This is a genomic window from Halosimplex litoreum, assembly GCF_016065055.1.
GTDB lineage: Archaea > Halobacteriota > Halobacteria > Halobacteriales > Haloarculaceae > Halosimplex > Halosimplex litoreum.
Window position 1 is genome coordinate 726,984 of the sequence record NZ_CP065856.1, and the last position, 113,941, is coordinate 840,924.

The following is a 113,941-nucleotide window of genomic DNA, read 5'->3' on the forward strand; positions in this document are numbered from 1 at the left end:
GGGATCACCCGCGGCGACGAGGTCGCCAAGGGGATCAACCAGGCGCTCGAGCAGTTCGACGAGATCCCCAAGCCCGTGGTCGTCCGCCTCGCCGGCACCAACGCCACGGAGGGCATGGAGATCCTCAACGAGGATCTGGTGACGGTCGAGGAGACCCTGGAGTCCGCCGTGCAGCGTGCGGTCGACTACGCCGAGGAGGTGGAAGCATGAGTGTTCTGGTCGACGAAGACAGCCGCGTCGTGGTGCAGGGTATCACCGGCGGTGAGGGCAAGTTCCACACCGAACAGATGATCGAGTACGGGACGAACGTCGTCGCCGGCGCCGTCCCCGGCAAGGGCGGCCAGGAGGTCGCGGGCGTCCCCGTCTACGACACCGTCGCCCAGGCCGCCGAGGCCGAGGACGCCGACACGTCGGTCGTGTTCGTCCCGCCGGCGTTCGCCGGCGACGCCTGCTTCGAGGCGCTCGACGCCCCGCTCGACCTCGTCGTCGCCATCACCGAGGGCATCCCGACCCAAGACATGGCCCGCGTCAAGCGCGCCGAGGAAGAGACCGACACCCACCTGGTCGGCCCGAACTGCCCCGGCCTCATCACGCCGGGCGAGGCGAAACTGGGCATCCTCCCGGGCAACATCTTCGAGGCCGGCCGCGTCGGCCTCGTCTCCCGCTCGGGCACGCTGACCTACCAGGTCGTCGACAGCCTCACCCAGCGCGGCATCGGCCAGTCGACCGCCATCGGTATCGGCGGCGACCCGATCATCGGCACCTCGTTCATCGAAGCGCTCTCGCTGTTCGAGGACGACCCCGACACGGACGCGGTCGTCATGTGCGGCGAGATCGGCGGCGAGGACGAGGAGCAGGCCGCCGCGTTCATCGACGAGCACATGTCGACGCCGGTCGCCGGCTTCATCGCCGGCCGCACCGCCCCGCCGGGCAAGCGCATGGGCCACGCCGGCGCCATCGTCTCCGGCTCGGGCACCGGCACCGCCCAGTCGAAGATCGACGCGCTCGAATCCGCGGGCGTCCCCGTCGGCGACACCCCCGAGGAAGTCGTCGACAACGTCGAAGACCTGCTGTAAGGCTCCGTCTCTCCCCGTTTCTGCGGTTTCGCGCTCGTCACCGGCCGATAGGAAGGGCTTTGTTCCGACGAGTCGAGTTGCCGACAAGATGAGTGCCCTCCCCGACGAGTGGGCCGAACCCGGCTCGTCGGCCGGGACGCTCGTCGACCTCGCCTGGGTCGCGGTGTGTGTCCTGGGATTCGGCGCGCTCGCCGCCGTCGAGCCGCTGTTCTTCGAGGTCCCCGTGACTACGACGCGAGTCGCCGTCGCCGCGCTCCTCGGCGTCCCGCTGGCCGTCGCGCTCGTCGTGCTCTCGACCGAGAGCGAGCGCGCCCGTGCGCTCTGGACGGAGCGCTATACTCGCCGGTTCGCCGTGCTGTTCGCGTTCAGTATGGGGATGCAGTTGCTCCTGCGACTCGCTCCGGGGTGGACGGTCCTCGTGACGCTCGCGACCGCACTGGCCGCGATTCCGCTGCGAGTGGTCGCGTACTACCACCACCGCAGGCGGTAACGGCTGGCAGCGAGCGGACTGCCCGGACCGATCCCGTCGCCGGCCACAACGCGTTCCGCGGACGGAAGGTACTTCTCCGTCCATACGACAGAGGGAGTGAACACCGTGAGCGACCGAGAAGACGACGCGGACCCGCGGTTCGAGGCAACGACGGATCCGACGGGGGTCAGGATCGTCGACCCGATCGAGGCCGTCGACTTCGAGATCGGGACGGACCGGCCGGTCGAGCCGACTCCGGCAGATCCCGGGACGTTCGACGTGCCCGTCGACACCGCGGCGACGATCGAGACGACTGAGGTCCGGTTTCCGTATCACGTCGGCGTGGTCGTCAGGACGAGGGACGGCGAACAGGTCGCGGAGGTCTTCTCGGCGGACGAGCGGGAAGTTCCCACGGGGAGATACACCCTCGAACTGAGTACGACAGCAGTCAAGCTCTACTTCCACGCGGAGGGGCCCCTCTCGATACAGACGTACGACGACCGGGCGCGGGTCGACTTCGAGTCGCGAACGCGGGTCCGGATCGGCGCCCGGAGCTATCACGAATCACCCGCGGCGACGATCGCGACGACCGCCGACCCGGCGGACCTCGCGGCGGCGATCTCGCTGTTCGGGTCGGCGCTGAAGACGACCTCGCCGGAGCGGTCCTGGCCGACGCTCCGGGGCTACCCGCCGCTCGTCGAAGTCGGCGACCGACTTCACGCACCCGACGCGCTCTCGTCACCGGATACCGGCGTGTCGATCACGATACGGCCCCGACTGGCCGATTGCTTCGCGGTCGCCCCGCTCGCGTTCTACCTCGGCGCGACGGTCGAGATCGGAGAGGACCCCTCTCTCCGCGCGGATGGACGGGAGTGGTCGCTGACAACGGCAGGTGACCTCCCCGCGACGGCGACAGATGTCCTGCAGCGGCAGTTCACGCTCGACTGCGTGGTCCGAACCGCCGGACGTTTCGACATCGACCTCGCCGAGCGAACCGCGGTCGAGTCGCGCCTGCCGTTCGATATCGAAGCGATGTACGAAGCGGATCTACAGAGCCGGACCGCCGAGTTCATGGACGTGTCACGCGAGCGTCTCGCCGACGCGATCCCGCGCTGGAAACTCACGGCCGACGTCGTTCCGAGCGTGGATCGGCTGGACGCACTCCCGCACCTCGCGGCCGAACTGGCGGCGGTCCGCTGTCCCGACGCCGCTATGTTAAACGACCCCGAACCCGGAAACCGGGATCGGCGGTCGGGGTGGTCTCGGCGGCGATGGACCTCTGCGGGGGCAGATACCCAGACGGGATCGATGCGGTCCGCCGGAGAGGCGTGGAACGAGCGGCTCGTCTACCCGCCCCGGTGTTCCAGTGTCGAACACGCCTTTCTCGGCGACGGCGTGCCGGTCGGAACGAGCAAGATGACGGCGAGCGCGTACGAACGGAAGCTCGACCGCGAACGCTCCGACGAAACGAGGATCGACATCACCGTCGTGGGCCCCGGCGACCGGACCGGCGAAGACGGTACAGTCGCGGACATCTACTCACGGGAGGGGCTGGAATCGTTCGACACGACGGTGGTCGCCGATCCGTCCACTGTCGAACTCCAGGCGGCCCTCGCGAGAGACACCGACTTCCTCCACTACGTCGGCCACGTAGACGACCGCGGTATCGAGTGCGCCGACGGGTTCGTCGACGTGCGGACCGTCGACGACGTGGGTGCCGAGCTGTTCTTCCTCAACGGTTGCACGTCGTTCGCTCAGGGGCGAGCGCTGGTGGACGAGGGAGCGGCGGGCGGTATCGTGACGGTCGCGGATATCTTCGACAGCGTCGCGACCCGCGTCGGCGAGTCGCTGGCTCGACTGCTCGGGCAGGGCTACTCCCTGTGCTCGGCGCTCCGCGTCCTCGGTGCTGCGACGGTGTTCCCGGCGGAGATCTACACCGTCGTCGGCGACGGTTCGGTCTCGGTGACGACGAACGAATCTGTCGTTCCCATCGGATACCGGCTCTCGTGGGACGACGGGCTGGTCGTCGCTCCGTTCTGTTTCCCGACTGAGAAAGCACCACTCGGAACCGTTACCGTTCCATTCTCCACCGATAACGGTCGACACGTCATCGCTTCGGGGGATGGCACCCGAATCGAGACGACCGTCGACGCGTTCGTCGACACCCTCGACACGGAGCCGTACCCCGTCTTCATCGACGACGAACTCCACTGGTCGCCCGATCTCACCCGCGAGGACATCGAAGCGTGGGTCGAGACGGTGCGCGAGCGTGCGTGACCGGCCGACGCGCCTTTGACCGCGCCGGCCCAACACGTCGTGTGATCGTCGCAGAGACGGCCGAGGGCTACCAGTTCGTCACGCAGCCGGACCACGCGGCCCTCGCGGGCCAGTTCGCCGACGCCTGGGGCAACGACGACTTCGACCGCCCCGAGCCGTTCGACTCGCTGGTTCTCGCGGCGTACGCCCACGACACGGGCTGGCGGACCTACGACCGCCGTCCGCACCTCGCCGACGGCGACCCGGTCGACTTTCGGGAGATGCCCGCCGAGCCGTGGATCGCCCTCTACGACGAGGGGATCGACGCCGTCGCCGAGATGGACGCCTACGCCGGCCTGCTCGTCTCGATGCACGGCGCGGGCCTGCGAAACCAGCGGTACGGGCTCTCCCCGTCGTGGCCCGAAACGCCCCCGGAGTATCGCGAGTTCGTCGACCGCGAGCACCGACGCCAGCGCCGACTGCTCGAGGGGCTCCTCGACAGTGAGGGCGGTGGCGCCCGCGAGGACGGAACGGCGAGCGGGGCTCCCGATTCGTCGGCGACCGGGGCCGATCGCGATCTCCTCCGATCGCTGCACGCCGACGGGGGAGTGCCGGACGGCTACGACGGGCGGCTGTGGGCGGACTACCGCCGGCTCCAGGCGTGGGACGCCCTCTCGCTTGCGTTCTGTCTCACGGACGACCCGCCCGGATACGACGAGATCGGAGCCGTCCCGACGAGCGACCCCCGCGGCGACACGACGCTGTCGGTCGCCCGAGTCGGCGCCGAAGCGTACACGATCGATCCCTATCCGTTCGAGGCGTCGCCGCTGGCCGTCAGTGTCCCCGTCCGGACAGTCGCGAAGCCGATCGGCGACGAATCGTCGCTCGCACGCGCCTACTACGGGTCGGGCCCCGAAACCAGACGGTTCACTCTCCGGCGAGCCGAAGCGTGACCGGTCGCCGTAGCGGTCGCGAGCCATACGTTTATTACCGACCCCGCACCCCACACGACAAAGAGAAACTGTGAGTGAGATGGGACGCGACGTGCGGGTGCTTCACGTCGACGACGACGAGGATTTGGCGGCGGTCGCGAGCGACTACCTCGAGCTGGAGAGCGACCGGCTCTCGGTGGCGACCGTCTCCGATCCGGAACGGGCGCTGGACCGGATCGGCTCGGAGTCGTTCGACTGCGTCGTCAGCGACTACCAGATGCCGGGGATGTGCGGCTTCCAGCTGCTGGAGGCGGTCAGGGCCGAGTACCCGGACCTGCCGTTCGTCCTCTTCACCGGCAAGGGGAGCGAAGAGGTGGCGAGCGAGGCGGTGTCGGCCGGCGTGACCGACTACCTCCAGAAGGAAGCCGGGACCGAGCAGTACGCGGTGCTCGCGAATCGCATCGAGAACGCCGTCGCCGCGGCACGGGCCGAACGGCGGGCCGAACGTCAGGAGCGAATCACCGCACTGGTCAGGGACATCAACCGGCGGCTGGTCGAGGCCGAGACCGTCGCGGCGGTCGACCGCGCGGTCTGCGAGGCGTTCGCCGACTCGGAGACCTACCGGTTCGCGTGGATCGGCGAGCCCGACCCGGAGACGGGCGAGATCGTCACGCGTGCCGCCGCGGGCGGCGCCGACGAGTACCTCGCGGAAGTGACGGTCCGCCACGACGACACGCCGCGTGGGCGGGGCCCGGCCGGACGAGCGGCTCGCTCGGGCGAAGTCCAGTACGCCGCGAGCGTCTCCGACGACGAGACGCTCGATGCCTGGCGGACTGTCGCCGAACGCCACGGAGTCGAGTCGGTGGTCACCGTCCCGCTGTCGGCGGAGGCCGGACTCCACGACGTGCTCGCCGTCTACGCGGACACGGCCGACGCGGCCAGCGAGACCGAGCGGGCGGTGCTCGCGGAGCTCGGCGACACCGTCGGCGAGGCCCAGGCGGCCGCCGAGACGCGCCGCCGGCTCGAGGGGCTGCACGCGGTGACCCGCGAGCTGGTCGACGCCGAGACGAAATCGGAGGTGGCGCGGCTGACCGTCGACGCCGTCCGCGACACGCTGGGCTACCCGAACAACCTCGTCAGACTGCTCGACGAGGACGCCGACCGGCTCAGGCCCGTCGCTATCTCGGAGGGCGCGGCGGTGATGCTCGGCGACCGGCCGGCCTACCCCGTCGGCGAGGGGACCGCCGGCCGCGCCTTCGCCGACGGCGAGACGCTCGTCGTCGACGACGTGCAAGCGGTCGACGACGGCTACGACCGCAAGGACGCCCGCGCGTCGATGTACGTCCCTATCGGGGAGTACGGGACACTCTCGATCGGCGACAGCGCAGCCGGCGCGTTCGACGACTCGGACGTGTCCCTCGCCGAGATATTCGCGGCCAACGCCGAGGCGGCGCTCGACCGCGTCGAGCAGGCCCAGACCCGCAAGCGACAGAACGAGCGGCTCTCGGCGTTCACCAGCGTCGTCTCACACGACCTGCGGAACCCGCTGTCGGTGCTCGTCGGGTCGCTCCCGCTCGCCGAGGAGACCGGCGAGGACGAGCACTTCCAGCGGTGTTACCGCGCGCTCGACCGGATGGAGCGACTCATCGACGACCTCCTCCGGCTGGCCCGCGAAGGGGAGACCGTCGACGCGCCGGCGCCCGTCGACCTCGCGACCATCGCACGCGACGCCTGGGACACCGTCGACACCGCCGGTGCCGCGCTCAGCGTCGAGACCGACGCGACTGTCGTCGCCGACGGCTCGCGGCTCCGGCAGCTCGTCGAGAACCTCGTCCGGAACTCGGTCGAACACGGTGGCGACGCGGTCACCGTCACCGTCGGCGACCGCTCCGACGGCGACGGTTTCTTCGTCGCCGACGACGGCCCCGGGATAGACGAGGACGACCGCGAGCGCGTCTTCGAGAGCGGCTTCTCGACCTCGCCGGCGGGCACCGGATTCGGGCTCGCGATCGTCGCCGAGATCGCGTCGGCCCACGGCTGGTCGGTCTCGGTGACCGATAGCGACGCCGGCGGCGCTCGATTCGAGGTCCACGGCGTCGACACTCGCGAGTGAACGCGAGCGGACCGCTCTCGCCGCGCCAAAGCGATTTATCGCCGGCCGTCCACGTGGTGTGATATGGAAGACCAGGCGTGGCGGTCGGTCGAAGTCGTCCGAAACAAACAGGGCGAACCCCACGTGCTCCAGCAGAAGGTGACGGTGTACACCGCCGGCGTCACCGAGGAGTCCTCGGGCTACACGAAACCGGAGGTCCAGCATCGCCTCGTCCCGCTGCGGAGCCTCGTCGAGTTCGACGGCGGGTGAGCCGAAGACGCGTGTGCGTGCGATACTTTATGAGAGAGGCCGCGACCACTCCCCCTCGCCGTGGGAGCGCGCACGCTGGTCGCGGTCGAACGCGACGCCGGCGGGTACGACCTGCACCGCTCGCAGTGGGGCGGCGAGTGCCTCGACCGGTTGGTCGACCTCGTTCGGGCCGACGAGGCGCCTCCCGACCTCGTCGACCCGGAACCGTTCCGTTCGGGCGCGTCGGTCGACGAACTCCTCGGCTCGCTCGATCCCCGTGAGTACGAGGCGCTCGTCGTCGCCGACGACCGGACCGAGGCGTACCTGGTCTACCGGCTGGGCATCGAGACCGGTCGGGAGGCCGCGACCGCAGACGACGATGCGGTCGCCGCCACCGGCGTAGACGGCGTGACCGCTGCCGAGACGGCGGCGCTCGTTCCATGGCCGGGCGAGGCCGGAGGCGAGCGACTCCGTCGGTTCGTCCGGACTGCGAAGGAGGTGCTCGGCGACGCGGTCGACGCCGGCCTCCTGTCCGCCCCCGGGGCGACGCGATATCTCGCCGTCCGGCTCGCTCGCCACCCCGAGACACCCGACTGCGACGGGATCGTCTGGATCGATGGAGGTGACTCGCGACCCTGACGCCCTGGCCGGTCCCGTGTCGCGCGGTTTTTGACCCCCGACCCCCAATCGGGAGGCGTGACTGCCGTCGAGGACGGACTCCGACTGGAGACACACCAGCGCCCGAGCCACGAGACCGCACGGGACCTCGTGGCGAAAGCCGTCGATACCGGCGCGCTCGTGACCGTCGTCGGCCGCTGTACCGTCGACTACCAGGGCCGCGCGTCGAGCACGCTGGGCCCCGGCGAGCGACTGGTGATGCTCAAGCCCGACGGCGCCGCCCTGGTCCACACCGACGAGGGCCAGCAGCCGGTCAACTGGCAACCCCCCGACTGCGACCACGAGACCCGCCTGGACGAGGGCCACCTCGTCGTCGAGAGCCACCGCGAGACGCCGGCGGAACACCTCCGCGTCGACTTCGAGGCGGTGCTGGAGGTGTCGGCCTACGGGCTGACCGACGAACGAGACCTCTCGCTGTCGGGCACCGAGGAGGACCTCCGTCAGCGAGTCTTGGACGAGCCGTCCCTGATCGAGGAGGGGTTCGTGCCGCTGGCGACCGAGCGCGGGACCCCCGCCGGTGCGGTCGACATCTACGGTGAAGACGCCGACGAACGGGCCGTGGCCGTCGAACTCAAGCGACGACGCGTCGGTCCCGACGCCGTAGGCCAGCTCGGCCGGTACGTCGACGCGCTGGAGCGGGACCTGCACGCCGACCGCGAGGTGCGGGGCATCCTCGTCGCGCCGTCGGTCACCGACCGCGCCGGTCGGTTGCTCGCCGAGCGCGGGCTGGAGTTCGTGCCGCTGACGCCCACTGGCGGGCCGGACACCGACGGCTGACCGGGACACCGTTCGCACGCCGTTGCCGGTCGGCGCCGCCGCTACTCGTCGAGCGACTCCTTCAGCTCGGCGAGGGCGTTCATCGCCTCCAGTGGCGTCATCGTCGCCACGTCGAGCGCCGCAAGCTTCCGCTCGAGGTCCGAGGCCGGGCCGCTTCCGGCTCCGCCGGCTCCGCTCCCGTCGGCCGTGCTGCTCACCCGGACGTTCCCGTCGCGGTCGTGACCGGTGGCGTCGACTGCGGGTTCACCGCGGTCGCCGGAATCGCTCTCCTCGAGCAGCTCCCGGGAGCGCTCGACCACCTCGGTGGGGACGCCGGCCAGCTTCGCAACCTCGATACCGTACGACGCGGCGGCGGCCCCGGGCGCGACCTCGTGCTCGAAGGTCACCTCGTCTTCGACGCGGTCTGTCTCGAAGTGGAGGTTGAACACGCCCGACAGCTCGTCGGCGATGGCGGTCAGCTCGTGGTGATGCGTGGCGAACAGCGTCGTCGCGCCCACTTCGTCGTGGACGTGCTCGGTCACCGCGCGGGCGATGGCGAGCCCGTCGGCGGTGCTGGTGCCGCGACCCACCTCGTCCAGCAGGACCAGCGAGTCCTCGGTCGCGTTGGTGAGGATGTCGGCGAGTTCGGTCATCTCGACCATGAACGTCGAGCGGCCGCCGGCGATGTCGTCGCTGGCGCCGACGCGGGTGAACACGCGGTCGACGACCGGCAGGCGCGCCTCGGCGGCGGGGACGAAACTGCCGGCCTGGGCGAGCACGGACGTGAGCGCGACCTGGCGCATGTACGTCGACTTGCCGCTCATGTTCGGGCCGGTGACGACGGCGAAGAAGTGTTCGTCGTCGAAGTGGGCGTCGTTGGGAACGAACCGCTCTTCGGTGCGCTCGACGACGGGATGGCGGCCCGCTTCGACCGCGAACTCCTCGGCGCCGACGGCGGGCCGGGTGTAGTCGAACTTCGCGGCCACGCTCGCGAACGAGACGAACACGTCCAGCCGCGCGAGCCGGTCGGCGAGCGCCTGTACGCGTTCGGACTCCTCGGCCACCTCGCGCCGGACCTCACAGAACAGCTCGTATTCGAGGTCGTCGGCCCGTCCCTCCGCGCGGATGATCTCGTCTTCGCGCTCCCTGAGTTCCGGGGTTACGAACCGCTCGGAGTTCTTCAGCGTCTGGCGGCGCTGGTAGTCGTCGGGCACGGCGTCGAGGTTCGAGTCGGTCACCTCGATGTAGTAGCCGTGGACCGAAGTGTGGCCGACCTTCAGCGAGTCGATGCCCGTCCGCTCCCGTTCGCCCGCTTCGAGGTCGTCGATCCACGCCTTGCCCTCCCGCTCCGTGGACCGCAACGCGGCGAGTTCCTCGTCGAACTCGGGCTCGACGATGCCGCCCTCGGTGAGGTCGGCGTCGGGGTCGCTCCGAATGGCCTCGTCGACCAGCTCGCGCACGTCCGCGAGGGGGTCGAGGTGTTCGCGTAGTTCGACCAGCGTCGCCGAGTCGGCGTCGGCCAGTGCGGCTTCCACGTCGGGGACCACGGCGAGGGTGTCGTGCAGCGAGCGCAGGTCCCGCGCGGTTGCGCGGCCGCGAGCGACCCGCGAGATGAGCCGCTCGATGTCGTACACGTCGTCGAGCAGGTCGTGGAGGGCCTCCCGCAGCGTCACGTCGCCGGTCAGCTCGGCGACGGCGTCGTGGCGGGCGGCGATGCGGTCCTCGTCGAGCAGCGGCCGGCGCAGCCAGTCGTCGAGCTTCCGGCGGCCGAGCGCACAGGCCGTCTCGTCCAGCGCGTCGACGAGTGTGAGCGCCCGGTCGCCGTGGACCGCCCGGCGGTCGAACAGTTCGAGGCTCTCCAGCGCGACGCGGTCGAGCAGCATGTACTCCCGCGGGTCGTACCGGGTGAGGGTGTTGATGTAGTCGAGCGTGGTGGCAGCGTTCGCGGCACCGTCGGTGTCGTCGGCCCCCCCGTCGTTCGCGGTCGAACCCGGGCCGGCCACTTCGGCCGTCGAGTCGTCACCGACGTCGCCGGCGTCGGGGTTGCCGCCGCGGGTGTACTCGGCGTAGGCCAGCAGCGCACCGCAGGCCCGGACCTCCGCCTCGTCGGCCAGCCCGAGGTCGCCGAAGTACGCTTCGACGCGCTCTCGGGCTCGCTCCGCGTCGAAGGCCGTCCGCTCGTAGGGCGAGACCATGCAGTCACCGTCGAACACGTCGGCGGGCGCGTCGGGACCGACGATGGCCTCCGCCGGCGCGAACCGCCCGAGTTCGTCCGCGATGGAGTCCAGTCGGTCGGCACCGGTCGCGTAGCAATCACCCGTCGACACGTCCAGCAGGGCGAGTCCGTAGGGGCCGTCCTCGTCGCCGCCGGCGCCCGCGCCGCCCCCCGCTCGGCGCGTGTCCCGCGTCGACGCGTCGCCACCGGGACCGTCCGCCGTGAGACAGGCGACGTAGTTGTTGTCGGCGCTGCGCAGGAGTTCGTCCTCGGTGAGCGTCCCCGGCGTCACGACCCGGGTGACCGCCCGGTCGACGACGCCGCTGACCTCGTCGGGGTCCTCGACCTGGTCGGCGACAGCTACCCGATACCCCGCCTCCAGCAGCCGCTCGATGTACGACTCGGCGTTGTCGATCGGGATACCCGACATCGCGTACTCCCCCGTCGAGTCCTCCCGTTTGGTCAGCGTGATCTCGCAGATGCGAGCCACTCGCTCGGCCGCCTCGCAGAATGCCTCGTAGAAATCGCCCACCTGAAACAGCACCAGCGAGTCGTCGTACTCACGGCAGAGTTCGAAGTACTGGGCCATCATCGGCGTCAGGTCGTCTTCCCGCTCGGCCATCTTCGCCGGCGCACCCAGTGCCGCGTCCATGGGTGTGTGAGAGCGGGTCGCTCGGGTTATATCCATCGGCTTCCCCGCTCCGAGCCCTCCGCGGGTCGAGACGTTCCAAACGATCGGTCCGTGTTGCTTGTCGAGCATGAGTTGCAACAGATCGTACCGTGAAAGAAACGCAAACAACCGCGACCGCAGTCGACGGCAAGCGATGAAAGCCCTCGACGCGCTCGCGGTCGCTGAGGCGGGATATCCGCGCTCTCGGCACCGCCCGCGCGGATAGTGCCCGCTCAGGCGACTAAACTGAACGCGAGCGCGCCTCGCCCTTTCAGTCCACCAGGGACAGCACCGCACCCGCCCCGAACAGCAACCGCAGACGGCCACGAGCCTCCCCAGCCGATTCGCTCACTCCGTTCGCTCATCCCTCACACGGTGCTGGCGCGTCTGGCGAGATCGAAGCTCTCGCTAACCCTCGTTCGCTGCGCTCACGAGAAAGACGAGACTCGCGACAGCGCGCGCCACGGTGGATTGCTACCCCTCTCACCTCTACTGAGCATCCGCGCGCCGCAGGCGCGCGGTTCACCGGCTGCGAGGCGAAGCCGAGCAGTCGGCTTTTTCACCCATGTTTTTGGCGGATGGGTTCCCCGCAGCGAGCCGGAGGCTCGCGAGGAAACCCATCCGTCAAAAAGATGGTAACTAGATGGTAACTAGATGGCCTTAGTAAGTCTTCGCCCAGTAGGCGGTGTCCTGGGCGTCCTCGCCGCAGATGGCACACTCGTCGTGGAGCGGCTCCTCCTCGCGGTCGAGGGGGACCATGACGATCTCGGCTGCGAGGGCGTCCTTGATCGGGTCCTCGCAGTCCTCGTCGCCGCACCAGCCGGTCTTGACGTAGCCGCCGTGCTGGCCGATGGTGCCGAGGATCTCCTCGCGGGAGTCGGCCTCGCGGATCTCGCCCTCCAGCGTCTCCTCGGCGCTGGCGTAGAGCTTGGCGTAGACGGTGTCGAGGTGTTCCTCGACCGTATCGGCGACGTCGGCGCGGTCCTCGACGCTGGTCTCGCCGTCGGGGCGGTGGACGAGCGTGAGCTCCTCGTCGTCGACCTCGTTGGGGCCGACTTCGATACGCAGCGGGACGCCCTTCAGCTCCCACTCGTTGTACTTGAAGCCGGGGTTGCGGTTGTCGCGGTCGTCGAGGTTCACGCGGATACCGGCCTCGTCGAGTTCGGCGGCGGCGTCGGCGGCGTACTCGACGACCACCTCCTTGTTGTCCTCCTGCCAGATGGGGACGATGACGACCTGCGTGGGCGCGAGCGTGGGCGGGAGCACGAGCCCCTGGTCGTCGGAGTGGAGCATGATGAGCGCGCCCATCGAGCGCCAGGAGAGACCCCACGAGGTGGTGTGAGCCGTCTGCTCCTCCTCGTCCTCGTCGGCGTAGGTGATGTCGAAGGCCTCGGCGAAGCTCGTGCCGAGGTAGTGGGAGGTGGCGGCCTGGACGCTTTTGCCGTCGGGCATGAGCGTCTCGATGGTCGTGGTGGTGTGGGCGCCGGGGAACTTGTCGTGTTCGGGCTTGCGACCCTTCAGCGCGGGCATGGCCATCACGTCCTCGTACAGGCGTTCGTACTGGTCGAGACGGGTCATCGTCTCGTCCCACGCGCCGTCCTCGTCGCGGTGGGCGGTGTGGCCCTCCTGCCAGAGGAACTCCTTGGTTCGGAAGAAGGGCTTGGTCTCGGTGGCCTCCCACCGGACGACCGAGCACCACTGGTTGAGCCGCATGGGCAGGTCGCGATGGCTGCGCACCCAGTCGGCGATGAAGGGGGTGATGATGGACTCGCTCGTGGGACGGACGGCCAGGCGCTCTTCGAGTTCGTCGTAGCCGCCGTGGGTCACCCACGCGACCTCGGGGTCGAACCCTTCGACGATGTCTTTCTCCCGTTCGAGGAAGCTCTCGGGGATGAACATCGGGAAGTAGGCGTTGTCGACGCCGGTGTCCTTGAACCAGCCGTCGAGGTGGTCCTGGATGCGCTCCCAGACCGCGTACCCGCGGGGGCGAGTAACGATGAACCCGCCCATGGGTGCGTAGTCGGCCAGCTCCGCCTTCTGGACGACTTCCGCGTACCACTCGCCCGTCGAATGCTCCTTGCTCTCGGTGATGCCGAGTTCCTGCTCGCCACTCATTGATCGCAACTCAGACGGCGCTGTGTTAAACCGACTGCGTTCTGCGTACCGCCGTCGCTCCCGAAGCTATTTGTTAGGTGGCGAGACAGTCAGTGTCATGGACAGGGGGAAGCGACGGCTGGCGGTCCTGGGGTTGCTGGTGCTGTTGGCGGTGACGGCCGGGTGTTCCCGACCGGCCCCGGAGACCGAGGTGGTCTGCGACGAGTGCGTGGACGCGATGTCGGCGGTCGCCGAGCGGACCAACCGGTCGGTCGCGGTCGGCGAGAGCGCGACGCACATGTATCTGAACGGTAGCGGCGACCCCCGAGTGGAGGGGAGAGTCACCCTCGACGGTTCGGGTGTCGAGGAGTTCCGGACGAACGAGACGCTCCTGGAACTCGTTACCACGGAGCTGACGGACGGCGACGAAGCGCTCTCCGAGGACGGGTACAGCCGACCGGCGTTCGACAGGCGGGGGGTCTCCGTGTCGATGGAGGGGCGGGACCTCCTCGTCAGCTACCGGACGCCCGAGGTGACCGAGCCCGCTACGGCCGGAACGGTGGTCTCCGACCGGTTCTATCGGCAGAAGGGCGAGGGCCGGGCGGACGAGCTCGACTTCGACGAGCCGATGCGGATCGAGACCGACCGCTTCGTCGTCCACGGTCCGGACGGGACCGACCCGCTCGTCGAACCGCCGGGAGCGACGGCCCGCGACGGCCGCGTCGTCTGGACGGGCGACTCGATCTCGACGCGGACGTATCTGGTGTTCGCGCCGCCGGGGACGCCCGACGCGCTCGCGACCGTCGTCACGACGGTCGACGTGCTGACGTGGGCGGGCCCGCCCGCGGCCTGGGGGGCGGCCCTCGCCTGGCTGCCGCTCGGGCTCACGCTCGCCGTCTGTCTCCGGTACACCGGCCGTATCGAGGCGACCGACGGCTGGTCACCGACGAACGATGCGCTGTGCAAGCTCGTCGTGGTCTCGCCGGTCGCTTTCGGGGTCGCGATTGTGGGGACCGTTCTGGTCGGCGGGTGGCTACCGAGCGTGGCGGTTCTCGTCGCGGTAGTCGCGACGGTCGTCTACGCCATCCAGCGGTCGACCGGGACGAACCCCAGCGAGGCCGACGAATTACCCGTCGACGAGGCGGTACCGGCCGGGCGCTCGGAGACGCCCGCCGACGGAGACGCCGACCGCCCCCGGCTGTACTACGAGGACACCGCGACGACGCTACAACGGGTCACGCCCGACGTGGTCGCCACCCGCCGAGCGCGGCGGCGGACGAGCGCGGTCGCCGTGACCCTCGCGGCCGCGCTCTTGGTGACGGTCGCCGTGGCGACCGACTACAGCGGGGAGTACGCCGGGACGATAGCGGGGGCCGCCTGGCTGCTCTCGCTGGTCGCCTTCCCGGTGGTCGGGTACGCGGTGGTCGACCGCGGTCGGGTGTGGGTCCGATGGACGGCCGCCGCCGCGGTCCTCGCGGGGGCGTGGGTCGCCGCCTTCGCGCGCGTCGTCGACGTCGGCGCGCACGGCGAGAGCGGGACGTGGCTCGTCATTCTCCTGGCTCTCGCCGTGTCCTACGCGGGTGCGTTACTCTTCTACGCCGCTCTCTGGGCGTCGACTCGCTGACCGCACCGGGACGGCCCGCTTCCCGTCCGCTGGACGCCCGGTACCAGGGCCCTCCGTTGCGTTTCGCCCGCGAAAAGACGGACGTTCGTGCGGTGTGGTTCGCGATACCACACCATAATTAAGTACAAATCGCGCTTTTCTCCACGTATGTCCTCCGCCAGCCCGACGCGGACGGCGTCCCTTTCGCTGCGTGACCGACGCGACTCGATAGCCCGACGCTTTCCGACACCGCCGGCGGAGCCTTTCGCGACAACGTAGTTCGATTCGGCGGCACGGCGACCGACATCCCGCGACTCACCGAAGCGACCCCTGCAGCGCACGCACTGCGGCCGACAGCGGACCACCACACCATGAGCACGATACGAGACACGGATCTGATACGGACGAACGACTACGCCGAAGACAGCGGCGAAGTACGGGTCTTAGACCCCGACGGCCGCCTCCTGCCGGGCGCGACCGAACCCGACCTCTCGGACGATGCATTGGTGACGATGTACGAGGCCATGAAGACGGCCCGGCGGTTCGACGAGCGGGCGGTGAGCTGGCAGCGCCAGGGCCGGCTGGCGACCTACGCGCCGATGAGCGGCCAGGAGGCCGGCCAGGTCGCGAGCACGCTCGCGCTCGCCGCCGACGACTGGGTGTTCCCCACCTATCGTGAGCACGCGGTCCGCCTCGTGGCGGGGTTCGACCTGCCCGAGATCCTTCGCGGGCTGATGGGCGCGGAGCTCCCCTCGGGCTCGGCGGGCGGGCCGACCGTCGCACCCGAAGCCATCCCCATCGCGACCCAGCTCCCCCACGCGACCGGCGCGGCGATGGCCGCCCGCCACCGCGGCGACGAGTCGGTCGCGCTCTCGCACTTCGGCGACGGCGCCACGTCGGAGGGTGACTTCCACGAGGCGCTCAACGTCGCGGGCGTGTTCGACGCGCCCGCGATCTATCTGTGTCACAACAATCAGTGGGCGATCTCCGTCCCGCGCCACCGCCAGACGGCGAGCGCGACCCTCGCGGGGAAGGCCGACGCCTACGGCTTCGAGGGGATCCGCGTCGACGGGATGGACCCGCTGGCAGTGTATTCGGTCGTCCGCTACGCCCGCGAGAAAGCGCTCGACCCGGACGCCGAGGACCTGCGACCGACGTTGATCGAGTCCGTCGAGTACCGCTACGGCGCCCATACGACCGCCGACGACCCCGACGTGTATCGCGACGGCGAGGAAGTCGAGTACTGGCGCGAACGTGACCCGATCGACCGCCTGGAGACGTTCCTCGTCGAGACCGGCCGGCTCGACGAGGCGGCGGTCGAGTCGATCGACTCGCGAGTCGAGGAGCGAGTCGCCGAGGCCATCGAAGCGGCGGAGGCGACGGCCGCGCCCGACCCCGACGAGCTGTTCGCGGACGTGTACGAGGAGGTGCCCGACCAGCTCGCCCGTCAACGCGAGACACTCCGGCGGCTGCGCGAACGTCACGGCGACGCGCTGGTGCGGGAGTGACGCGACAGCCACTCTCCACACCGATACCGGCCGAACAGGCCTGCGTCGATCGAAGGTGCGACGAGTGGGGGGGAAGTGCGACGAGTGAGGGAGATGCTCGCAGGTGACTCGGTGGCCGTCTGCGACCGGTCACGCCGGTCCCAACATATTTATCGGATACGACGACTCACCCAGCTAGTCGTCACGTGAACTCTGGTTTGTTACGACGCGAACTGTTGGCGTTGCTGACCGGAGCGGTCGCCGCCCGGCGGACGGACTCGGACGTGAGCCCGTCGGTCGACGGTCGGTCGCCGGTCGACAGCGGCCGAGCAGTCGCCGACGGCGAGGCCGCGAGTTCGTGGCCGCGGTTCAAGTTCGACGCGAGCAACACTGGTTTCAGCACGAGCGCGAGCGGTCCACGCGACGGGGTAACCGAGTCGTGGCAGTACCGGACCGGCGGCGGGTGGAACGCGCCGCCGGTCGTCGACGACGACACCGTCTACGTCGGCGGCGACGGCTTGTACGCGCTCGACCGGGAGACGGGAGTGCGACGCTGGGAGTTCCGAAACGGGGAGAAACTGGCCTTTAGCGGCCCTTCGGTCGGCGAAGGCGTAGTCTGCTGCGTGAACCTCGACGACTACCACAACGTCCTGTACGGCGTCAACGCCGCTGACGGGACCGAACGCTGGTCGCACGAACTCGGTGGCCAGGTACTCGATAGTCCCGTCACGGTCGTCGACGGGACCGTCTACGTGACGGGCCCCGACGAGACCCACGCGATCGACGTGAGTTCCGGCGAACACGAATGGGCTGTCTCGCCGGGGATGGGCGTCGAAGACAACAGCGTTCCGGCGGTCACGAGCGACACCGTCTACGTGTCCGACTCGAGGGGGTTGCGCGCGCTCGACCGGAGCGACGGGAGCGAACGGTGGACGTACGACATCTCCGACTCGCTGTCTCCCGCCGTCGACGGCGATCGGGTGTACGTCGGCGGCTACCAGGGCGGCCAGTGGCGGGTCGTCGGCGTCGACGCCGAGACCGGCACGGGAGAGTGGCAGGCGACGCTCGGCGAGACGGACGTCGGCGGCAGCCCGACCCTCCTCGACGGCCGCCTGTTCGTTTCGGCGGGGAACGTCCGCGCGTTCGACACCGACAGCGGCGAGGAACTCTGGACCTCGCCACACGGAGGTGGCGGCATCGGGCTCGGGTCACCGGTCACGGACGGTGAACTGCTGTACGCCGTCGACACGGCGTCGAATTACGTCGCCGCGCTCGACCCGGAGGACGGCAGCCTCCAGTGGCGGTTCGAGCTGGAAGACCCGGGGAGCGGCAAGCCGGAAACGCCCGCACTCGCCGGCGACACCGTCTTCGCTCACGGCTCGCATACGCTACACGCGCTCGTCCCGGACAACGACCCGCCGGTAGCCGACGTGACGCACGAGCCGAGCGAGCCGACGACCGGCGAACCCGTGACCTTCGACGCGTCCGCGGCGCGCGACCCGGACGGGTCGGTCGCGTCCTACGAATGGGACGTGGGTGACGACGGGACGGTCGACGCGACCGGCGAGACGGCGACGCTCACCTTCTCGGAGGCCCGGGCTCACACCGTCGCGCTCACCGTCGAGGACGGCCGGGGAGCGACCGACACGATCCGAACGTCGGTCTCGGTCGTCGAACCGAACGACCCGCCGTCACCCGCCATCTCGGTCGGTCCGTCGGACCCGCGCGTCGACCAGGAGATCACGTTCGACGCGTCGCGGTCGAGCGACCCGGACGGGTCGGTCGCGTCCTACGAGTGGGACCTGACGGGCGACGGGACGGTCGACGCGACCGGCGAGACCGTCACACACGCGTTCGAGTCGCCCGGGAGCCGGCGCGTCGAACTCACGGTCACCGACGACGACGGCGCCGTCCGGACCGCGTCCCGGTCGGTCTCGGTGTCGGCCCGGACGTCCGCCGCCACGGACACGGCGGTCGGCTCCGACGGGGAGTCGACGGGGACGGCGCGCGCCGCGAGTGCTGACACGCCCACCGCGGGCAGCGGTGGCGGGTCGCCGGCCGGCACGGAGGGCGCTCCGTCGGCCGGTGGAACGACGGTGGCGACGGCGTCGCCGCCGAAGTCCGCCACGGGCGTGCTCGCCGCGGTTCTCGCACAGCTGTTCTCGGCCGAACTCCTGGTCGTCGTCGGCGTCGCCGTCGTCGCCGTTCTGATCGTACTCACGTGGGAACGGCAGGTAGAGGGGCGATGACGATCCGGTCGCTCGTCGCACTCGCCTGGCCTGCCGCGTTCGCACTCTCGATGCTCCCCGTCGCGCTCGTGGTGACCGCCGGGTCGGGGTACCGTCGCCGGGCTCGTATCGGCATCGCGGTCGGCTGTACCGGTCTGCTCGCGGCACTGTTCGCGGTTCCGCCACTCAACGCAGCGGTCAGATGGGGACTGACGCTCGTCGGGTTCGGGGCACCGATCGCGGTGAGCGTCATCGCTGTGAGATACATCGTGGACGAGACATGACGGGCACTCCGGTCCAACTCTCGGCCGCGCTCGACGTACTCCCACGGTGGCTCCCCACGGTCGCCGTCGCTGCGGGGTTCTCGTTACTTTTGATCGGGCTCTTCGACCGCCTCATCGCCGGGGTGATCGGAGAGCGGCGGACGTACTCACGACGGGTCGGCTTCGCGGCGGCGGTGTCGTTCGCCGCGAGCGTCGCTGGAGCGACGTACGTCACGGTCGTACGACGCGATCTCGTCCTGCTGTTCGCGCTGTTCGTCTTCGTCTGTGGTCGCTGCGTCCAGGGTGCCGTCACCGCGCGGGTCGTGCAGAAAGTCCTCGATTTCGTCCTGACCGACAGCGACGGGGTGTCGGACGCTCCGCTTCACGTGCGGGCGATCGACTATCTCACGTCCAAACTGAGGTCGAAGGCGAAGATCGTGGTCGCCGTCGGCATCATCGTGAGTTACACCACGTTGAGTATCGCTGGGGTGTTTCTCGTCGGGAGCGGGAATCTCGCGGAGGCGATCAGGCGGCTCTGGGTCGGGATCTTCTTCGTGACGCTGGCCCAGCTGTCGTTCGACGCACGGCATTTCGCCCATCGCGTCTCCTGGACGGCCACCCTCGGTCTCGTCGTCGCGACCGCGGGCGCGTTCCTCTACAATCCGCTCGGAACGTCCGGTGTGGTGTCGGCCCTCGCACCGTATCTCGAGAGTCCGATACCCGAATGGACGCGGCGACCGCTCGGTGCCGTCGGCTTTCTGTTCGGCATCTTCTTCTGGTGTGTGTTCTACGTCCGGTCCTTTCGATAACCACAGATCACTACGCCGCTGGTCGGTCTCGGCCGTTGCGGGGACTGGACTACGTCGGCAGGCCTACTCGTCCCGGGTGGTTTCTCCCTCACGTTCGCCCGCGTCGACAGCGAACGGACTCTCGACCTCGCGCCACCCCCATCCGGGCAAGCGGGTCTGGAACCCCGCGGCGAGCGCGGCGTCGAGGTCGTCCAACCCCGCGGGACCCCCGTCCTCGGTGCCAGCCGAGTCGCCGTCGTCGGTGCCCGCCGCACTCCCCGTCCCCTCGATCGCCACGTCTGCGTAGTGGAAGGTCGCCTCGCCGAGCAAGCGGAGTGGCTGATCTCCCGCAACCGTCCCCGCGAGTTCCCGCCCCAGCAGTTCGTCGACGACGAATCCCGGGTAGTCGCCGGCCACGTCGAGGTTCCGGAGGAGTCGGACCAGCGCGGCGACGTTGACCGCGCGGTCCCCGTCGGCGAACACCTCGTCGACCGCTCGTCGGTACTGTTCGACGGTCACCTCACCGACCTCGGTGTCGAACCGCGCGCCGAGTTCGGCGCGCGTCGCGTTTATCAGCGCGACGACGACGGGCGCTCGCTCCCGGACCCACTCGCGTTCCTCGGCGACGACGGCTGGCGTGATTCGCATAGAGGCTCGTCTCCTCGGATAGCCTACTCGTTTGCGAAGGCTTTTATAACACCGGGAGATTAGGAGCAAGTAAGCCGGTTTTCCGGACACTTCCGTCTAGGGTCCGGAGTGGATTCCCCCAGTAGGAAAACCGACCTATGAATATTCCTTCCAGATCCCGGCAGGCACGCCGCGACGTGCGGGACGGCGAGCGGACAGGCGCTCCCGACACCCGGCAACCGACCGGTCCGACCCTGTTTTCGCAGCTATGAGTCAGGTAGACAAGCAACTCGACGATATCAGAGCAGAGATCGAACAGGAGGTCCCGAGCGACATCACGATCACGGAGGTCGCCTACGAGGGACCGGAGCTGGTCGTGTACACTCGCAACCCGAAGACCTTCGCGAGCAACGGCGACTTGATCCGCAAGCTCGCCTCGAAGCTCCGCAAGCGCATCACCGTCCGACCCGACCCCACCGAACTCTCGGATCCCAGCGACGCGAGGGCGACCATCGAGAGCATCATCCCGGCAGACGCCGGTGTCACCGACCTGGACTTCCACCACGACACCGGCGAGGTCGTCGTCGAGGCCCAGAAGCCGGGCATGGTCATCGGCCGCCACGGCTCGACGCTCCGGGAGATCACCCAGGAGGTCGGCTGGACGCCCGAGGTCGTCCGCACGCCGCCCATCGAGTCCTCGACGGTCAAGAACGTCCGCAACTTCCTCAAGCAGGAACGCGACGAGCGCCGTGACATCCTCGAACGCATCGGCCGCCAGATCCACCGCGAGGAGATGTCCGACGACGAGTGGGTCCGCATCACGACCCTGGGCTGCTGTCGCGAGGTCGGCCGCGCCGCCTTCGTCCTCTCGACGCCCGAGACGCGCGTGCTGATCGACTGCGGCGACAAGCCCGGCGCCGAGGACGAAGTCCCCTATCTGCAGGTACCCGAGGCGCTGGGGTCGGGCCCGAGTTCGCTCGACGCCGTCGTCCTCACCCACGCCCACCTCGACCACTCCGCGCTCATCCCGCTCCTGTTCAAGTACGGTTACGACGGGCCTATCTACTGCACCGAGCCGACGCGGGACCTGATGGGCCTGCTCACGCTGGACTACCTCGACGTCGCCTCGAAGGAGGGCCGGACCCCGCCCTACGAGTCCGAGATGGTCCGCGAGGCGATCAAACACACCATCCCGCTGGAGTACGGCGACGTGACGGACATCGCGCCCGATATCAAGCTCACGCTGCACAACTCCGGGCACATCCTCGGCTCGGCCATCTCCCATTTCCACATCGGGGACGGCCTCTACAACGTCGCCTTCTCCGGGGACATCCACTACGACGACACGCGCCTGTTCAACGGCGCCGTCAACGAGTTCCCCCGCGTCGAGACCCTGGTCCTGGAGTCGACCTACGGCGGGCGCAACGACTACCAGACCGACCAGGCCGACTCCGAGCGCAAGCTCAAGGAGGTCATCAGCGACACTATCGAGCGCGACGGGAAGGTGCTCATTCCCGCGTTCGCCGTCGGGCGCTCCCAGGAGATCATGCTCGTCCTCGAAGAGGCGATGCGGAAGGGCGAGATCCCCGAGGTGCCGGTCCACCTCGACGGGATGATCTGGGAGGCGACGGCCATCCACACGACCTACCCCGAATACCTCCGGGACGACCTGCGCGACCGGATCTTCCACGAGGACCAGAACCCGTTCCTCGCCGACCAGTTCAACCACATCGACGGCGGCGAGGACGAACGCCAGGAGGTCGCCGACGGCGGCCCCTGTATCGTCCTCTCGACCTCCGGGATGGTCGAGGGCGGGCCTATCATGTCCTGGCTGCGCCACGTCGGCGGCCAGGACGAGGGCACGATGATCTTCGTCGGCTACCAGGCCCAGGGGACCCTCGGCCGCCGCATCCAGAACGGCTGGGACGAGATCCCCATCAACGACGGTGGCGGCCGGGCCGACACCCTCTCGCTCAATATGGACGTCGAGACCGTCGACGGCTTCTCCGGCCACGCCGACCGCCAGGGCCTGGAGAACTTCGTCCGCACGATGAACCCCCGCCCGGAGAAGGTCCTCTGTGTCCACGGCGACGAGTCCTCCACCCAGGACCTCTCGTCGGCGCTGTACCACGAGTTCAACATGCGAACCTTCGCCCCGAAGAACCTCGAGACGTTCCGGTTCGTGTAGCCGTTCCCGGCGACCGCCCACCGCCGCCACCGACCCGCGACCGCGGGCGCCGCACCCGCCGAACCGAACCGCATTTCTCCGTGCCCCGCACAACGCCGTCCGTGAGCGCGCGCCTCGACCGCCTCGATCCCGGGTACCCGCTCGCCGCCGGCGCCCTCGTCGCCCTCGTCGCGACCGTCGGGAGCCTCTACGTCTCCGAGGGTATGGGACTGGTCCCCTGCGAGCTGTGCTGGTTCCAGCGGGTCCTGATGTATCCGCTGGTCGTCGTCTTCGGCGTCGCGCTCGTCGAGCGCCGTCCGGGCGTCTACCGCACCGTCCTCCCGCTGTCGACGCTGGGGGCGGCCGTGGCGGCGTACCACTCCTGGCTGCAGGTCGCGGCGGGCGGTCGGTGCGGGCTCGGCGGCGGCTGTGCGGCGGTGCAGCTGCGCGTGGTCGGCCTGACGATCCCGAACCTCTCGCTGGTCGCGTTCCTCGGAGTCACGGCGACGGCCGCCGCCCTCGCCGTCGGTGACCGGTGACGGCGCGGCGAGTCCGTCGAGGAGGCGAGGCGGGCAGGGGCCGATCGGGTCGGATCGAGTCGGGTCAGCTCGGGTCTTCGTAGCCGAGCTGTTCGTCGAACTCCGATTCGAGCTCGTCGAGTTCGGCCTCCAGTTCGCCGATGCGGTTCTGGAGGCGGCGGAACTCGACGCTGTCTTCCAGCGCCGAGGGGTGTTTCTCGACTTCGAGAACGTTGCGCTTGACGCGGAGCGTGCTGAGTTCGCGCTGGGCCTCGTCGTACTCGTCGAGCAGTTCGAGGCGCTCGACGGTCTCGACGAGGTCGTCGCGGTCGACCGGCTTGACCAGGTAGTCGTCGCAGTCGATCGTGACGATGTCGAAGTCGGGATCGACCGCCGTGACCAGCGCGATCTGGCAGTCGACGTTTCGGGCGCGGATCTCTTCGAGTACTTCGTCGCCGGAGCGGTCGGGCATCCGACGGTCGAGCAGGACGACGTCGACGTCGTCGTCGACGGCCGCGAGCGCGGCCTCGCCGCTGTCGACCGTCCGGACCGCGTAGCCCAGCGGTTCGAGATACAGCGCGAACGACTCGCGGACCACCTCCTCGTCGTCGACCACGAGGATCGTGGTCCTGTCGTCCGAGGACCCGTCGGGCGCGTCCGTCTCCCCTCTCTGCATCGGCCCAACGTATGTCGTTCCGATAGAAAAACCCACCCGTCTCGGAACGGCGATCAACGATCCGACAGTTGTCGCGACCGAGCCGAGCGTCACCGAGCCGGCTCCGTGCCGTCGCTCGGCGTCGCACGATCGTCCGATCCGGCCGGAAGGCGCTTCCGGGACCCAAGGGGTTACCACCGCTCGCTCACACTGTCGCGGTATGGAGTACGTCCGACTCGGTTCGACGGGACTGCAGGTATCGCCCATCTGCCTCGGAACCTGGCGCTTCGGCCTCGAACACGAAGACAGCGGCGTGATGGAGACCGACCGCGAGGAGGCGCACGAACTGCTCGACGCCCTCGACGAACGCGGCGGCAACTTCATCGACACCGCCAACGGCTACGGCGGCGGCCGCTCGGAGCAGTGGATCGGCGAGTGGCTCGAAGACCGCGACCGCGAGGACTACGTCATCGCCTCGAAGTGCTACTGGTCGGACGTCTCCCGGTTCCAGGAGAACCTCTCGAAGAAGAACGTCAAGGCCGAAGTCGAAGGGTCGCTGGAGAAACTCGGCACCGACTACCTCGACCTGCTCTATCTGCATCGTTTCGACGACGACACGCCCATCGAGCGCACCCTGCGCGCCGTGGACGACCTGATCAGCGAGGGCAAGGTCCACTACGTCGGCATCTCGACGTGTGACGCCTGGAAGCTCACCAAGGGCCTGTGGAAAGCCGACGTGAACAACTACGAGGCCTTCAGCGTCACTCAGCCCCAGTACTCGGCGACCTACCGCGACCCGGTCTCGGAGTACCTCGACGTCTGCGCCGACCAGGATATCGCAGTCTGTCCGTATTCGCCGCTGCACGGCGGCTTCCTCACGGGCAAGTACGAACGGGTCGGCGACGGCGAAGTGGAGACGCCCGACGGGTCGCGGGGCGATCTGGACGAGCACTTCACCGACTGGTACCTCGACGACCAGGCCTGGGACGTGCTCGACGAGATCCGCGCGGTCGCCGACGAGGTCGACGCCACGCCGGCGCAGGTGTCGCTACGCTGGCTGATGGACCACGAGCGGTTCACCTGCGTCCCGATCGTCGGCGCCCGCACCGTCGACCAGTTAGACGAGAACCTCGACGCCATCGAAGTCTCCCTGTCCGACGACCAGTGGAACCGCATCGACGCGGCCACCGAGGCCTGAGGCGAGCGCATCGCTCGCGGCGCCAGCCCGGGAACGAACACTCTGGGTCGGGCGGTCGGATCGCCGTTCGGTGGCGGCCCGAGTCGGCGGTTCGCCGGCGTTAGGCATCCATTTCTCGCCGTCCAGCGGTGAATACTAAGGGAGCGATGGGTCGTACCGGGTGCCAGATGAGTATCGATCCAGCCGACGGACCCGCCGCGGTCGTCGTCCCTGCGATCGCCGCACCGAGCAGCGTCGCTTGCGTGCGCTCGCTCGGGAAGCGCGGGATCCACACCGTCGTCGTCTCCGAAGACGAGGACGCCGCCGCCTTCCGGTCGCGCTACGCCGGCGAGACGGTCGTCGTCCCCGATCCCCACGAGGACCTGGTCGCCTACAAGGACGCCTTGCTCGCGCTCGCGATGCGGCCGGACGTGCTGACGGTCCTGCCCGTCCGCGAGGAGGACGTGTACGTCCTCGCACAGCACCGCGAGGCGTTCGAGCCCCACGTCGTGACGCCCTGGCCGACCGCCGAGGGACTGCGGCGGGCACAGGACCGCGTCGAGCTGTTCGACGCCGCCGAGCGGGCCGGCGTCGCCGTCCCCGACACCCGCCTGCTCGACGAGGTCGACGACTGGGACCGCGAGTGGGTCGTCAAGGGCCGCTACACGCTGCTCGCAGACGCCTACGTCGACGACCTGTCGCCCGAACGCTCCCGGGACCCGCCCTCGACGCAGTATCTCAACGGCGACAAGCCGGACGTCGAGACGATCCGCACCCAGAACGGTCACACCCCGATCGTCCAGGAGTTCCTGCCGACGACCGACGAGTACGCCTTCTTCGCGCTGTACGACGAGGGCGAACCGGTCAGTACCTTCCAGCATCGGCAGGTCCGCGCGTACAACTACGCCGGCGGCCCGAGTTCGTTCCGCGAGTCCGTGTCGATCCCCGAACTGGACGAGGCCGGCCGTGCGCTGCTGGCGGAACTGGAGTGGCACGGGCTGGCGATGGTGGAGTTCCTGCGCGACGACGAGACCGGCCAGTTCCGGCTCATGGAGATCAACCCGCGGCTGTGGTCGTCGCTCCCCTTCTCCGTCCGGGCGGGCGCGGACTTCCCGCACGACTACTGGCTGCTCGCCCGCGGCGAACGCGACCGCATCGTCGACGACTACGAGGTCGGCACGGCTGGCCACCTCATCCGCGGCGAACTCTCCTATCTCCACAGCGTCCTGTTCGACGAGGAAGAGCTGGTCGAGCGACCGGTCCGCACCGAGGCCTTCTCGGCGGTCGCCGAGTCGCTTCGGGAGTATCCCCGCTTCGACTACCTCCGGTTCGACGACCCGCGGCCGTTCGTCCGCGACGCACTGAACACGCTCCGGTGAGTCCGTTCGTCCGCGTTCAGGGCCGAGGTGCCAGTTCGCGAACGGTCTCGTAGGCGGGGGACAGTCGGGCGTACACCGAGGCGGGGACCGCGCGAGCGGCGGCGCGGACGACCCGATGGGAGACCGGCGGGCCGGACCTGGCGGCCGCCGCACGGAGGTCGGTCGTCCGGAGCCAGTCGGCGAACGCGTCGACGCCCGCGACCGGGTACGAGGCCTCGGGGTCGACCGACGCCTGCAGGTCGAGCCAGTAGGCGAGGATGTGGAAGTCGACCAGCCAGTTGCCGGCCTCGATCTCCCGGCGGGCTCGTTCGAAGGTCGCCGCGTCGACGTCGAAACCGTGGTCGTTCGGGTCGCGGCCGGCCAGCGCCAGCCCCAGCGCCGTCCGCGCGCATTTCTCACAGCGGTTGCAGTTGCTCCCGGTCGCCGACGCCTCACAGGCCCGGAGCGGCAGGGCCGGCGCGTGCTCGCGCAGGTAGTCGGCCAGCACCTCGACGCGCTCCTGACGTGTGATCTCGAACGCGTCGTGGTGGACTGCCGTCCCGGTCCAGGCGATCTCGTCGTCGATAGCCGGGTCCGACCCCCAGGGGATCGCGCCGCCGTCCCAGTGGTCGAACCGGTCGGCCGTCGGAAACTCCTCCCAGTGGGTCGCGGCGAGATACAGTCGGCCGATTCCCTCGGCGGCGGCCAGCGGCGCACAGAGCCCGGTCAACCCCAGCCCGCAGCCGACCGCGCTGTACCACGCCCCGTCGTGGCGGCCCTTGTAGTGGGCGTCGAGCATCGCGGTGTCGAGGAACTCCAGCATGTTCGACTCGACGAACCGGGCGTCCGTGCCGAGGCGGTCGGCGTAGTCGGCGATCCGTCGCCTGGTGTGTGCCCACCGCTCGTCGTCGTCGACGCCCACGAGCCACCCTCTGACGTTGATCAGCGTCGGGTCCTCGCCGCGGTGGCGGACGTACGTCGCCAGCGAGTCCACCCCACCCGTGAATAGCATACCAGTGCCGCTCGCGACAGGGTCGTCCGCGGTGCCGGAGCCGTCCGAACCGGTTTCGGTGCCGGGCGGGGCCACCTCGTCCCGCTCGGGGGTTCGCTCGACGAGGACGCGTCCACCTTCGACGAACGGATACATCTCCGAGAGTGCCCGGCCGACGGTCTCGAGCGAGTCGAGGAAGCGACGGTCGGCGACGGGGACGCGCACGTCGGCGCCGACCGCCCACGCTACCGGACAGACGTGCGCCACCACCGGAATCGTCAGGAGCGATTTCGGCAGGCCCGAGACGTCGACGCCGTACTCCACGTAGAAGGAGGAGTCGCCGAAGAACGGTCGCAACTCGTCGCTGTACGAGACGGCCGACTCGACACGGGGGCCCTCGGCGGTGACGGTGTCGACCGAGACGACCGGGGACCGACCGCCGTCGGGTCCGCCCGCGCTTCGACCGACCACAGACAGAAGGGGATTGCCACTCGGGATCACGGACCGAACGACGCACGCTGTCGGATAAAGTATTTATAAACTATCGGAGCTACCGAACCGCTTACGCGTAGTTACCGGGGTCACCAAACGAGTTGGGGTGTGCCTACGGAACGAGTTGGGGTGTGCCTACGCCGGGACCGGGCGCGCCCGCGGCCGCCGGACGGTCCGGTCGAACAGCACCGCCTCGTGCTCGGCGACGACCGCGTTCCAGTCGTGTGCCTCGGCGGTCGTTCGTCCGGCGCGCCCGAGCGCTCGAGCGTCGGCCGTGCCGGCGATCACCTCCTCGAGCGCGCCGGCGAGGCCGTCGGCCGTCCCGTCGTACAGGAGGCCGTTCTCGCCGTCGTCGACCAGCCGGCGGTGAGCGGGGATGTCCGTGGCGACCACGGGGGTGGCCGCGGCCATGTACTCCAGGAGCTTCGCGGGGAAGCTGATACGGTAGGACTCGATGTCGGCCAGCGGGGAGACGGCGATATCGGCGTCGGCGAGCACCTCGGGGACCGCCTCGTGGGGGACGATCCCGAGCCAGGTGACCCGGTCGTCGATCCCGAGTTCGCGGGCTCGCTCGCGCAGGGCGGCCATGTACTCGTCGTCGCCGCCGCCGGCGACGCGGAACTCGACGTCGCGGTCGGTCGCCGCGACGGCGTCGAGGGCGTGTTCGAGCCCGCGCGGCGGGCCGATCGAACCGACGTAGGTGATCACCCAGGTGTCGTCGGGTTCGCGGGCGAGTTCGCGCGTCGGCTCGGCGGCGAAGCGGTCGGTATCGACGCCCATCCCGATGACGGTGGCCTCCGAGAGGTCGACACCGTACTCCAGCTCGGTCGTCTCGCGGATCCCGTCGGTCAGACAGACCACCTCCGTCGTCCGGTCGAGGAGCCGACCGACCGCCCAAGCGTATCTGGCCTTGACCGCGATCAGGGCTCGCCTGCGGGGCGACAGCCGCTCGTGGGCCGCGTCCGAGAGGTCGCGCTTCTGTCGGACGGGGACGGACTGGAGACCGACGACGAACCGCGAGCCGCCGACGCGGGCGGCCAGCCACCCCTGGATGATCGTCTGCTGGAAGCCGTAGACGGCGCCGAAGCGGTAGCGGGCACACAGCGCGACGGCGTACAGCGTCGACGCGACGAGGAAGACCAGCCCCGAGAGGATCGGCACCTCGCCGGTCGAGAGCTCGTGGTGGACCACGCTATCGGGGAACTCCCCGTCCTCGTCGCGGTCCGAGAAACGCCGGCTGAGGACGTGGACCGTGTGGGACTCCGAGAGTGTCCGCGAGAGGTAGTGGGGGACGGTCGCGCTGTACGGCGAGGAGATCTCGCGGTGGTGGACGAGCAACACCGAGTCGCGGTCGGCGCCCCCGTGAGACCGACTCATGGGTGGGCTCCGGTCGGTCCGCGGTGTGGTCGAGACGGCTCGCGAGGCGGTTCGTGAGGCGATCGACTGGCCGCCCGGCGGACACCACCGAGGGCCGCCGCGAGCGACCGGTCGGCGGCTGCGAACCGCCGGTCGGCGACGCCGCGAGTCGCGATACCTGGCATCGGGCGACTCAAGCCGTCGGACCGCCTTAAGTAAGAGCCGGATAATCGCCGCCCTCCCCCGCTCGCCCGGTCTGAGACGACTCTGGAGGGCGGGGTTCCCCGTTGGGCGGCGGACCGTCGTCGACGAGAGGCCGGTGAGAGTTCCCCGTCGGTCCGCTAACGGCGGTATACCGGAGCGCCCCGTCGTCGTCGACGAGCCGTAACTCCGTAGGCTGATAATAACATTCCCGACCGGTCCGGTGGGGTGGCGTATGAGCATCGGCATCTACGGCGTCGGATTCGTCGGCAAGGAGGTCGCGGAACTGGCCGTCGAGCGCGGGCGGTCGGTCGCCTGCGTCGACGTGGACGACCAGGTCGTCGAGCGGATCGAGGCCGAGGAGTACCTGGCGGTCGACGACTGGGACCGCGTCACCGCGACCACGGACGGCGCGGCGGTCGCCGCCGAGGCCGACACCTGTCTGGTCACCGTCCCGACACCGGTCGACGGAGCCGAACGGGTCGACCTGGGGCCGCTGCGGGCCGCCAGCGAGACCATCGCCGAGGGGTTGCGGGGTCGCGACACCGCCGAGCCCTGCCTCGTCGTCGTGGAGTCGACCATCCCGCCGGGGACCGCTCGCCGGGAGATCGCCGCGGTGTTCGACACCTACGGGCTCGAACTGGGGACCGACTACCACCTCGCGGCCGTGCCCGAGCGAGTCGACCCCGGCAACGAGGCGTGGCCGCTCGAAGCCATCCCCCGGGTCGTCGGCGCGCTCACCGACGAGGGGTTGGAACGGGCGAGCGACTTCTACGACGGTCTGCTCGACGCGGAGGTCCACCCGGTCGACAGCGTCGAGATCGCCGAGGTCTCGAAGATCGTCGAGAACGCCTTCCGCGACATCAACATCGCCTTCGCCAACGAGATCGCCGTCTCGCTGGACTCGCTGGACGTCGACGCGCGCGCGGCCATCGAGGCCGCGGGGACCAAGCCGTTCGGGTTCATGGGCTTCGAGCCGGGCGCGGGCGTCGGCGGTCACTGCATCCCCGTCGACCCCCACCTCCTCATCGGCGAGGCCGAAGACGCCGGGTTCACCCACGAGCTGCTGACCGTCGCGCGCACGATCAACAGCCAGATGCCCGAGTACGTGGCCGACATGACCGTCGACGCGCTCACGCGCGAGCGGGTCCTCCCGCAGGACGCCACCGCGCTGTTGCTCGGCCGCGCGTTCAAGCCCGACCTCGCGGACGACCGCAACAGCCCCTACTTCGGGGTTCGGGATGGGCTGGCCGACTACGACGTGACCGTCGAGACCTACGACCCCGTCCTCGCGGCGGAGTCGTCGGTCGACTCGCCGTACCGGCCGGTCGACGCCGTCGTCGTCGTCACCGACCACGAGTCGTTCACCGATCTCGACCCGCGACGGTTCGCCGACCTCGGCGTCTCGGCGATCGTCGACGGCCGCGACGTCTTCGACGCCGACACCGTCGAGGCCGCCGGACTCCGCTACGAGGCCGTCGGGGAGGTCTGAGGCGATGCGGGTCTTCGTGACCATCCAGCACCCGGCCCACGTCCACTTCTTCCGCGAGGCTATCGGGGAGCTCGAGGCGGCGGGCCACGAGGTCTCCGTGTTCATGCGCGACGTGGCGATCGCCGCCGACCTGCTGGAGAGCTACGGCATCGACTACGAAGTGCTCGCGCCGACCAGCGACTCGCTGCCGTCGCTGGCACGCTCGCAGTTGCGCTACGAACTCGCCCTGTTCCGGCGGGCCCGCCGAGAGGACCCGGACGTCGTCACGGCCATCGGCGAGCCGGCGGTCGCCCACCTCTCGACGCTGCTCCCCTGCCGGTCGGTCGTGTTCACCGACACCGAGCACGCCACCCTGCAGAACCGCATCACCTTCCCGTTCGCCGACCGCGTCTGCACGCCGGAGGCGTACACGGACAATATCGGCGACGGGCAGGTCACCTACCCGGGATTCCACGAGCTGGCCTACCTCCACCCCGACCGCTTCGAACCGGACCCGTCGGTCGTGGCCGACGCCGGCCTCGACCCCGACGAGCGCCTCGTCGTCCTCCGACTGGTCGCCTGGGAGGCGCTGCACGACGTGGGCGGCGGTGGCTTCGCCGACGCCCGCGAAGTCGTCGACGAACTCGAACGCCACGGCGCGCGGGTCGTCATAACCGCCGAAGCCGACCTCCCGCCGGATCTCGCCGACCGACGGGCGACCGTCGCGCCCGAGGACATGCACCACCTGCTGGCCCACGCGGATCTGTTCGTCGGCGAGAGCGCGACGATGGCCGCCGAGTCCGCCGTCCTGGGTACGCCCGCCGTCTTCGCGTCGACGCTCGAACTCGGCTATCTGGAGACCCTGGAGTCGGAGTACGGGCTCGTGGTCAACACGACGGGCGAAGACCGCCAGGCCGAGGCGCTCCGCCGGGCGAGTTCGATCCTCGCCGACCACGACGATATCGACTGGGCCGGCCGCCGGGAGCGGGTGCTCGCCGACTGCGTCGACACGACGGACGTAATCTTGTCGCAGATAGCCGACGGCCCCGCCCGGCGGTCGGCCGCCGAGGTGGACGCTCGACGGCCGGCCGCCGACCGGCGGTGACGGCGGGACGCCGGTCCCGAGACGCCCCGGTGGAGCCCGACCGGCGGGTAAACGGCCCTTACGCGAAATACAGGAGACATAACAAATGCGCCGAGGTGCCACGAACGATCAAATGGCGCCCGATCGGTTGTCACGACGACGATTCCTCGAAGGGACAGCAGCGGCCGCGCTGGCGGTCGGCGCGGCGGGGTGCGGGTCGAACGAGCGTGAGCCGACCGACCGCGAGGACGCGGGGACGCGGATCGACCCGACCACGCCGACGGACACGCCGACCGCGACGGCCGAGCCGACGGCGACCGGGTCGCCGACCGCGACCCCGATCCCGGAGGTCGTCGCCGAGTACGGCGACCAGTTCGACTCGATCGTCAACGTGGTCGACGCCGGAGCCGACCCCGAGGGGGGCGAGCCGATCAACGACGTGCTCACCGACGCGATCGCCGAGAGCACGCTCGTGTACTTCCCGGCCGGTCGCTACGCGCTCGACTATCTGGAGGTCGAGAACGTCTCTCAGTTCGGGCTCGTCTCGATCCCCCACGAGCGGACGCTCCTCGTGCCGAGCGGGCCCGTCGAGGAGATCGGCAACCACTTCATCGACTTCAGGCGCGTCGGGGACGTCCTGCTCGACGGGCTGGAGTTCGACTTCACCGAGTCCGGCGTCGGCGGGGCCGTCAGGACCATCTCGGAGGGCAACGTCGTCGCCAGGAACCTCCGGACCCACGGAAAGCTGCCCGACCTGAACAAGGAGCGCAAGCACGTGGCCTACCGGTTCGAGGTCCAACATCCCCAGAGCAAGGGGCTCGTAGAGCGGGTCATCGCCCGCGACGGCGGCCACGACGGCGGCAACGGCGTCGGCATCTACGTCGGCAAGGACCACGCGGGCTCGCTGACCTTCCGCGACTGCGAGATCGCCAACTTCCCGAACAACGGCCTGTACGCCTCCGCGCCGGGCCAGACCCTCGACGGATACACCGGGAACAACGGCGACATCCACGTCCGCGGCGGGCGCTACGAGAACAACAACATCGCCAACGTCCGGATCGGCTCGACCGGCTCGACGGTCAAGGACGTGCTCGTCGTCGTCGACGAGGTCCCACCGAGTCCCTCGCGGAGTCACCTGAACGTCCGCGGGATCAGGCTCCGGGCTCGCAGCGACCAGCTGGTCGAGAACTGCGAGGTGCGTATCGGCGCGAACGCGGGCCGCGGGTTCGGCGCGATCTCCTACCACCCGGTCCACGGGAGCTCGACGGTCCGCGACACGACGATCACGGTCGACCGCGACGATTTCAACGCGATCGACGCGACCGACGCCAGCAACGGCGGCTCGAAGGCCCCGCTGACTTTCGAGAACGTCACCGTCACCGGCAGCGCCAGCGGCGGGGCAGCCGTCGATATCGCCGACCGCCCGGGGACGACGCTGCGCAACTGCCGGATCGAACAGTCCGGCGCCGGCCGCCGAGGGATCGTGTTCACCGACTCCGCGAACTGCACCGTCGTCGACTCGACGATCCGGGTGACCGGGCCCCCGATCGAGACCGAGAACTCCTCGGTCGACCGCCGCAACCTCTCCATCGAGAACCTGTGACCCGGGCAGGCCACGGAGTCGTCCGGTGCCGCCGAGTGATCCCGTACCGCCGGTGACCGCCGACCCCCCGTAGCCGGCCGGTAACGACTGCTTACTGCATCCGCGATGCCCGAGAGCGACGCGTCGTCGCCCCGTCGAACCGGGGACGGAAGGCGCTCGCGGTCCGCTCGCAACCCGCGTTCGACGGTACGTATCCGTCACGATCCGATACGTACGTCGCAATCGATCGGCACGGAATCGAACGCAACGGCCGGCGACCCGGTCGTATCGGGTAGCGTCCCCGCAGGTACCCTTTTCCCAGTAGATACGGCTTACCCGCGATATGGAGAACGGTAACCAGGACGAACCGGATAGCACGAGCGGGGAAACTCGTCGTACCCGGCAACTACCGGGCGACGAGTTCGGACGGCGCTCCTTTCTGAAGCTCGGCGCCGGGGCCGCTGCCGCCGGCACGCTTCTCGCCGGCGAGACTGCAGCCGCACCGACCACACGCCACCTGGCGATCGTCTCGACCGACGAGCGGACCGAGACGGGCGGCCTCACGGTCAAATACGAGTTCACCGCGACGGGCGAGATCGTCCCCGACACCGCCGACGGGGGAAACTCCGCGGAGGGCAACGACTCGGTCGCGCGGAACGACGACGGCACCTGGACCGCCACGGGCAAGACCGGCAACGGCTTCGGCGACGCCTACACCGTCGCCGGCCGGATCGTCGACTTCTCGGCGACTGGCTCGTTCGAACTCTACCTCGACGGCGAAGCGGTCGCCGTCGACGACGTCGTCGTCGACTACGACCACACGATCGAAGTGCTGACCACCGAGGACCCATCGGAACTGGACTACACCTTCACGACTACCGGCGAGATCGAACCGAACTACGACAACGGCGACGACTCCGCCGGCGGCAACGACTCCGTCACCGAGAACGACGACGGCACCTGGACAGCCGACGGCTACACCGGCAACGGCTACGGTGACGCCTACTACTTCGACGGCGCGCTGACCGACTTCGGCCCCGTCGAACCGTTCGCCGAGCTGCGGGTCGACGGCGTCGCCGTCGACCTGACCCCGTTCGATTCCGCGCCCGAACCCGACTCCGAGCGACACACCATCGAGGTACTCACGACGGAGGACCCCTCGGAACTGGACTACACTTTCACGACCACCGGCGAGATCGAACCGAACTACGACGCCGAGGAGAACGCCGCCAGCGGCAACGATTCGGTCGCCGAGAACGACGACGGCACCTGGACCGCCGACGGCTACACCGGCAACGGCTACGGCGACACCTACGCCTTCGAGGGGACGCTGACCGACTTCGGCCCGGTCGAGCCGTTCGTCGAGGTGCGCGTCGACGGCACCGCGATCGACCTCGAACAGTTCCGGCCGGAACGGCACACGGTCGAGGTGCTGACGACCGAGGACCCCTCGGAACTGGACTACGCCTTCACCGCCACCGGGGAGATCCGGAAGGTCACCGACGTGGCGGAGAACGCCGCCAGCGGCAACGACTCCGTCACCGAGAACGACGACGGCACGTGGCGCGCCGACGGCTACACCGGCAACGGCTACGGCGACACCTTCACCGTCCGGGGCGAGGTGCTGACGTTCGGACCGGACGTCGACCACGCCGAGGTCCGGGTCGACGGCGACGCGGTCGACCTGAGCGGGTACGAGGCCCCGCCGGAGCCGGCCGTCGTGATGGGCGGCGGCGACGGCTACTCGGGGACGGTCCCCGAGTCCGCGGCCGACGTGATCGTCTCCACGCGCGGCGAACTCGCGTCCGCGCTGAACGGCGCCGACAGGGGTGACGTGGTGTACGTCGACCCCTCGGCGAGCATCGACGTCCCCGACCGGGAGCTGACGATCCCCTCGGGCGTGACGCTGGCGTCGGACCGCGGTATCGACGGCGCCGACGGCGGGGAGATCCGCGCCGACCGGGTCTACGGCGAAGGGCCCCTCCAGACCGGCGACGACGTTCGGGTCACGGGGCTGCGAGTCAGCGGCCCGATCACCGAGTACGTCGACTACAGCCGCCCGGTCCACAGCGGCGTGACGGTCAAGGGGACCGGCTGTGAGATCGACAACGTCGAGATCTCCGGGTTCAGCTACGCCGGCGTCAAGCTCCAGGAGGCCGCCTACGTCCACCACTCGCACATCCACACCAACGCGATGGACGGGCTGGGTTACGGGATCGTCTGCAACCAGGAGGGCGGGGACACGCTCGTCGAGTACAACGAGTTCAACCTCAATCGTCACTCCGTCGCCAACCGCGGTTACGCGGGCTACGAGGTCCGCTACAACCACTTCGGCGAGGACGCCATCGCCTACCAGGTCGGCACCCACCGCCCCGGCGCGACGACGCTTTCGATCCACCACAACACGTTCGTCCCGACGCTGCACCTCAACTCCGGGGAGGACCCCGAGTCGCATATCAGCATCCGCGGGGTACCCGACGACGTGGCCGACATCCACCACAACTGGTTCTACAACCCGAGACGCCCGGATCCCGGTCGCGGCCGGGAGTCGGTCATCCAGCCCCACGTCGAGGAGTTCACCAACCTCGACCACCGGAACAACCACTACGGGGCCGACGAACCGGCCGACGACGACATCGGCTGTCCCTGACCCGACGCGACCGTCTCTCTGGCCGGTTTCGTTCCGGGCGGTTCGATTCCTCTCGCGCGCACGCGAGAGTCGGTCGCACGCGCCGTGCGAACAGTAAGCATACGTTTCTCGCGTCGCGACGGGGCCCCGTCGAGAGGGTGGCGCGCGAGCGCGCTCCCCGTTCGGTGGCCGTCTCGGTGGTGGCCCGCCGACGCAAAACACCACAAGCCGCAACCACTCGGACGGATCCGGCACGGAATCGGCGCGCGAGCGTGAGTTGTCCGCACCGCGACTGCAGATAGCCTTATCTCAGAAGCGGCGACCTACCGCGATATGGTGTTCGGAAACCAGAGCGAACCGACGGGTGGCGAAACACGAGACGGCCGTAATCGGGCCCTACCGGGCGGTTCGGGTGGGCTCGGACGACGGTCGTTTCTGACGGCTGCGGGCGCGGCGGCGGCCGTCCCACTCGTCGCGGGGAGCGGACGGGCCGCAAAGGGGTCGGGGAGCCGACGCCGGATCGAGATCGACAGTACCGGCTCGAAGGGCGTGGGGTACGAGTTCACCGCGACGGGTGCGGTCGAACCCGTCCGCGGCGACGCCGAGGGCAACGACTCGGTCACCGAGAACGACGACGGCAGCCGAACCGCGACCGGCGCGGTGGGTTCGTGGGGCCGCGACACCTACACGTTCGAGGGCCGGATCACCTCGTTCTCGCCGACGAGCGGCGAGTTCGACCTCCGCGTCGACGGCGTCCGGGTCGACCCCGCCGCCGTCGCGAAGAAGGGAACGCTGAACTCGCTCCCGGCCGCGAGCGACGTGCTGGGCGGCGGGAAAGGGTACCCCGATACGGTGCCGAAGTCGGCTGCCACCACGGTCGTCTCCGACGTCGGCGGGCTCGAACGGGCGCTGAACGGCGCGTCGAGCGGCGACGTGGTCTACGTGGATCCGTCGGCGACGATCGCGGTCGGGAAGCGGGAGCTAACCGTCCCATCGGGCGTGACGCTGGCCTCGAACCGCGGCGTCGACGGCGCGAAGGGCGGAGAGATCCGCGCCGACGAGGTGTACGGCGAAGGGCCGCTCCACACCGGGAACCAGGTCCGTATCACCGGCCTGCGGGTCACTGCGCCGAACGACGAGTACATCGAGTACCGCCGTCCGGTCCACAGCGGCGTCGTGGTCGAGGGCAAGGGCTGTGAGATCGACAACGTCGAGATCGCCGGGTTCACCTACTCGGCCGTGAAGCTGCTGCATTCGGCGCGGGTCCACCACTCACACATCCACTCCAACCCGATGGACGGACTGGGCTACGGCGTCCTCTGCATCGGCGGCGACAGCACGCTGGTCGAGTACAACCGCTTCAACTACAACCGTCACTCCGTCGCGAACCAGGGCACCGCCGGCTACGAAGTCCGGTACAACCACTTCGGCGACAAGGCCGTCGCCTACCAGGTCGGCACCCACCGACCGGGTGGGTCCACGCTCGAGATCCACCACAACACGTTCGTCCCGACGAAACACATCAACTCGGGCGAGGACCCCGAATCCCACGTCAGCATCCGCGGGGTGCCCGACGACGTGGCCGACATCCACCACAACTGGTTCCACAACCCGCGACAGCCGGCGCCGGGACGGGGCGAGGAGTCGATCATCCAGCCCCACTCGAACCGGTTCCGGAACGTGAACTTCGACACCAACCACTACGGCGAGAAGCGCCCCTCCGACGACACGGTCGGCTGCCCGCGGTAGCCCGCCGAACCCCGACTCGGGTCTCGATCCCGCTTCGGCCCTCCGCCGACGCTTCTTCGCGACGGCTACAGATAGCCCAGGTCTTCGAGCCGGCTGGTCATCCGCTGTTCGGCCCCCTCCGAGACGGCGGTCGTCTCCAGCTGGCGCTCGCGGGCGACGTGCTCGTCGACGATCCCGCCCAATCGCTCGACGACCTCGGGGAACTCGTCGGCGACGTTCTCCAGTTCCTTCGGGTCCGATTCGAGGTCGAACAGCTGGCACAGCTCGCGGTTCCGCCCCTGGACGTACTTCCAGCCCTCGTAGCGGACGCCGTCGAGCCAGCGCTCGCGCTCGCCGGAGGCGCCGACCGCGCGGACGTGGGCCGGTCGGTGTTCGATCGACCCCGTGAGGACGTCCTGGCCGGACACCTCGTCGGGCCGGTCGACCCCGGCCGCGTCGAGCAGCGTCGGGAAGATGTCGACCGAGCGAATCTGGTCGGTCACGCGACCGCCCGTCGGGACGCCCGGGCCGGCGACGGCGAACGGGACCTTCGTGAGGAAGTCGTAGACGTGGTAGCCGTGGCCGATGCGGTGGAAGGCGTTGGGGAACTCGGTGGCGCTGGCCTTCCGCAGGGAGTTGTACCACTCCTCGGTCTCGATGCCCCGCGGCCGGAGGTACTGGTCGTAGACGTCGCTGCGGACGTTTCGCGTCCGCTTGTCGGTGAACGGTATCGGGACCTGATTGAAGCCGATGATCGACGCGCGGTGGCGCCAGGTGCCGTCGCGGAACGCCTCGCCGTGGTCGCCCGTGATAGCGACGATGGTCTCCGAGCGGTCGACGACCTCCAGGAGGCGCTGGAGCTTCTCGAAGACGCCGCGGACGGCCGCGTCGTAGTCGATCTCGTCGGCGTCGGCGTCGGGCGGCAGGTCCTTGTGGACGTGGGCCTCCCAGAGGTGGAGGTATCTGAACCACGGCCCCTCGGCTTCGTCGAGTTCGCGTCGGTACTCGTCGAACCAGTCGGTGTAGACGGTGGTGTCGCGCTCGCGGTAGTCGTAGCGGTCGAAGCCGGCGTCGAGCCCGGTGTCGTCGGTGATCGGCCCGGTGACCGACGCCGAGGTGTCGTAGCCGGCGGCGGCGAACGCCTCGGCGAGCGTCGTCGCGTCGTCGGCGAGCGAGAAGTCACGCAGCGAGAGGACGCCGTGGTCGGGCGGATAGGTGCCGGTCATGTAGCTGGCGACGCAGGGCGTCGTCGACGACGCCGCGGCGACCATCGTGTCGAAGGCCGTCCCCTCGCGTTCGAGACGCTCGAAGAGGGGCTTGTCCGCTCCGTAGTCCCCGAACGCGAAGTCGCTCCGCAGCGCGTCGACACAGACGAACAACACGTTGGGGCGCGCTCGGTCCATACGCGGCCCGACCGGGGTCGCGCCATTAGCTATGATGGCCGTACCACGCCGATACAACGGCCTTACTGGCGGGTAACGGCCGTTTAACAAGGGAGAACGCTCGCGGACGGCGAGGTGAATGACGCACGTTCGCGCGAGGCGACGGCGGGAGGCCACCCACCGAACGGACCGACGGTCGACCGCGGCGCCCGGAACGAGTCGACGGGCCGTGCCGACCGAGACGTAGCATGGACCTGCGAGACTCCATCCTGAAGCTGTTCTCCGGCAGCATCGTCCTCGCGCTGGTCGAGTTCGCCGCGATCGCCTGGTTCACGCAGACGCTCGGCACCGGCCCGATGGGGTCGTTTTTCGTCTTCCAGGCGGTCGTCGGGATGCTCGGTATCCCGGTCGACCTGGGCATCTCGAAGGCCGCCGAGAAACAGCTCTCCTCGACCGGCGCGACCGGCGAGATCCTCACGACCGCCGCCCTCTCGAAGGTGGCCCTGATGCTGCCGTGGATCGGCGCGCTGGTGCTGTTGACGCCCCGCGTCGAGTCGTACGTCGGCGTCGCGGGCGTCGTCCCGCTGGTCGTCCTCGGCCTCGTCGCGGCCCAGAGCCGCGGACTGACCCTGCGGCTGCTCGCCGGACAGATGCGCGTCGACAGGAACGCCGCGCTGAAAGTACTCGGCAAGCTCACGTGGGTGGCGGTCGGCGTCGCGCTCGTCGAGCAGGGGTGGGGCGCGCGGGCGCTCGTCGTCGCCTACATCGCCGGGCGGTTCGCGACGGCGCTGGGCGCGCTCGTCCGGATGGATCTCGCGGTGGGGCTGCCGAGCCTCGCTCGCGCCCGGGACCTCGTCGACTTCGGCCGGTACGTGTTCGTCGGCAACGTCGGCGGCTTCGTCTACCAGTGGATGGACGTCGCGATCCTCCGGCTGTTCGTCGGGGTCGAGCTCGTCGGTGCCTACGAGATCGCCTGGCGCGTCGCCAGCGTCGCGATGATGCTCACCGAGGCGATCCGCACCTCGCTGTTCCCGCAGATCTCCCAGTGGCACGCCGAGGACCGCATCGAGGAGATCGAGTCGGCCTTCGAGCAGTGGCTCCAGATCCCGCTGTACCTGACGATCCCCGCCTTCGCCGGCGCGGTCGTCCTCGGGCGGGAAGTGCTGGGGACGCTGTTCGGCCCCGAGACGGTCGTCGCCTACCCCGTGCTGGTCGTCTTCATGACCGAGAAGATCCTGCGGTCGGTCCAGCTGGTGCTGGGTCCGTCCCTGTTCGCGATGGACAAGCCCAGCCTGGGCTACCGCGGGAGTGTGGCCGCCATCGTGACGAACCTCGTCCTGAATCTCGCGCTGGTGCCGCAGTTCGGCATCCTCGGGGCGGCCGTCGCGACGACGCTGTCGGCCGCGACCGCCGCGGTCGTCGCGCTCACCTACGTCACCCGCTTCGTCGACGTGGTCGTTCCGTGGGGACGGATCGCCTGGAGCGTCGGCGCGGCGACGGCCATGGGAGTCGCCGTCTACGCCCTGCAACCGTACCTCCCGGCCGGCTGGCAGCGCGTCGCCGTCGGCGTCGCGGCCGGCGTCACGGTCTACGCGCTCCTGTTGCTCGCTCACGAGGGCATCCGTCTGGAGATGCGCACCGCGATCGAGGACGTCACCGGCTCGTGGTCATGACCGCGGCGAGACCGACGACACCCGTCCGAGCCACCCCTCGTTGGGAGGGGTCCCAGCGGCGAGGTCCATCCCCTCCCGCCTCGCCACGTCGGCAAGTCGGGTCGACCGAGACCGGCGTCCCGGCGGGTCGGGTGGACCGCGACTGGCGTTCGGCGGGCCGAGTACGGACCGTTCGTTCGAGCGTTCGACCGATATCCATCGGGGCGGTCGGGGTTTATATTCCGTCTTCGACGGGACCGCGAACGCACGCGTGCGTCGTTAGTCGCGGTGATAAGCGGCGTAGTCGCATCATTACAATGCACGAACCGAGGAACGATCGGGTGTGAACGGGCTCGAACGTACAGTACAGCCGAGGGGTTCGAACCAGTCGACCGGCCGGAACGAGGCCGTCCGGCCGTCGGCCGTATCGACGTCCGTGTCGCGAGGGTCGCGACGGACGGTGGACCGATAGATGGTTCGAACGCTTCAGCTGGTCACGACCCGGAGGCCGTTTTTCGAACAGCAGGTCGAGGTGCTCGAGCGCAACGGCGTCTCCTGCACCGTCGTCCCGGTCCCCGGCGGCGGTCGCGGGCGCTCGCTGGCGGCGTACGTCCGCTTCTACGCCCGCGTGCTCGGCGCCGCCCGCGACCGGGAGATAGATCTCGTCCACGCAAACTACGGCCTGACTGCGCCCGCGGCGCTGGCCCAGCCGGTGCGGCCGGTCGTGCTCTCGCTGTGGGGGTCGGACCTGCTGGGCCGGTACGGCACCGTCAGCCAGCAGTGCGCTCGCTTCGCCGACGAGACCGTCGTCATGTCCGACGAGATGGCGGCCGCGCTGGACCGCGAGGCGACGGTCGTCCCCCACGGGATCGACACCGACCGGTTCGCCCCCGAACCACGCGCGGAGGCCGTCGACGCCGTCGGCTGGGACGGCGACGCGAAACACGTCCTGTTTCCGTACGACACCGAGCGCGCCGAGAAGAACTATCCGCGCGCCGAACGGGTCGTCGAGCGAGCCCGGGGAGCGGTCGAGAGGCCGCTCGAACTCCACGCGGTCTCGAGCGTTCCCCACGAAGCGGTGCCGACGTACATGAACGCCGCCGACGCCATGCTGTTGACCTCCGACCGCGAGGGGTCGCCCAACGCCGTCAAGGAGGCCCTGGCGTGTAACCTGCCGGTCGTCGCGACGCCCGTCGGCGACGTGCCCGACCTGCTCGACGGCGTCGACTGCTCGGCCGTCGCCGACACCGACGCGGCGCTGACCGACGCGCTGGCCGGCGCACTCGCGCCGACGACCGACCCGAACGGTCGCGAGCGGGCCCGCGAGTTCGGTCTCGACCGCATGGGCGAGGACCTGCTCTCGGTCTACGAGCGGGCCCTCGACGGGGAGGTGACTGCGGCGTGAACCGACACCCGACGACCTGGCTCCCCGAGACCCGCTTCGACGTCGTGGTCGCGGCCGTCGGCCTCGTCGTCGCGGTCGGTCTGCTCCCGCTGGCAGTCCTGACGTCGTCGGTGTACGTCCGGACGGTACCGGTCGTTCTCGGCGCGGCCTGTGGTATCTACCTCTTCTCGGTCCACCGGGACGACGACGCCGAGCGGCGACAGCCGACCGTCGACGCCAGCGGCGTCGCCGCCGCCGAACTGACCGCGATCGCGCTGATCGCCATCGTGACCTGGGCCGCACTGGCGGGGACGCGAACGCTCGGCATTCTGCTCGCGAGCGGCGCCGTCGGCGCGTTCGTGCTGCTGCAGACCGTCTTCCTGGCCGACGACGCGCTCGACGAACGGCTCGTGCTCGCCCAGATACTGGCCCACGCGTTCGTCGTCAGGTTCACCGGCCTGTTCACGACGCCCGGGTTCGTCGGCGTCGACAGCTGGGAACACGTCACCCAGTACGCCGCGGCCGTCCAGGCCGCCGACTCGCTCGCGCCGCTGGCCGGCGCGAAGTACTTCTTCGCCCCGGTTCACCACCTGGTCACCGTCGTCGGCTCGGACCTGCTCGGCGTGTCGCTCCGGCTCTCGCTGTACCTCGTCGTCGGTAGCGTCGTCGTGCTCTCGGTGGTACTCGTCTACGGGACCGCCCGGTACTTCGTGGACGCCCGCTGGGCACTGGTGGCGACCGGCGCGTTCGCGACGACCGACCAGGCGATCCGCTGGGGGATGCACGTCATCCCGACGAGTCTCGGGCTCGTCTTCTTCCTCGCCGTCGTCTTCGCAGTCACGCGCCTGCTTCACGCTCAGACCGGCTACGCCGACTGGGCGCTGCTGACCGGGTCGATCGTCGCGGTCACGCTCACCCACCAGGTGTCGGCGTTCGTCTCGCTGGTGTTCGTCGGGTCGGCCGTCGTCGCCCAGCTGGTCGTCGGTCGCGTCGGCTGGGCCTCCCCGGCCGGGCTCGCGGGTTCGATGAGCCTCGACGCCGAGTCGGGCGACCCGATCACCGACGGCGCCTCGCGCACGACCCCGGGCGTCGTCGGTCTCCACCGGGCGTTCGGCTTCCACCTCCTGTTCACGGGGGCGGTCTGGGCGGTGACGCCCTGGGGCGGCGAGCCGTTCCTCACGCGGATGGTCGGGATCGTGGCGCTGACGATCCGGACCTCCGCAGGGTTCCTGAACCTCGCCGGGAGCGAGGCGGGCGGTGGGGGTGGCGCCGCCGCCACCGTCGGCACCGAGACTGCGTCGGAGCTGATGATCCGCGTGGCGACCTACGTCGACGCCGTCGGCTTCCTCGTGCTCCTGTTCGCTGCAGTGCTGGGCGGGCTCGCACTCGTCCGGCGCCACCGCTCGCCCCAGGCCGCCCACACCCTCGTGGTCGCCATCGGCGCGATGCTCTTCTTTTCGCTCGGGCTCCCACTGTTCGGGATCCGCACCTTCCTCCCAGGCCGGTGGTTCGCGTTCGCGTACGCACTGATGGCCGTCGTCGGTGCCGTCGGGCTGCGCCACCTCGGGACGGCGTTCTCGGCCCGTGCGGCAGCCGCCGTGCTCGTCGTCCTCCTGCTGGTGTTCCCGTTCGCGATGGTCGCCGGCCAGAAGGCGACGCTCGACGACCCGACCTTCGACGACCAGTGGTCCCAGTACGCCTACTCGGAGTCGGAGATCGCCGCCATGGGGACCATCGGCGAGACGACGCCCGAGAGCGCCGGCGCGGTCTTCACCGACCACCCCTGGCGCACGGCGTTCAAGAGCAGCGGCGCGTACTTCAGCGACACTATCAACCTCACTCGCGTCGACGGGACGGACCCGCCGTACGACAGGGTGGTCTACCGCGACTACCAGTCGACGGGCGCACCCAAGTTCACCACCACCGGCGGCGCCGTCGTGACCCGCCGGGTCACCCACGACCAGATCTGCCCCGCCGCGAGCAACCGGGTCTACGAGAACCAGAACGCCGAGCTGTGTACCCGTCCGGGGGCCTGATACCATGCGCTACGAGTCATCCACACGATTGAGCGGCGTCGTCGACCTCGCGCTGGTCGTCCTCGCCGTCGTCGTCTTCGATATCGTCGTCGCGCTGTCGATCGATATCTCGGCGCTGCGCGTCGCACTGGGGCTGCCCGTCGTCCTGTTGGCGCCGGGGTACGCGGTCGTCGCCGCGTGCTACCCCCGCGGCGGGGGCCGGGCCGACCCCCGGCGGCCGCGCGCGACTGTCTCGTCCGCGAACGGGTCGTCCGTCGACGCGATCGGTCCGTTCGTTCGCGCCGGCCTGACGGTCGCGGCGAGCGTCGCCGTCGTCGCGGCCGTCGCGCTGGCCGTCAACGCGAGCCCCTGGGCCGTCGCGCCGCTCCCGGTCCTCGCCGGACTCACCGTCGCGACGCTGGGCGCCGTCGCCGTCGCGGTCTACCGCCGCGGCCAGATCGCCGAACACCTGCGCTACACCCCGTCACCGGCGCTGGGGTCGGGGTCGGCCGCTCGCGCCCTCCGACCTCGCCTCTCGGCCTCGTTCGTGCTCGGACTCCTGCTGGTCGCCAGCGCCGTCGGCGCGACGGCCGTCCTCGCGACGACCGACACGAACGCCGCCGGCACCGACGAGCAGTTCACCGAGTTCGCCGCGCTGACCCAGAACGCCTCCGGCGAGTACGTCACCGCCAACTACACCGACGCCGTCGCCGCCGACCGCCCGATCTACGTCGAAGTCGCCAACGGCGAGGGCGAACCGACCGACTACACCGTCGTCCTCGTCCGCGAGACGGTCGAGCGGCGGGAAAACGCGACCGTCGTCCGCTCGGCGACCGAGCGGGTCCGCGAGGACCTCTCGCTGCGCGACGGCGCGATCCGGTATCTTGAGTTCGACCCCGAACCGGCCGGCGGCGACGCGCCCAGTCGCCTGCGTGCGTACCTCTACCGCGGCGACGCCCCCGAGGTTCCTTCCCGCGCGTCGGCCTACCGCTCGCTGCAGGTCTGGTACACCGACGACCCGATCGAAGAAGCGACCGCCGCCGCGAACGCGACCGCCGGCAACGGGACCGCGGATGGCGACGCCACGGCTGCCCTCGTCGCTGGCGGTTGACCCGCTCGCCCCGTCGTGCACCGACTTCGGTTCCCGCTGACCGCTTTCGCCTCCCGTCTCCGCCGACCGCCCCGCTCCCGCCGACAGCCTCCCGTCGTCAGTCCCCGGCGGCTTCGGCCGGATCGACGACGTCGCCCGTCGCCGGAGAGACGCCCACCCGGTCGCAGAGGCCCGCCAGCGGGCAGGCCTCGGGGTCGTCGAGACACGCTGGTTTCCGTGCCGAGCAGTACTCGCGGCCGAACTGGATCATGGCAGTGTGACCGAAGCCGCACTTCTCCGCGGGAACCGCTCGCTCGAGCGCCTCGCGGACCCCCTCGTGGTCGGCGTCCGCGGGCGCCAGCCCCATCCGCCGGGCGATCCGGTGGACGTGCGTGTCGACGGGGAAGACGCCGCCGCGACCGCCGGAGAAGAGGAGGACACAATCGGCGGTCTTCGGCCCGACGCCGTTCATGTCGAGCAGGGTCTCGCGGACCTCGCTCGGATCGCCCGTCTTGACGAACTCGTCGAAGCCGCCGGCGCCGCCGTACGCCTCGCAGATCCGCTCTGCCAGCGCGACGAGCCGCTCCGACTTCTGGTTGTAGAGTCCGGCCGAGGAGATGGTCTCGGCGAGCGCCTGTTGGTCGGCGGCCGCGAGCGATTCGGCGAGGTCACCGTCGGGTTCCTCGTACCGATCCATCAGGGCGTCGTGGGCCGGCTGACTCGCCACGTCGGAGGTGTTCTGGCTGAGGACCGTGCGGACGAGACACTCGAAGCCGTCGCGGCCGCCGTAGGCCTTCTGCCAGTAGATGTCTCCCAGACTGTCGACGACGGCCTCGGCGCGAGTCTCGGCGTCGCCGGGCTCGAAGGCCGTGGCTTCGCCGCCACCCGAGTCCCCGCCGCTGATGTTCTCCGCGGGCTCCGGGTCCTCGTCGGGCACAGGGTCGTCGGCAGCCTCCGCGTCGTCGGCTCGGTCGCTCATGGCCGGGCCTCGGGCCTCCACCGGCATAATCGTCCCGCGTCGGGGGGTCACGCCGAGGGTGTGGAACGCTCAGGCCGGATCGACTTCGAGGGTGAGCGTCGCGTCGGCCCCGTCCGCGAGGACGGCGACCAGGTCGCGGTCCACGTCGGCCGCGGCGCCGGTGGCCCCGACCATCACGGTCCGGTCGTCGACGTAGTCGCTCGTCCGGATCACGTGGCTGCGCTCGTTCTCGAAGGAGAAGTCGGGATGGCCGCGACCGATCACCTCGTGGGCGTGTCCCGCGGCTTCGATCGTCGCGGTGATCGTCGCGCCGTGGGCCCGACAGGCGTCGAGGAACGCGTCGTCGAAGTCCGCGGGGACGCGGTCGGCCTCGACGGCGAGGATGCAGTCGCCGGCGGGCGTGAGGAAGTCGTCGCTGGTGAACTCCAGCGTGCTGACGTGCTCGGCGGTGACGTTCTCGTGGCCCTGCGCGTGGACGACCTCGACGAGTGCGCCGTCGTCGCCGCTCGCTATCGTCGATTCCTCCGGTTCCGCGGCGTCGTCGCTCATGTGCGGGAATTCGGACGCCGCTACTTCAGCGAGTCGAAGTCCGCTCGCTCGGAAGCGCTCACTCGCTGGGCGCGGCGACCGTGATCGTGACGTGGCCGCAGTCGCACTCGTAGGCCCGTCGCTCGCCGCCGTCGGTCCGGAAGACGAGCATGCAGTCGCCGTCGGTGAGCTTCCGCGAGCAGTCGGCCGCCTCGCACCGGCAGGCTATCTCGCTCAACATGTATCGACGTTCGGCGGGGGGACATATCAACCCGAGCCGTACCCTGAGTGAAAGTATAATCGCACGATAGCGGAGAGGTGCCCCGTCCCGTACGGCGGTCGTTCGAGCGGAAGTGAAGCGGACCCAGCGCGGTGGTGGCGGGCCCGGCGGCGCGACCGCGACGCGGGCGCGTCCGTCCGACGTAACTGATATACCACCGGGGGACGCGGACGTTGGTATGCCGAGCAAGTGGAGCGGTGCGGCGGTCGACCCCGGCGGTGGCAAGCCGACGCCCGGCGACTGGCAGCCGGTCGAGGTCCCGGGTCGGCCGGCCGCGTTCGCCGGCGAGGACCGGGTCGCCTACCGGACCGTCTTCGACGACCCGCGCGACCCCGACGACGACCTGGGGCTGCTGGAACTGCGCGGGTGCTACGCCGCCGCCGAGGTGTGGCTCAACGACGAACTGGTCGCCGAGCCCGACGCCGTCTTCGACCCCGTCCGGGTGCCCTTCGAACCCGAGGCGGAGAACGAACTCGTCGTCGAGTGCCGAGCGCCCGAGGACCGGTTCGGCGGTATTCACGACACCGACCGGGTCCCCGCCGAGCGCTCGGTGCCGGGGATCTGGTGGGGGGTCGACGTGACCGGCCAGCCCGACCCGTTCGTCGTCGACGTGGACTTGCGACCCCGCGTCACGGACGACGGGGCGAGCATCGACGCCGCCGTCGAGGTGTACGCCGGCGAGTCGCTGGACGACCGGCTGACGCTCACGACCAAACCCGCCGGCGACCGGCGCGGTCGCGGGATGATGGACCGGGCGAGCGTGACCGCGGGGGCCGGCGAACGAGCGGCCGTCGAGAAGTCCATCGACGTGCGCGATCCGTCGCTGTGGTGGCCCCGCGGGATGGGGCGCCAGCACCGCTACGAGGTGCGCGCGAAGCTGGGCGACGGCGCTCGGACGAGCGCGACCGGCATCGCGACCGTCCAGAAGACCGACGCGGGGGGGCTGCGCGTCAACGGCGAGGACGTGCCCGTCCGCGGAGTCGCGCTGACGGACGCGGCGGTGGCCGACGCCGAGCGAGCGGTCGAGGTGAACGCCAATCTCGTACGTGCACACGCCCACCCGCTGTCCGAAGCGATGTACGACGCCTGCGACGAGGCCGGACTGCTCGTCTGGCAAGACCTCCCGCTGACCGGCCCCGGCGTGTTCGACATCGCGCGCGGGCAGGACCTCGCCCAGCGGCTCGTCGACACGTACGCGCATCACCCGAGCCTCGCGGCGCTGAGCGTCCACGACGAGCCGACCGATACCTTCGCCGAACGCGTCGGATCCGGGCTGGTCGACCGCCTGCGCTTTCGCTATCGAGTCTGGCGGAGCGACTACGACCGCGGCGCCGCCGAGGCGGTCGCCGAGGCCGTCCCCGACGGCGTCGCGGTGTACCCCGTCGTCGGCGAGCCCGGCACCGACCCCGACGCGGCGGCGCTGTATCCGGGGTGGGACTACGGCGGCGTCGACGACCTCGACTGGGTCCGGGAGCGCTACGACCTCGACGGCGCCGTCGGCGAGTTCGGCGCGGGGTCGCTCCCCGAAGGTGTGGACCCGGACGCCGACGATTTCGATCCGGCGGGGTTCGACCGAGCGAAACACGACGCCGTCGTCGGCAGCGACGACCCCGCGGCCTCACAGGCCTACCAGGCCGAACTGGCACGTGGGATCGCCGAGCGGCTGCGGACCGACGGCGTCTCCGGGAGCGATGCGACCGGAGGCTCGTCGGGGAGCGAGGGTCGCGAGCGGACCGACGGTGCGCCGGTCGTCGTCGCCAACGCCCTCCGGGACGCCGGCGACGCAGGGATGGGCGTCTACGCCCGCGACGGCACGCCCAAAGACGCGGTCGAGAGCCTCGCCGCAGCGTTCGAGCCGGTCCAGGCGTTCCTCGTGGGCGCCTCGGCCGGCGAGTGCGACGTGATCGTCGCCAACGACGCCCCCGAGTCGATCGCGGGGACCGTCACCTGGGAAGCGGGCGCCGAGTCGAGCGAAGTCGACGTGACCGTCGACGCGGGCGCCAGAGCGGTCGTCGACACCATCGACGTGCCGAGATCCGCCTCTTCGGTCGAACTCTCCGTTCGGGTCGGCGAGACGAGCGTAGAGAACACCTATCGTTTATAAGCAGCAGTTACCGTGTGGTATGCCCTGACGTGGCGTTCTCGGGGCCGTGGGACTGGGAAACAGCCACATGGCCCACCGGAATATTTAAACAGGGGGAAGCGCAATGCTTTGGTACCAGAACGTCTCCGGCGTTCCGGCTGTATCGCACTTCGACCAGCATGACAGGACACCCTTGTTGTCGGCGTCAGCCACTTCGTAGCGGTTGCCCTGTCTCTCGCCGGAGCGGGTATGGCATAGAGGTACAATTATGGCAGACTCGATAGACGAATCCAAGAACGTATCGGTGACAGACGACGACCTCGAGAACAAATCCAAGGGCGAGCTCATCAAGCTCGCCGGGCAGCTGCGAGATCGACGCAACGATCTCAACCAGATGGCCTCCGAGCGCGCCTCGGACCGCGACGACCTGAACGCGAAGACGCGAGAGAAGGTCGACGAGGCCCAGGAACACCGCGAGCAGCGCGACGAGCTCAACCAGCAGGTCCAGGAGCACAAGGAGAAGCGCAACGAGCTCAACGCCGAGGCCAACGAGCTGTTCGACGAGGTCGAGGACAAGCGCGACGACCTCGAGCTCGACGAGGGCAAAGACATCGAGCAACTCGAGGACGAGATCGAGGATCTGGAGTTCAAACAGCAGACCGAGGTCCTCTCGGCCGAGGACGAGCGCGAACTCATCGAGAAGATCGAGGACAAGCGCGAGAAGCTCGCCGAGAAAAAAGAGAAGCTCAACCAGGGCGGCGACCTCGAAGGGGTCAAGGAGGAAGCCGAGGAGATCCGCTCGGAAGCCTCCAAGCACCACCAGAAAGTAACTGAGCTGGCCGACGAGGCTCAGGAGCACCACAATCAGATGATCGAGGCCTACCGCGAGGCCGACGACATCCGCGACGAGGCCGACGAGATGCACGAGAAGTTCGTGGAGGCCCAGGAAGCGGCCGACCAGCACCACGAGGACTTCGTGCGCGTCCAGAAGCGCCTCCGCGAGCTCGACAAGAAAGAAGAGGAAGAGGAGCGCGAGGCCCGCCAGGAGAAAGAGGAGGCCGCTCGCGAGGAGGCCGAGGAGATCTACCAGAAGTTCAAGGAAGGCGAGACCCTCGACACCGAGGACCTGATGAAGCTCCAGAAGACGGGACTGCTGTAACTGCGACCGCTCTCTCTCTGCGTTTTTCACCGCCGCGTAGCCGTCGCTCGACGGCGATCCGGCCCTCGACGGTGCGGCCGATCGGACCGGGTGAACCGTTGCGAGCGTTCGTGAGCGTCCCGCGACTTTTTGCCGGCGGGCCGCGAGAGGCATCGTATGGTTCGGGGCGTCGACGACGACGGGGACGGTCGGGACCGGTCGCGACGGGGGGTGCTTCGGTGGGGGCTCGCGCTCGGCACCGGCGCACTGAGCGGCTGCTCGCTGTTCGACGAGCCGGACGGCGACGGGCGGGTCGTCACGTCCGCCACGCTCGACGACGGCGCGACGACGGACACCGCCGTCGGACCGGCCACACGGCCGGGAACCGTGACGGACGGAGCCGACGTGCGACCCGAGACGGCGACGCCGCGGGGTCGCCGAACGGACCGACCGACGGTGACGCCCGCCCCGACGGACGGCTGGCGGGTCCTGCAGGCCGACGACGCCCGAACGGGGTGGCGTCCGGACGGGACGGGCCCCCAGAGCGCGGCGGCGCTCGATCCCGACGCCGAGGCCGGTAGCGGGGTGGAACCCGGCGGTGGGACTGCGGCCGACGGTGGGACCGGAGTCGGTGGGGGGACGAGTGACCGACCGGTCGAGCCGGTGTGGTCGACCGATCTCGGTGCTGCGGTCCGTGGGTCGGTCGCGGTGGCCGACGGGACCGCCTACGTCGGGAGCGAGTCGGGAGTCCTCGCCGCGCTGTCGGTGTCGGATCCGGGCGCGTCGGGAAGCGGGCCGACGCGTGCGCTGAACGAGGCCGCCGGCTGGACCCACGACGCGGGCGCCGCGGTGCGCGCGACACCGACCGTCGCCGACGGCGTCGTCTACTGCGGTGACGAAGACGGACGGCTGACGGCGCTGGACGCGAGCGACGGGCGCGAGCGGTGGTCGTTCGCAGTCGCGAGCGACCGCGCCGGGCCGTCGGCAGTGCGGAGCGGACCGGTCGTCGCGGACGGGACCGCCTACGTCGGCGCGACGGACGGGCGGGTCTACGCCGTCGACGTCGCCGACGGCGCGGAGCGATGGCGCGTCGACGCGGGCGGGTTCCTCGGCGTCGCGACCCCGGTAGCGCTGGCCGAGGGGCGCGTGTTCGCCGGGAGTTACGCGGGGCGGCTCTACGCCTTCGACGCCGAGACGGGCCGCGAACGATGGTACTACGCCGGGCGAGCGGCGACACGCGCGTTGTCCGGACCGAGCGTCGCCGACGGCGTCGTCTACGCGGGGGCCAGTCCCGAGGGCGTCCTCGCCGTCGACGCGCTCGACGGGACCGAACGCTGGCGTCGCGAGACCGGAGGGCCGGTGTTCTCCTCGCCCGCGGTCGCCGGGGAGGCTCTCTACGTGGGGACCGACGCGGGCGCCGTGCTGGCGCTCGACACCGCGGACGGGACCGAACGCTGGCGACGCGAGGTCGACGGGGCCGTCAGGTCCTCGCCAGCGGTCGTCGACGGCCGTGTCTACGTGGGGACCGACGGCGGATCCGTGCTGGCGCTCGACGCCGCCGACGGAACAGAGCGCTGGCAGGTCGCCCTCGACGGCCGCGTGACGAGTTCGCCGGCGGTCGTCGGCGGCCGCGTCTACGTCGGCGACGGGAGCGGCGGCGCCCACGCGCTCGGTGCGACCGAGCGGTGATCGGAGTCGAGCGACGCCGAAGACGGTGGCGTCGAGGACGGCGGCCCCGCTCAGGCGGTTTCGGGGATCGGGTCGGCGAGGACGACCGCTTCGCCGTCGATCACGGTCCGGTCGTCGTCGTCGGTGACGGTCGTGGTGAGTCGATAGCGCTCCTCGCCGACCACTTCGACGACCTCGCACTCGGCGGTGACGCGGTCGCCGATGTCGACCGGGCCGAGGTAGCTGACTTCCTGTGAGAGGTAGACGATCAGCCCGGGGAGTCGCGCGAGCGCCGCGCTGACGACGCCAGCGACGAGCGTCCCGTGGGCGATCCGCCGGCCGAAGCGGGTCCTCCTCGCGTACTCGCCGTCGAGGTGCAGGCGGTTCGTGTCGCCGCTGGCGTCGGCGAAGTCGTCGACCTCGGTCTCGTCGAGGGGCTTCGAGAACCGCACCACGTCGCCCACGTCGATGCGTTCGGGATGGCCGACGTACTCGAACGACCAGTCGGCCTTCTCGTAGGCGGTGTCGGCGCGCTCGGTCTCGCGAACTCGCCCGTCGTTCACGTCGGCGTCGACCGAGGGTCGGCGGACGTGCGGGAGGTACTGCGAACAGCGCGTCGTGGTGACCACGCCGAGGAGTTCGCCGTCGTCGACCACCGGCAGCGCCTCGACGCCGTAGGTCCGCAGGCGCTCGGCGGCGTCGACGACCGACTCGTCGGGACCGACCGTGTGAACTGGACTCGACATCACGGCGGCGGCCGTCAGCGACGCCGGGTCGCGACCCTCGACCAGCAGCGCGACCGCGTCCGACTCGGTGACGATGCCGACGACCTCGCCGTTCTCGACGACCACGACCGACTCGGCCCCGGGCTCGTCGAGCCGACGCGCGACGGTGAGCGCACGTTCGTCCGGTGGAACCGTCTCGGAGCGCTCCATCAGTTCCGTGACTGCAGGCGGGCGAAGCATCTCGTCGGCCGTTCGCTCCCACCGTTCTTGAGAATACGGGCGCTACGGAGTCGGCGCCAGCCTCCGGTCGGGCGGTCCCATCGGGTTCCGAACCCACTCGGCCGAAGCGCGCGCACTTTCTTTGTCGGTCGCGAGAGTGGGGAGATATGAACACTCGTACGCTCGCACTGGCGCTAGCGGCCGGACTCGCGACCTTCCTCGCGGTCGGCGCCGCGGTCACCGAAGTCGCACTCCGGTGGATCGAGTTCTCGCTGTTCGTCGGCCTCCCGGTCGGTGCCGTCGCCGGCGTGACCGCTGGCGCGCTCGTCGTGCTGGGGGGCGGCGACGAAGCATCCGATCGCCAGCGCGCCGTCGGGGTCGCCGTCGGCGCGTTCGGCGTCGCCTTCCTCCTCGCGTTCGCCGTCGCGGTCGGGGCGTTCTCGGTCCCGAACTCCCGGGCGCTCACGCTGTCGACGGTCGTCGCGCTCGGCGCGGCCGCCGGTGCGAACGCCCTGGACCTCGCCGGGATCGCTTCGTCGACGGGCTAGCCGGGTCGGAACCGCTCCAGCACCGGGATCTCGTCGACCCGTTCGTCGTCCAGCGCCGTCCAGTCGACGCCGTCCGGCCGTTCGAACGGCGACTCGGTCCGGATCGTCCGCTCGGGGGTGACCACGACGTCGATGGGTACGTCGTGGGCGTCGGGGTCGATCCCCTCGCGGACCTGCGACTCGTGGACGGTCGTGACGACGGTCGTCTCGGCGTCGACGAGACCGAGCTCGGTGAGGACGGCGAACTCCAGGTCGCTGTAGCCCTCCCCCTTGCCGACGCGGGCGCCCGACGGCGAGACGGCGACGCTGCCGACGAGGACGAGGTCGACTCGGCCCACCGCGTCGGGGCCGACCTGTTCGGCGTGGTCGGCGACGCGGGAGACGGTGGCGGCGGCGTCGGGATCCGCGAGCTCGGCGGGGTCGAGGCGGTAGAAACAGCGCTCGTCGCGCAGGCGCGGGACGGCCATGAAGACGGTCTTGCCGGCGTCGAGGGCGGCCCGACGGGCGGGCAGTTGCGGGGCGTCGGGGTTGGCCTTGAGCCGCTCGGCGGCCGCCCACTCGGGCAGGTCGGCCAGACGATCGGCGGCTCGGTCGGCGCCGGCGAAGTTCGGGATGCGACCGTGGGGCGGGAACGGGAAGCGGGCCTCGCCGCTGTCTTCGAGGCCGTCCCAGACCGACTGGCGGAGGGCGTCTTTGTCGGTGGGCATCGCTCGTCGGTCAGAGCACGTCGGAGGCGGCCGTGTCGGTGGTCACGTCGGTGGTCACGTCGATGTTCTGGATCAGCTGGACCAGGTCTGCCAGTTGCGGGAACGTGTAGACGGTGACTTCGACGTCGGCGTCGCTGGCGACGATGTGGGAGTCGACGACGAAGGCGATCTCCTCGTCGGGCCAGCCGCCCATCTCGTCGACGATGTCGCTGGCGGGGCCGAAGATGAACGAGGGCGTGGACATGTCGATGGTGGTATCGAGGACGTTCGCCCAGCCATCGATGAAGCCGGAGGTCATGATGTTGCCGATCTCCTGCATCGCCGACCGCTCCAGGTCTGTGAAAAAGCCCTCCGCGGCCTCGCCGCTGCCCATGTCGCCGACCATCCCCTGGGCGAGCCGTTTGCTCCCTTCGGGTTCGAGCATGAACAGGATGTAGCCGTAGGGCGCTTCCGTGAGTTCGACGTAGATGCCGACCTGTTCGTGCTCGCCGAGGTGGGTCCGCACGTCCGCTATGTCGAGGAAGTTGATCTTCGAGACCTCGATCTCGGTGTCGAGGCCCGAGAGCTGGTTGAGGTGCTCGGAGACGGTCGTGGCCCCCTCCTTGGCCATGTCGTTGAAAAGCTCCAGTTTCCGCACGTCGACCTCGTAATCCATACGCTTCGGTTGGACCGAATCACCGTAAACGTGCTGGGGGCCCGACGGGCCGACGAACGGCGTGCGAGACGGCTATCCTCGGGTCCCGGGCGATCCGCGACGGAGGCGAGCGTGGCGGGCGCGTCCGTCGATCCCCGCGAGTGGACTCGCGCGAGTCACGAGTCGTTTCGGCGGCGTCTTCGCTCCGGTAATTCCTCGATACCGGGGGAGCGGGCGCATAGGCGACGTATACTCTTGGGCGTGTCGGCCGCGGTAGCAAACGGCGGGTGGGAGGTTCGATCCGCCCCCGGCGACCGACCAACCCGTCGCGACTCCACACACATGCCGCTCGTCACGACCGATCCGACCGCCATCGACTCGTCGACCCTCGACGAGTACCTCGGCACCGTCCCGGGTTCCGTGTCCGACCTGGAACTGCTGCTGTGGGTGCTCGTCTGCTGGGCGCTGGTGCTCGATATCGTCCTGACCGCCTACGGCCTCTCGATCGGTCTCGTCGAACGCAATCCGCTCATGCGACAGGCGCTCGATACGTTCGGCCTGGCGGCGCTCGGCCTCGCGAAGGCCGGCGCCGTCGCCGTCGCGCTCGTCTTCCGCTTTCTCTGGCCCGAATACGCGATCGTCGCGCCGCTCGGCCTCGCCGTTCCCTGGATACTCGCCGTACTCATCAACGCCACGCTCCTGGCGTCGCTGTGACACCACCGTCACGACCGCGCTCCCCAACCACCACGCCCCACTGCGTGGCTGTCCGATCCCGTCTGCCGTCCCGCGACTACCGCCCGCGGTGCGAGTTTGATACGAAACGATCCTTTTTTGACAGTCTGTTACGACGTGGCGAACGCACGATCCACCCCTCTGGGTGGGGGGTGGCGTGCGGTGGGTACGATGCGCGGCACACCACTGACGAGTGTAGACAGATCGCGGGGGATCGGCGACCGACTCGGCTTCCCGGCCGACGACCGCGTCGCCGAGGGAGCGCTGTGGGCGGTCGTCGTCGCGTCGGTGGCACTCGACGTGTACACCACGCGGCTGGGACTGTCGATGGGGCTCTCGGAGGGCAACCCGGTGATGCGCTGGGCCATCGGCGGCCTGGGGATCGCCGCACTCGGCGCGGCGAAGTGCCTGGTCGTCTGTGGCGCCGGCGTACTCCGGACCCTTCGCCCTCGGTACGGGACCGCCATCGCACTGGGGCTCGCGCTCCCGTGGACGGTGACGGTCCTCGTCAACGCGGTCGCAATCGCGACCGTCTGACCGCCAGCGAGCGTGTCCGGACGCCCGGGACGGCCGTGGGATCCGTCCCAGTGGCGCCCCTTCCTCTCCACAGGCGGACACGCCGCCGGTTCGGTCGCGTCCCGACGCGTCGCTACGCCTCGGGTCGCTTCTCGGCCAGCACCGTCCGGTCGAACTCACAGACCAGCGTGTCCGCGCCGCCCTCGACGCGATAGGCCTCGACGTGCATCGTCACGACGCCGCGCTCGCCGTCGCTCGTCTCGCGCTTGTCGGTCACCGTCGACGCCGCCCGGAGCGTGTCCCCGTGGAAGACTGGTTCGGGATGTTCCACGTCGTCGTACGAGAGGTTCGCGACGATCGTCCCGTCGGTCGTCTCGGGGATCGAGAGCCCGACCGCGAGGCTCATCGTGTAGAGACCGTTGACGACTCGCTCGCCGAAACGCGTCTCGGCGGCGAACTCGGCGTCCAGATGCAGCGGCTGCTGGTTCATCGTCAGGTCGCAAAAGCGCTGGTTGTCCGACTCGGAGACCGTGCGACGCTTGTCGTGCGCGATCGTCTCGCCCACGTCGAAACCCTCGTAGTAGCGCCCGGGCATGGCTCGACGGTCGGTTCGGTGGCGGTTAACCGTTGGGCCGTCGTTCGCGGCGGCCAGAACCGCCACGGCGCACGTCCTCGACACCGGGCCGAGTCAGACCGGTCCGGTCGCCGCGTTCGCATCACGGTTCGCGCTCGGCTCGGACACGGCCCCACCGGTCCGGACATTTATATCCGGGTGGGCGACCAGTCACCCTCGTGTCCGGAACGGTCCGACTCGCGGTGGTCTGTCTGCTGGTAACGGGAGTCGTGGCTCCGGTAGCGGGTGCGCCCGTCGGGCTTGCGGACTCGTCGGACGCGACGGAAAAAATGGGGCCGTCTCGGCCACAGATAGCGGCCGTCTATCCGAACCCCGTCGCCGACGGCGATCGTGGCGAGTTCGTCGTCGTCGACGCGCCGAACGGTACGGATCTCGGCCCGTATCGACTCACCGACGGCGACGGCGAACTCGCCCTGCCAAACCGGACGGTCGGCGGTCGCGTCGCGGTCACGGCCGCGCCGGCCGCGGTTCGGAACCTCACCGGAGTGCCGGTCGTCGCGGCGAACGGGAGCGTCGCGCTGGCAAACGGCGGGGAACGGCTTCGCTTGCGCCGCGGAAACACCACGGTCGCACGCGCCCGGTATCGCGAGGCGCCGGAAGGGAAGATCGGCCGCTTCGACGACCGCGGCGCACTCTCTTGGCGACCGCTCGGGCGGACGGACCGCTCGGTCGTCACGGCGACGGGCGGCCAAGCACGGGCGTTCACGCTCCCCGACGCGCCGGGCGTCCCGACCGACGTGATCCGCTCCGCCGACCGCCGGCTCCTGCTGGCGGGCTACACGTTCACCTCCGAGCGGATCGCGCGAGCGCTCGAACGCGCCGAGCGCCGCGGCGTCGACGTGCGCGTCCTCCTCGACGGTGGGCCCGTCGACGGGATCAGCCACCGCCAGGCGCGACTGCTCGACTCGCTCGTCGAGGCGGGCGTCACCGTGAAGCTCCTCGGTGGCCCCCACGGCAGATACGCGTTTCACCACCCCAAATACGCCGTCGCGGACGACCGTGCGGTCGTCCTCACCGAGAACTGGAAGCCGGCGGGGACCGGCGGCCACGCCAGCCGCGGGTGGGGTGCCGTCGTCTCCCAGCCCGAAATCGTCGACGGCCTCGTCGACACGTTCCGCGCCGACGCCGGGTGGCGCGGCGCTCGCCCGTGGTCGCAGGTCCGACGCGGACGGTCGTTCGAGCGCGCCGGCGTCGCGAACGGGTCCTACCCCAGCCGCCGGTCGCCAGAGACGGTTCCCGTGAACCGAACCCGGCTGCTCGTCGCACCGGACAACGCCGGCGAAGCGGTCACGGCGGCCCTCGACGGCGCCGACGAATCGATCGACGTGCTCCAGATGAGTATCGACGGCCCCGACCAGCGGTTTCTCCGGGCCGCCGTCCGGGCCGCCCGCCGCGGCGTCGACGTGCGAATCCTGCTGAGTAGCGCGTGGTACGTCGAGGCGGAGAACCGACGGCTGGTCGAACACCTGCGCGGGGTGGCCGAGCGAGAGGGGATACCCCTCGACGCGAAGCTCGCCGAGCCAGGGGGCGACTTCGAGAAGATCCACGCGAAAGGCGTCGTGATCGACGGCGATCGGGTGCTCGTCGGCAGCCTCAACTGGAACGGCGAGTCCGTCCGGCGGAACCGCGAAGTCGTCCTCTCGCTCGAAGGCGCGGCGGTCGGCGAGTACTATCGAGCGGCGTTCGCGGCCGACTGGGGGGACGGAGTGGACGGACCGTCGCTCCCGGTCGGGATCGTCGCGGGCGTCGCCGGCTGCCTGGTGCTCGCGGTACTCGTCGCTCGACGGATCGATTTCGGGGAGAACGTTGGCGTCGGTGGCTAAACGTGGCGATCGGAAGGGGGAACGAGCTTCAGTCCTCGGCGAACGCGGCGGAGCTACCGAGCTGTTCGTCGATCTCGGCATCGGCCATCTTCTCGACGAGGGCGTCGATGACGGTCTCGCGCATGCCCCGGACGAACTTGATGGAGCCGACGACGAGGTGGCCACCGCCGCTGACGCCGCCGCCCGCGACCTCCTCTTTGAGCTCCTCGACCATCGTCGGAATGTCTAGCCGGACGCCGTCAGAGCGGAGGACGGCGAAGTCGGGCCCGTAGCCGATGGTGATGACGGGGTCGCCGGTCTCGGCGACTTTCGAGTCGTGGACCTTGCCCGTGGTCTTCCCCGGTGCGGGGTAGGTAAAGCGGTGGGCGTGGTTCTCGACGTCGAGCCGGTAGAGGTGCGCGTCGTTGTCGAGCCGTTCGTGTTCGACGTGGGGCATCGCGGCGTCGAGTTGGCGGTCCACGTCGCGTTCGGCCCGGGTCGCGAGGAACGAGACGAGCTCGCGGTGGCGCTCCTCGTCGTCGCAGTCGACGTTGAGCGCGTCGGTGACGAGCTGGCCGCCGTCGTCGTATTTCAGCCAGAAGGTGGCGTAGTCGAGTGCCTCGCCCACGTCGCGGAGTTCGGCCTCGTCGTAGCCCTCCTCGCGAGCGAGTTCGAGGTAGTCGTCCATCGCCGCCGCCTCCGAGCGGTCCGAGAGGCCGGCGACGGCGGGGACGTGCCGGAGCTCGTCGGTGATGTCGGGGTCGATCATCCGCGCGAGTTCGACGCACATCATCCCCGTCGTGATGCGGTAGTCCTCGTCGTGGAGGTAGGGGTTGACGTGCTCGTCGAGCAGCTCGCCGACGGCGTCGGGGTCGGGGTGGTGGTGGTCGACGACGACGATGGGTACGTCGTAGTGGGCGAGGTTGCGGTAGGCTGGCGTGTCCTCCTCGGTCGAGCCGTTGTCGAGCATCAGCAGGAGCGGGAGGCGCTGGCCGTGGCGCTCGCGGTCTTCGAGCGCGAAGTTGAGGTCACGAGTCACGTCCTCCATCTCGTAGTACGGCGCCTTGCTCGGCAGGCGCTTGAGGAGATGCTGGGCGGCGTCGGGGTCCTCGTAGGTGTCCTCGATGAACCGTTCCAGCGCCACCTGCATCGGGACGCTGGCGCAGATGCCGTCGCCGTCGGCGTGGTGGCGCATCCGGATCGGGCGCCCTTCGAGGATCTCCCGTCGGAGGCGCTCGGCGACCGACCGCAGGTCCTCGCGCAGTTTCTCGAAGGCCGCCCACTCGACGAGCGGCTCGGGGTCGTGGGGCTCGGCCAGCTCGTCGAGGTCGTCGGCTTGCTCGGCGCGGACGCTCTCGCCGTCGTCGCCGTCGAGCACCTGCAGGTCGTCGATCTCGACCTGCACGGCGCCCTCGCGGGTCTCGACGTAGCCGTCGACGCGGACCACGTCGTCGAGTTCGACGTCTTCGTAGGCGCGGACGCCGGCTTCCTCGAAGGCCGTGCAGGGCGCGATCCCGGTCGCGCCGCGGACCTGGAAGACCGTCGGGCCCCCGGTCTGTTTGATCTGGACGACCACGCCCTCCAAGCTGACCGATTCACCGACGACGTCACCCAGGTCGTCGACCGCGTGGCTGTCGCGGGCGATCGTCTCGACCTCGTAGTCGGGCAAGTCGACCTCGTCGAAGGCCAGATCGCCGTCATCGCGCACCTCTTCGAGTGCGACGACGAGTTCGTCGCCCACCTCGTAGGTGCCCAGGAGGTTCGAGGCGTGGACGAGGCCGGACACGTCGTCGGACAGATCGACGAAGACGCCGTACTCGACGACGCCGTTGACTTCCGCGAGGTACAGGTCGCCTTCGGAAACGTGCTCGAAGTCACAGTTCGAATCGAGGTCGTAGACGGTCGTCCCACCATCGGGGACGGCGACGCCGGAATCTCCGGCGTCAGGTACAGGTACCATTTGTACTCGATACCGCTCCGCCGGCAGTTTAACCTTCGGAAACACATCGGCGCCCATCTTTTTCGCTTGGGGGTGTCCTCGCGGCCGGGGGCCGCTGGGGCACCCCCGAGCCAAAAACATGGGTGAAAAAGCGGGACCTCACTGCGTTCGGTCCCGTGAACCGCGCGCCTGCGGCGCGCGGACAGTAGACGAGAACGGCCATACTGTCCCAGAAGTAGTCACGTGGTGGTTGATCTCAGGTATGCTGGACATAAGTCACCTGCTCAGTTCGGATTCGAACTGAGCAGCCAATCCATCGTGATTCGACGGGAAACCAGCGCTCGTGAGAGGTGTGTAGCTTCCTACACAGCCGTGTCAGGAGAATACGTTCCCGGGGAAGTTCGTAGCTGTCGCCGAGACACTGTAGGTGTCGGCGTTAGCCGGTACGGCCACGGAGAGACGCACTTGGATCGTGGGATTTCTAGGCAGCGTTACCACCGTACTCGACCGTTTGATGGCGTCGTTATTTGAATCCATAATTTCGACTGAAACGCGTACCGTGCCTTCAACTCCCGCATTGGCCACTCTCACGAAAAATTCAGTTTCCCCGGACAGTTCGCCCTCGGCTTCGTGCTCGACGACTCTCGGCCTCGTACCAAAATACAGGAATCCAAATCCGAGGACACCACCACCACCGAGAAGTTTCAGAATGTTCCTCCGGGTGATCGACCCGTCCACTATATGTTGATCGTGGAACAGATACGACTTGAATCTACTCGTTGTCGATCGGAGATTGTCGACGGACAGTTCGTCTGTGCGGAGAGCACTTTCCCTCACCGAGCGTTCGGTTACTCACCTGTACTGAGCATCCGCGCGCCTGCGGCGCGCGGTTCAACGCGGCGAGTGCGCGAAGCGCACGAGCCGCGCCTTTTTCACCCATGTTTTTCCGGACGGGGTTCCCCGCAGCGCGCCTCCGGCGCGCGAGGAAACCCCGTCCGGAAAAAGATGGTTTGGAAAGCCTTGTTACGCGGGCTCCCCGACACTCGGTCATGGGAATCTTCCGCTCGGGCGAGGTGGTCGGTATCGCCGAGGCCGCCCTGGAGTTCGCGCTGGAGGCCTCGGAGGACGCCCACCCCGACGAGTACATGGGGTTTCTGCGCGGCGAGGACGCCCGGAAGTTCGACCTGGACTACGAGGGCACGGTCCTGACCGACATCCTCGTCATCCCGGGAACCGAGTCGAACCCGGTGAGCGCGACCGTCGACTCGAACATGATCCCCAACAGCTCCCGGGCGGCCGGATCGATCCACTCCCACCCCAACGGCGTGCTCCGGCCGAGCGACGCCGACCTCCAGACGTTCGGCAAGGGGAAGGTCCACGTCATCGTCGGCGCGCCCTACCGGAAGTCGGACTGGCAGGCGTTCGACCGGGAGGGTAACCCAGTGGACCTGCCGGTGCTCGACATCGAGATGCCCGAAGACGAGTTCTTCGACTTCTCCCAGGAGGACATCGACGCCGAGCTCATGGAGGAGTCCGACTACGGCGCCGACGGGACGGACTTCCGGGCCGAACCGGACGACGAGTGGGGCGAGCGATGACCGGCGACGGGACGGGTGCGACTCCCGAGTCGGACGCCGATATCGTCGTCGCCCAGGGCACCTTCGACATCCTCCACCCCGGCCACCTCCACTACCTCCGCGACGCGAAGGCGATGGGCGACCGGTTGGTCGTCATCGTCGCCCGCTCGACGAACGTGACTCACAAGGCCTCGCCCGTCGTCCCTGGCCCGCAGCGCCGAGAGATGGTCGCCGGGCTCGACCCCGTCGACGAGGCGCGACTCGGTCACCCCGAGGACATCTTCGCCCCCATCGAGGAACTCGACCCCGCGGTCATCGCGCTGGGCTACGACCAGCACCACGACGCCGAGGCCATTCGTGCGGCGCTGGCCGACCGGGGCATCGACTGCGCGGTCCGCCGCGCGAGCGCCCACGAGCCCGACTACGAGGGGCTGCTCTCGTCGGGCCGGATCGTCGACCGGATCCTCGACGAACGCGGATAGTCGTTCGTTTCGTCTCGCCGAACACGCACACCGGAGTGTCGGCAGTTTGTGTAATCGTCACAAAATTTAATCCACAGCGCCACACCTCGGGAGGGTATGCAACGGGTCACGGTGGACGACGTGCCGTCGTGGGCGTATCGGGGGCTGGAACTACTGGTGGTCGGGCCGGCGGTGGTGGTCGCGGTCTTCGCGTTCGGTCTGTTGACGGTTCTCGACGGCCCGATGGCCGGGAGTCCGTTCTCGCTGGGGGTCCTCGGCGTCGGGTACGTCGGGGTGCTCGCGCTCGGATTCTTCGGGCGGCTCCTCTTGCCGCCGCTCGTGTATCTGGACAGCCGACGCCTCTCCGACCAGGAGATCGATTGGGAGCCGAGCTCGATACTCTACGGCATCTTCGGGTTCGTCTTCGGCTGGCTCGTCGTCGCGGAGTACCTGTACAAGCGTCACACCTACGTCGTCGACTGGGCCGATTCGGAGGCGTGGTGGTACTGCGCGCTGGTCGGCGCCGCCGGGCTCGCCGTCGGCGTCGCGTCGTTCGCGGTCGGGCTGTTCGGCACGCTCCCGGTCATCTACCTCGGGCTCCCGCTGTTCGCCATCGGTCTCTACAGGGACGCGACGTACGTTCGGCTCAACAGCGAGTGGCACCCGAACCCGATCAATCACTTCCTCGCGGCGCTGTTCTCGGGGCTGCTCGTCGTCCTGTGGGTCCCGTACTTCGGCTACTACCTCTACAAGCGCCACACGCATCTCGGACTGTTCTGAGCGCTCGCCGCCGCTCGCGAAACTGGCCAGACGGCCGGAAAACGAACTTATGCGAACCTACAGCAGGTCGTGCTCGGCGAGGCGCTCGACGCCCTCGCGCAGGCGGTCCTCGTCGTTGGCGTAGGCGAGGCGGACCCAGCCGGGGGTGCCGAACGCGCTGCCCGGGACGGTGGCGACGTGGGCGGTCTCGATGGCCTCTTCGGCCCAGGCCACGTCCTGTGCCTGGTCGCCGTCGCCGTCGACCCGGGTGTCGGCGACGGGGAGCATGATGTAGAACGCGCCCTCGGGAGTGGGCACGTCTTTCCCGTACTCGGCGAACAGATCGACGAGCATGTCGCGGCGCTCTTCGAAGGCGGCGCGCATCTCCTCGACGGCTTCGTCGGTGTGCTCCAGGGCCTCGACGCCAGCGTGCTGGACGAAGTTGACGGCGCAGGTCACGGAGTGACCGTGGATCTTGCCGGCCTGGTCGACGACCGACTCGGGCGCGGCGTAGTAGCCCAGCCGCCAGCCCGTCATCGCGTAGGCCTTCGAGAAGCCGTTGAGCGTGATCGTCCGGTCTTCCATGCCCTCCAGCGTGCCGATGCTCGTGGCCTCGGCGCCGTCGTAGGTGATCTCCTTGTAGATCTCGTCGGAGATGACGGTGATATCGTGCTCGACAGCGATGTCGCGGACGCCTTCCAGTGCCTCGTCGGAGTAGACGGCGCCGTGGGGGTTGCCCGGGGAGTTGACGACGAGGATCTCCGTGTCGTCGGAGACCGCGTCGGCGAGGTCGTCGAGCGCGGGTTCGAGCTGGAAGTCGTACTGGGCGGTGTCGACGCGGGTCAGGCTCCCGTCGGAGAGCTTGACCATCGCCTCGTAGGAGACCCACGCGGGGTCGACCAGCGCGACCTCGTCGCCGTCGTCGATGAGCGTCTGGAACACCTCGAACAGCCCCTGCTTGCCGCCGGGCGTGACGACGATGTTCTCGGTCCCGTACTGGGCGAGGCCGTCGTCGTGGAGCTTGTCGACGATAGCGTCTTTGAGTTCGGGGATACCGTTCGAAGGCGTGTAGCCGGTGTGGCCGGCGTCCATCGCGTCTTTGGCGGCTTCCTTGACGTTCTCGGGGGTGTCGAAGTCGACGATGTCGCCGACCGAGAGGTCGACGACGTCGACGCCCTCCGCTTCGAGTTCGGAGGCCTTGTTGCTGATCGCGACGGTCGCGCTCGGTTCGATCCTGTCGACGCGTGCTGCGAAGTCCGGGTCCATAGTTTGTGGTGTGTGTTCGATGTCGGTCGGTGTCGGTGCGCTCAGGGAAGGTCCTCGGCGAGGTCGACTGCGCTCTCGACGACGGTCCCCCCGTAGTCGGTGCGCGCCTTCGCCTCCGCCGTGCTCATGCCGGGACCGATGATCCCGAAGGCGACCGGCGTATCCCGGTCGAGGCTCACGTCGGTGAGCCCCTGGGCGGCGGCGTCTGCGATGACCTCGTCGTGGTCGGTGTCGCCCTCGACGATGGCGCCGAGGACGGCGACGGCGTCGATACCGTCTCGGCGGGCCAGTCGGTCGGCGGCCAGCGGCGTGTCGTAGGAGCCGGGCACCTCGACGGTCGCGGCGATATCGGCGTCGCGCTCGGCCGCCGCCTCGCGCGCGGCGGCCTCCATCCCGTCGATGACCGACCCCTCCTTGTCGAACTGCGCGACCACCAGACCGAGCTGTACCATATCCGGGGCGAAGCCAGCGCGGGTAAAAGAACTACCGAACCGGACCCGAGACGGCCGTCGATGGCTCCAGCGACGCGCCGCCGGTAGCCGTCGGGCGGACGCCGCGACACCGAGCCGCTTTCGATGGGTCAAACAGTTATGTTTCCAACCGGTATCGCTCTTGACCCACCGAGCGTCGACGACGGTGATGACAGATTCCGACGGAGGAGGCCGACTGCGTGTCGCTGGGGCACGCCTGTGCGAGCGCTGGGGGGTCGACCGCATCACGCTCGCCGTCGTCGCCGTCGTCGTCGCCGCGTTCGCGGCTCGGTTCTATCGGCTGGGCGCGCGAACCGCACACTTCGACGAGGGTCGCGTCGCCTACTGGGTGCTCGACTACGCCGCGAGCGGGAACGTCAGGTATCGGCCGATAATCCACGGCCCGTTCCTCCAGCACGTCAACGAGGTCGTCTTCGGCGTCCTCGGACCGACCGATTTCGCCATGCGTGCGGTGGTCGCGGCCGTCACCGCGCTGTTCCCGCTCTCGGCGCTGCTCTTTCGCGAGCGACTGCGCGACACGGAGATCGTCGCGCTCGCGGCCTTCTGGGCGTTCACGCCCGTCGTCCTCTACTACTCGCGGTTCATGCGGGGCGACCCGCTGGTCGCGGCGTTCATGGTCACCGCCTTCGCGCTGTTCGTCCGGGCGGTCGACACCGGTGGCCGTCGGGGCTACTTCTACGCCGGCGTCGGGTTCGTCGCGCTCGGGTTCACCGCCAAGGAGAACGCCCTACTGTACCTGCTGTGCTGGGCGGGTGGCGCCGTTCTCTTGCTCGACCACCGGCTGTTTCGCGCCGCCGACCGCGGCGAGGACTGGACGGCGGTCGCTCGCACCCACTGCCGACGCGTCCTGGGAACCGGCTGGCGCCACGTCGACGCGCTCCTGATCGGCGCGCTCGGATTCCTCGCGGTCGTCGTCTTCTTCTACGCGCCGCGCGGCGAGACCGCGGTCGGACCCGGGCTCGGAGCGGCGCTCTCCGACCCGTCGCTCCTGCCCGCGGTCCTCCGCGAGGCGACCGTCGGCTCCGCCGGGGCGCTGGCGGACACCTGGGTGAACAGCCCCCACCAGGACCACGCGTATCTCCCCTACCTCGGGCACTTCCTGTCGACGCTCCGGGCCGGTGGGTTCGCGGTCTGCATCCTCGCGGTCGCGGGGTTCGTCGCGGACCGCTACCGACCCGATGGCCCCTCGGACCTCGTCGCGGTCGCCTTCTACTGGGGCGTCGTCTCGGTGCTTGGCTACCCGATCGCGACGGACATCGAGGCGCCCTGGGCGACGGTCCACGCCGTCGTCCCGCTGGCGATCCCCGCGGCCGTCGGACTCGGCCTGTTCGCCCGCTGGGGCCGCGAGGCGCTCGCCGACGGCGACCGCGTGAGCGCGGGGCTGGCCGCACTGGTCGTCTTCGTCGTCACCGCGCAGGTCGCCGCGGCCGGCGCCGAGCACGTCTATCTCACCGACCACCGCGAGAGCAACCAGCTCGTCCAGTACGCCCAGCCGGCACCCGGCGTCCAGCCGGTGATGCGCGAGGTGGGCGGCGCCGCACCGAACCACGCGGGGACGGACGTGGTGCTGTACGGCGACTACTTCGTGGACGACCCAGGTGCGACGGGTCCTAGACGGCCCGCCTGCTCGCCGTGGCAACAGGTTCTCCCGTTGCCGTGGTACCTCGAACGGGCCGACGCGACGGCGTCCTGCGTCGATTCGGCCGACGCGCTGGTCCGAACGGTCGACCGGGAGCGGCCGCTACTGGTCGTCGCGCGGGCCGACGACGTATCGACGCGCCCAGCGGCACTGTCGGGCTACGAGCGACGGACGGCACTGTTGCGCGACCGTGACACGCGGACGCGCTTTTTCGTCCGCTCGGACGTGGCGAACGCGAGCGGCGGCGGGTGACGCCCCGAACACTACCGCTGGCGACCGCCCGCCGGCCGCAGAGAGACACCCTTATTCCCCACCGTGGGCAACCCCGTCGCAATGACACTCACCTCGCCCGGACCGACGCTCGGCGTCGTCGGCGGCGGCCAGCTCGGCCGGATGCTCGCCGAGGCCGCGGCCCCGCTCGGCGTCGACGTCGTCGTCAGCGATCCGACCCCCGACGCCCCCGCGGCACCGGTCGCCCGCGACCAGGTCGTCGGCGACTTCGACGACCCCGACACCGTCCGCGAACTCGCCGAACGGGCCGACTACCTCACCTTCGAGATCGAACTCGCCGACCCCGACCTGCTGGAGCGGGTCGCCGCCGAGACCGACACGCCGGTCCATCCCGATCCGGAGACACTGCGGATCATCGAGGACAAACTCGTCCAGAAGCGCCGCCTCGCCGAGGCGGGCGTCCCCGTCCCTGAGTTCCGCGAAGTGAACTCGGTCGACGAACTGCGCGAGGCGCTCGACGACCTCGGATACCCGGCGATGCTCAAAGCGCGCAAGGGCGGGTACGACGGTCGCGGGAACGTCCCCGTCGAGTCGTCCGACGAGGTCGGGGCGGCGTTCGCCGAGATCGTCGACGCCGCACAGGGTGGAAGCCAGGACGACCCCAGCGGCGTCGCGATGGTCGAGGAGATGGTCGACTTCGAGCGCGAACTGGCCGTGATGGGCTGTCTCGGGAGCGCGCTCAACGACGACGGGACCCACGAACGAGCCACCTTCCCGGTCACGGAGACGATCCACCGCGAGGAGATCCTCCGGGAGACTGCCTCGCCGGCTCGTGCCACCGATTCGGTCCGCGAGCGCGCACGGCAGGTCGCCCTCGACGTCCTCGACGTGATGGAGGGGCGCGGCGTCTACGGCATCGAACTCTTTCAGGGGCCCGACGACGAGATCCTCCTCAACGAGATCGCGCCGCGGCCGCACAATTCCGGCCACTGGACCATCGAGGGGTGTCACACCTCCCAGTTCGAACAGCACGTCCGCGCCGTGACTGGTCGTCCGCTCGGCGATACGGGCCGCCGCGCGCCGACGGTCTCGACCAACATCCTGGGCGACGTCGACGATCGACAGGACGCGACGCTCTCGGGCGAGGACGCGATTTTCGAGACGTCGCGCGCCCACCTCCACTGGTACGGGAAACACGAGGTGTATCACCTGCGGAAGATGGGCCACGTGACGCTGGTCGGCCACACGGACGCAGCCGTCGACGACCTGCTCGCCGACGTGCGCGAGGTCCGTGACGGACTGACGTTCGAGCAGTAGCGTCCGAGCGCGCCTGCCGGACCGATCCGAACCGCACAGATTACGGCCCCCGCCCGCGCAGATTCGCCCATGACCGCAGACTCCGTCCAGTCGATCATCGACCAGTTGCACGAGCAGGCCGAGGCGGACCTGCCGAACGAGGAAACGCCGGATGTGGGCATCGTCATGGGCTCCGATTCGGACCTCCCGACGATGGCCGGCGGGCAGGGCAAGCGCCCCGGCGCCTACGCCGCGCTCGCGGACGAGCTCGGCTTCGAAGAGCAGACCGACTACGAAGACGCGCCGGAGAGCCGCTTTACCTTCGAGACGTTCGTCGTCTCTGCACACCGGACGCCGGACCTGATGTACGCCTACGCGGAGACCGCGGAGGCGCGAGGCATCGACGTGATCGTCGCGGGTGCGGGCGGCAAGTCCGCGGACCTGCCGAACATGACCGCCTCCATCGCCTACCCGCTGCCCGTGATCGGTGTCCCCGTCCAGGAGAAGTCCGTCGATTCGGTCATCGGGATGCCCCAGGGCGCGCCGATCACGGCCGTCGACGCCGGGAAGTCGTTCAACGCCGCGCTGACGGCCGCGCAGATCCTCTCCCGGCAGCACGGCGAGATCCGCGAGCGCCTCGTCGAGTACCACGAGGGGCTCCAGGAGGAGGTCGGCGAGGTCTCCCGAGATCTGAACGAGCTAGGTACGCCGGGGTTCAAAGACGAGTACTGGGGCGAGGAGTAGCGCCGGGATCGTAGCAGTCGCCGATCGACTACCTGTTTTATAAAAATTCCAGTAGGGGATCGGACATGAACGAACAGTGGCCCCTGTTCGGCTACGACCCGGGGCACAGCGGACACGGGACGGCCGTCACGCGGCCGAAGTGGCCCGTCGAGCTGGTCTGGACGCACGACTTCGGTGGCAAGGTCGCGCGCGAGGCGCCGGTCGTCGACCGACGAGGCCGCGCGTACGTCCACGTCAAACAGACTCAGATCACCGCACCGAACTTCCGTGCCATCGGGGATCAGGGACAGATCGTCTGGGCGCTTCGGACGAGCCCGGGGATGGGGCCACAGACGCCTGCCCCGGCAGTCGACGACGACCTGATGGTTCTCCCCGAATCGCCCGACGCCTGGGTCGTCGAAGCCCGGACAGGTGGCAGAGTCCACGAGGTTCAGTTGACACCCTCGGGCGCGACCCATCCGTCTCCGACTGTCGCCGACGGGCGAATACACATCGGGTTCCGCACGTTCGACCTGGAGACAGGGGATCTGATTTGGGAGTACGAGTGCGACGAGCCGAAGTACCGTATCGTCAAACCCGGCCAGGAAATCGTCCGAAGTGCGGGCCCGAGCGGCCGATGTCCGGCGGTCGTCGACGGCACTGTCTTCGTGGCCGGTAGCGTCCGTGACGGGGAGACGAGATTCGTGGAAGCCGACGAGCAGGAGGGAGCGGTGGAGCGGTCGTCCGTCGTCGCGGGGAACTCCTCTGGCGGGGAGTTCCGGGACGACTACGACGAGTGGGGTCACCTTCACGCGCTAGATGCGGAGACTGGCGCGTTACGCTGGGAGGTGGAGTTCGACACGCCTGTACCCCACTCCGCACCGACGGTCGTCGCCGACGGGAGCGTCTACGTCGTAGACGCGGACCGGATGCTCCGATCGTTCGACGCATCCGCGGGCACCGTACAATGGACGGTCGACCTGAACGGCGAGCTATCGGGTACACGTCCCGCGATCGCCAATGGCACGGTATTGGTTGCGGCCGGCGACGGTGACCTTCTCGCCTTCGACGCGGAGCACGGGGAACGACAGTGGCAGTTCGCAGCCGAGTCGGCCCTGGCCGGACCACCGGCGGTCGCTGACGGAACCGTCCACGTGAGCGATGTCGACGGGGGTGTCTACGCGGTTTCGCCGTCCGGGGACACGCGGTGGCAGTTCGACGTCGGGGCCACCCTCAACACCGGACCGGTCGTCGCCCACGGGCGCCTCTACGTCGCTGGACGCGAGCTTCACTGTCTGGCCCGCAGGGACTAACCGTCGCTGTCTTCACGAGAACGTTCCCGATAACACGCTCATGCCGGTTTCCGCCCCGATATCACTCGCACCTCGTCGTCCTGCTCGAAGGGGCCACCCAGCTCGTCGAGTCGCTCGCGCAGATCCGCCTCGAAGTCGTCTTTCTCGTCGCCGAACGTCGCGGGCGAGCAGAACGACAGCGAGAAGACGTAGCCGACGACCCCGTCGGGGTTCCACTCGCGCGTGCGCTCGAACGTCGCCGTCTCCACGTCGACGAACCCATGGTCGCTCAGCATCACGTCGTAGGGATTCTCGTACGGTTCGGTTCGCGGACCGGTGCGCTCGGGGAGATCGTCGAGATACGACGCCGCGACCGCGTAGACCTCGTCCTGCCACGCGCGCTCGCCTTTCGTCAGCCACTCGGTGTCGCCGAGGATCGCGACGCCGCCGTCCGGGCGAGTGCGTTCGCGGAGGCGGTCAAGCGTCGGTCCGCGGTCCATCCAGTGGAACGCGCGACCGATCGTCGTCACGTCGAACGGCCCTAGGCCGTCACCGAGGGACCCGCGCAGGTCGGCGTCGGACCCCCGAATCCACTCGACGTTGGCGACGCTCGCTCGGTCTGCCCCCTCGCGCGCGCCGTCCAGCATCGCTTCGTTGGGGTCCATCCCGACGACTGCACCCACGCGTGTGGCCAGCGGAACTGCGATCTGACCGGTGCCGCAGCCGAGGTCGAGCGCGCGTGAGGACTCGTCGAGGTCGAAGCGGTCGACGAGGTGATCGAGAGGGCGATCGCCGTACCGCGGTCGGTAGTGGGCGTAGTGGGATTCGGCGCTCGCGAAGGGGCCGTCGGCGGGCATGGCGGGGACGAGACGAGCGACCGAGGAATGAAGAAGCTGTCGGACCAAGGGATCGGTAGGTGACTCGTACCGACCGGCGGGCGCGTTTCGGGAGAGCGGGGCTCGAAACCGCCCGAGGACAACAATCAACCCTTATATGCCACCACACCAAACCGTCGAACGATAGAGAGTCATGAGTAACCCATGGATAGCCATCGGGGCGCTCGCCGTCGTCGCGCTCGCCATCCCGATCACGATGATGGTAGCGTCGGCGCTGCTGCGGCCGAGCGTACCGGAACAGGGGAAACGCGCCGTCTACGAGAGCGGCGAGGTCCCGACGGGCGACACGCGCATCAAGTTCAACATTCAGTACTACATGGTCGCGCTGTTGTTCGTCGTCTTCGACATCGAAACCGTCCTCATCTTCCCGTGGACGGTCATCTACCGCGACGCGGTCGCCAACGTCGGACTCGCCGAGGCGCTGGTCCCGATGCTCGTCTTCGTCGGTATCCTCGTCATCGGACTCGGCTGGGCGTGGCGCAACGGCGCGGTCAAGTGGATCCGTAGCCCGCGCGCGCAAGCACAGCGGGTCGAACAGTAATCATGAGTAGCGACCACACACCAACGGCCGACGGCATAGAGACGCAATCGACCCAGGAGGCGCGGCTGGGTGAGGGCGCGGACGACCGATTCAACTCGACGCTGCGGGAGGCATTCGGCTCGACGCCCTTCATCCTCACCAAGTTCGACCAGTTCATGAACTGGGTGCGCGGCTCGTCGATGTTCATGCTGCAGTTCGGGATCGCCTGCTGCAGCATCGAGATGATGCACACCTACGCGGTCAAACACGACCTCGACCGCTTCGGTGCCGGCGTCCCGCGCGCGTCGCCGCGCCAGGCCGACGTGATCATCATCCCGGGGACCATCGTCTCGAAGTTCGCCCCGCGGATGAAGCGCGTCTACGACCAGATGCCCGAGCCCAAGTTCGTCGTCTCGATGGGGTCGTGCACCATCTCCGGCGGCCCGTTCCAGGAGGGCTACAACGTCATCAAGGGCGCCGAGGAGGTCATCCCGGTCGACATCCACGTCCCGGGCTGTCCCCCGCGTCCCGAGGCGCTCGTCTACGGCGTCGCCAAACTGCAGGAGCGCATCGCCAACGGCGAGAGCGCGCCGGTGACGGTCAAGCCCTACGAGCTGGAGCAGTTCGGGGATCTGGACCAGGACGAACTCGTCCAGAAACTCGCCGACGACATCGACGAGGAGGACCTCGTGATGCGGTACAACTGGAGTGACTCGCCATGAGTTTAGAGGAACCGGACAACCCGCTCGCGACGGAAGAGCAGGTCGGCGCCACCGAGGCGGGCGTCGACTACGACGAGCTCGCCGACTTGCTCGGCGACACCGCGATCGACCGTGAGAGTCACGTCAACGCCGAGGGGTTCGTCGTCCGACCGGACGAGGTGCAGGAGGCCCTGTTCGCCCTGCGCGACGAGGCCGGCTTCGACCACTGTTCCTGTGTCACCGCACAGGAGTACGACGACCGCTACGAGTCGATCTACCACCTCAAAAAGTACGACGACCCCACCCAGGAGGTGTCGGTCGTCGTCCCCACGCCGAAAGACGAACCGGTCAGCCAGACCGCCGAACCGGTCTACCGCACGGCCAACTGGCACGAGCGTGAAGCCTACGATCTGGTCGGCATCGACTACGAGGGCCACCCGGACATGCGTCGGATCCTCCTGCCCGAAACCTGGCAGGGTCACCCCCTCAGCCAGGACTTCAGCGGCGAGGAACCGCAGGTCGTCACGCTGCGCGAGCACGCCAACCCGCTACAGGAGGACCACCGCGGCGAGGACGACACGGACACGATGTTCCTCAACATCGGTCCCCACCACCCGGCGACCCACGGCGTGCTCCACATCGAGACGGTGCTGGACGGCGAGCAGGTCGCCGACCTGGACCCGGACATCGGCTACCTCCACCGCTGTGAGGAACAGATGTGCCAGCAGGGCACCTACCGCCACCAGATCATGCCCTACCCCGACCGGTGGGACTACATCTCGGCGGGCATCCTCAACGAATGGGCGTACGCCCGCGCGGCCGAGGACCTGGCCGACATCGAGGTGCCCGAGTACGCACAGGTCGTCCGGACGCTGTCCGCGGAGCTGTGCCGGATCGCGAGCCACATGCTCGCGCTGGCGACGTTCGCGCTGGACATCTACGGCGACTTCACCGCGATCTTCATGTACGCCATCCGCGACCGCGAGGTCGTTCAGGACATCCTCGAGGACCTGACCGGTCAGCGGCTGATGTTCAACTACCTGCGGCTGGGTGGCGTCGCGTGGGACCTGCCCGAGCCCCGCGAGGAGTTCTTCGAGAAGATCCGCGACTTCGTCGACGAGCTCCCCGAGCGGCTCGGCGAGTACCACGACATGATCACCTCGAACGAGATCCTCCAGCTGCGGACGGTCGACACGGGCGTCCTGCCGCCGGAGGAGGCCAAGTCCTACGGTGCGACCGGACCGGTCGCTCGCGGGTCGGGCATCGACTACGACCTGCGCCGGGACGACCCCTACGGCTACTACGACCAGCTCGACTGGGACGTGGTCACCGAGGACGGCTGTGACAACTTCGCGCGGCTGCTCTGTCGGATGCGCGAGGTCGAGCAGTCCGCCCGCATCATCGAGCAGTGCGTCGACCTGCTGGAGGACTGGCCCGAAGACGAACGGGAGATCCAGTCGAACGTCCCGCGTACGCTGCGTCCGGACCCCGACACGGAGATCTACCGGGCCGTCGAGGGCGCGAAGGGCGAACTCGGCATCTACATGCGCTCGGACGGCACGGACAAGCCCGCTCGATTCAAGATCCGGAGCCCGTGCTTCTCGAACCTCCAGACCCTGCCGGTCATGTCCGAGGGTGAGTACATCCCGGACATGATCGCCTCGCTCGGCAGCCTCGACATCGTCCTCGGGGAGGTCGACCGGTAATGGCGCCGCTGCAGTCCGCGACGCCGTTCCCGGAGATCATCGCCGACCTGCTCGGGCTCGACATCAACGAGACGTGGGTCATCATCGTGACGAGCATCGCCGCCGCGGGCGTCATCGCGACGGTCCTGCTGTCGATGACCGCCGTGTTGGGCATCTGGGGCAAACGGAAGATCACCGCCGCGTTCACGGACCGCATCGCGGTCAACCGCCACGGCCCCTACGGCCTGCTGATCATTCCCGCAGACGCGGTACGACTGCTCTCGAAGGAACTCATCGTTCCCGAAGGCGTCGACCGGCCGGCCTGGGACCTGGCGCCGCTGGTCATCGCCAGCTCGGCGCTGTTGGGCTTCGCGGTCATCCCGTTCAGTGACGGCCTCCAGCTGGCCGACCCCGAGACGGGGCTGGCCTTCGTGTTCGCGGTCGCGTCGATCGCGTCGGGCGGCCTGCTGATGGCCGGTTACGCGTCGAACAACAAGTTCTCGTTCCTCGGCGGGCTGCGCGCGGTCGCGCAGAACCTCGCCTACGAGATTCCGCTGGTGCTGACGGGCGCGTCGGTGGTCATCTTCGCCGGCTCGCTGCAGATGTCGACCATCGTCGAGATGCAGCGCCAGACGCTGGTGACCCTGGGCGGGGTCCCGATCCCGTCGTGGTACGCCTTCGTCAACCCCTTCGCGTTCGTCCTGTTCCTGATCGCGAACCTGGCGGAGGTCGGGCGCAACCCGTTCGACATCCCGGAGGCGCCGACGGAGATCGTCGCCGGCTACCAGACGGAGTACTCCTCGGTGTACTTCGTGCTCATCTACCTCGGCGAGTTCATCCACATCTTCCTCGGCGGCGCGATCATCGCGACGATCTTCCTCGGCGGCGCCTCGGGGCCGGTGCTCCCGGGCGTCGTCTGGTTCTTCATCAAGATGATCTCCGTCTACCTGTTCACGCAGTGGTGTCGGTCGGCGATCCCTCGACTGCGTATCGACCAGCTCATTCAGGTCGGCTGGAAGGGCATGCTCGTCCTTTCCTTTGCCAACCTGATCCTGACCGCCGTCATCGTCGGGGTGGTCAACGCATGACCCCGACACCGACGGCGCGCGGAGGTGACTCCCAATGATAGGTATCCTCAAGTCGATGGCAACGACGATGAAACACGCGCTCGACGGCGAGACGTTCACCGTCGAGTACCCCGAGACGGCGCCGGAAGTGAGTCCGCGCTTCCGCGGCGTCCACAAGTTCAGCCAGGAGCGCTGTATCTGGTGTCGCCAGTGCGAGAACGTCTGCCCGAACGACACCATCCAGATCGTCACCGACGACCAGCGCAACGGCGAACAGTACAACCTCCACATCGGCCAGTGTATCTACTGTCGCCTGTGCGAGGAAGTCTGTCCCGTCGACGCCATCCTGCTGACACAGAACTTCGAGTGGACCGCCGACACGAAAGACGAGTTCGTCCTCGACAAGGAACAGCTCAAGAACGTTCCCTGGTACAAGGACATCGACCCGCTCGAGTCGCGCGAACCCGACCGCGGCGCGTGGATCGGCGAGGGCGACGGCGAAGTCGACTATCAGTAACGTCGACGACTCTTTTGTCCGCCGAGCGAAGCGAGGCGGTTCACCGGACGCGACCGGCGGGAGCGTCCGGCTTTTTCACCCATGTTTTTGCTGGAGGGGTACCCGCAGGCGACCGAGGATACCCCTCCGCGAAAAAGATGGGCGTGCGACGGCGAAGTCGACTGTCAGTAACGCGGCGTTCGTTTTCGTCTCCTGCGTGTCGCGTGTTCGACCGGCGGTTCAGTGGATCGCCAGCGACCCGCTCCGGTGGACGGTGACGGTGATACCACGGTGGACGAACGATACCGTCGCCCCGTCCTGACCGTCGAGAGTCGCGACGAGGCGCACCGGGTCGATAGCGTCGACGACGTCGTCGACCGCCGCCTCGTGCAGGGTCGTCGCCTCCGAGACGAGGGCGATCACGGCCGTCTCGACGCTGATCGGTTCCTGCCAGCCGTCGCCGGACTCGGGAAGCAGGTACACCGATGCGAGAGCGCCGTCGGTGACCTCGGTAGGGAGGTCGCTGGCGACGGTGTACTCGGCGGTGACGGGTTCGGGTACGGTGTCGCCCGCTCCGGGTCGGGCTTCCGACTCGGCGCCGCCGGTTGGGTCGACGGCCTCGGCGAACTCTCCGTCGGTCGGGGAGGACTCGACGGCGAGCGTTCCACCGTCGGAGACCGCACCGGTGGCGCCGTCGGAAGGGGAGGAGTCGGCGGCAGCCGGTTTCCGAGCGGTTCGGTGGACGCCCGGTCGCTCGGACGGGTTCGGACCGCCGAGGGCGGGCGGGAGGACGAGTTCGTCCTCGAACTCCCTGGCGGCCGAGCGCAGTCGCGACTCGGCGGCGTCGCCCAGCATGTCCACGTACCGCCGAGCCAGCGTGTCGACGGCTGCCCGCTTGTCGTCCTCGATCTCGGTGACGGTGCCGTCGTCGTCGACGGCGATGGCGCCGATCGAGCGGGCGATCTCGACCGCCGAGGGGCCGAGCATCGACCGCTGGGTCTCGATGAGTCGTCCCGCGAGATGCTCGTAGCTCATCTCAGGTGGTGGTCGCGCTGTCGATCGTCTCGTAGAGCATGTAGAACCCTGCGAGCAGGAGGATCGTCACGACGAGGTTGACGGTACTCCCGAAGCGAGCCGGTGGTCCTCGGATCTGTGCGAGCTGTGAGGCGCCGTTCAGCAGCTGCCAGGTGCTGAACAGGATCACGCCGCCGCTCACCGTGTATATCGCCTTCCCGATCTCGCCCCCGTACAGCCGCGCCGCGAGCACGGCGAAGCTCACCGCGCCGATCGAGAGCATCACCTGTGCGATCTCGCTAGTGGCGAGAAAGAGGTCCGGTGATTCGGACTGGACGACCGGTGCTCCCATCGCGGTCCCGGCGACGGCCGCACCCGCGGCGGTGCCCCCGACCACCGCGAGCCCGACCTGCCGTAGCAATCGTTTCGTGTGCGTCATCCATCGGTGGATCGCGCGCGCCCGTCTTAATCGCCGACGGTCGTTTACCGTTTTCAGATCCGATACTCTACTCAGTACCGGTCGAACGCGTCTACCCAGTGGGTCGGGACGACTCGTATTCTACCGCCCTATATTCCCGAAACGGGCGTCGAGGCGTTTCGAATCGAGGATCTCGAGCGAGGCTTCTAGTTATCGTCGTTGAGATCGTGGGTGACGGTCCGGGGTCGCGTTCGCGATACTGCTTCCGGACGTCTCGAGTGGGGCGCGAGTCGCCCCCGTCGCTGTGGCCGGGCGCAAATGCGGCACTGACCCAAATATCGATAGGGCTTCGGATCGAACTCGGTCGTAGATGAGTGCAGACTCCCTCGACCTGTACGAGACCCAACGGCGGACACTGACGGTGCTGGTCAACGAGTATCAACAGCGCGAGTCTCCGGTGAACTCGAACGTCCTCGCCGAGCGGATGGACCGAACGCCGGGGACGATCAGGAACAAGATGCCCCAGCTGGAGTCGCTCGGGCTGGTCGAGGGCGTCGCGGGCCCCACCGGCGGGTACGAACCGACCGAGAAGGCGTTCCGGGTACTGGACCGAGATCCGGACACCGATCGGGAGTCGGTGACGGTCGCCCACGACTTCGATCGCGTCGACGCGACCGTCGAGAGCGTCTCCTTTACCAACGTGAACCACCCGTCGGACTGCCGAGCGTGGATCGAGTTCCAGACCGCTCTACCCTCGGTCGAAGTCGGTGAGCCGATCGCCGTCGGCCCGACCGCCCAGGCCGGCCTCGTCGTCGCCGGCGAGGTCCACACCACGAACGACACCGGCAACCGGATCTCGATCACCGTCAGCCAACTGGAAGCGCCAGTCACCGAACCGTGACGGACTGCCTTCCCCGTCGCCAGAAATAAATCACGAACATTTATTATATACCGGCGCCTCGGAGGAGACAGACCGATGTCACGGACGACGTTCGCCGTAGCTGTACGCTGATTCTCTCCCCAGATAGCGTCGTCCAGTTCGCCGACCGTACCTGACAGCACACAGCAGATGAGCACACACGCGACCTCCGAGAGCCGAGACGAACCGACAGCCGAGAGCACGTTCGAAGAATCCGCGGACGAAGCCGAGGTCGGACCGGAAGCGGCGGACGCCGACTCCGGAACCAGTGACGAACCCGCGCCGATGGACCCGTTCGAAGTCCACGACGCGGCGGCGACGTTCGGCGCCTCGACCCGGCGGCTGCCCAACACGGTCGACGGGGAGAACACGTATCTGGGCTGACGACGCCGGTACGACTCACCTACGGGAAGAGACTCCCGAGCGCGGACGGTGGTCGGAGCCGGTCAGTCGTCGCCGTGGACCTGATCGCGGATCTCCTCGGGGACGCTCGGGTCACGTAGCGTCGTGGTGTTCCCGAGTTCGTCGCCGTTGGAGATGTTCTCCAGCAGGCGGCGCATGATCTTGCCCGAGCGGGTCTTCGGGAGGTCCTCGACGAAGACGACGCGGTCGGGCCGGGCGAACTTGCCGATCTCTTCCTCGACAGCCCCGATGATGCGGTCGCGGACTTCCTCCTGGCTGGCGTCGACGCCCTCGCGGACGACGACGTACACGTCGGGGACCTCACCTTTCTCGTCGTGGTCGCGGGCGGCGACCGCGGCCTCGGCCACGTCCTGCACTTCCGAGACCGCCGATTCGAGTTCCATCGTCCCGAGGCGGTGCCCGGCGACGTTCATCACGTCGTCGAGCCGGCCCAGCACGCGGAAGTAGCCGTCGTCCTCGTGGACGGCGCCGTCACCGGCCTTGTACACCCAGTCCTCGCTGTCGTCGCTATCGGTGTCGGAGAAGTCCCGCCAGTACTCGTCGACGAACCGCTCGTCGTTGCCGTAGACCGTCTGGAGCATGCCCGGCCAGGGTTTCTCGATGACCAGATTACCGGCCTTGCCGCTGGCCTCTTCCATGGGCTCGCCGCTGTCGTCGTACAGGGCGGGCTGGATGCCCGGCGCGGGCAGGCCCGCCGAGCCGGGTTTCATGTCCTTGAGCGCGGGGAGGTTCGTGATGAGGTGCCCGCCGGTTTCGGTCTGCCACCACGTGTCGACGATGACTGCGTCCTCGTCGCCGATGTGCTTGTAGTACCACAGCCACGCCTCGGGCTGGATCGGCTCGCCGACCGTCGTCATGTGGCGGAAGTCGAAGTCGTACTCGTCGACGTAGTCGGCGCCCCACTTCATGAACATCCGGACGGCCGTGGGCGAGGTGTGGAAGATGTCCACGTCGTAGCGCTCGGCGATCTCCCAGATGCGCCCCTTGTGGGGGTGGTCCGGGGTGTCCTCGTACATCACCGACGTGGTCCCGAGCGCGAGCGGGCCGTAGACGATGTAGGAGTGACCGGTGATCCACCCGATGTCGGCGGCACACCAGTAGGTGTCCTCGGGTTCGATGTCCAGCACGTACTTGCTGGTGGCGGTGACGTAGGAGAGGTAGCCGCCGGTGCGGTGCTGACAGCCCTTGGGCTGACCCGTCGTCCCCGAGGTGTACATGAGAAAGAGGGGGTCCTCGGCGTCGCGGGAGACGGGGTCGACGCGGGCGCGTTCGTTCTCGGCGAGCAGGTCGTCAGCGAGGACGTACGGGTCGTCGCCGTCGATCTCGACGTCCTCGTGGAGTTCGTCGTGGCGCGTCCAGAGGACGACCGTGTCGACATCCGAGTCGGCGAGTTCGAGCGCCTCGTCGCACTTCTCCTTGTGGTTGAGGAAGTCGCCGCGGCGGTAGTAGCCGTCGCAGGTGACGACCACGTCGGAGTCGGCGTCGTCGATACGGTCGGCCAGCGCCTGTGCGGAGAAGCCGGCGAACACTTCCGAGTGGGGCGCGCCGATGCGGGCACAGGCCAGCATCGTCACCGGCAGGGCCGGTAGCATCGGGAGGTGGCAGGTGACCACGTCGTCCTCCTCGACGCCCACGTCGCGCAGCGACGCGGCGGTCGCGTTGACGCGGTTGTACAGGTCCTGGTAGGTGATCGTCTGGCGCTCGTCGCTGTCGGTGCCCTCCCAGATGAACGCCGCCTGGTTCTTGCGCTCGTCGAGGTGCCGATCGATACAGTTGTACGACGCGTTGAGCTGGCCGCCCGTGAACCACTCGTAGAAGGGCGGGTTCGAGTCGTCGAGCACCTCGTCCCAGTGTTCGTCCCAGTCGAGGAGTTCGGCGTACTCCTCGAACGCCTCGGGGTAGTTCGCGTCGAAGCGGTCGTAGATGTCGGGGTCGCTGACGTTGGCCTGGCCGACGAAGTCGGTCGGTGGTCGGAAGTACTCCTGTTCTGTCAGCCGCGACTCCAGTGGGGATTCGTCAGACATACTCTGGCTCCTCTCGGTACGTCGTTCTCGCGACTCCCGTATCAATTTAATCCAGTCGACCGTGATCGATCCGTGGGACGGGAGTCAGACGACCGATAGATTTCAGTTACGCGATGCTGATCGACTCCCGGTAGCTCCCGTGATGGGCCTCGAAGCGGTCCATGATCTCCCCCATCGTCGCGTAGGCCTCGACCGCGTCGACGATGGTGGGCATCACGTTCTCGTCGCTCTCGATGGCGTCGTCGAGCGCCGCGAGCGCGTCCTCGACCGCTTCGTCGTCGCGTTCGGCCTTCACCTCCGCCAGTCGCTCGCGCTGGTTCTCCTGTACCGCCTCGTCGACCCGCAGGGTCTCCGGTTCGGTGTCCTCTTCGACGGTGTAGGCGTTGACGCCGACGACGACCTCCTCGTCGGCCTCGACGCGCTGTTGGTACTCGTAGGCCGAGTCCTGTATCTCCCGGTGGAAATAGCCCTCGTCGATACCGGTCAGCACGCCCTCGCGCATCGACCCGTCGCCCAGCTCGCGGATCGCCTCGATGTATTCCATCGCTTCGGCCTCGACCTCGTCGGTCAGCGCCTCCACGGCGAAGCTACCGCCGAGCGGGTCGACGATATCGGCCGCACCAGACTCCTCGGCGAGGATCTGCTGGGTGCGCAGGGCGACCCGCACCGCCTCTTCGCTGGGTAGTGCGAGTGCCTCGTCGAAACTGTTGGTGTGGAGACTCTGGGTGCCGCCCAGCACGCCCGCGAGCGCCTGGATCGTCACCCGAACGACGTTGTTCAGCGGCTGCTGGGCGGTCAGCGACTGCCCGGCCGTCTGGGTGTGGAACTTCATCGCCTTGCTCGCGTCGCTCTCGGCGCCGTACCACTCTTCGATCAGCCGCGCCCAGATCCGCCGGCCCGCGCGGAACTTCGCGACCTCCTCGAAGATGGCGTTGTGCGAGTTGAAGAAGAAAGACAGCTGCGGGGCGAACTCGTCGACGTCCATCCCCCGCTCCTCGCAGGCCTCGACGTAGGCCAGCCCGTCGGCCAGCGTGAACGCGAGCTCCTGGATCGCGGTCGACCCCGCTTCGCGGATGTGATAGCCCGAGACCGAGATCGGGTTGAACTTCGGCGTCTGTTCGACGGCGAACTCGACGGTGTCGACGACGATATCCAGCGAGGGACGGGGCGGCACGACCCACTCTTTCTGGGCGACGAACTCTTTGAGCATGTCGTTCTGGAGGGTGCCGCGGATCTCCTCGCGGGGCACCCCTTGCTGGTCGGCGATGGCGACGTACATCGCGTAGACGACGGGCGCGCTCGGATTGATGGTGAAAGAGGTCGAGACCTCGCCGATATCGATGCCGTCGAAGATGATCTCCATGTCCCGCAGCGTGTCGACGGCGACCCCCTCCCGGCCGACCTCCCCGTCGCTCATCGGGTCGTCCGAATCGAGGCCCATCAGCGACGGCATGTCGAACGCCGTCGAGAGACCGGTCTGGCCCTCGTCGATGAGATACTGGAAGCGCTCGTTGGTCTCGCTCGGCGTCCCGAAGCCGGCGAACTGTCGCATCGTCCAGGTCCGACCGCGGTACATCGTCGGGTAGACGCCGCGGGTGTAGGGCGGCTCGCCCGGAAAGCCCAGGTCCTCGTCGTAGTCGAGGTCGGCCACGTCATCGGGCGTGTAGAGACGGTCGACCTCGTGGTTGGACACCGTCGCGAACCGCTCGGAGCGTTCGCCGTAGCCGTCGAGGACGGGATCGAGCCGCTCGGCCTCCCACTGCTCGCGTGACTCCCGGATCGCGGCGAGGTCGTCGTCGTCGAACATGCTCGCAAATATTGCCGGAGCGCGCATAAGGGTTCGGGCGAGGCCGATGGGCTGCTGTGGCGGTCTGTGCGTGTTCACACGACGAACTCGCGAGGTCCGGTGTCAGGACTCGCGCCACTTGTGGCCGCACTCGACGCAGGTGAACAGCCGAACCTCGTAGGAGCCCCCCGGCTTCGGCAGTATCTCGTAGTAAGCCCGGTCGCTGTCGCAGTCCTCGGTCGGGCACGGCTCCTGCATCGTCTCGTCGGAGCTCTGGGTCGCGTCGGCCACGGCGGGTGCCCCGTCGTCTCGCTGTCCATCTCGGGTCTCCATCGCCGCCTCGGCTTTCGAGTTCCGCGACTCCTCGTTCTCGCAGGAACGACACACCCAGATGTCGCCCTCCGTGTGCATCATCGAACCACACCCGTCACAGAATTTCATATCGACCGGGCGTACACGATCGTCGGATATATGCGTTAACTTCCGATCCGTCGTGGACCTCAATAGTGTCCCATCAGTCCTCGCCGACGGGCGCGCCCGGCCATCCACTGGAAGGCGCCGTAGCCGAGAAGGAAGTAGACGACGGCGGCGCCGACCAGCAGTCCGAGTTCCGCCGCGGGCAGTTCCCAGAGTCGGAGCCCTTCCCGCATCGACCGGGTGAGCAGGTAGCTGCCCTGCGTGATGGGGAGCAGTCGGACCCAGACCACCCCGACGGTGGGCGCGGCGATGAGCCCGACGAGGACGAACTGCATGACGTTGAAGACGTTCTCGACGCGCTTGTACAGCAGCGCGAGGCCGCCGAAGAAGAAGCCGAGGCCGACGGCGGGCGCGATAGCGAACACAGTGAGGACGGCGACGGTCGCGACGGGCAGGTGCAGCGCCTTTCCGGTGACCGCCAGCATAAAGGCGAGCGTCGCGCCGCCCCAGGCGAGGCTCTCGACGAGACCGACGACGACCCCGGCGATCATCACTCGGCCGTAGCCGAACGGGGACATGTACAGCTGTTCCAGCGTCCCCCACTCGGACTCCTTGGTGACGCTCCGCGCCACACCGGAGAACGCCCCCAGCGCCATGCTCCAGAGGAAGTAGCCGACGATGATCCCACCGAGGCTGTCGGTCAGCGCCTGCCCCGCCACCGCACGACCGCCGAAGAAGACCATCCCGAAGAAGATGAACGTCATCGCCAGCCCCGAGAGCGTGTTCAGCGGGTAGCGATACATCAGCAACAGCCGCTTTTTCGCCTGGGCCCACAGCAGGGTCCCCAGCGTCGCGGTGGCGCGTTCGCGCTCCCCCGCTCCCGCACGACGGTCCGGGGCCGCGGACTCGCGCGAGTCGGTAGTCTCGTGACTCACGCGCGGTCACCCCTATGGGCGCGGGCCGCTCGCTCCGACTCGCCGGCGTCAGCCACGGAGTCGGACTCGTCGCCGTCGGTCAGTTCGAGGAACACCGCCTCCAGGTCGGGGTCGACCGACTCGACCTCGTAGACGGTCAGGTCCGCCGCTCGCAACGCGTCCATGAGGTCGTAGAACCGCTCGGGGTCGCCCAGCGACACCTCGAACGCGGTCCGGTCGCCCCGGTCCTCGAACTCGTCTACGTCGTATGTCTCGTGGAGCCGCTCGCGGATGTCCTCGTCCACGGGGTCGGCGTTGCGGTCGACGGCCTCGGTCGCGGTCCCGTCGCCGAGCGTCGCGTCGCCGTCCGTGCCGGCCGCTGTTCGACCGACGACGACGCGGTAGGCGAACGTGCGGAACACGTCGACGAGATCCGCGACCGGGTCGTCGGCGACGACCTCGCCGTCGGCCATGATCACGACGCGATCACAGACCTCCTGGACTACGTCCATGTCGTGACTGGAGAGGACGATCGTCATGTCCTCCTGATCGGCGAGCCGTCGGATCTCCCGACGGAGGTCGACCGAGGACTCCACGTCCAGTCCGAGTGTCGGCTCGTCGAGGAACGCCACCTCGACGTTGCGCGCCAGCGCGCAGGCCAGCGAGACCTTCTGTTTCTGCCCCCGCGAGAGGTCGTTGACCGTCTCGTCGGCCTTCCCGGCGAGCGAGAGCTGTTCGAGTAGGGCGTCGTGGCGGTCGCCGACGGCGGACGGCGACTCGCCGCCGATGGCCGCGAAGTACTCCAGGTTCTCCCGGACGGTGAGTCGCCAGTAGACGTTGCGCGCTCCCTCCAGCATCGCGCCGACGCGCCCGTAGGCGGGCCGCGGGTCGTCGTACACGTCCGCGCCCGCCACGCGCACGTCGCCCTCGTCGGCCACGACGAGGCCCAGTATCGATTTGATGAGCGTCGTCTTCCCGGCGCCGTTCGGGCCGAGGACGCCGACGACCGTGCCCGATTCCACGTCGAGGCTCACGTCGTCGACCGCCCGGACCGCCGCCTCGCCGTCGCCGAACGTCTTGGAGAGCCCGCGGACCGCGAGGGCGGGGTCGGACCCGGCCGGAGCGTCGTCTCGCTCGGCGCCGTCCTCGCGCTCGTCGGCGACCCGTTCAGGTGTCGTCGTCATCGTGACTGCGAGTTGCGGGTGTCATCCCATAACCATTTCCTGCAGGGCCGTTCAGTTTGCGATCTGATAGGACGTAACCGTTTTTCGGGCGGCCGAGGAACGAGGCGTATGGCCGACCGGAGCGGGTCCGAGGAGACGGGCGAGCAACGGGGGGCGAAGGGGTCCGAAGCGGAAGTGGACAGCGATGCCGTCGCCCCGACCGCGCTCTTCGAGTTGCTGGCCGACGAGACGCGGCTGTCTATCGTCCGGGAGCTCGCGGGGGTACGCCGGTCGAACTGGCAGTGGGCGGGGTTATCGTTCGCCGACCTGCGGCGGGCGGTCGGAGTCGAAGACGCCGGCAACTTCAGCTACCACCTGGAGAAGCTCCGCGGGCCGCTCGTCGTCAAAGACGGCGAGGAGTACCACCTGCGCAATCGCGGGATGCAGCTCGTGAGCGCGGTCGAATCGGGCGAGTACACCGGCCCCGGCGAGACGGTGCGCGGCGAGACGGAGTTCGACTGTCCCTATCCGGACTGCGACCGCGCGCTGGAGGTCGCGTACGACGACCAGTACTGCAGGATCCGCTGTCCCGACCACCACGTGTTCAACGGGACGGCCATCCCACCGGTCGCGGCCGACCACCTCACGGCCTCCGAACTCCTCGCGGTCACGATGCTCGACCTCCGCGAACAGGTCGAGCGCGCTCGCGCCGGCGTCTGCCCCAACTGCTGGGGCCCGGTCGACGCCGCGCTGCCGTCCCCGGCGCCGTCGCTCCCGTCGATGGACGACGTCGGCGTGCCCGACGACGCCCTGCTCGCGACCTTCACGTGCGGGCGATGTCCCACGTCGTTCGACCTCCCGCCCGGCGCCTGCGTCGTCGACCACCCCGCCGTCCTCGCCTTCTACCACGACCACGGCGAGGACATCCGCTATCGGCCGTACGTCGCCCTCCCGTTCTGTAGCATCGGCCGCGCCGACCTCGAATCCGAGGAGCCGGTGCGCGTCAGAGTCGACGTGCGTCTTGACGACGACACGCTCCACCTGTGGCTCGACGCGGAGACGAACGTCGTCGAGTACGAACGGGCCTGAGCCGCAGGGCCGCGAGCACGGTCCCGACCGCCTCAGTCCTGCAGTCGCTTGGTCTTCTGGACGAGCGGGTGGTGGGCGTAGTCGACGACCGCGATGTCGTCGATCGAGTACAGTTGTTCTTTCTCGGCGGTCTTGGCCATCCCGAGGTCGACCCGCTCGGAGAGGACGATGACGTAGGCGTCCATCTCCGCGATGTCGAGGCGGGCGGCGGCCTTGACGCGGTGGTGGCCGTCGGCCAGCAGCAGGTCGCCGTCGTTGTCGATGACGACGAGCGGTTCGGCCAGCCCACGGTCGAGTTCGTACCGACGGCCCTCCAGTTCGTCGGCGTACACCTTCGCCTGTGTCGGCGTCAGTTCCGCCAGCGCGACCTCCCGGCGCTCCTGTGAGACGGCGACGCCGTGGATGTTCTCCAGGGTCTGCATCAGGTTGTCCACCTTCCCCGGGGTCGCGCGCTCGATCTGCGAGCGGATCACGTCGGCGTTGGAGATGATGCCGACGAGGTTGCCAGCGTCGTCGACGACCGGGAGCTTCTGGATGCCCGACCGGAGGATGACGCGGGCGGCGTCGTCGATGTCCATCTCCGGATGCGCGACCAGCAGGTCGTCGCTCATCACCTTGAAGATGGGCTCGTGGTCCGGTTGTTGCAGCAGGTCCCGCGCGCTGACGAACCCCTCGACGTGGCGGCCGTCGGTGACCGGAAACCCGCTGTGTTCCGTGCTCTCGGCGATTCGCGCGGCCACGTCGCCGACCGTGTCGTCGGGCGACACCGTGTCGACCTCGCGAGTCATGTAGTCTTTCACCGTCAGCGCTCCCTCCTCGACCATTGCCCGGACGTCGGCGTCCACTCCTCAAAAACACACCGGCTCCGGCCCGGTGACTGCGCCGCCGGCCGCCGGCGCTGGAGCCGTCGTCGGCGTCGTCCGCCGTCGCGCCGCAGCCGTTACCGCCGCTCGTCGTCGGTCGCGCCCCCGCCGTCCGCCGTGTCGTCGTCGGTCGCGTCCGGTTCGTCCGAGCCGTCGTCGGCTCCGTCTCGACCGCTCCCCACCGCGGCGCCGGCGATCCGGTCGAGCGACAGCGGTTCGCCCGGCCCGGTGCCGTGGTAGTCGTCGGGGTAGAGACCCGTCAGGACGCGGTGGTTGCGCGACCCCATCGCGTCGAGGAAGCGGTCGGTGACGATGGCGTCGAGGATCTCAGACAGCGACTCGTCGTCGGCGTCGATGGCGTCGAGCAGCCCCAGCGAGATCTGTGCGCCGGCCATGTCGGCGTGGCCACCGGCGCTCCCGATCTGCCCGAACGCGTCCCGGAGCGTCTCGCCGAGATCGAGGTCGGTGCCGCGCGCCCGCGCCGAGACGTAGATCGTGCCGTCCATGATGCCGTAGACGAGCGTCGTCGTCACGTCTTCGAGGTCGAGCAGGCGGTCGGCCGCCTGCGCGAGCGCGTCCCGGTCCGTGAGTTCGCCGACGCCAGACAGCAGCGCCGGCCCGTGGCGCTGGCGGTCGCTGATCGCCCGCGCGATGGTGTCGAGCGTGTCCGCGCTCATGCTCGGCGACTCGATGCGGTCGAGCGTCCCCGCGTCGGCGTGGGGGACGAGATACGCCGTCGCCTCGAAGTCGGCGACGCTCACCTCGCGGGTGTACTCGTCGGTGTCGATCCGGATGCCGAAGAGGAGGCCGGTCGCAACCTCGCGGCTCGGCGTGATGTCCAGCGTCCGCAGGTAGTCGACCAGCAGCGTGCTCGTCGCGCCCACGTCGCTGCGCAGGTCGACGAACCGCGCCTCGACCGGGTACCGCGGCGGGTGGTGGTCGATCACGATATCGACGGCCGTCTCCTCGGCCAGCCCGTCGTTGACGCCCGGCCGCGAGTGGTCGACCAGCGCCACGCCACCGTACTCCGATAGTTCCGCTCCCGGTTCGAGTCGCGACAGGTCGAACTCCAGCAAGTTGACGAACGCGCGGTTCTCCTGGTGGGTGATGTTCCCGAAGTAACACACGTCGGCCTCGACGCCGGTCGCTTCGGCGATCCGGGCCAGCGCGACCGCGCTGGCGATGGCGTCCGGGTCGGGGTTGTCGTGGGTGACGATCGCGAGCCGTCCCTCGACGTCCCGCAGGGCCGCCGTCAGCTTCCGCGTCCTGAGCCCGTCGTCGCCGACCCGGTCGTCCAGCCAGTCGGTCGCGGCCGCCCGCGCGTCGACCAGCTCGTCGGCGGTCGCCGAAAGCGCCGCCCGCTGCTCGTCGGTCGTCTCGGCCGGCGCGTACGCCAGCACGAACGCGCCGGGGTAGACCGAGGCCACCGCCTCGGCAGCTGCCACGTTCGTCGCCGCGTTCGCCGTGGCGACGGCGACCGTGTCCGGCCGCCGGCACTCCCGGAGCGCGGCCTCGTCGGTCGGGTCGCCCACCTCCGCGACGACGCCCTCCTCACGGAGCGTCCGGACCGCGTTCTCGTCGTCGGCCAGCACCGCCAGCCGGCCGCGCCGCTCGCGCAGTTCCGTCACGAGCGACCCCGCCAGCGATCCGGTCCCCAGCACGAGGCGGGCGGTCATACCGTCTTCTCGGGGAACGGCGCGTAAAAATCCACCCCTACGGTCGCTTCGTTCCACTCTCCGCGGGCCCGCGACGCGGGCGGCCTCCCGAGATCCCCACGGCGAGCGACCGTGACGCGCCGCGTCGCGTCGCGGTCAGCCCTGTGCCCACTCGACCGCCGTGTCCAGGTCGCTGAACGTGTCGACCTCGGCGTCGGGGACGTCGACGTTCGCCGCCACCGCCATCGCCGTGGTGCCATCGGAGACGAACCCGATCCGGTCGACGCCGGTGTACTCGCCGTTGGTCGACCACTCCCGACCCATGTACTCCTGTGTCTCTCTCGCGAGGTTCGTCTCGTCGCCGAAGACCGCGATCGTCGCGTCGACGTCCCCGCGCCGGCCGCGTTCGCGGTAGTGCGTGCTGGCCGCTTCGAGGTCCGCGTCCGCGAACCCGCGCCAGCCGTCCATGAACCAGATACCGACGTTGTCGACCTGTTCGAACTTCCACTCGTAATCGCTCGGGTTCGGAATCGAATCGATTGCGTTCGACATGCTCAAGTCGACGAGCGGTAGTGAAATAGCAGCGATCCCTAACTGCGTAGGTATCGATCGTCGCCGGACGGCGGCCGACTCACTTCAGCCGTTCCTGCAGGAAGGAGGGATGGGCGGCCGTGACGCCCTCGATGTCCTTGATCGTCGATTCGATCACGTCGCCGACGGCGTCGCCGTCGGGCGCGCGCACCTCCGCCATCAGCATGTGGTCGCCGCTGGAGGTGTACAGTTTCTCGATCGCCGCGATCTCCTTTAGCTCGCGGACGGCCTCGACGTAGCGGCCGCTGTCGACGTCCATCCCGACGAGTGCGATGGACTGGCCGGGCAGTTTCTTCGGGTCCACGTCGGCGGAGTAGCCGACGATAACCTCCTCGTCCTCCAGGCGCTGGATGTACTTGCGGACGGTCGGCTTGGACACCTCGACCCGGTCCGCGATCTCCGCGTAGGAGGCCTGGGCGTCCTCCTCCAGCACGGAGAGGATGCGTTCTTCCGTCGATTCGGCACTCATACGTCGTAATTTGCCGCCGCGAGAAAAATATCTTCCGAAACCACAAACGGGTCACGGACGGCGTGAACGACCCATCGCGGACCTCCACGAGCCGGTCACCCGTCCATCCGGACTGGGATCCACCAGACGCGACTGCGGCCGCCGACCTTCTTGCTGGTCACGTCGGTTTCGTCCTGCAAGTCGTGTAGCCGATTGAGTGCGGTGCGGCGCGAACAGTCCAACTGCTCGGCGACTTCGCTCGCGGTGAGCGGCTCCGCGTAGTCGCTGCGGTCGCGGAACACCTCGATCACGTCCGACTCGGTGTACTGGGTCTCGCGGCCGGGGTCGACCATACGTTCCGTTGGGTCGCTCGGCTCTTATGGGTTCCCGCGAAGGAAGGCGCGGACGCCGAGCGAGGCCCGCGACGAGCAGCAACGCGACGAGCGCGAGCACGACCAGCCCGAGACCGTGGATCAGGGCTCGTCGGTACCGGAGAGAGAAGACGTCGAGGAAAACGCCTCTACACGCCGGGGTTCCCGGGGTCAGTCTGATGATCGCCCAGGCGAGGAGCCCGGCCCCGACGGGAACGACGAGGCTGGCGACCCACACTCGGATCGGGAGTCCGGAGTCGTCGCCGTCGTTCCCGCTCGGGTCGGGTTGGGCGCTCGCGTCGGTCACTCGACCGCCGGTGTGACGGCGGTGAGCCGAACCGTCTCGCGGTCGGTCGTCACGGTCAGATCGTAGCCGACGGCGAGGACGAGGGTTCGCTCGCCCCGCTGTTGTACCACGACACCCCGGTCGGCCACGCAGGGGCCGAACTCTCGTCCCGGGCCGCTCGGACAGTTCGCGGTCGCCCATCGCCGTGCAGCAGTCCGATTGAACGCCGCCGTGTACGCGACGCCAGATTCGACGCGTGACCGTTGCAGCGTCCGTATCCGCGGTTGGATACGGTTTCGAGTCTCCGTGACCGCTCGGGCGCGTTCACTCCACGTGAACTCGCCGCGGAGCGCCCGGGACGCGTCGTGTGTGGCGCGCTGGAGGTACGACCGCCCGTCGGCCGCGGCCTCGCCGTCGACGCTCGCGGTCCGCACGTCGGCGTGGTAGCCCAGTTGCAGGTACGCGACGAGCATCGCGACCAGCGCCAGTGCGACGACGACGCCGGCGAGCAGCACCATCTGTCCCCTGCGGTCGCCGCCCGAGGTGGTCGGCCGTCGGCTCACGCGTACCACACCCTGATCGTCAGGTCGCCGTGGCGAGTGGTCACTGTGGCCGTACCGACCGCGACGCGGGCGGGCTTTCGGTGGCCGACGCGGCCGTAGGGTGTCTCCACCCTGAACATGACGTTGTCGGGCAGGATGCGTCCGACCCGGCGGTCGAGAGCGGCACGCTCGCGCTCGAACGCGTCGGCCGACTCCATCACCTCTGCCAGCCGCGTTCCGCCACGGTGGCGCGGTGGTTCCTGCGTCAGGATCGTCGCTGCATCCTCGGCGTAGGCGTCCAGCTGTTGCGTCCCGTTCGGTTGCGGAACGCCCAGCGCGAACCCGACCACGACCCCGAGCACGAGCACCACCGCGAGCGCGCCTTCCACTGCAGGCATCGGGAGCTGCGCGCGGGCGTCGCGTTCGACGGAGTGGGGGGTCGCCGATCCCTCGGCGACGTCAGCCATCGACGGTCACCCCCAACCGCGCCTTCGTCGTGTTGCTCGGTGCGAACGCGAGCGTCACGTCGCCGCGGTCGAGGCTGTTGTTCGCGACGAACGTGAACTGGACCGTCTCCCGTCGGGACAGCGAGACCGTGTATCGTCCGTCGAGCCCGTCTGGATCCCGGAGTACGACTCGGTCGTTCGCCCGGACGGCACCGACCGAGACGTTGTCGGGCGGTCCGATATCGAGGCGGGCCCACGGCGTTCGCCGGGGGAGTGTGATCCGGTTCGGGCCCGAAAACGACGGTGTGACCGTCTCGTTCCGGCGGCGTTCGACGAGGACGACTCGATGTCGCGTGGTTCCGCCACTCGGTGTCCCCGCGGCCGCGACGACTCGCCCGCCGACCGTGACTCGAAACGATCGGCCGTCGAGTGTCGGGTATCGACTCCGGAGCGTCGCGGCGTCGAGCGACGCGACCGCGCCCCGGTCGAGGACGTTCGAGCGGTTCGTCACCGGCGACGCGTCGCCCACGATCCGGTCGGCGACCGCCGTCGCCGCGTGACGTTCGCCCGCGTCCCGGAACTCACCGACGAGAGCACCGTTCGCGGCCGCGACGCCGAGCACGGTCACCGTCGTCAGCGCGAGCAGTGCCGCGGCCAGCGCGGCGAGGTTCGCCTGAGCGCGACTCGTACGAGGGGGGTCGCGCCCCCCGCCCGATCTCGGGTCGGCCTGATTCACAGTGACCCCCTCGGAGGTGCCAACCCGTGCCGTGAAGCGGCGGGAGTTCCCAGGGCCGGCTCCGACCTGCCGTCCGTGCCCGCGGAACCGACTCGCGACGTTCCGTCCCTCCTCGGCCCGCCGATCGCGGTTATCCACGGGGCGGTCACCGCGCTCGCGTCCGTGGTCGCGCCCCCTGGTTCGTCGGCGGCCGAGCTGGCGCACGGCTTCGGTGCGCTCGGGCTCGCGTTCCTCGCTGTCGGGAGCGGCGCCGGCGCCCTCCTCCGGGCGCTGCGCAGTGAGTGAGTCACGGTCCACCCCCGTCGCGGAGTTCGACCACTAGTCCATCCGGGCCATCCCGGACCGCCACGACCGTCTCGGCACCCCCGTCGGTCCGGCCGGACACGCGGTCGACGCGCGGGGGGACCGCGAGGTCGATCCGTCCACCGATAGCCGGGTCGGGATGATCGAGGACGAGCGACCGTCCGTCGACCCGGATCGCGTAGCCGCTCCCCGCGATAGTGCTCGGAAGTTCGACCGTCCGACGGGCCGACACGTCTCGGGCACTCGGCGGGACGGCTCGTTCGACCTCCTGTGCGACCGTGGCGAGGACGCGGTCGCCGACTTCGGCACCCGCTGCCGTTCGGTAGTCCGGGACGACACCGCCCAGCAGTGCGGTCGTGACGAGCCCGACGAACAGGACCACGATCCCGATCTCCAGCGTCTTACCGACCGCCGGCGTGACCCCGCGTGCGTCGGTAGCGAGCCCGGACGACGGCGTCGGTCCGTCGGCCCGCACTCGGTCACCCATTCGTCACCTCCAGTCGCATCCGGTGTTCGGCGAGGTACGCTCGCCGCCGGCCGGGGAACTCCGCCACGACGCTGACGACCCCGTCTCCGTCGCGGTCGGTTCGACCGACCGTCGCTCCTCGTTGCTCGAAGTAGCGTTCGAACGCCGCGGGCGCTTCGGTCTCGACGGCGACCTCGTAGCGCCCGGGGCCGAGCGATCGGCGGTCGTGGGTGACGTTCGTCACGAGATCGGCGGCCACTCGCCCGCCGCCGACCGACGACGGGTTCGCCGAGAGGTTCGCGGCGCCGACGACGAGCACGCCGTTCGACTCCGAGCCGACGACCGGCGGTGGCTCTGCGAACCACGCGTTCTCGCCGCGACCGCGGACGACCGCACCCGCGACGGCCGCGACGCGGCGGTCTCCGTTCTCGTAGACCAGCGCGCCGATGTCGACGTTCGCGACGACTCCGGTGGCGTCGGAGACCCTGAGCTGTCGCTCGGCGGTGTAGAGCCGCCCCCCGCCGAATCGGACGGTCGTCGTCCGGTGACCGGTCGACTCGACCGGTCGAAGCCCGGACTGCAGGTCGGCCGCCACGCGGTCGGCGTCGGCCCGGGCGGCGTGATCCTCGACCAGCACGCCGACGCTGGCGGTCAAGACACCCAATGTGACCACTGTCACACCCAGGAGGAGCGCGACGCCGACGACGCTGGACTGACCGCGCCGCCGGAGATGTCCGGCGGCCGCTCCGCCTCGGCGGATCATAGCATCCCGGCCCCCGCGAAGACGGCGTAGGTGATGCCCACCAGTCCCGCCGAATGCAACAGTGCCTCGTAGCGCCCACGGCTCGCCATGCCGGCGAACCAGCCACAGGACAGCATGGTCGCCTGGGTGACGAGGTAGAACCGCCACTGCTCCCGGGCCGGCTGGACTGCGTCCGGGTCGAGTGCGAACCCGCTCGACGACCCTTCGACGTTCGACACCGACGCCAGTTGCGAGAAGCCGTCGAGCACGGACAGATTGACCGCGACCATGATCCCGAGGACGAGCAACCCCGTCGTCCATCCCACAGCGACGTACACGAGGAGCTCGGACCGGAGCTGCTTGCGCCGATGGTAGAGCGTCCCAATCTCCGTCTGCAAGGCCTCGAACACCTGTTCCGTGTCGCTCCCGGATTCGAGCGCGCCGACGACGAGGCCGATGGTCTGCTCGGCCATCGGCGTCCCTACGTCGTCGACGAACTTGTCGAGCGCGGCGGCCCGCACGTCGCCGTCGCCCGATCCGGCATCGGTCGTCAACGACAGCGAGAACGCCAGCGACTCCACGTCGGGTTGCAACGCACCGTGGTCGACCTCCGCCGCGACCTCGTCGACGGCCGCCGAGAACGGTTGTCCAAGAGCGACGTGACCGGCGATAGCGTGGACGAAATCGCGGATCTCGCGGTCTTTCGCGTCGTCGATCCGCGCTCGTCGGACCGCGACGACCCCGACCGGGAGACCGAACCCGACGTAGCTCAACAGCAGGACGTTGGCTGGGTCGTACCCTAACGTCCAGAGAGCGACGGCGGCTACCGCTGCGAACGGCCCACAGACGACCGCGGCGCTGGCCGGGTTCGTCGGTGCCGACAGGACCAGGTCCGAGAGGTCACGAGACACCGCGTAGTCGGGCATCGCGTGCTGTGCCGGGCGGAGACTGGCGACGATGGCCGCCGCCGCGAGTCCGACCCCGAGGACGAACGCGATGCTGCTGTAGATCAGTACCTCCCGGGTCGTGACGGCCCCCAGTGGTGTAGTGACCGTCGCCGAGAGCCCCGGCGCGAGAACACTCATCACCGTGATGATGAGCACCGTGAGCGCGGGAAAGACCAGCATGACGACGAACAGTTCCGCCAGCAACTCTAGATAGCCGGCTACGCGGTCGTGGGTCCGCGACTGCTGGTGTGAGAGGAGCCGGCTCTCCATCCGGAGATACTCGGCGAGCGCGTCGGTCCCCTGGTTGGCGTGTTCGCGATACTTCAGGAGAAACGGGGCCAACAGGTCCCGTGAAGGGGTATCACGGGCGACTAGCTCGAGGCCGGCGTCGAGACTGCCGGTGAGTGCGGCCTCGTTGAGCGCGCGGCGGAACGCGGTCGCCGTTTCTCCGTACGCGTGCTGGTCGGCGACGCGCCGCAGCATCGTCCGCTGGTCGCTGCTCCCGGAGGCGAGCACGCGGAGATACCGGACCGCGCCGGGCAGCGTGGCCTCGATGTCGGCGCGCCGAGCGTCGGCCTGCCAGCGGAGGTACAGCCCGCCCGAGCGGAGGACTCCCCAGCGGGCGACCGCTCCCGAGATCGCGCCCGCGGTCAACGCCAGTACGGCTGGGGGAACGACCGGGAACGCCACCCGGTCGAGGACCGGGACCGCGCCGTGGGCGAACTCGACCACCGAGGCCAGCGCCGACCGTGGGAGCACTCCGACGACGAGCGCGGCGAGCGCGAACGTAACCGTCGCGACTCCCCAGGAGAGGCCGTATACCCGCGAGATGTATATGTCGAAACTGGTCCCGAGGTCGGCGGCGCGGTATCTGTGGCGGTCGCGTTCGTGCCTCGAACTATCGGCACGCCGAGAGAACAGCGCGTACAACGCCCGGTCGACGAACGCGAGCGTCCCGTCGGGACCCGTGATCCCCGAGTCCTCAGTCGCCATCCGTCTCCTCCCCGGGAATCTCCGCATCGCCGTCGGTGTGCCGTCTCGCGCCGTCGCGGTCACTCCGGTCGTCGAGCGTGATCGTTGCGCCTGCCGCGTTCGTCGTCGGACCCGTTCGCTCGTCGGCTGCGACCACGCTGCTCGGCTGTTCGGCGGTACGCTGTCTGATGCGCTCGACGGTGGCGGCCTCGTCGGTCTGCAGGTCGGCGAGGAACGCGAACAGATCCTCGCCGTCGGAGATCCCCTCCTGATGCAGGTACTTGACGTAGCGGTGCTTGCGGTGGAAAGCGTCCTCGACGGCCTCGACCGGCCGGTCGGTGAGGCGGGCGAGGCGCTCGAACAACTCGGTATCGACCTGCCGCGCGTCGTCGCCCAGGTCCGGGTGTTCGTAGGCGAGGTCGTACCCGCCGTCGTGGGTCCGGCGAGCGACGGTGTTCCAGTAGACCGTCGTCTCACCCTTTCGGACGACACCGCAGGCGTCGTCGGCGCGCTCGCGGTCGTACTCCCTGAACGTCTCCTCGCCGACGAACTCGACCACTTCGCCGACGTAGCGGTCACCGTCGACCGCTCGGGGGAAGACGAGGAGGTCGATCTCGGAGAGCAGGTACGTCGGCAGGTCCTGCTCGACGACCCGGTTGACCAGCGTCTCGACATCGCCGGCGTGAGTTGTCCCGATCACGCCGTGACCGGTGTTCAACACTTCCGCGAAGGTCTCGAAGCTCGCGGGCGTGTTGATCTCCGCGATGAGTTCCACGTCCGGATTCAGGTAGTTGGTCTCGGTCATCAGGTCGGCCATCGTCACCTGCTTGTACTCGTCCTGGTGTTCGCGCGTGGTGAGCGAGACGCCAGTCTCGTGGGGTAACCACACCTCCCGCGATCCCTCGTCGATACTCACCGGTCGGTCACGGAAGCTGACGAACGGCATGTGGGCGTTCATCAGCGTCGTCTTTCCGACGCCAGTCGGGCCGCAGAAGAGGACGACGCCGTGGTGTTCGTACAGTTGCCAGAGCATCGCGACCAGTTCGGTCGAGAGGCTGTCCCGTTCGAGCAGGTCGACGGGAGTCATCACGTCCGGCGCCTGCTTGCGGATGGAGATGTGCGGGCCGTCCTCGCTGACGGTCGGCAGCGCCACCGCACAGCGGATCGTCTCGGTGACGCCGGGCGGGCTGAGGTTGACCTTCGCACTGGGGTTAGCGGCGTTGAGTTCGGTGCCGTCGTCCGCTGCGAGTTGCTTGACGACGTTGACGAACTCGTGTTCGTCCTCGAACGTGAGGTTCGTCGGGATCCGTTCGGTGTGGCCCACGTCGTCTCGGGGGACGACCTTCACGCGCTCGCCGACGCGGTTGGCCTCGACGTCTTCGAGGTGGTCGTCGCGGATCGGGACGGTGAGTTTCCCGTAGCCGACGTAATCGCGGAGGACGTAGTACACCAGGTCGTCCAGCCGGTCGGTAGCGTAGCGGTCGTCGACCGGCGGGATGGCCAGGTCCCACTCGGCGAGCGCGCTCCGGACCCTGTGGCGGGCGGCGTCCAGCCAGGCGCGCGTGTTCCGGGCGGTCAGTCGTCGCGAGAGCAACTCTTGGGCGCGCTCGCGGACGAACGCCGCTTCGTCGTCGACGACGCCGTCTACGTCGGTCTCCCAGATACGCTCCTTGCACTCGGTGATCAACTCGGCGTCACCGGGCAGCAGATCCGGCTCGCGGACCGCGTATTTGGTCATGAACGAGTCGGTACCCAGTAGATTTTCACGGTATACGACGACCGGAATCTCGAAACCGTAGAAGTCGACGGTGTGGTGGTCGAGTCGTTCGCTGGCGAACCGGTCGAGGTACTCCGGGTCCGTGGGCAGGTCCGTCTCGGCCGGCGCGAAATCGTCGGTGTGGACGACGACACCGTCGCCCGCCACGTCGGCCACGTCGATCCGATCGTCGAGGGCGTACGGCGTCAATCGCCCGAGACAGCCCAGTTCGGCCAGCGCGTGGTACTCGATCCGGCGGCGGACGCCCGGCGCCGCGTCGATCAGCCGGTCGAGCACCCGCCGGTGTTTCGGATCGAACCCGTCGGCCATCCGCTCGACGGCGCCTTCGCGCGTGCGCGGCCGCTCGAGGCCCGCGTCGCCGAAGTACTCCAGCACGCGGTCGAGTCGCTGGCGACCTTCGCTGGTGAGTCCCGGCTCACGGACCTCGTAGTCGAAGTCCGTCGCCGTCTCGCGGATCGTGACGACGACACCCGGCGCGACTTCGGTCTGCGAGCGAACGTCCGGCGCGTACCACGCCTCCGGGTCGTCGGGTGGTAGCGGCGGCGGAACCGCCCCGCCGTCTCCCCGGTCGGCGAGTTCGAGTCGCTCGTTCGACATCTAGGATACTCTGGATGCTCGATATGTTTTAAAATCTTGCATTGGTAGCCCGGAAAGGGCCGGGCCGCGATCCTCGCGTCGCTACAGCGATGACGACGACCGCATCAGGCGACGACCGTATCAGGCGACGACCGTATCAGGCGACGACCGCATCAGGCGACGACCGCATCGGTCGTCTATCGCGGGCTCGGGCGTTCACTCCGCCGGGGGCGGGTCGCCGCCGGCGGTCCGGTGCTCGTCGATCACGTCGAGTAACTCGTCGATCTCGGGGCGGTCGAAGGTGGACCGGCCGCTGTAGGTGTAGACGGCTTCGGAGTCGGCGCCGCTCCGGTCGACGACCACGACGCGGGGCATCCGACCCAGAAAGTCGGAGAGGTCGCCGAGGAGGCCGAAGCGGACGGGCTGGTCGTATGCGTCGGCGACCGACGCCTCCGAGTCGGCCAGGAGCGGATACGGCAGGTCGTACTCGGCCTGCCACTCGGCGACGCGGTCGAGCGGCTCCGGGACCACCGAGACGGGCTCGGCGTCGCGCGTCCGAAACGCCGCGACGCGCTCGGCGACCGCCTGCACCTGACTGCGACAGTTCGTGCAGTAGTGGTCGCGCTGGAAGAACAGGACGACGAACCGGACGTCCGACGAGAGGTCAGCGAGCGAGAACGGATCCGGTCCGACGGCCGCGTTCGGCAGCGAGAACTCCAGCGGGGCTGACTCCATCGTGCAGAGAACTCGGGGCTCCAAGTGCTTGGTCCCTGCTATCGCCGCGCGAGCCGCGGGGGTCTCGGTCCCGACCGGTCCTCGGTCGGCCGGGATCTCAGCCGAAGCGCTCGGTCACGTCGGCCCTGGCCTCGTGGACGACGCGCTGCTCGGCGCGGTGCATCGCCCGGAGGGCCTCGTCGGTGTAGTCGAGCGATACCGTCGGGAGCGTCCCCGTCAGCGGGCCGCCGAGCACGTCGGCGGGGTCGATCCGCACCTCGAACGCCAGCGCCTCGCGGTGGCGCCGGAGCGGGCCGGTGAACGGCACGACCGTCTCGACGAGCGCGAGCGCCTCCTCCCGGTCGAACGCGGCGCGAACCGCCGGCCAGAACGCCGATTCGGGTCGCTCGACGACCGGCGCGACGCCGTCGCCGAGCCGCTGGAGGCGAGCGAGGACGTCTTCGACCACGGCGCGGCGCTCGTCGGGGCCGACGGTCGGGGCCAGAGCGTCGACCGCGCTGTCGTGTTCGAGCAAGTCGGCCTCGAACGCCTCGATCGGCTCGTCGCTCTCGACGTACGCGAGGACGACGCGGAACTGCTCGACCGCGCGCTCGCGGTACGCTGCCAGCTCCGGGTCGACGACGCGTCGCTCCAGCGCGTCGGTGTTGCGGCGCAACCGGTCGACGAGGACGCCGCCGGGACCCAGTCCGGTCCCCCGGAGCGCACGCGCGACGCTGAACTCCCGGCGGGTCGCCTCGGCCGTCCGGTCGACGAACGTCTCGAACCCCTCCAGCGCGGCCGCCCGTGTCATCTACCGCCGGTTCGGGCGCCAGCGTCATCCACCCTTCGGTGGCCGACAGACCTACGCCGGCGTAGGCCGCACGTGTCGTCGTGTCGCCCCCATCCGTCCGATCGCGCGTCGTCGAGCGGCTCCCGCGGCTGTGGGCGCTGTGGGCGGCGAGCCGGCCGAGCCAGGTCGCACTCGTCGGTCTCGTCTACCTCCTGGGGGTCGGGATGTCGACGGCCGGGGCGCCGCTGGTCGCGGGGTCTGCGACGGCGTCGACCGTGGCGGACGCCCTGGCGCCCGAGTTCGTCTCGCGCGTGCTCGCCGGCGCGCTCGCGCTGCTGTCGGTCACGGTGGCCGTCCACTACGCGAACGAGTACGCCGACGCCGATACCGACGCGCTGACCGACCGCACGCCCTTCTCCGGGGGCAGCGGGGCGCTCGTCCGCACCGGACTGGCGCCGTCCCTGCTCGGGCGAGCGACGGTCGGCGCCTGCGTCGTCGCCGCGCTGGCGGTCGTCGCCGTCGCCGCCAGCGGGCTCGTCACGCCCGTCGCGGCGGGCCTGCTCGTCGCGGCGCTGGTCGCCGGGCTGTCGTACTCGCTGGCCCCGCTCGCGCTGGTCCGGCGCGGCGTCGGCGAACTCGTCAACGCGACGCTCGGAGGCGTCCTCCTCCCGGTCTACGGGGTCGCGGTCGTGGCGACGCCGACCGCGACCGCCGCGCTCGCGACCCTCCCGTTCGCGTCGGTGGTCGGCTGTAACCTCCTGGCGACCCACTGGCCCGACCGGCGGGCGGACGGGGCCGTCGGCAAGCGGACGCTCGCGGTCCGCTGGTCGTCCGACCGGATCCGACGGGCGTACGCCGGCCTCGCCGGCGCCTCTGTGGCCGCCACGGTGGCGCTGTGGTGGGGCGGCGTCTTCCCGACCACCGTCGCCGTCGCTCACCTGCTCGCGGTCCCGTTGCTACTGCGAGGGTGGGCGGTGCTCACGCGACGGCCCGACCCGCTCCCGTCGGTGCTCGCGATGGTGGTGACCGCGCTCGCGACGACGGTCGCCTGGTGGGCGGTCGGGCTCGGCGTCGCCTCGTGACTCCGAGAACGTCGCGCGCGCCGCTCCCGACCGCGGACGGTTTTTGTCGCCGCGTCCCGTGTGGCCGAACGATGGGAGACACCTCCGGCGACGACGGGCGACCGGCCGGCGGCGGGCCCGAGGCGGAGCGAACGCCGACCCCCGGGCCCGCGAACGAGGACGGGCCGGCCCCGTCGGACCCGACGACGCTGGCTCGCGAGCTGCTCGAACGGGTGCGCCGCCGGGAGCCGACCGAGCCCCTTCTGGGAGCGCTCGCCGACCTCGACGAATCGGCGCTCGCCGCGGTCGGGGACGACCGCCGGACGGGGCTGGCCTTCTGGCTCGACGTGTACAACGCGGCCGCCCAGCGCCTGCTCGAGCGCCGACCGGGCCTGTTCGACTCGCGGTGGCGGTTCTTTCGAGCACCGGCGGTCACGGTGGCCGGTGTCGAGTTGAGCCTCGACGACATCGAACACGGCCTCCTCCGTGGCGGTCGCTCGAAGTACGGTCTCGGCTACCTCCCGCGGCTCGGTCGGACCGGCCTTCCCGGGTCGTACCGGCTCGACCCCGACCCCCGCATCCACTTCGCGCTGAACTGCGGCGCGGCGAGCTGTCCGGCGATCCTGGCCTACGACCCGGCGACAGTCGACGACGCGCTCGACGACGCGACCGCGGCGTACCTGGCCGACACCGTCGAGTACGACCCCGAGCGCGACCGCGTGCGACTGCCCCGGGTCTGCCTGTGGTTCGTCGGCGACTTCGGCGGCCGGTCGGGCCTCTACACGTTTCTCCGTGAATTCGACCAGATCCCTGCCGAAGCGACGCCGTCGCTCCGATTCCAGGGGTACGACTGGGACCTCGATCCGCGCAAGTTCGTCGACCGAACGCGGGAGGAGTGATGCCGACCGATGCCGTCGCCGCTGTCGCGACGGGACGACCGGACGACCGGACGACGAGGCCACGCCGTCGCCAACGCAGTGGAGACGCGTGTACGCCGGTGACCCCGTTACGTCGTTATAATTTACTAGTAACTCTGTCAGTTTCCGTTCGTTCAGAGTTGCGTAGTGGTATACATAGGGCTGTTGAGCCCAGATCGAAAGTATGCATGAATATACTGCCACATTTTTGTATATTTTCCGATAAATCTAACCTTCCCGACCGCGATGGTACCGACGATGGTATCTGCTCAGTCCGAAGCGGTCGTCGCTCGTCTCGACGCTCCGACGGCGGACGACCGGACGCGTATCGCCGTCGTCTCTGATTCGCACGTCACTCCGCGTGCAGAGGGAACGGCGATGGTGTACCACCGAGCGGCCGACCGGCTCCGGACGGCGCTCGACGATGCAGAACAGCGCGGTGTCGACGCTATCGTCTCTCCGGGCGACCTGACCAAAGACGGTGCCCCGTGGGAGTACGACCAGCTCGACGATATCCTCGAGGGGATCGAGACGCCGTTTTTCGGCGTCCCCGGAAATCACGACGTCCCGAAGGCGTCCACCGAGACGTACAGATACGGGGACTCGCACGAGACGCCACCTGTCGATCGGTTCGAACGCGAGTACGCCCCCGACGGGACCATTCCGTTCGTCGAACGGGTCGGGCCGCTCGACGTCGTCGGTTTGAACACGGCGACACAGCCGGACGGGTCACTGAAAGAGACGCACGACGGGGCCGTCTCCGACGAGGACGTCGCGTGGCTCGAGGACACGCTGGCGACGGTCGAGACACCGGTCGTGCTGATGCATCACAACACGCCCGCGATGTACGACCAGTTCCGTGACCTCAGGGACGCCGCACACCCCGAGATGGGGCTCCCGCCGGTGATGCGGGACCCCGGACCGCTCGTGGACGTGTTGACCGATGCGGAGGTGCCGTTAGTCGTCTCCGGCCACCTTCACAATCTCGGGGTGGCGAAAACCGGCTCGACGTGGGAAGTCACGACACCGGCGACGGGGTCGTTCCCGCAGGCGTACCTCGTCTTCGAGGTCGATACGGACGGGACCACGGTCAGGTACGTTCCCGTCGCAGACACCGAGGGTATGACCGAAGCGCATCAGGCCAGACGGTCCGACGGCGTCACTTCGATGGCCTACACGTCCTTCGCGTCGATCCGACTCGCGACGCTGCCGCTCGTCGACGAGCGCTAGTTCGAGAGCTACTGTTTCGGGTCTCCGATCAGTGGAGCTCGCGATCGGTGCTGCCGGAAGACGACCTATCCCCGAAAAGTCCGCAAGTGTGTCACGATCGCCGATCGGTCTGCCCAGTTCACTCGCCAGTCAGGTCTGGCGGATCCGAATACGTCGGTCGATGGCGATGGCAGCGGCTGCGACGAGGGCCGTCCGTCACGGAGTGGCTCTCGGGGAACTCGTCGTCACAGACGCCACCGAACTCGGTAGAGAGCCGTGCGAGCGCCGCGTCCTCCCGCCCGTCGCTGGCCAGTCGGACCGCCTCAGACACGTGGTTTCGAGCGTCCTCGGGGATCGAAACGTCACTGAGCAGATCCGAGGCGAACTCGTCGATCGACTCGAACCGCGGAGATCGACCCACGAGCGACCGGATCCTGTCCCGGAGGCTGGGGTCGGTCCGTCCGCGCTCGCGGACGACTTCTGTGAGGATATCGATCGCGCGCCACGCCGCTTCGTCGAGGTGGTCGTATTCGGCTGGCCGGATCTTCGCCGGACACCGCGTGCTGAACGGGCAGCCCGACGGGGGGTCGCGAGGGCTCGGGGGACTGTTCCGAAGCGTGATCCGGTCGCGGCTCGCCGTCGGATCGGGGTCGGGGATCGCCGAGACGAGCGCCTTCGTGTACGGATTCGCGGGAGCGCCGAACAACTCGCCGGCCGGGCCTCGCTCCATGATCGCGCCGAGATACATCACGGCGACGCGGTCACAGAGATGGCGCACGACGCCGAGGTCGTGTGCGATGAAGACGTAGGTGAGACCGAACTCCGCCTGCAGGTCGGCGAGCAGGTTGAGTACTTTCGCCTGGACCGAGGCGTCGAGCGCCGAGACCGGTTCGTCGAGGACGAGAAAGTCCGGTTCGGGTGCGAGCGCGCGTGCGATAGCGATTCGCTGTTGCTGCCCGCCGGAGAACTGGTGGGGATACCGATAGAAGTGCTCGCGCTGGAGCCCGACCGTATCGAGCAAGTCGAAGACTCGCTCGCGCCGCTCGCGTTCGGTCTTCCAGTCACGGACTTCGAGCGGTTCCGCGACGACTTCCCCGACGGTCAGCCTGGCGTTGAGGCTCGATTCGGGGTCCTGAAAGACCATCTGCGCGTTCCATCGCCACTGCTCTCGTGCCTCGCCGCTGAGTTCGTCGATCGCCTGCCCGTCGTACCGAACCGTCCCCGCGGTCGGCGTCTCGAGGCCGACGAGCGTGCGCCCGAGCGTGGTCTTTCCGCAGCCCGATTCGCCGACGAGGCCGAGCGTCTCGCCACGTCGGACCGTTAGGTCGACGCCGTCGACCGCCTTGACCGGCGACCCGCCGAAGAACCCGTCGTCGGTGTAGTGTTTTTTCAGCCCCGATACCGCGACGAGCGCCTCCGCCGTCGACGAAGCGCTCGGTTCGCTCTCGTGGTGACGTTGTGCAGTCATTGGTGGTCCTCGGCAGTGGGTTCGGAGTGGGTCCGGACGGCCCGTTCACGGGGCTGGTCGTCAGGATACAGGAGGCAGGACGCGGTCCGGTCTTCGCCGACGTCGACGTGGCGGGGGTGAACGTCGCGGCACGCGTCGAACGCCTCCGGGCACCGGGGTGCGAATCGACACTGCGTCGGTTCGCTGGTCGGTGTCGGGACGTCGCCCTCGATGGTCGGTAGATACTCGCTGTCGGGGTTCTGGCTCGGAATACTCGCCAACAACCCCCGGGAGTAAGGGTGTGCGGCCTCCTCGAACAGCGCCTCGACGGGTGCGTGTTCGACGACCTCTCCGGCGTACATCACGCTCACTCGGTCGGCGACCTCGGCGATGACCCCCATGTCGTGGGTGATGAACAGGAGCGCGAGGTCGCGCTCGACCTGGAGGTCGTCGAGCAACTCCAGTATCTGGGCCTGGATCGTCACGTCGAGCGCCGTCGTCGGCTCGTCGCAGACCAACACCTCCGGGTCGCAGGCCAGCGCCATCGCGATGAGTGCCCGCTGTTGCATCCCCCCCGAGAACTGGTGGGGGTACTCCCTGAGCCGCCGTGCGGGATCGGGAATCCCGACGGCGTCCAGGAGGTCGACGGCACGTTCGGTCGCGGCGCTATCGCCGAGATCGCGGTGGATCGTGAGCAGCTCCTCGATCTGGTTCCCGACCGTGTACACCGGGTTCAGACTGGCCAACGGGTCCTGGAAGACCATCGCGATATCGTCGCCCCGGACGGCGCGTAGCGCCGCTTCGGGCGCCGCCGCGAGGTCGACGTATCGGTCCGTCGGCCCGTCGAAGACGAACGCGTCCGACTCCGTGTGCGCGGACGAAGTCTCGACACGGTCGGGGTACCGTTCGGCGAGTGCAGTGACCGTCTCGGGGTGTCGGTACTTGATCTGTCCGTCCAGGATACGGCCCGGTGACTTCACCATCCCGGTCAGCGACCGCGCAGTCACGCTCTTGCCGGAGCCGCTCTCGCCGACGATCCCGAGCGTCTCGCCGCGACGCACCGAGAGGTCGACGTCGGAGATCGCGTGGACCGTCTCTTTGTCGGTGAAATACGCAGTACTGAGTCCCTCGACGGAGAGCACCGGGCGATCCGACGCCTCGTCGGTCACGCGCCACCTCCGACCGCGGCACCCTGTGAATCGGTGCTTCCCGATTCCGCCTGCGGGTCGATGGCGTCCCGGATCCCGTCGCCGAGCGCGTTGAACCCGGTCACCACGAGCGTGATCAGGAGACCGGGGATCAGAGAGATGTGCCAGGACTGGGAGGCGACGTACTGCTGTCCGGCGTCGACCGCTCGGCCCCACTCGGGCGTGGGCGGACTGATCCCGAGTCCGAGAAACGAAAGCCCGGCGATCGCGATGATCGCGCCGCCGAGCGACATCGACCCGTAGACGAGCAGGTAGCCGGTGACGTAGGGGAACATGTGTCGTCGCATCGTCGTGATCGGTCGCTGACCGTAGCTTCGAGCGGCGTCTATCCACTCCTCGTCGCCGACCTGGAGGGCGGGACCCCGGAGCGCCCGCCAGAGGAACGGCCACGACGTCGCCCCGTAGATCAGCGCGAGGAGTATCCCGCCGCTGTATAACTGACCGATCCACGTGTCGGAGAACAGCACCGAGAGCAACATGAGCAACAGCAGTTGTGGGAGCGACATGACCGAGTCACTGCCGATGACGAAGACCAGATCGACCAATCCCTTGTAGTACGCAGAGAGCAGCGCGAACGAGACCGCGATCACGCTCGCGAGCCCGACTGCGAGCAAGCTGATGACGAGCGACACGCGGGCACCGGCCGCCAGGAAGGTAAACAGGTCCTTGCCGCTCGGAAGCGTCCCGAACGGATGATACCGGCCGTACTGGTCGTAGGACAGCGGCCCGACGTTCCGGTCGGGGATCCCCCGGGACTGAGTCTGGCGGTTCGCGGCGCCGACCGTGGTCGATTCGACGCTCCCGGTCTCGGCGTCGTAGTACTCGATCTGGTGGCCGAACGGGTTGTTGATGTTCTGGTCGACGGTGGTCGTTCCGAGCGTGGGTGCGAAGACCGCGAGGACGAGGAACAGAAAGACGACGACCATGCCGAACTGTCCCCACCGGTGACGGCGGAGGCGATCGACGATATCGTCGAACGGCGTCCACTCGGCCGGCCGATAGTGACGGCGGTATCGCCTGTATCCGACCCAACACCAGCCGACGACGGCGACCGCGTAGGCGTACACGATCGCGACTCTGAGCACCCAGGCAGTCCGAGGTTCGAGGCCCGCGAACGTCCCGACCCACCGGTCGCCGTCGAAGTGGCCCGAGTTGGTGATCAGGTCGCGACTCGTCAGCGTCGGGATCGCGTTCGCTCGCTCCACGAGGCCGGACGACTGGACCCCGAACCCGAGCGCCTGCCAGAGTTCGCTCACCAGCGAGGCGACCGCCCCGAACTCGAGTGCGAAGAGAACGGTTGCGACTCCGGTCCACACGAGCGCCGGGCGGGGGTGATCCCGGAGCCGCTGGAGTGTCGGCTCGACGGCCGCAGTCGTGTCGGTGCTATCGTCGTGATCGGAGTGGTTCGAGTGCATGCTAGTCGGTGTATCCGATTCTGGGGTCGATGAGGACGTAGAGCAGGTCCTGCAGGATGTTGACCGCGACGATCAGGACGATGAAGACGACCATGAGCGACCCCACGAGGGGGAGGTCTCCCTGGATGGAGGCGCGATAGAACAGCCACCCCATCCCGTGGATACCGAACACCGTCTCGACGAGGACCGACCCGCCGAGCAGGACGAACGCCTCGCCGGTGATGATCGGGACGAGCGGGATGAGCGCGTTCCGGAAGACGTGTTTCCAGACCACGCGGTGGTTCGGAACGCCGTTCGCTCGCGCCGTTTCGACGTATTTCTCCGAGATGGTCTCGAGGACGGCCGTTCGACCGATCCGCATCTCGTTGCCCATCGACGCGGACCCGAGGACGACCGCTGCGGGGAGCACTTGTTTGACCGCCGCGAGGAATCCGCTCGGGGAGCCCAGCTCGGTCAGGTCCGGTGCGCCGGTGACGGTCACGTCGGGGCCCAGTTGCTGCCAACTGAACCCGAGAAGGGCGTCGGACTGGGACAACACCGAGACGAGAATGACCGCGAGCCAGAAGTTCGGCATCGCCCGCCACACGATACCGAGTATCGAGGCGACGTAGTCGGATCCCGTGTTCGCACGCGTCCCCGCGAAAAAGCCCAGCGGAACCCCGACGAAGATCGCGATCAGGACCGCCCAGAAGCCGAGCCAGATCGTCCGCGGGGCGTACGTCGCGATGAGACTCACCGTCCCGGTATTGGGAGCGATGACCCACGACTGACCGAGATCGAGTGTCACCAGCCCGCCGAGAAATTCGACGTACTGCTGCCAGAGCGGTTCGTCGAGGCCGAGCTGGGCTCGGATCCGCTCGTACTCCTCGGTCGCCGCGGCGTTGGTCGGATCGCCGAGGATGGCCGCGACGGGGTCGACCGGACCGAAACGGATCGCGACGAACGTGACGGTCGTCCCGAACAGCAGGACCGGAATCGACAGCCCGAGACGCCGGAAAAAATACCGCAGGCGACTCGTCATGTTCGGAGAGGGCGGTGTCGTGTCGGCGGTCGGTGGCGTGGGGGTACCATGCGTGTGCTCACCGGTTCAGGGAGAGCGTGTTGTACCGCTGGTTGCCCATCGGACCGTACATCCGGAGGTCCTCGACGTCGTTCCCCCAGTACTGCTGGCCCCGACCGTGGATCGTCGGTAGCTGCGCGATCCCCTGCCAATGGGCCTCTTCGAGTTCGATGTAGGCCTCGTTACGGGCGGCCTGGTGACGCTCGTTGGGACGGGGGTTGTCGAGGTACGTCTGCCAGGCCTCGTTGAACGCCCGGGTCGGTTCCGTCTGTCGACCCTCCTGGCCCCACCGGGCGAACGAAGACTCCTTCGACGCCGTCGAGTGGAAGTATCGGAGGAAATTGTCCGATTCGGGCCACTCCATCCCGTCGGAGTTGGTGAAGATGTCGAAGTTACCGTCGACGGCGCGGTTGATCATCGTCGAGAACGGCGTGCTCTGGATGGTCATGTCGATGTGCATCGACCGCGCCTGGTCGCGGAGCAACTCGGCGAACTGCTCGTAGGCGTTGGTCTGCATGTGAAGGAGCTCGATCTCGTACATGTCGTCCGGTCCGTAGCCGGCCTCCTCCATGAGTTCGCGACCGGCGTCGATGCGCGACTCGTCGTACCCCCACGGATAGTTCGCCCGTGCGTGTTCGTCGTACGCCTCGGGGCCGTCGGGGTAAACGGCCGGCGGCGTGACGTGATAGGCCGGTGTTCCGACTCCTTTGAAGATGTCGTTCGCGACCACGTGCTGGTTCATCGCGTACGCGATGGCGCGCCTGGCGGGTCGGTCGACACGGGCCGTCTGGAAGACGAGATACTGGGTGTTCAGTTGCGTCACCTGTCCGTAGTTGATCGTGTCTCCGCTCCGAGTGGGGCCGTAGGTCCCCTCCTGATACTCGCCGTCGTCCGATTCGATGGTGACCTTCGAGGGGTCGAACTCCGAGATGGGGATCTCGAAGACGTCGAGGTTTCCGTTCATCGCCCGATTGTACTTCGCCGAGGCGTCTTCGAGGATCGTGTACTCGATCGAATCGATGTTGGCGACGTCTCCGTGATACTCGTCGAATCGAGTCAGCGTGTACGACGACCCGCGGTTGAGGCTGTCGAACTGGAACGGGCCGGTCCCGTAGAGCGCCTCGTTGGCCCACTCTTCGTAGGCGAGTTCGCCGTCGTACCCCTCGATGTCTCCGACGATCCCTTCCGGAATCACGGAGAAGGCCTGTCCGGCGATCTGGACCATGGCGCTGTGGAACGGCCGCGAGAGATCGAACTCGAACGTGTAGTCGTCGACGGCCCGGACCGCGAGGCTATCCGGGACGACGTTCCCCTCGCCGTCGGTTTCGTGTTCGATGTTGAACGTATCGCCGGTGATGTCGTCGGAGTTGCGGGTTTCCGGAGACTCGGCGAGCCGACGCCAGGAGTAGACGACGTCGTGCGCGGTGAACTCGGACCCGTCGTGGAACGTGACGCCCTCTTTGAGCGAGAACGTAAACGTCGTTCCGTCGGCGGACATCTCGTACCCGGTCGCGAGGCGTCCCTCCGGCGGGAGATCACCGTCGGCGAAACCGAGCAGTGTCTCGAAGATCTGTGTCGCGTCGCCGCCGCCGCCTTTCCCTGCCGGCGGGTCCATCACACCGACGGGCTCGTCGGCGAGCCGGAGCGTCCCGCCGCTCGTCGTCTCCGTCTCCCCGCTCGTCTCGTCCTGGTCGTCGTCCGCTCCAGCATCGCCGGTCTCGGTCGCGTCCCCGTCGGACCCAGCCGCCCCGTCGTCGCCATCGCTCGTCCCGTCGCCGCCGTCACCGGCACCACCGCCATCGGCGGACTCGCTGTCCCCGCTGCAGCCCGCGATCACGGTCGCTCCCGCAGCCCCGGCGAAGCCGAGGAATTTCCGCCGTGTCGATTTCCGATTACGTTCGTCAGCGTCACGTGACATGAGTACACCCTGTGCTAAGATAGGTGAGTAAAATAGCGTTGCTATGAGGTGTCTCAACGGCCCTGAGAGCGTTCAGAGGCTATTTAGCGATCCGTATCGCTCAGATGCCTCGCCCCCAAACACTGTTACATATATCTGAAAAGACGGATATTGGGGGTTCATAGCACGTACTAATTTGACCGGGGACCAAGCCGGTAGCAGCCGAGAGATGAATGCCAGAATGCCAGAGACGTCTCCGGACGGGTGCGAAGCCCGGTCGTTCTCTCCGCTCGAGTCTCCGCACCTCGCGACCGATCGAACGTCCCACCAGCCGGACGACCGCAGTAGCTGGTCGGTCGGACCGGTCCCGTGGTGGCAGTACCGAACGTCGCGACCGGCGAACCACCCATGAGGGACGACAACTCGGATCCGGTCGAACGGAAAGTCCAGATCGCGGGTGGGTCCACGTTCACGCTCTCCTTGCCGAGGGAATGGGGGGTTTCGCAGAACCTCGGCAAAGGGGATTCGCTCTATCTGTATCAGGAGCGAGATCGGCTCATCGTGGCCCCGTCAACGCTCGAGGAAGGAGTACGGGCCGCCCGGATCGACGCGGTCGACAAGCCGGAAGACATCGTTCAGCGTCACATCAAAAGCGCGTATATCGAGGGGTACAACGAGATCAGAATCCGTAACGACGGTGCGGCCGGTGACGAAGTTCGTCGGAGCGTGGTTCGAACTGCGGGGTCGTTGATCGGCATGGAAGTCAGCGAGGCGACCGACGAGATCGTGATTCGCGACCACCTCGACGCCGGTGCGGTCTCGCTCGAACAGTCCATCGTCCAGATCCGGCAGCTCGCGTTGGGGATGCAAAGCGACGCAGCGGAGTCCGTCCGAATGAACGACGAGATGCTCGCACAGCGGGTCTCCGAACGCGACGATCACGTCGACCGGCTGTTCGCGTTCGTCGCCCGAGGACTCCACTGCGGTTTGAACGACATGAACGAACTCACGGAATTCGACGTCGACGGCAAGGCCGCTCTCTACTACTACAAGATCGCGAGGGAGCTCGAACAGATCGCCGACAAGGCCGAACGCATCGCCGGCGTCACAGAGACGCAATCGACTGCGCCGGACGAGGAGTTCGGGATCAGGTTCAAGGACCTCGTCTCGGAGGCGTGTACCGTCGTAGAGCGAGCATTGAAGAACGATTCGTCCGGCGCTTCGAACGCCTACGACGACCTCATGGGTCGTATCGACGTGGTCGAAGAGGAGCTCGCTCGCTGCTCCGATCCCGACGCCTACTGGTACGCGACGGTCGTCGAGAGTGTCCGTCGAACGGCGCAACTGGGCCTCAATATCGTCAACATGACCGTCGAATCGTCCGTGAACGACATGCTCTATTCGGGAACGCAGGTCGAGACCGACGCCGACGGTTCGAACTGACACGTTCCCCCCCCCGGTCTGCCGGGAACGTCCGTCCCCTCAGTTCTGTTCGGCCATCCGCCGCCCGACCGTTCGGAGTTCGTCGTGAGCGGCTCCGTTCGAAGCGACGAGGCCGGTGCTCCCCGCCGTCCACCGCTCGCCGTACACGTCCGTCACGACGCCGCCGGCCTCCCTGACGAGGTGGACACCGCCGACGGAGTCCCACGGGGAGACCACTGCCGGAGTCACGACTCCGTCGAGGGCGCCCGACGCCACGAGACCGAGAACGACCTGGAGGCTTCCGACCTGCCGGAGTTGACCGAAGCGTCTGAGCATCGCCGCGACGCCGTCACTGTACGCCGCTCTCTCACCCAAGTCGGGGACCACAGTGTACGCGACTGCGAACGTCTCGGGATCGGTTCGGTCGCTTACCGTTATCGGACGTCCGTTTCGAGTGACAGAGCCGCTATCGGCCACGTACGTGTTCTCCATCGCAGGAGCCACTGTTGCCGCAGCGATCGGTTCTCCGTCCGAGACGAGTGCGACGGCAGTCGACCACATCGGAAGCCCCCGGACGAAGTTGTACGTGCCGTCGATCGGATCCACGACCCACGCGAACCCGTCTTCCGGGACGGATTTACTGACGTCTCCCTCTTCGCCGACGAAGACGTCTTCCGGGTACCGGTTCTGTATCGCCGTTCGCACCGCTTTCTGCGCGGCTCTATCTAACTCGGTCACGACGTCGCCGGCGTTGACGACGCGCTCGGCCCCACCTTTCGTCTCCGGATCGACGTCGGAGCGAAACCCCTCGAACGCTATCTCGGCACCGTCGTTGGCGATGGACTCGACGCAGTCGATACGTTCGGTAGTGTTTGTCATCGATCGGTATCGTTCTCGGCCGTATGCCGTTCCGTTTCAATGGTTCGACTCTGTACCAGAGATCCACTCATGAGCGTCTGTAAGTGGTGATACAGCGGTCTTATACTCTAGTGGATCCGGAGCGAGACCGGCCACTCTCGGGCCGGCCGCTCGGTGACGCACCCAGGGGTCGCGCCCCGCGGCACTCGGCCTGCCCGCCCGTGGGATCGAGTCCGCGGCCCGACCCTGCGTATCGACGGAGCATCCCGGAGCCGTGGCACGGTCGACCTTTCAGGCTGCTTGGCCGCCCGCTCAGATTCCACCAGCGTGTGGAGGCGCGACGGCCAGGACGCGTCCAGGTGAGGGAGGCGCAGCAGAACGATCGGGGACAGTCCGGATTCCCGGTCGATCCCGGCCGATTCCGCGCCCTGCGAACGATTTAGGGGTATCCAGTCGAACATGATAGGCATGTTTCCGGTGGGGTCCGACCCCCTGCGGTGTGCGGTCGCGGGTACGGAGGCGGTCGCGGCGGCGCTCTCGAACGCGACAGCGGGCGGCGAGGGGTCGCTGGCGGTCGAGTCCGTCGATCCGCCAGCGGACGCGGACGCGCAGGTCACCGAACGCGAATCGGACTGTCTGGTCGTCGATAGCGGCGCGACCGGTGTCGACGCGGAGACGGTTCTCGAGCGGCGCAACGCCGAACGGCCCGAGATACCGGTTGTCGTGCTGACCGACGGATGGGACGCCGCCCGAGAAGCGGCGGCGCTGTCGGCGGGGGCGACCGAGACGCTGCCCCGTCGGCTCGCCGAGACCGACCCGGGGCTGCTGGTCGGGCGGGTCCGTTCGGCCGTCGACCGCGAGCACGCGAGCGACGCAGTCGAGGCGTTGTACGAGACTGTAGCCGGCGTGGCCGCGGTCCACGACCCGGAGACCGGCGACCTGATCGACGCCAATCGGGCGTTCTGCGAGCTGGTGGGGTCAGACCGCGAGACGGTGCGGTCGACGGCGCTCGCCGAGTTCACGGCCGAGGTGCCCGGGTACGACCGCGAGCGGCTGGCCAACGCGGTCACGAGCGTCGGCGACCGAGCGGACGCGACGGGTGACGGGCGAGACGCGACTGACGAGGGACCGGACCCGATCGAACTGGAGTGGCCGGTCGAGACGGCCGACGGGTCGGTTCGGTGGGTCGAATCCCGGCTGCGACCGGTCGCGCTGGGCGGACGGAGGGTCGTCCTCGCCGCGTCGGTCGACGTGACCGAGCGCCGCCGCCGCGAGCGGGCCTACGAGCAGGTGTTCGACAGCGTCAACGACGTGATCACGGTCCACGACCCGTGGGCCGAACGGCTCGTCGAGGTCAACGAGACGATGGCCGACCTGACCGGGTACGGCCGGGAGACCCTCGTCGAGATGGACGTCCAGGGTTTCACCGTCGACGAGCCGGGATCGGGCGGCGAGCGTGCCTACGAGGTCGCCCGCCGGGTCGCCGCGACGGGGGAAGCCGAGACCGACGAGTGGACGGTCGAGACGGCGGCTGGCGCGCGCCGAGTGCTGGAGGTGGACCTCGCGCCTGCGACGATCGCCGGCGAGGACCGGGTCCTGGCGCTGGCGCGGGACGTGACCGAGCGCCGCGAGTCCCAGCGGCGGCTCCAGCGTGAGCGCGACCGTCGGTCGGTACTGTTCGAGAACAACCCGGACCCGATGCTCAGAGTCCGTTTCGAGGACGAGGAGCCGACGATCCGAGAGGTCAACCCAGCCTTCGAGACGACGTTCGGCTATTCGGCCGACGAGGTCGTCGGCTCGGGCGTCGGCGAGGCGGTCGTCCCGGAGAGCGAGCGCGAGGAGTACGAGCAACTGCGAGCGACGGTCGCCCGCGGCGAGCCCGTCGACCACGAGATCACCCGCCAGACGGCCGACGGACTCCGGGAGTTTCTGGTCAGGGTCATCCACTTCAGCGCGGATCGGCCGGCCGACCGCGACGGGGGGAGTGACGCCGACGGGCCGGCCGACCGCGACGGGCCGGCCGACGCCTACGTCTGGTACACCGACGTCACCGAGCGGCGGGAGCTGGAGCGGACCTACCGCAACGTCTTCGAGAACGTCTCGGACGGGCTGATACTCCACGACCCCGAGACTGGAGAGATCCTCGACGTCAACGACCGCTTTTGCGAGATGAACGGCTACGAACCCGAGGAGCTGCGCGGGGAGACGGTCGACGTGATCACGGGGCCGGACCACGCCTACGAGGACGCCCGCGAACGCATCAGAGCGGCCCGCGAGGAGGGGCCCCAGCTGTTCGAGTGGCGCAACCAGCGCGAGAGCGGCGAGACGTTCCCCGCTGAAGTTCACCTCAGCGTCGTCGACATCCGCGGTGAAGAGCGCGTCCTCGGCAGTGTCCGGGACGTGACCGA

At 68.8% G+C, this 113,941-nt stretch carries 101 protein-coding genes (2 of these 101 only partly in view); 55 read left to right on the forward strand and 46 right to left on the reverse strand.

All coding sequences use genetic code 11. The annotated features are described in order from the left end of the window. The 9 genes from sucC to nucS all read left to right on the forward strand — a co-directional run. A protein-coding gene (gene sucC / locus I7X12_RS03605; protein WP_198062512.1) for an ADP-forming succinate--CoA ligase subunit beta crosses the window boundary here: on the forward strand, positions 1-210 show its 3' end. It extends 942 nt beyond the left edge of the window; only the last 210 of its 1,152 coding nucleotides appear in the window; the start codon falls outside the window, past its left edge; it ends in the stop codon at positions 208-210. Beyond that, entirely contained in the window at positions 207-1,076 is an 870-nt protein-coding gene (gene sucD, locus I7X12_RS03610) for a succinate--CoA ligase subunit alpha (RefSeq protein WP_198062513.1), read from the forward strand. Before sucC ends, sucD begins: the two co-directional genes overlap by 4 nt. Before the next feature lie 88 nt (positions 1,077-1,164). Then, the gene (locus I7X12_RS03615) at positions 1,165-1,566 is read left to right on the forward strand and encodes a hypothetical protein (RefSeq protein WP_198062514.1); all 402 of its coding nucleotides are present in this window, start codon (positions 1,165-1,167) and stop codon (positions 1,564-1,566) included. A 105-nt stretch (positions 1,567-1,671) separates the two neighbouring features. Further along, on the forward strand, positions 1,672-3,822 hold the full coding sequence (locus I7X12_RS03620) for a hypothetical protein (RefSeq protein ID WP_198062515.1): 2,151 nt from the start codon (positions 1,672-1,674) through the stop codon (positions 3,820-3,822). A gap of 41 nt (positions 3,823-3,863) precedes the next feature. Beyond that, positions 3,864-4,754, forward strand: a complete 891-nt coding sequence (locus I7X12_RS03625) for a DUF3891 family protein (RefSeq protein ID WP_198062516.1) — start codon at positions 3,864-3,866, stop codon at positions 4,752-4,754. Between the two features lie 79 nt (positions 4,755-4,833). Continuing rightward, on the forward strand, positions 4,834-6,846 hold the full coding sequence (locus I7X12_RS03630) for a hybrid sensor histidine kinase/response regulator (protein WP_232343140.1): 2,013 nt from the start codon (positions 4,834-4,836) through the stop codon (positions 6,844-6,846). Positions 6,847-6,909: 63 nt separating this feature from the next. Beyond that, positions 6,910-7,095 carry a hypothetical protein gene (locus I7X12_RS03635; protein WP_006885307.1) on the forward strand — a complete coding sequence of 62 codons (186 nt, stop codon included), beginning with the start codon at positions 6,910-6,912 and terminating at the stop codon, positions 7,093-7,095. A gap of 60 nt (positions 7,096-7,155) precedes the next feature. Next, complete coding sequence (locus tag I7X12_RS03640; protein WP_198062518.1) at positions 7,156-7,713, forward strand: DUF6735 family protein; 558 nt, start codon at positions 7,156-7,158, stop codon at positions 7,711-7,713. A gap of 57 nt (positions 7,714-7,770) precedes the next feature. Next, the gene (gene nucS, locus I7X12_RS03645) at positions 7,771-8,529 is read left to right on the forward strand and encodes an endonuclease NucS (protein ID WP_198062519.1); all 759 of its coding nucleotides are present in this window, start codon (positions 7,771-7,773) and stop codon (positions 8,527-8,529) included. 41 nt (positions 8,530-8,570) lie between these two features. Here nucS and mutS read toward each other — a convergent pair whose 3' ends face one another. Together mutS and proS are read right to left on the reverse strand one after the other, a co-directional pair. Further along, positions 8,571-11,375 (reverse strand): DNA mismatch repair protein MutS, encoded by a 2,805-nt coding sequence (gene mutS, locus I7X12_RS03650; RefSeq protein ID WP_198062520.1) that lies wholly within the window; start codon positions 11,373-11,375, stop codon positions 8,571-8,573. A gap of 678 nt (positions 11,376-12,053) precedes the next feature. Next, positions 12,054-13,508 carry a proline--tRNA ligase gene (gene proS / locus I7X12_RS03655; protein ID WP_198062521.1) on the reverse strand — a complete coding sequence of 485 codons (1,455 nt, stop codon included), beginning with the start codon at positions 13,506-13,508 and terminating at the stop codon, positions 12,054-12,056. A 97-nt stretch (positions 13,509-13,605) separates the two neighbouring features. On the opposite strand from proS, the gene I7X12_RS03660 reads away from it, so the two are divergent. From I7X12_RS03660 to I7X12_RS03680, 5 genes are all read left to right on the forward strand, one after another. Next, entirely contained in the window at positions 13,606-15,111 is a 1,506-nt protein-coding gene (locus tag I7X12_RS03660) for a hypothetical protein (RefSeq protein WP_198062522.1), read from the forward strand. Between the two features lie 350 nt (positions 15,112-15,461). Further along, complete coding sequence (gene pdhA / locus I7X12_RS03665; protein WP_198062523.1) at positions 15,462-16,598, forward strand: pyruvate dehydrogenase (acetyl-transferring) E1 component subunit alpha; 1,137 nt, start codon at positions 15,462-15,464, stop codon at positions 16,596-16,598. A gap of 197 nt (positions 16,599-16,795) precedes the next feature. After that, on the forward strand, positions 16,796-18,826 hold the full coding sequence (locus tag I7X12_RS03670) for an outer membrane protein assembly factor BamB family protein (RefSeq protein ID WP_198062524.1): 2,031 nt from the start codon (positions 16,796-16,798) through the stop codon (positions 18,824-18,826). Continuing rightward, positions 18,823-19,089 (forward strand): hypothetical protein, encoded by a 267-nt coding sequence (locus I7X12_RS03675; RefSeq protein ID WP_198062525.1) that lies wholly within the window; start codon positions 18,823-18,825, stop codon positions 19,087-19,089. Before I7X12_RS03670 ends, I7X12_RS03675 begins: the two co-directional genes overlap by 4 nt. Beyond that, on the forward strand, positions 19,086-19,877 hold the full coding sequence (locus I7X12_RS03680; RefSeq protein ID WP_198062526.1) for a hypothetical protein: 792 nt from the start codon (positions 19,086-19,088) through the stop codon (positions 19,875-19,877). The genes I7X12_RS03675 and I7X12_RS03680 overlap by 4 nt, the downstream gene beginning before the upstream one ends. Positions 19,878-19,940: 63 nt before the next feature. Here I7X12_RS03680 and I7X12_RS03685 read toward each other — a convergent pair whose 3' ends face one another. Further along, entirely contained in the window at positions 19,941-20,504 is a 564-nt protein-coding gene (locus tag I7X12_RS03685) for a hypothetical protein (protein WP_198062527.1), read from the reverse strand. A 247-nt stretch (positions 20,505-20,751) separates the two neighbouring features. On the opposite strand from I7X12_RS03685, the gene I7X12_RS03690 reads away from it, so the two are divergent. Together I7X12_RS03690 and I7X12_RS03695 are read left to right on the forward strand one after the other, a co-directional pair. Next, positions 20,752-22,671 (forward strand): beta-CASP ribonuclease aCPSF1, encoded by a 1,920-nt coding sequence (locus I7X12_RS03690; protein WP_198062528.1) that lies wholly within the window; start codon positions 20,752-20,754, stop codon positions 22,669-22,671. Positions 22,672-22,772: 101 nt separating this feature from the next. After that, positions 22,773-23,189 (forward strand): disulfide bond formation protein B, encoded by a 417-nt coding sequence (locus tag I7X12_RS03695; RefSeq protein WP_198062529.1) that lies wholly within the window; start codon positions 22,773-22,775, stop codon positions 23,187-23,189. Between the two features lie 64 nt (positions 23,190-23,253). Here the strand turns inward: I7X12_RS03695 and I7X12_RS03700 are convergent, their stop codons facing one another. Then, positions 23,254-23,844: a response regulator gene (locus I7X12_RS03700; protein ID WP_198062530.1), complete on the reverse strand. Its 591-nt coding sequence runs from the start codon at positions 23,842-23,844 to the stop codon at positions 23,254-23,256. 199 nt (positions 23,845-24,043) lie between these two features. On the opposite strand from I7X12_RS03700, the gene I7X12_RS03705 reads away from it, so the two are divergent. After that, positions 24,044-25,021, forward strand: a complete 978-nt coding sequence (locus I7X12_RS03705; protein ID WP_198062531.1) for an aldo/keto reductase — start codon at positions 24,044-24,046, stop codon at positions 25,019-25,021. A gap of 167 nt (positions 25,022-25,188) precedes the next feature. Continuing rightward, a complete protein-coding gene (locus I7X12_RS03710) occupies positions 25,189-26,379 on the forward strand; it encodes a carboxylate--amine ligase (RefSeq protein ID WP_198062532.1) in 1,191 nt (396 codons plus the stop codon). A 16-nt stretch (positions 26,380-26,395) separates the two neighbouring features. Here I7X12_RS03710 and I7X12_RS03715 read toward each other — a convergent pair whose 3' ends face one another. Both I7X12_RS03715 and I7X12_RS03720 read right to left on the reverse strand, forming a co-directional pair. After that, positions 26,396-27,820, reverse strand: a complete 1,425-nt coding sequence (locus I7X12_RS03715) for a hypothetical protein (RefSeq protein ID WP_198062533.1) — start codon at positions 27,818-27,820, stop codon at positions 26,396-26,398. 156 nt (positions 27,821-27,976) lie between these two features. Then, positions 27,977-29,218, reverse strand: a complete 1,242-nt coding sequence (locus tag I7X12_RS03720) for a glycosyltransferase (RefSeq protein ID WP_198062534.1) — start codon at positions 29,216-29,218, stop codon at positions 27,977-27,979. A gap of 415 nt (positions 29,219-29,633) precedes the next feature. On the opposite strand from I7X12_RS03720, the gene I7X12_RS03725 reads away from it, so the two are divergent. The 5 genes from I7X12_RS03725 (at position 29,634) to I7X12_RS03745 (ending at position 37,913) form a co-directional block, all read left to right on the forward strand. Continuing rightward, positions 29,634-30,890 carry a nucleotide sugar dehydrogenase gene (locus tag I7X12_RS03725; protein ID WP_198062535.1) on the forward strand — a complete coding sequence of 419 codons (1,257 nt, stop codon included), beginning with the start codon at positions 29,634-29,636 and terminating at the stop codon, positions 30,888-30,890. Positions 30,891-30,894: 4 nt separating this feature from the next. Then, positions 30,895-31,974 (forward strand): DUF354 domain-containing protein, encoded by a 1,080-nt coding sequence (locus I7X12_RS03730; protein ID WP_198062536.1) that lies wholly within the window; start codon positions 30,895-30,897, stop codon positions 31,972-31,974. A 127-nt stretch (positions 31,975-32,101) separates the two neighbouring features. Beyond that, entirely contained in the window at positions 32,102-33,556 is a 1,455-nt protein-coding gene (locus I7X12_RS03735; protein ID WP_232343019.1) for a right-handed parallel beta-helix repeat-containing protein, read from the forward strand. Between the two features lie 322 nt (positions 33,557-33,878). Then, positions 33,879-36,185, forward strand: coding sequence for a right-handed parallel beta-helix repeat-containing protein (locus I7X12_RS03740; protein ID WP_198062538.1), 2,307 nt, complete (start codon positions 33,879-33,881; stop codon positions 36,183-36,185). A 312-nt stretch (positions 36,186-36,497) separates the two neighbouring features. After that, positions 36,498-37,913, forward strand: a complete 1,416-nt coding sequence (locus I7X12_RS03745) for a right-handed parallel beta-helix repeat-containing protein (RefSeq protein WP_198062539.1) — start codon at positions 36,498-36,500, stop codon at positions 37,911-37,913. 65 nt (positions 37,914-37,978) lie between these two features. Here I7X12_RS03745 and I7X12_RS03750 read toward each other — a convergent pair whose 3' ends face one another. After that, positions 37,979-39,295: a sulfatase family protein gene (locus I7X12_RS03750; RefSeq protein ID WP_198062540.1), complete on the reverse strand. Its 1,317-nt coding sequence runs from the start codon at positions 39,293-39,295 to the stop codon at positions 37,979-37,981. 227 nt (positions 39,296-39,522) lie between these two features. Between I7X12_RS03750 and I7X12_RS03755 the strand changes: the two genes are divergently transcribed. The 4 genes from I7X12_RS03755 (at position 39,523) to I7X12_RS03770 (ending at position 45,436) form a co-directional block, all read left to right on the forward strand. Beyond that, positions 39,523-40,947 carry an oligosaccharide flippase family protein gene (locus tag I7X12_RS03755; protein ID WP_198062541.1) on the forward strand — a complete coding sequence of 475 codons (1,425 nt, stop codon included), beginning with the start codon at positions 39,523-39,525 and terminating at the stop codon, positions 40,945-40,947. Positions 40,948-41,398: 451 nt separating this feature from the next. Then, the gene (locus tag I7X12_RS03760; protein ID WP_232343020.1) at positions 41,399-42,331 is read left to right on the forward strand and encodes a glycosyltransferase; all 933 of its coding nucleotides are present in this window, start codon (positions 41,399-41,401) and stop codon (positions 42,329-42,331) included. Continuing rightward, on the forward strand, positions 42,328-44,346 hold the full coding sequence (locus I7X12_RS03765; RefSeq protein WP_198062542.1) for a hypothetical protein: 2,019 nt from the start codon (positions 42,328-42,330) through the stop codon (positions 44,344-44,346). The genes I7X12_RS03760 and I7X12_RS03765 overlap by 4 nt, the downstream gene beginning before the upstream one ends. A gap of 4 nt (positions 44,347-44,350) precedes the next feature. Continuing rightward, positions 44,351-45,436: a DUF1616 domain-containing protein gene (locus I7X12_RS03770; RefSeq protein WP_198062543.1), complete on the forward strand. Its 1,086-nt coding sequence runs from the start codon at positions 44,351-44,353 to the stop codon at positions 45,434-45,436. A gap of 97 nt (positions 45,437-45,533) precedes the next feature. Here I7X12_RS03770 and I7X12_RS03775 read toward each other — a convergent pair whose 3' ends face one another. From I7X12_RS03775 to I7X12_RS03785, 3 genes are all read right to left on the reverse strand, one after another. Next, entirely contained in the window at positions 45,534-46,394 is an 861-nt protein-coding gene (locus tag I7X12_RS03775; protein WP_198062544.1) for an endonuclease III domain-containing protein, read from the reverse strand. A gap of 69 nt (positions 46,395-46,463) precedes the next feature. Further along, positions 46,464-46,943, reverse strand: coding sequence for a DUF371 domain-containing protein (locus I7X12_RS03780; protein ID WP_198062545.1), 480 nt, complete (start codon positions 46,941-46,943; stop codon positions 46,464-46,466). Positions 46,944-47,001: 58 nt separating this feature from the next. Further along, entirely contained in the window at positions 47,002-47,163 is a 162-nt protein-coding gene (locus I7X12_RS03785; protein ID WP_198062546.1) for a hypothetical protein, read from the reverse strand. A 217-nt stretch (positions 47,164-47,380) separates the two neighbouring features. On the opposite strand from I7X12_RS03785, the gene I7X12_RS03790 reads away from it, so the two are divergent. From I7X12_RS03790 to I7X12_RS03800, 3 genes are all read left to right on the forward strand, one after another. Next, positions 47,381-49,306: a glycoside hydrolase family 2 protein gene (locus I7X12_RS03790; protein WP_198062547.1), complete on the forward strand. Its 1,926-nt coding sequence runs from the start codon at positions 47,381-47,383 to the stop codon at positions 49,304-49,306. Positions 49,307-49,553: 247 nt separating this feature from the next. Further along, a complete protein-coding gene (locus I7X12_RS03795; protein WP_198062548.1) occupies positions 49,554-50,444 on the forward strand; it encodes a coiled-coil protein in 891 nt (296 codons plus the stop codon). Between the two features lie 156 nt (positions 50,445-50,600). After that, the gene (locus I7X12_RS03800) at positions 50,601-52,112 is read left to right on the forward strand and encodes an outer membrane protein assembly factor BamB family protein (RefSeq protein WP_198062549.1); all 1,512 of its coding nucleotides are present in this window, start codon (positions 50,601-50,603) and stop codon (positions 52,110-52,112) included. A 50-nt stretch (positions 52,113-52,162) separates the two neighbouring features. Here I7X12_RS03800 and I7X12_RS03805 read toward each other — a convergent pair whose 3' ends face one another. Further along, the gene (locus I7X12_RS03805; protein ID WP_198062550.1) at positions 52,163-53,056 is read right to left on the reverse strand and encodes a CBS domain-containing protein; all 894 of its coding nucleotides are present in this window, start codon (positions 53,054-53,056) and stop codon (positions 52,163-52,165) included. Between the two features lie 146 nt (positions 53,057-53,202). Here I7X12_RS03805 and I7X12_RS03810 point away from each other — a divergent pair, with 146 nt between their 5' ends. Next, positions 53,203-53,583, forward strand: a complete 381-nt coding sequence (locus I7X12_RS03810) for a hypothetical protein (RefSeq protein WP_198062551.1) — start codon at positions 53,203-53,205, stop codon at positions 53,581-53,583. Here the strand turns inward: I7X12_RS03810 and I7X12_RS03815 are convergent. Then, a complete protein-coding gene (locus tag I7X12_RS03815; protein WP_198062552.1) occupies positions 53,580-54,290 on the reverse strand; it encodes a 5-formyltetrahydrofolate cyclo-ligase in 711 nt (236 codons plus the stop codon). The genes I7X12_RS03810 and I7X12_RS03815 overlap by 4 nt on opposite strands. A 10-nt stretch (positions 54,291-54,300) precedes the next feature. Further along, positions 54,301-54,945 (reverse strand): chemotaxis protein CheC, encoded by a 645-nt coding sequence (locus tag I7X12_RS03820; protein WP_198062553.1) that lies wholly within the window; start codon positions 54,943-54,945, stop codon positions 54,301-54,303. 321 nt (positions 54,946-55,266) lie between these two features. Here I7X12_RS03820 and I7X12_RS03825 point away from each other — a divergent pair, with 321 nt between their 5' ends. Together I7X12_RS03825 and I7X12_RS03830 are read left to right on the forward strand one after the other, a co-directional pair. Further along, positions 55,267-55,638 (forward strand): DUF5658 family protein, encoded by a 372-nt coding sequence (locus I7X12_RS03825; protein ID WP_232343021.1) that lies wholly within the window; start codon positions 55,267-55,269, stop codon positions 55,636-55,638. A 189-nt stretch (positions 55,639-55,827) separates the two neighbouring features. After that, positions 55,828-56,193, forward strand: coding sequence for a DUF5658 family protein (locus I7X12_RS03830; RefSeq protein ID WP_198062554.1), 366 nt, complete (start codon positions 55,828-55,830; stop codon positions 56,191-56,193). A 112-nt stretch (positions 56,194-56,305) separates the two neighbouring features. Here the strand turns inward: I7X12_RS03830 and I7X12_RS03835 are convergent, their stop codons facing one another. After that, on the reverse strand, positions 56,306-56,767 hold the full coding sequence (locus I7X12_RS03835; protein WP_198062555.1) for a MaoC family dehydratase: 462 nt from the start codon (positions 56,765-56,767) through the stop codon (positions 56,306-56,308). A gap of 308 nt (positions 56,768-57,075) precedes the next feature. Here I7X12_RS03835 and I7X12_RS03840 point away from each other — a divergent pair, with 308 nt between their 5' ends. Next, positions 57,076-58,629 carry a phospholipase D-like domain-containing protein gene (locus tag I7X12_RS03840; RefSeq protein WP_198062556.1) on the forward strand — a complete coding sequence of 518 codons (1,554 nt, stop codon included), beginning with the start codon at positions 57,076-57,078 and terminating at the stop codon, positions 58,627-58,629. A 28-nt stretch (positions 58,630-58,657) separates the two neighbouring features. On the opposite strand, the gene I7X12_RS03845 is transcribed toward I7X12_RS03840, so the two are convergent. Next, entirely contained in the window at positions 58,658-60,568 is a 1,911-nt protein-coding gene (locus tag I7X12_RS03845; RefSeq protein WP_198062557.1) for a DHH family phosphoesterase, read from the reverse strand. 354 nt (positions 60,569-60,922) lie between these two features. After that, a complete protein-coding gene (locus I7X12_RS03850) occupies positions 60,923-61,285 on the reverse strand; it encodes a hypothetical protein (protein WP_198062558.1) in 363 nt (120 codons plus the stop codon). Positions 61,286-61,596: 311 nt separating this feature from the next. Between I7X12_RS03850 and I7X12_RS03855 the strand changes: the two genes are divergently transcribed. The 3 genes from I7X12_RS03855 to I7X12_RS03865 all read left to right on the forward strand — a co-directional run bounded on the left by I7X12_RS03855 (position 61,597) and on the right by I7X12_RS03865 (position 63,365). Further along, positions 61,597-62,145, forward strand: coding sequence for a Mov34/MPN/PAD-1 family protein (locus I7X12_RS03855; protein WP_198062559.1), 549 nt, complete (start codon positions 61,597-61,599; stop codon positions 62,143-62,145). Then, the gene (locus I7X12_RS03860) at positions 62,142-62,606 is read left to right on the forward strand and encodes an adenylyltransferase/cytidyltransferase family protein (protein ID WP_198062560.1); all 465 of its coding nucleotides are present in this window, start codon (positions 62,142-62,144) and stop codon (positions 62,604-62,606) included. The genes I7X12_RS03855 and I7X12_RS03860 overlap by 4 nt, the downstream gene beginning before the upstream one ends. A 96-nt stretch (positions 62,607-62,702) precedes the next feature. Beyond that, the gene (locus tag I7X12_RS03865; RefSeq protein WP_198062561.1) at positions 62,703-63,365 is read left to right on the forward strand and encodes a hypothetical protein; all 663 of its coding nucleotides are present in this window, start codon (positions 62,703-62,705) and stop codon (positions 63,363-63,365) included. A 57-nt stretch (positions 63,366-63,422) separates the two neighbouring features. Here I7X12_RS03865 and I7X12_RS03870 read toward each other — a convergent pair whose 3' ends face one another. Both I7X12_RS03870 and ribH read right to left on the reverse strand, forming a co-directional pair. After that, entirely contained in the window at positions 63,423-64,610 is a 1,188-nt protein-coding gene (locus tag I7X12_RS03870) for a pyridoxal phosphate-dependent aminotransferase (RefSeq protein WP_198062562.1), read from the reverse strand. Positions 64,611-64,651: 41 nt separating this feature from the next. Then, complete coding sequence (gene ribH / locus I7X12_RS03875) at positions 64,652-65,062, reverse strand: 6,7-dimethyl-8-ribityllumazine synthase (protein ID WP_198062563.1); 411 nt, start codon at positions 65,060-65,062, stop codon at positions 64,652-64,654. A 187-nt stretch (positions 65,063-65,249) separates the two neighbouring features. On the opposite strand from ribH, the gene I7X12_RS03880 reads away from it, so the two are divergent. The 4 genes from I7X12_RS03880 to I7X12_RS03895 all read left to right on the forward strand — a co-directional run bounded on the left by I7X12_RS03880 (position 65,250) and on the right by I7X12_RS03895 (position 70,303). Further along, complete coding sequence (locus tag I7X12_RS03880; protein WP_198062564.1) at positions 65,250-66,992, forward strand: flippase activity-associated protein Agl23; 1,743 nt, start codon at positions 65,250-65,252, stop codon at positions 66,990-66,992. Positions 66,993-67,073: 81 nt separating this feature from the next. Continuing rightward, a complete protein-coding gene (locus I7X12_RS03885) occupies positions 67,074-68,288 on the forward strand; it encodes a 5-(carboxyamino)imidazole ribonucleotide synthase (RefSeq protein WP_198062565.1) in 1,215 nt (404 codons plus the stop codon). A gap of 69 nt (positions 68,289-68,357) precedes the next feature. Next, positions 68,358-69,011, forward strand: coding sequence for an AIR carboxylase family protein (locus tag I7X12_RS03890; protein WP_198062566.1), 654 nt, complete (start codon positions 68,358-68,360; stop codon positions 69,009-69,011). Between the two features lie 320 nt (positions 69,012-69,331). Further along, positions 69,332-70,303, forward strand: coding sequence for a PQQ-binding-like beta-propeller repeat protein (locus I7X12_RS03895; protein ID WP_232343022.1), 972 nt, complete (start codon positions 69,332-69,334; stop codon positions 70,301-70,303). Positions 70,304-70,341: 38 nt separating this feature from the next. Here the strand turns inward: I7X12_RS03895 and I7X12_RS03900 are convergent, their stop codons facing one another. Then, the gene (locus I7X12_RS03900) at positions 70,342-71,139 is read right to left on the reverse strand and encodes a class I SAM-dependent methyltransferase (RefSeq protein ID WP_198062568.1); all 798 of its coding nucleotides are present in this window, start codon (positions 71,137-71,139) and stop codon (positions 70,342-70,344) included. A 172-nt stretch (positions 71,140-71,311) separates the two neighbouring features. Here I7X12_RS03900 and I7X12_RS03905 point away from each other — a divergent pair, with 172 nt between their 5' ends. Genes I7X12_RS03905 through I7X12_RS03925 form a run of 5 tightly spaced genes read left to right on the forward strand, consistent with a single transcriptional unit; the run spans position 71,312 to position 75,668 of the window. Next, positions 71,312-71,719, forward strand: coding sequence for an NADH-quinone oxidoreductase subunit A (locus tag I7X12_RS03905; protein ID WP_006885359.1), 408 nt, complete (start codon positions 71,312-71,314; stop codon positions 71,717-71,719). A 2-nt stretch (positions 71,720-71,721) separates the two neighbouring features. Continuing rightward, the gene (locus I7X12_RS03910) at positions 71,722-72,420 is read left to right on the forward strand and encodes an NADH-quinone oxidoreductase subunit B (RefSeq protein WP_198062569.1); all 699 of its coding nucleotides are present in this window, start codon (positions 71,722-71,724) and stop codon (positions 72,418-72,420) included. After that, positions 72,417-74,105 (forward strand): NADH-quinone oxidoreductase subunit D, encoded by a 1,689-nt coding sequence (locus I7X12_RS03915; protein ID WP_198062570.1) that lies wholly within the window; start codon positions 72,417-72,419, stop codon positions 74,103-74,105. The genes I7X12_RS03910 and I7X12_RS03915 overlap by 4 nt, the downstream gene beginning before the upstream one ends. Positions 74,106-74,113: 8 nt before the next feature. Further along, positions 74,114-75,172 carry a complex I subunit 1/NuoH family protein gene (locus I7X12_RS03920; protein WP_198063778.1) on the forward strand — a complete coding sequence of 353 codons (1,059 nt, stop codon included), beginning with the start codon at positions 74,114-74,116 and terminating at the stop codon, positions 75,170-75,172. A 34-nt stretch (positions 75,173-75,206) separates the two neighbouring features. Continuing rightward, positions 75,207-75,668 carry a NuoI/complex I 23 kDa subunit family protein gene (locus tag I7X12_RS03925; protein WP_179917831.1) on the forward strand — a complete coding sequence of 154 codons (462 nt, stop codon included), beginning with the start codon at positions 75,207-75,209 and terminating at the stop codon, positions 75,666-75,668. A 219-nt stretch (positions 75,669-75,887) separates the two neighbouring features. Here the strand turns inward: I7X12_RS03925 and I7X12_RS03930 are convergent, their stop codons facing one another. After that, on the reverse strand, positions 75,888-76,682 hold the full coding sequence (locus I7X12_RS03930) for a hypothetical protein (RefSeq protein ID WP_198062571.1): 795 nt from the start codon (positions 76,680-76,682) through the stop codon (positions 75,888-75,890). A 1-nt stretch (position 76,683) separates the two neighbouring features. After that, complete coding sequence (locus I7X12_RS03935) at positions 76,684-77,100, reverse strand: hypothetical protein (protein ID WP_198062572.1); 417 nt, start codon at positions 77,098-77,100, stop codon at positions 76,684-76,686. Positions 77,101-77,449: 349 nt separating this feature from the next. On the opposite strand from I7X12_RS03935, the gene I7X12_RS03940 reads away from it, so the two are divergent. Further along, positions 77,450-77,980 carry an HTH domain-containing protein gene (locus I7X12_RS03940; protein WP_198062573.1) on the forward strand — a complete coding sequence of 177 codons (531 nt, stop codon included), beginning with the start codon at positions 77,450-77,452 and terminating at the stop codon, positions 77,978-77,980. Positions 77,981-78,148: 168 nt separating this feature from the next. Then, the gene (locus I7X12_RS03945; RefSeq protein ID WP_198062574.1) at positions 78,149-78,382 is read left to right on the forward strand and encodes a hypothetical protein; all 234 of its coding nucleotides are present in this window, start codon (positions 78,149-78,151) and stop codon (positions 78,380-78,382) included. A 62-nt stretch (positions 78,383-78,444) separates the two neighbouring features. Here I7X12_RS03945 and acs read toward each other — a convergent pair whose 3' ends face one another. From acs to I7X12_RS03970, 5 genes are all read right to left on the reverse strand, one after another. After that, on the reverse strand, positions 78,445-80,445 hold the full coding sequence (gene acs / locus I7X12_RS03950; RefSeq protein ID WP_198062575.1) for an acetate--CoA ligase: 2,001 nt from the start codon (positions 80,443-80,445) through the stop codon (positions 78,445-78,447). 106 nt (positions 80,446-80,551) lie between these two features. Then, a complete protein-coding gene (locus I7X12_RS03955; RefSeq protein ID WP_198062576.1) occupies positions 80,552-82,252 on the reverse strand; it encodes an acyl-CoA mutase large subunit family protein in 1,701 nt (566 codons plus the stop codon). A gap of 102 nt (positions 82,253-82,354) precedes the next feature. Further along, on the reverse strand, positions 82,355-82,672 hold the full coding sequence (locus tag I7X12_RS03960; protein ID WP_232343023.1) for an RPA12/RPB9/RPC11 RNA polymerase family protein: 318 nt from the start codon (positions 82,670-82,672) through the stop codon (positions 82,355-82,357). Between the two features lie 59 nt (positions 82,673-82,731). Continuing rightward, on the reverse strand, positions 82,732-83,583 hold the full coding sequence (locus tag I7X12_RS03965; RefSeq protein ID WP_232343024.1) for an ABC transporter permease: 852 nt from the start codon (positions 83,581-83,583) through the stop codon (positions 82,732-82,734). Next, on the reverse strand, positions 83,580-84,746 hold the full coding sequence (locus tag I7X12_RS03970; RefSeq protein ID WP_198062577.1) for an ABC transporter ATP-binding protein: 1,167 nt from the start codon (positions 84,744-84,746) through the stop codon (positions 83,580-83,582). The genes I7X12_RS03965 and I7X12_RS03970 overlap by 4 nt, the downstream gene beginning before the upstream one ends. 108 nt (positions 84,747-84,854) lie before the next feature. Between I7X12_RS03970 and I7X12_RS03975 the strand changes: the two genes are divergently transcribed. Continuing rightward, entirely contained in the window at positions 84,855-85,814 is a 960-nt protein-coding gene (locus tag I7X12_RS03975; protein WP_198062578.1) for a winged helix-turn-helix domain-containing protein, read from the forward strand. 32 nt (positions 85,815-85,846) lie between these two features. Here the strand turns inward: I7X12_RS03975 and I7X12_RS03980 are convergent, their stop codons facing one another. The 8 genes from I7X12_RS03980 to I7X12_RS04015 all read right to left on the reverse strand — a co-directional run bounded on the left by I7X12_RS03980 (position 85,847) and on the right by I7X12_RS04015 (position 91,752). Next, positions 85,847-86,638, reverse strand: a complete 792-nt coding sequence (locus I7X12_RS03980) for a CBS domain-containing protein (protein WP_198062579.1) — start codon at positions 86,636-86,638, stop codon at positions 85,847-85,849. A 116-nt stretch (positions 86,639-86,754) separates the two neighbouring features. Next, positions 86,755-88,353, reverse strand: coding sequence for a DHH family phosphoesterase (locus I7X12_RS03985; RefSeq protein ID WP_198062580.1), 1,599 nt, complete (start codon positions 88,351-88,353; stop codon positions 86,755-86,757). A gap of 135 nt (positions 88,354-88,488) precedes the next feature. Further along, positions 88,489-88,884, reverse strand: coding sequence for a hypothetical protein (locus tag I7X12_RS03990; protein ID WP_198062581.1), 396 nt, complete (start codon positions 88,882-88,884; stop codon positions 88,489-88,491). A 79-nt stretch (positions 88,885-88,963) separates the two neighbouring features. Beyond that, positions 88,964-89,392: an HTH-type transcriptional regulator LrpA1 gene (lrpA1, locus tag I7X12_RS03995; protein ID WP_198062582.1), complete on the reverse strand. Its 429-nt coding sequence runs from the start codon at positions 89,390-89,392 to the stop codon at positions 88,964-88,966. 95 nt (positions 89,393-89,487) lie between these two features. Next, entirely contained in the window at positions 89,488-89,724 is a 237-nt protein-coding gene (locus I7X12_RS04000; protein WP_198062583.1) for an HTH domain-containing protein, read from the reverse strand. A gap of 321 nt (positions 89,725-90,045) precedes the next feature. After that, positions 90,046-90,591: a DUF7261 family protein gene (locus I7X12_RS04005; protein ID WP_232343025.1), complete on the reverse strand. Its 546-nt coding sequence runs from the start codon at positions 90,589-90,591 to the stop codon at positions 90,046-90,048. After that, positions 90,588-91,037, reverse strand: coding sequence for a DUF7262 family protein (locus I7X12_RS04010; RefSeq protein ID WP_232343026.1), 450 nt, complete (start codon positions 91,035-91,037; stop codon positions 90,588-90,590). Before I7X12_RS04010 ends, I7X12_RS04005 begins: the two co-directional genes overlap by 4 nt. Then, positions 91,030-91,752 (reverse strand): DUF7263 family protein, encoded by a 723-nt coding sequence (locus I7X12_RS04015; RefSeq protein WP_198062584.1) that lies wholly within the window; start codon positions 91,750-91,752, stop codon positions 91,030-91,032. The genes I7X12_RS04010 and I7X12_RS04015 overlap by 8 nt, the downstream gene beginning before the upstream one ends. Positions 91,753-91,914: 162 nt before the next feature. On the opposite strand from I7X12_RS04015, the gene I7X12_RS20660 reads away from it, so the two are divergent. Continuing rightward, positions 91,915-92,037, forward strand: coding sequence for a hypothetical protein (locus I7X12_RS20660; RefSeq protein ID WP_269750352.1), 123 nt, complete (start codon positions 91,915-91,917; stop codon positions 92,035-92,037). Position 92,038: 1 nt separating this feature from the next. Here I7X12_RS20660 and I7X12_RS04020 read toward each other — a convergent pair whose 3' ends face one another. The 6 genes from I7X12_RS04020 to I7X12_RS04045 all read right to left on the reverse strand — a co-directional run bounded on the left by I7X12_RS04020 (position 92,039) and on the right by I7X12_RS04045 (position 99,060). After that, positions 92,039-92,542: a DUF7266 family protein gene (locus I7X12_RS04020; RefSeq protein ID WP_198062585.1), complete on the reverse strand. Its 504-nt coding sequence runs from the start codon at positions 92,540-92,542 to the stop codon at positions 92,039-92,041. After that, positions 92,535-93,284, reverse strand: a complete 750-nt coding sequence (locus I7X12_RS04025; protein ID WP_198062586.1) for a DUF7289 family protein — start codon at positions 93,282-93,284, stop codon at positions 92,535-92,537. The genes I7X12_RS04020 and I7X12_RS04025 overlap by 8 nt, the downstream gene beginning before the upstream one ends. Continuing rightward, positions 93,281-95,203, reverse strand: a complete 1,923-nt coding sequence (locus I7X12_RS04030; RefSeq protein WP_198062587.1) for a type II secretion system F family protein — start codon at positions 95,201-95,203, stop codon at positions 93,281-93,283. Before I7X12_RS04030 ends, I7X12_RS04025 begins: the two co-directional genes overlap by 4 nt. Next, positions 95,193-97,556 carry a type II/IV secretion system ATPase subunit gene (locus I7X12_RS04035; RefSeq protein WP_198062588.1) on the reverse strand — a complete coding sequence of 788 codons (2,364 nt, stop codon included), beginning with the start codon at positions 97,554-97,556 and terminating at the stop codon, positions 95,193-95,195. The genes I7X12_RS04030 and I7X12_RS04035 overlap by 11 nt, the downstream gene beginning before the upstream one ends. Before the next feature lie 195 nt (positions 97,557-97,751). Then, the gene (locus I7X12_RS04040; RefSeq protein WP_198062589.1) at positions 97,752-98,270 is read right to left on the reverse strand and encodes a peroxiredoxin family protein; all 519 of its coding nucleotides are present in this window, start codon (positions 98,268-98,270) and stop codon (positions 97,752-97,754) included. A gap of 97 nt (positions 98,271-98,367) precedes the next feature. After that, complete coding sequence (locus I7X12_RS04045; RefSeq protein WP_198062590.1) at positions 98,368-99,060, reverse strand: hypothetical protein; 693 nt, start codon at positions 99,058-99,060, stop codon at positions 98,368-98,370. Between the two features lie 80 nt (positions 99,061-99,140). On the opposite strand from I7X12_RS04045, the gene I7X12_RS04050 reads away from it, so the two are divergent. The 3 genes from I7X12_RS04050 (at position 99,141) to I7X12_RS04060 (ending at position 102,247) form a co-directional block, all read left to right on the forward strand. Next, positions 99,141-100,121 (forward strand): prenyltransferase, encoded by a 981-nt coding sequence (locus tag I7X12_RS04050; protein WP_198062591.1) that lies wholly within the window; start codon positions 99,141-99,143, stop codon positions 100,119-100,121. A 71-nt stretch (positions 100,122-100,192) separates the two neighbouring features. Then, positions 100,193-100,999 (forward strand): DUF547 domain-containing protein, encoded by an 807-nt coding sequence (locus I7X12_RS04055; RefSeq protein WP_198062592.1) that lies wholly within the window; start codon positions 100,193-100,195, stop codon positions 100,997-100,999. A gap of 276 nt (positions 101,000-101,275) precedes the next feature. After that, positions 101,276-102,247 carry a metallophosphoesterase family protein gene (locus I7X12_RS04060; protein ID WP_198062593.1) on the forward strand — a complete coding sequence of 324 codons (972 nt, stop codon included), beginning with the start codon at positions 101,276-101,278 and terminating at the stop codon, positions 102,245-102,247. Between the two features lie 118 nt (positions 102,248-102,365). Here I7X12_RS04060 and I7X12_RS04065 read toward each other — a convergent pair whose 3' ends face one another. The 5 genes from I7X12_RS04065 to I7X12_RS04085 are packed head-to-tail and all read right to left on the reverse strand — an operon-like array spanning position 102,366 to position 109,193. Then, a complete protein-coding gene (locus I7X12_RS04065) occupies positions 102,366-103,694 on the reverse strand; it encodes an ABC transporter ATP-binding protein (RefSeq protein ID WP_198062594.1) in 1,329 nt (442 codons plus the stop codon). After that, entirely contained in the window at positions 103,691-104,842 is a 1,152-nt protein-coding gene (locus I7X12_RS04070) for an ABC transporter ATP-binding protein (protein WP_198062595.1), read from the reverse strand. The genes I7X12_RS04065 and I7X12_RS04070 overlap by 4 nt, the downstream gene beginning before the upstream one ends. Next, positions 104,839-106,296, reverse strand: a complete 1,458-nt coding sequence (locus I7X12_RS04075; protein ID WP_198062596.1) for an ABC transporter permease — start codon at positions 106,294-106,296, stop codon at positions 104,839-104,841. Before I7X12_RS04075 ends, I7X12_RS04070 begins: the two co-directional genes overlap by 4 nt. A 1-nt stretch (position 106,297) precedes the next feature. Continuing rightward, positions 106,298-107,317, reverse strand: coding sequence for an ABC transporter permease (locus I7X12_RS04080; RefSeq protein WP_198062597.1), 1,020 nt, complete (start codon positions 107,315-107,317; stop codon positions 106,298-106,300). Positions 107,318-107,375: 58 nt separating this feature from the next. After that, positions 107,376-109,193: an ABC transporter substrate-binding protein gene (locus I7X12_RS04085; RefSeq protein WP_198062598.1), complete on the reverse strand. Its 1,818-nt coding sequence runs from the start codon at positions 109,191-109,193 to the stop codon at positions 107,376-107,378. Positions 109,194-109,661: 468 nt separating this feature from the next. Here I7X12_RS04085 and I7X12_RS04090 point away from each other — a divergent pair, with 468 nt between their 5' ends. Next, a complete protein-coding gene (locus tag I7X12_RS04090; protein WP_198062599.1) occupies positions 109,662-110,696 on the forward strand; it encodes a phosphate signaling complex PhoU family protein in 1,035 nt (344 codons plus the stop codon). A 39-nt stretch (positions 110,697-110,735) separates the two neighbouring features. Here I7X12_RS04090 and I7X12_RS04095 read toward each other — a convergent pair whose 3' ends face one another. Then, positions 110,736-111,554: an inositol monophosphatase family protein gene (locus I7X12_RS04095; protein ID WP_198062600.1), complete on the reverse strand. Its 819-nt coding sequence runs from the start codon at positions 111,552-111,554 to the stop codon at positions 110,736-110,738. A 447-nt stretch (positions 111,555-112,001) separates the two neighbouring features. Between I7X12_RS04095 and I7X12_RS04100 the strand changes: the two genes are divergently transcribed. Beyond that, on the forward strand, positions 112,002-113,941 hold the 5' portion of the coding sequence (locus I7X12_RS04100) for a PAS domain S-box protein (protein WP_198062601.1). It continues 4,102 nt past the right edge of the window; 1,940 of the gene's 6,042 nt are visible here — the first part of the coding sequence; the start codon lies at positions 112,002-112,004; its stop codon lies off the right edge, out of view.

What these genes read in the sequence shown, in the direction of transcription:
- sucD (WP_198062513.1), top strand. Translation starts at nt 207, where the DNA reads ATGAGTGTTCTGGTCGACGAAGACAGCCGCGTCGTGGTGCAGGGTATC.
- I7X12_RS03615 (WP_198062514.1), top strand. Translation starts at nt 1,165, where the DNA reads ATGAGTGCCCTCCCCGACGAGTGGGCCGAACCCGGCTCGTCGGCCGGG.
- I7X12_RS03630 (WP_232343140.1), top strand. Translation starts at nt 4,834, where the DNA reads ATGGGACGCGACGTGCGGGTGCTTCACGTCGACGACGACGAGGATTTG.
- I7X12_RS03635 (WP_006885307.1), top strand. Translation starts at nt 6,910, where the DNA reads ATGGAAGACCAGGCGTGGCGGTCGGTCGAAGTCGTCCGAAACAAACAG.
- mutS (WP_198062520.1), bottom strand. Translation starts at nt 11,375, where the DNA reads ATGGACGCGGCACTGGGTGCGCCGGCGAAGATGGCCGAGCGGGAAGAC.
- proS (WP_198062521.1), bottom strand. Translation starts at nt 13,508, where the DNA reads ATGAGTGGCGAGCAGGAACTCGGCATCACCGAGAGCAAGGAGCATTCG.
- I7X12_RS03660 (WP_198062522.1), top strand. Translation starts at nt 13,606, where the DNA reads ATGGACAGGGGGAAGCGACGGCTGGCGGTCCTGGGGTTGCTGGTGCTG.
- pdhA (WP_198062523.1), top strand. Translation starts at nt 15,462, where the DNA reads ATGAGCACGATACGAGACACGGATCTGATACGGACGAACGACTACGCC.
- I7X12_RS03675 (WP_198062525.1), top strand. Translation starts at nt 18,823, where the DNA reads ATGACGATCCGGTCGCTCGTCGCACTCGCCTGGCCTGCCGCGTTCGCA.
- I7X12_RS03680 (WP_198062526.1), top strand. Translation starts at nt 19,086, where the DNA reads ATGACGGGCACTCCGGTCCAACTCTCGGCCGCGCTCGACGTACTCCCA.
- I7X12_RS03685 (WP_198062527.1), bottom strand. Translation starts at nt 20,504, where the DNA reads ATGCGAATCACGCCAGCCGTCGTCGCCGAGGAACGCGAGTGGGTCCGG.
- I7X12_RS03690 (WP_198062528.1), top strand. Translation starts at nt 20,752, where the DNA reads ATGAGTCAGGTAGACAAGCAACTCGACGATATCAGAGCAGAGATCGAA.
- I7X12_RS03700 (WP_198062530.1), bottom strand. Translation starts at nt 23,844, where the DNA reads ATGCAGAGAGGGGAGACGGACGCGCCCGACGGGTCCTCGGACGACAGG.
- I7X12_RS03705 (WP_198062531.1), top strand. Translation starts at nt 24,044, where the DNA reads ATGGAGTACGTCCGACTCGGTTCGACGGGACTGCAGGTATCGCCCATC.
- I7X12_RS03710 (WP_198062532.1), top strand. Translation starts at nt 25,189, where the DNA reads ATGAGTATCGATCCAGCCGACGGACCCGCCGCGGTCGTCGTCCCTGCG.
- I7X12_RS03720 (WP_198062534.1), bottom strand. Translation starts at nt 29,218, where the DNA reads ATGAGTCGGTCTCACGGGGGCGCCGACCGCGACTCGGTGTTGCTCGTC.
- I7X12_RS03725 (WP_198062535.1), top strand. Translation starts at nt 29,634, where the DNA reads ATGAGCATCGGCATCTACGGCGTCGGATTCGTCGGCAAGGAGGTCGCG.
- I7X12_RS03730 (WP_198062536.1), top strand. Translation starts at nt 30,895, where the DNA reads ATGCGGGTCTTCGTGACCATCCAGCACCCGGCCCACGTCCACTTCTTC.
- I7X12_RS03740 (WP_198062538.1), top strand. Translation starts at nt 33,879, where the DNA reads ATGGAGAACGGTAACCAGGACGAACCGGATAGCACGAGCGGGGAAACT.
- I7X12_RS03745 (WP_198062539.1), top strand. Translation starts at nt 36,498, where the DNA reads ATGGTGTTCGGAAACCAGAGCGAACCGACGGGTGGCGAAACACGAGAC.
- I7X12_RS03750 (WP_198062540.1), bottom strand. Translation starts at nt 39,295, where the DNA reads ATGGACCGAGCGCGCCCCAACGTGTTGTTCGTCTGTGTCGACGCGCTG.
- I7X12_RS03755 (WP_198062541.1), top strand. Translation starts at nt 39,523, where the DNA reads ATGGACCTGCGAGACTCCATCCTGAAGCTGTTCTCCGGCAGCATCGTC.
- I7X12_RS03760 (WP_232343020.1), top strand. Translation starts at nt 41,399, where the DNA reads ATGGTTCGAACGCTTCAGCTGGTCACGACCCGGAGGCCGTTTTTCGAA.
- I7X12_RS03770 (WP_198062543.1), top strand. Translation starts at nt 44,351, where the DNA reads ATGCGCTACGAGTCATCCACACGATTGAGCGGCGTCGTCGACCTCGCG.
- I7X12_RS03775 (WP_198062544.1), bottom strand. Translation starts at nt 46,394, where the DNA reads ATGAGCGACCGAGCCGACGACGCGGAGGCTGCCGACGACCCTGTGCCC.
- I7X12_RS03780 (WP_198062545.1), bottom strand. Translation starts at nt 46,943, where the DNA reads ATGAGCGACGACGCCGCGGAACCGGAGGAATCGACGATAGCGAGCGGC.
- I7X12_RS03785 (WP_198062546.1), bottom strand. Translation starts at nt 47,163, where the DNA reads ATGTTGAGCGAGATAGCCTGCCGGTGCGAGGCGGCCGACTGCTCGCGG.
- I7X12_RS03790 (WP_198062547.1), top strand. Translation starts at nt 47,381, where the DNA reads ATGCCGAGCAAGTGGAGCGGTGCGGCGGTCGACCCCGGCGGTGGCAAG.
- I7X12_RS03795 (WP_198062548.1), top strand. Translation starts at nt 49,554, where the DNA reads ATGGCAGACTCGATAGACGAATCCAAGAACGTATCGGTGACAGACGAC.
- I7X12_RS03800 (WP_198062549.1), top strand. Translation starts at nt 50,601, where the DNA reads ATGGTTCGGGGCGTCGACGACGACGGGGACGGTCGGGACCGGTCGCGA.
- I7X12_RS03805 (WP_198062550.1), bottom strand. Translation starts at nt 53,056, where the DNA reads ATGCTTCGCCCGCCTGCAGTCACGGAACTGATGGAGCGCTCCGAGACG.
- I7X12_RS03810 (WP_198062551.1), top strand. Translation starts at nt 53,203, where the DNA reads ATGAACACTCGTACGCTCGCACTGGCGCTAGCGGCCGGACTCGCGACC.
- I7X12_RS03815 (WP_198062552.1), bottom strand. Translation starts at nt 54,290, where the DNA reads ATGCCCACCGACAAAGACGCCCTCCGCCAGTCGGTCTGGGACGGCCTC.
- I7X12_RS03820 (WP_198062553.1), bottom strand. Translation starts at nt 54,945, where the DNA reads ATGGATTACGAGGTCGACGTGCGGAAACTGGAGCTTTTCAACGACATG.
- I7X12_RS03825 (WP_232343021.1), top strand. Translation starts at nt 55,267, where the DNA reads ATGCCGCTCGTCACGACCGATCCGACCGCCATCGACTCGTCGACCCTC.
- I7X12_RS03830 (WP_198062554.1), top strand. Translation starts at nt 55,828, where the DNA reads ATGCGCGGCACACCACTGACGAGTGTAGACAGATCGCGGGGGATCGGC.
- I7X12_RS03835 (WP_198062555.1), bottom strand. Translation starts at nt 56,767, where the DNA reads ATGCCCGGGCGCTACTACGAGGGTTTCGACGTGGGCGAGACGATCGCG.
- I7X12_RS03840 (WP_198062556.1), top strand. Translation starts at nt 57,076, where the DNA reads ATGGGGCCGTCTCGGCCACAGATAGCGGCCGTCTATCCGAACCCCGTC.
- I7X12_RS03845 (WP_198062557.1), bottom strand. Translation starts at nt 60,568, where the DNA reads ATGGTACCTGTACCTGACGCCGGAGATTCCGGCGTCGCCGTCCCCGAT.
- I7X12_RS03855 (WP_198062559.1), top strand. Translation starts at nt 61,597, where the DNA reads ATGGGAATCTTCCGCTCGGGCGAGGTGGTCGGTATCGCCGAGGCCGCC.
- I7X12_RS03860 (WP_198062560.1), top strand. Translation starts at nt 62,142, where the DNA reads ATGACCGGCGACGGGACGGGTGCGACTCCCGAGTCGGACGCCGATATC.
- I7X12_RS03865 (WP_198062561.1), top strand. Translation starts at nt 62,703, where the DNA reads ATGCAACGGGTCACGGTGGACGACGTGCCGTCGTGGGCGTATCGGGGG.
- I7X12_RS03870 (WP_198062562.1), bottom strand. Translation starts at nt 64,610, where the DNA reads ATGGACCCGGACTTCGCAGCACGCGTCGACAGGATCGAACCGAGCGCG.
- ribH (WP_198062563.1), bottom strand. Translation starts at nt 65,062, where the DNA reads ATGGTACAGCTCGGTCTGGTGGTCGCGCAGTTCGACAAGGAGGGGTCG.
- I7X12_RS03880 (WP_198062564.1), top strand. Translation starts at nt 65,250, where the DNA reads ATGACAGATTCCGACGGAGGAGGCCGACTGCGTGTCGCTGGGGCACGC.
- I7X12_RS03885 (WP_198062565.1), top strand. Translation starts at nt 67,074, where the DNA reads ATGACACTCACCTCGCCCGGACCGACGCTCGGCGTCGTCGGCGGCGGC.
- I7X12_RS03890 (WP_198062566.1), top strand. Translation starts at nt 68,358, where the DNA reads ATGACCGCAGACTCCGTCCAGTCGATCATCGACCAGTTGCACGAGCAG.
- I7X12_RS03895 (WP_232343022.1), top strand. Translation starts at nt 69,332, where the DNA reads ATGGGGCCACAGACGCCTGCCCCGGCAGTCGACGACGACCTGATGGTT.
- I7X12_RS03900 (WP_198062568.1), bottom strand. Translation starts at nt 71,139, where the DNA reads ATGCCCGCCGACGGCCCCTTCGCGAGCGCCGAATCCCACTACGCCCAC.
- I7X12_RS03905 (WP_006885359.1), top strand. Translation starts at nt 71,312, where the DNA reads ATGAGTAACCCATGGATAGCCATCGGGGCGCTCGCCGTCGTCGCGCTC.
- I7X12_RS03910 (WP_198062569.1), top strand. Translation starts at nt 71,722, where the DNA reads ATGAGTAGCGACCACACACCAACGGCCGACGGCATAGAGACGCAATCG.
- I7X12_RS03915 (WP_198062570.1), top strand. Translation starts at nt 72,417, where the DNA reads ATGAGTTTAGAGGAACCGGACAACCCGCTCGCGACGGAAGAGCAGGTC.
- I7X12_RS03925 (WP_179917831.1), top strand. Translation starts at nt 75,207, where the DNA reads ATGATAGGTATCCTCAAGTCGATGGCAACGACGATGAAACACGCGCTC.
- I7X12_RS03930 (WP_198062571.1), bottom strand. Translation starts at nt 76,682, where the DNA reads ATGAGCTACGAGCATCTCGCGGGACGACTCATCGAGACCCAGCGGTCG.
- I7X12_RS03935 (WP_198062572.1), bottom strand. Translation starts at nt 77,100, where the DNA reads ATGACGCACACGAAACGATTGCTACGGCAGGTCGGGCTCGCGGTGGTC.
- I7X12_RS03940 (WP_198062573.1), top strand. Translation starts at nt 77,450, where the DNA reads ATGAGTGCAGACTCCCTCGACCTGTACGAGACCCAACGGCGGACACTG.
- I7X12_RS03945 (WP_198062574.1), top strand. Translation starts at nt 78,149, where the DNA reads ATGAGCACACACGCGACCTCCGAGAGCCGAGACGAACCGACAGCCGAG.
- acs (WP_198062575.1), bottom strand. Translation starts at nt 80,445, where the DNA reads ATGTCTGACGAATCCCCACTGGAGTCGCGGCTGACAGAACAGGAGTAC.
- I7X12_RS03955 (WP_198062576.1), bottom strand. Translation starts at nt 82,252, where the DNA reads ATGTTCGACGACGACGACCTCGCCGCGATCCGGGAGTCACGCGAGCAG.
- I7X12_RS03960 (WP_232343023.1), bottom strand. Translation starts at nt 82,672, where the DNA reads ATGAAATTCTGTGACGGGTGTGGTTCGATGATGCACACGGAGGGCGAC.
- I7X12_RS03970 (WP_198062577.1), bottom strand. Translation starts at nt 84,746, where the DNA reads ATGACGACGACACCTGAACGGGTCGCCGACGAGCGCGAGGACGGCGCC.
- I7X12_RS03975 (WP_198062578.1), top strand. Translation starts at nt 84,855, where the DNA reads ATGGCCGACCGGAGCGGGTCCGAGGAGACGGGCGAGCAACGGGGGGCG.
- I7X12_RS03980 (WP_198062579.1), bottom strand. Translation starts at nt 86,638, where the DNA reads ATGGTCGAGGAGGGAGCGCTGACGGTGAAAGACTACATGACTCGCGAG.
- I7X12_RS03985 (WP_198062580.1), bottom strand. Translation starts at nt 88,353, where the DNA reads ATGACCGCCCGCCTCGTGCTGGGGACCGGATCGCTGGCGGGGTCGCTC.
- I7X12_RS03990 (WP_198062581.1), bottom strand. Translation starts at nt 88,884, where the DNA reads ATGTCGAACGCAATCGATTCGATTCCGAACCCGAGCGATTACGAGTGG.
- lrpA1 (WP_198062582.1), bottom strand. Translation starts at nt 89,392, where the DNA reads ATGAGTGCCGAATCGACGGAAGAACGCATCCTCTCCGTGCTGGAGGAG.
- I7X12_RS04000 (WP_198062583.1), bottom strand. Translation starts at nt 89,724, where the DNA reads ATGGTCGACCCCGGCCGCGAGACCCAGTACACCGAGTCGGACGTGATC.
- I7X12_RS04010 (WP_232343026.1), bottom strand. Translation starts at nt 91,037, where the DNA reads ATGGCTGACGTCGCCGAGGGATCGGCGACCCCCCACTCCGTCGAACGC.
- I7X12_RS04020 (WP_198062585.1), bottom strand. Translation starts at nt 92,542, where the DNA reads ATGGGTGACCGAGTGCGGGCCGACGGACCGACGCCGTCGTCCGGGCTC.
- I7X12_RS04025 (WP_198062586.1), bottom strand. Translation starts at nt 93,284, where the DNA reads ATGATCCGCCGAGGCGGAGCGGCCGCCGGACATCTCCGGCGGCGCGGT.
- I7X12_RS04030 (WP_198062587.1), bottom strand. Translation starts at nt 95,203, where the DNA reads ATGGCGACTGAGGACTCGGGGATCACGGGTCCCGACGGGACGCTCGCG.
- I7X12_RS04035 (WP_198062588.1), bottom strand. Translation starts at nt 97,556, where the DNA reads ATGTCGAACGAGCGACTCGAACTCGCCGACCGGGGAGACGGCGGGGCG.
- I7X12_RS04040 (WP_198062589.1), bottom strand. Translation starts at nt 98,270, where the DNA reads ATGGAGTCAGCCCCGCTGGAGTTCTCGCTGCCGAACGCGGCCGTCGGA.
- I7X12_RS04045 (WP_198062590.1), bottom strand. Translation starts at nt 99,060, where the DNA reads ATGACACGGGCGGCCGCGCTGGAGGGGTTCGAGACGTTCGTCGACCGG.
- I7X12_RS04055 (WP_198062592.1), top strand. Translation starts at nt 100,193, where the DNA reads ATGGGAGACACCTCCGGCGACGACGGGCGACCGGCCGGCGGCGGGCCC.
- I7X12_RS04060 (WP_198062593.1), top strand. Translation starts at nt 101,276, where the DNA reads ATGGTATCTGCTCAGTCCGAAGCGGTCGTCGCTCGTCTCGACGCTCCG.
- I7X12_RS04065 (WP_198062594.1), bottom strand. Translation starts at nt 103,694, where the DNA reads ATGACTGCACAACGTCACCACGAGAGCGAACCGAGCGCTTCGTCGACG.
- I7X12_RS04075 (WP_198062596.1), bottom strand. Translation starts at nt 106,296, where the DNA reads ATGCACTCGAACCACTCCGATCACGACGATAGCACCGACACGACTGCG.
- I7X12_RS04080 (WP_198062597.1), bottom strand. Translation starts at nt 107,317, where the DNA reads ATGACGAGTCGCCTGCGGTATTTTTTCCGGCGTCTCGGGCTGTCGATT.
- I7X12_RS04090 (WP_198062599.1), top strand. Translation starts at nt 109,662, where the DNA reads ATGAGGGACGACAACTCGGATCCGGTCGAACGGAAAGTCCAGATCGCG.
- I7X12_RS04095 (WP_198062600.1), bottom strand. Translation starts at nt 111,554, where the DNA reads ATGACAAACACTACCGAACGTATCGACTGCGTCGAGTCCATCGCCAAC.